We start from the raw sequence: 83,863 nt of genomic DNA on the forward strand, positions 1-83,863 counted from the left end.
CAGAGCCGCATGGGACAAGCCGGACAGGCCCTCGCCTCAACCGGCTGCACCGATGTGCCTTCACTGCCTCCGGATCTCATTCTGAAACCATCAGTTATGGATGAGTGGTGGGTTCGCCGTGGGGTGTCGGTTAGTGCCGGGCCGGATGGTGCCGGAGGGCCGGGCCCGCCCCGGAAGGGGGGCGGGCCCGGCGGCCGAAGGGGTCTGCCCCCCGCATAGGGGTGGGTGGTGCGGAATCCCTTCCGGCCGGATGGACACTGCCCCCAGCAGGGGCAAGCCCCGCGACACCCCGCCTGAGTCGAGGCCGGGGACGCCGACGGCAGGGGCCGGCGCAGCGGGCGGCGCGCGAGGATGAGCCCATGGACGACCTACTGATGTTCCTCCGCGCTCGCATCGAGGAGGACAACCACGCCTACGCCTACGTTGCCCAGACGTTCGGCGGCGAGGCCCTCCTCGACGGCCACCTGCCCATGCTCGATCTGATCGACATGCTGGCACGGGACTACACGGCCATGGACCCCGCGGACACGCGTCACGCGGGCCTCACCTACGCGATTCGTGTCCTGGCCCAGTCGTACGCCGAGCACCCCGCCTATCAGCAGGAATGGCGCCCCTAGAGGTTTTGAGAGAGAGGAGCGGGGTGCACGGCGGTGTGCTGGCTCGTCCTCCCCCGCTCCGGTGGCCAGCCGCCTCAGGGGCACCGCTACAGTCTCCCGTATGCCGCCGTACCCTGTCAGACACCACTTCGTTCCCCAGTTCTTGCTCAAGTACTTCGCCGGGCAAGGCGGACAGCTGTACGTGCATCAATGGGCCAGCGAACGTGCCTTCCCAAGGAACGTGAAAGAGACGGGACAACGCAAGTACGGGCACTCGATCTACCGGCCTGGGCAAGATCCCGACCATTCGTCGATGGAAGCCGCCATGGGCGACATCGAAGGGCAGGCCGCCACCGTCATCAGGGAGCTTGTGCAACGCCGTGAACGCGCCGTACCCGAGCATGCCCGGGAGGCTCTGGCTTGGCTGCTGGCCCTGCAATGGCAGCGCAGCCGCTTCCTGCGGCACGTGGTCAACCAGTCTGCAGGCGTCAACGACTATGACCTGACCGACGAAGAAATCCAGTCCAGCATGATGCGCCTGATCACCCGGACAGTCATCTGGCCATGGCAGGCACGCAACGACGAGGACGCCCCTTACGAGGACCAGTGGAACGACCTGGTATCGGTCCTGCTGTCCAGCGGCATGCACTGGGCGTGCTACCGGCCACGCGGCGGCGGACTGATCGTCAGCGACAATCCTCTGTGCATGTCAGGGGTCGTAGGCTCCCCGCCGCCAGACATACCTGTCGGCTTCTTCGATCACGGCGTTGGCATCGGCTTCACCAACTTCCGGCGCATTACAGTGCCGCTCGGCAGCAGCCTCGCCCTCATCATTTCCCGTGACCCTGACGAGCTATCCCGCCTGGATGCGGCCGCCATCAACCGGTTCACCGTCTTCAACAGCCGGGAGTTCGTGGCACACTCCCCTCAGTGGAAGCAGGCCCACCCCAAGCTCGCACAGGACCTACCTGGCCTGCTGGAGCGGCAACGACTGGTCGCACCGGCATTCCTCCAGGGCTACAAGCCCGGGTCTACCGCGTAAGGCCGGCCGCTGGCAGTTCCGCCATTGCCCACGACTTCCTGAGTCGGGCTCCGCCTCCGTCAGCCAGCTCACCGCGGCGCTTCCCGAGTCGCCGACCGCCCCGGCTGGCTAAGAGGCCGTTCGCTTTCCGAATGGCGTGTGCGGATTCTGCTGGTCGGACATGAGATTGCGGCTGTGGCGGGAGTCTCGACTCGTTGCTGATCGAGTCGGTGTGGGGGTGGCGGATGCCGTCGATGCGGGCGGTCCTGGAAACACGGCGGAAGGCCGCTGCCGTGCGGGTGGAGGAGCTCGAAGCCGAACTGGATCGGGTGCGGGCGGACTTGGTGGAGGCCGAGGAGGTTCTCAGGCTTCGGACGATCGGCCTCGAGCAGTATCTGGAAGCGCTCGCCGAGGAGGAACAGCCGACCGAGACGGTTGTTGGCCCGTCGCCGAGGAAGCCGGTGGGCCCGCGCCGTGCGGTGCCGCATCGCCAGAACGCGGCCGGCCCCGAGGATCTGTCCGTCGATTATCAGGCGGTGATGGCAGCCGCGGCCGAGGCCGGCAACGAGGGGCTGGGTGCGCGGCGGGCGGCCGTGGTGCTTGGCTGGGACAGTGCCTCGGCCTCACGCGTCGAGGGTGCGAGAGCACGGTTGAAGAGGCTGGTGGAACGGGGCTGGCTGGTCGAGGCAAAGCCCGGGAGGTTCACCCTGCCGACACAACAGCGCACTGATGAGGCTGTGCGGCCAGGCGGCGGTTCATGAGGGCGATCATCGACCAGCGGATGACGGCTTCGCTCGTGTCGGGGCGGCGTTCGTAGTCCCGGACCAGGCGGCGGCTGCGCAGAAACCAGGCGAAGGGCCGCTCAACGACCCAGCGGCGGGGCAGTGGCTGGAAGCCGCGGACGTCCTCGCTGCGGCGGACGATGTCGAGGACGAGCCCGAAATGCTGGCTGGTCCAGTCGGTGAGGTGGCCGGTGTAGCCGCCGTCGGCCCAGACCCGCGCCAGCCGCCGGAAGCGGTCCGCAGCCTGCGGCAGAAGGGACCGGGCGCCGTCCCGGTCGGTCACAGACGCCGGTGTGACCAGCACGGCCAGGAGAAGTCCGAGCGTGTCGGTGAGCAGGTGCCGCTTGCGACCGTTGATCTTCTTGCCCGCGTCGTAGCCCCGTGAGCCGAAAGTGACGGTGGCGTCCGCCTTCACCGACTGCGAGTCCACGACCCCCGCGCTCGGCTCGGTGCTGCGGCCGTCACCGGCGCGGACGGCTTCCCGCAGCCGGTCGTGCAGCTCGGTGACCAGTCCCGTGTCCCGCCAGCGGGCGAAGAAGGCGTAGACGCGCGGCCAGGGCGGGAAGTCCGCCGGCATCGCCCGCCACTTGATGCCGTTGTCGACGAGGTAGCGCACTGCGTCGATCATCTGCCGATGGCAGTAGCCCTCCGGACGCCCGCCGCGGCCCGAAAGCCAGCCCGGAACCGGCAGCAGATCCTTCACCACGGCCCACTCGGCATCGCTCATGTCCGAGCCGTATCGGGGCCGGCGCTGCGGCCGGTCGACCGCGTTCCCGAACCTGTGGGCGAGGCAGTCACACCCACGAGTGGACGAACTGGACTCGGCGACCACGACCACGCGACACTTCGACAACAGGGCCTCTTGCTCCTCGCTGGACTCGACATCCGCGAGCTACCAAGAGGCCCTTCCTTCATGCACCCGCTCCGGACAACTCACCCGAACCAGGTCCCCGTTCGAACCTGTCCGACCGCACGAGCGGATAGAGAACAGGCAGTAACTCGGCCACTCTCGTCTCCGACCGCAGCGTGACCGGATCAGGCCAGGGGCGGCGTCGCCCGATCAGTCTGCCGCTCGCGACGCCTCGCACGGGTGCCATTGCTCGGCTTGGCCTCAGCCTCCCAGTCCGGCTCTGGGCCGGGATCCTTCGTCTCCACCTTGGTCGCCTTCAACCCCGCAGCCCGCCCGCGGGTGTGCTGCCCGGTGTCGCACGTCAACAGCCGCACCTCGCGCGCCGCGAGGGACTGGATGGCCACCGCCCGGTCGATGATCTCGTCGTCAGCGATCGGCAGACGGACATGGCCGGGCTGGTCCAGGACGATCTCCACGTTCACCTCGCCCCGCCACAGGGCCGGCTCGCCGCTCCTGTCCGACTGGCGCAAGACGCCGAAGGTGGAGCCGTTGAGGACCTCGTCCAGGCAGCCCAGCGTGTGGGAGGCACGCCAGCGCGATCGGTGCTTACCCGACTCCTTCAATCCGTCCAGCTCGTCGACCACGACGATCGGGAACAGCAGCCTGATATCGTCATCCGGCGGCAGACCAAGGAGCTTGTGCAGGTCGGCCTCGGAGAGTTTGTCCGTGTTCTGGATGTAGAAGCTGGAGTCGGCGACGACGAACCACTCACGTCCGGTCCAGCGCTCTATCCGGTCGTTGAGGATGCCCAAGGCTTCTTCGAGTGCTTGGATGCGCTCGGTCACTTCAAGGTTGACCAGTCCATTGACGAGGCGCTCCTGGGCGCTGCCGGCGAGCATGCCGCAGCTGCTCAGGAGTGACTGGTAGCGCTGGGTCAACAGCAGGCGATCGATGTCGTCGTCGCTGATCTGGTGACGGAGGGTCCCAGCGGTCTCGGTAGCCCAGTTCAGGTAGCGCATGAGCCGGGAGTGGGCCGTCTCCGGTCCGGTTGCTCCCTGGAGGTTGCTGGCCGAGGTGTGGGCGCTACGGAGCGCTTGACGAATGTTGCGGCGGTCGGCGCCGGGCCGGGGCGTGATGAGCATGCGCTGATCCTGCCAGCCGGGGCCGGCGATTTTAGGAGAACCGGGTCAGCACCTCGCCCGTCCTCTGGAATGGCCGCGGGACGGCACAGCCGGGCGGGGCGGCCTCGGGGCCGGGGCGGCCTCGGCTGGGACGCTGGGTACGCAGGCCGGGAACGTGGATGCGGCGGCGCGCGTGACACCATCATTCGGTGACCGAGACGAGCAGCGACGGCGGCCGCGCTATCCGGCAACAGACCGAGCGGGTTGTCAACGAGATCGCCCAGGGACTACGACCGTTGGACGCTGGCGTGGCCTGGTTCTCCGGGTTCGCCCCCGCATGCCAGCAGGAGGTACTGCGGGAAATCGCCGGCTACGCGATGCAGGCGCACGTTACGACTGCGGATGGCCGTGCGGGGGTGGCGCGGTCCGGTGTGAAGCCCACAGCCACCCCCTCGGTGATGATCTGCATGGACCCGCCCCGCTACGGCTTCGCGGGCCTTCCCGCCGCCGAACACGTCAAGGCGTTCCGTGTCCTCGTTTCGGCGTTCGCCATTGCCGACACGCGCCGCCGCGAGGCGTACTGCCAAGGCACCTGCCGGCATGCATGGCACAACCTGCCAGCGCACCGAGCAAAGTGACTTCGGCGATGCCGCCGCGTTCCCCACGGCCACCGGGGCTCTCCCGGCGTGAGTGCCGTCAGCCGCCCATTGCGCGCGACCAACGCTCGTGGATGGCGGACAACTTCCGCTCGAACTCCGCATCCCACCTTCGGTTGGTGAAGGCCCCGGGAATCGTGAGCGAACGCCCACGAACCCGTACGGCCCGCACGTCCCACCAGGATCCACTACGCGTGAGGTGCTGACGCTTCTCGATTCGGGTGATCTCGCTCCAGGGAACCGAACGCCGGCTCACGAGGGTGCGGAACTCCATTCCGTCTGCGGTCAGGCGTGTCCGACCGTATCCACGGTTGAACATGTAGAAGGCCGAGGGCAACTATGCAACACCAAAGCCACCGGCCCACCACCATCGGCCTGATGTCGGCTCGGCCAGGCCCACCGCTATGGCGCCACCGGCAAAGACCAGCATCAGGAAACCGGTCCACCACCAGTTCCTCCGCTGCTCGACCTCACTGAGACCGATCCATTCATCGGGCATGTTCATGATGCTACTGACACGCGCTCTAGTCCCCGGAGAAGGTGACCCGCAGGTTGCGATCGGCACGGCACCGTCGCCCCCAGGCCAACAGCGTCGCCACGACCTCGAGTTCGCCGTCCCGCAGACGGGCAAGATCCGCGCTTTCAAGTTCACGCACCATCCGGTCGATCGCATCACCGCTCAGCGTGGTGTCTCCGTACGGATCGATATGGGCCAGACTGGGAAGCCGGTGCCGGCCGATCCGCTCAACGGCCCTCCACAACTCATCGTTGTCGTCGATCAGCTGCTCCAGCATCCCTGCCCCATTCTCCTCCCGCACGCTGGACGGCACGCACGCCGATGGTGGCTGCCCAGTCGACCAGGCGACCGGCGAAACTTTGATCGGCCCAGACCTTCAGCACGGTGGCATGGTCCAGCCGTGTCCACAACAGGGATCGCTTGGCCCGGTCGCGGTCCTGGGCACTGGCCCTCACGACGTGGACGGTCAGGTCAGCAGCAGACCGAGGGTATCGGTGACGATGAACCGCTTCCGGCCCTTGACCTTCTTGCCCGCGTCGAAGCGGCGAGTCATGCTCGGGACAGTGTCGGCGGTGCGTATTGACTGGGAGTCGATCAGTCCGGCCGTGGGCTCGGCATTTCGGCCCTCGGCCTGACGAACCTGGGCACGCAGGGCGTTGTGGATGTGGGTGACAGTGCCCTCGTCGTGCCAGCGCACGAAATACCAGTACACGGTCTGCCAGGGCGGGAAGTCGTGTGGCAACAGCCGCCAGGCGCATCCGGTGCGTACCACGTACATGATCGCGTCCACCGTCCGGCGTCGGATGCTTCTCCCGCCGCCCGTCCTTCGGCCCTGTCCGCGGCGCAGGCAGCAGCGGCTGCACTACTGAGGTTGTAGGCGTGGTGTCGTCCGGGTGAGGCCTGTGCCCGTGAGGCAACGTAGGCGACGATCGTGATCTGACGCAGGGCCGTGACGTGGTAGATGACGCGGACTCCGTCGACGTCGTCGACGTAGTCGCGCAGCAGGGTATCGGGCACCGGGCTGCCGAGCTCGGGGTTGACGCTGATCGCTACGATCGCGCGGTCCAGGCGGTGCGTCTCGGCCGCCGTGAGCTTCGCCAGCTGGCTCAGCGCGGGCTCCACCAGGACGACCTGGGACCTGCGCGGTGCGTGCTCAGGCGACACGGGGCTGCTCGCCGGCGAGGCGCTCCAGGTGGGCGTCGCGGGCTTCCTCCCACAGCATGCCCGTGTCCGGGGATGGGTAGCCGTTGGCAGCGATGTCCTCCAGCACCGAGGCGAGGACGTCGACCTTGGCACGCTGGTCGGCCGCGTACGCGCGGATCGACGCGTCTGCGTGGACGAGAAGTCGCAGATCCAGGCTCTCGACCGATCCCAGCCGGTGCTGCCGATGATGCCCGGCGTTCCTGAACGCCGTAGTCATGACTACGTCCGCGCCGGCACCACCACCCTGTTCGCCGCCCTGGAAGTGGCGACCGGCAAGGTCATCGGCTCGCTTCACCGCCGCCATCGGGCCGCCGAGTTCAAGAAGTTCCTCACCAAACTCGACAAGGAAGTACCGGCCGGCCTCCAGGTCCACCTGATCCTCGACAACTATGCGACCCACAAGACACCCGACATCAAGAAGTGGCTGCTGGCTCACCCACGGTTCCACCTGCACTTCACCCCGACCAGCGCGTCCTGGTTGAACCTGGTGGAGCGATGGTTCGCCGAACTCACACAGAAGAAACTCAAGCGCGGCGTCCACCGCTCCGTCCAGGCCCTCGAGCACGATATCCGCGGCTGGCTCGCCGACTGGAACGAGCACCCCAGACCCTTCGTATGGACGAAGACAGCTGACGAAATCCTCGAGAGAGTCGCCGCCTACTGCCGACGAATCTCTGACTCAGATCACTAGCTAGCCCGCCGCCGCGCACAGGACGACGCTCCCCCACGGCTGTTGTGGGAGGAGCGTCGTCGTCTCCGGCGGGCCTGCTCCGCCCCTCAGCGGGCCTACGGGCTCCGGGTAGCGCCGGCGGCGCCGGTCCGGGTCATCGACACCGATCTCGTACCAGGGCTCACCGCGCTGGAGCCGGGGCAGGGTGTTCACCCACACCGCGACGGCGATGCCCTTCACGTCGTCGGCGAGCGCCTGGAGGTGGTTGTCGAGCAGGTGCTCCGCCTTCCTCGCCAGGACGACGTGCAGCCGCGGGAAGCGCTCGGAGCGGGTGTAGCGGTGGCGCTGCCAGAACGGGAACGTGCGGCCATTGGTGCCGCGGGCTCCCTCCCAGACGCGGTGCCCGGCGTAGCGCTCGTAGTCCCAAAATCTCCTTGGAGAGCCGGGCCTGGGACATGGTGCCGTTGTCGAGCGCCCCGTAGGAGCCGACCCGGATCACCTACAGAGCATGACGTTGTGTGATCACTCATCGTGTGGAGTCGGAGAGGGCGATCCAGGCGGCGTGGTCGCTGACGCCGACTGCCAGCTGTGGTTTCCGCGGAAAGGCAAGGTGGACCGGCGTAATCCTCGATCTTCGGGTATGTCGCGGACCGTTCGCCTCGCCTGCCACGTACCTCCGTGCTGCGATGGAACGGAGGTGGAAAGGAGACAGCGATGATGCCACGAGCAGCGGAGGGCAAGAGTGGAGCGGTCCCTGCATCAGTCCGCCCGCTGGGTGAGGCGGACCTGGATCGGGCCGATGAGATCTGCAGGGCCGCCTTCGGTACCTTCCTAGGGGCACCTGATCCTTTCGGAACCGTGGACTACGTCCGTACGCGCTGGGCGGCCGATCCACAGGCAGCGTTCGCGGCGACGGTCGAGGGTGAAGTAGTCGGATCGAACTTCGCCATCAACTGGGGCAGCGTGGGGTTCTTCGGACCGCTGACCGTACGTCCGGATCTGTGGGACCAGGGCATCGGCAGGCGTCTGATGGAGCCGGTCATGGACTGCTTCGCCGCCTGGGGGAACAGCCACCTCGGCCTGTTCACCTTCTCGCACAGCCCCAAGCACCTTGAGCTCTACCGCCGGTACGGTTTCTGGCCCCGATTCCTCACAGCCATCATGAAGAAGCAGGTCGCAGACGGCGCCGCAGTCCCCGGCCGGGTGCTCTACGGCGAACTGCCCGCCGCCGAGCGGCCCGACGCGCTGAGCCTGTGTCGCGCCCTGACCGGAGCCGTGCACGAGGGCCTGAGCCTGGAACGCGAGATCGTGGCCGTGCACGCGCAGGGACTCGGTGACACCGTCCTGCTCCAGGGCGCCGGCTCCGAGCTCGATGGCCTGGCCGTCTGCCATTGCGGAGCCGGGTCGGAGGCCGGCACGGACGTATGCTTCGTCAAATTCGGCGCCGTACGTCCTGGTCCGGAGGCCGCCGACCGGTTCGAGCGACTGCTCGAAGCATGCGAGCGGCTCGCCGCCGAGCGCGGACTGGGTCAGTTGGATGCCGGAATGAACCTGGGGCGCCCGGATGCCTACCAGCGCATGATCGACCGCGGTTTCCGCACCTGGCTGCAGGGCGTGACCATGCACAGGCCCAACGAACCCGGATACAGCCACCCCGACGCATATATAATTGACGACTGGCGCTGAGACCACCGCCGCGCTCGGCCCGCCGGAAAGGCCCGGTGCTGGCGGACCCCGTGAACGTTCCGACGGCACACCTCGCGGACCGCTGTCGAAGTGTTCGCGGACAAGGCCACACTCCCCGAGGCTTGAGTACGCGGCTGCTGTCCTGGCCAAATGCCACAGGAGATGGGCCCGAACCGTCCGGCCGGGCGGCAAGCCGCCGAAGCGGAACCGGCACGGGACGTCACTGGCCAGGTTGCGATCAAAGAGGCCAGCTATCGAGTGGGCGCGGCTGTGGGCCGGGCCGCGCCCACCGGTGTGGTCGGCGGCGCGGGTGGAAGGTGAAGAGCAGCCCGTCCCCGTTCGGGGACGGCAGGGAGAACCCTCCGGCCTGGGGCAGGGACAGGAAGGGGATGTGGGTCCCCTTCGGCAGAGGCTCCGCCTTCCCGGTGTCGAGGGTGACGGCGACGGGGACCCGCTGCGACGAGGCTCGCTGGAGATCGTAGGCGATGCCGTCGTCGCCGACGGACACCAGCCGTACGCTTTCCTGCTCACCATTGTCCTGGAGGCAGTGCGCCTTGCCTTGCTCGAGGTCCATGGCGACGGTGCCCGCGATGGCGTAGCGGCCGTTCGGCGACACCATGGGCTGGAAAGAGACGCCGTCCCCGTCCTCCGTGTCGCATCGCACGGACGCCTTGAGCTTGCCGGTCTTCAGGTCGTGCATAGCGGCTACCGTCGTGTTCTCCGGCCGCGCCGGGTCCCTCTCTGCTTCCCACTCGGACAGGACGTGGTCGTCAAGGATGTGCCGCACGACGCCATTTCCCCACCTGCCGCTCTTGGTGGCAGGGGCTCCCGGCGGAACGGCGTCGAAGGACTGCCAGATGCCAGGGACTCCGAACCCGCCCGGGTTGAGCCCGATGACCGGGCCGTCCTGCGAGAGCCCGTCCACGCTGCTGTCGATGCAGGCCACCTCGTCCTGGCAGACGGGCAGTTCCAGGCTCTCGTCATAGGTCTGGACGTGATCCTTCGTTAGGTCGATGGCGGCGGCGTATGAGGTGCCTTGTCTTCCCAGCTGACCAGGAGCCCGCTGCCACCGTCGACGACCTTCGCCGGGCCGTCGGCTTCTATGGGAAGGGAGCGGGCGTGGGCGGGGGCGATTCCCTTGCCGGAGGAGTCGGCCGGGTAGCGGACAAGAGAGACGGTGTCCTTGTCCTTGAAGTGCGGCGCGTACGCCCAGACCGCAACGTACTCACGGTCGCCTTCGTTCACCACGAGGAGTCGGGGGAGATACGCCTCATCCGGTGCCACGTTTTCAGGGAGAACCGGCGGCCGCCACGCCTTGCTGCTCCAGCGAGGGGCGCCGGTAGAAGCGTCGCGGGCCTCGACGACGTAATCTTCGCCCTGCTTCTGAAGGAAGGCGACGACGCCCGCTTCGGGAGCGGCTCCCACCGGCATGCTCTCAGCATCTTCCGAGACCCAGGAGACGGCCTGTTGCCAGCCCTTGGAGGTGTCGAACCCTTCCGGCGCCTTCACCAGCGACTTCTCAGCGCTCGGTGAGGAGCCGTCCGGTCCTCCACTGCCCGCCTTCCCATCGTCACCGGTTGCTCCACCGCAGGCTGCCAGCATCCCAGTCGCCACCACTGCAGCAGCAATCTTCCTCACGGCCTTCATCAGTGCCCCTCCAGGCAGGGAGGCGCTACGGATCCGACGCCCCGTGGGCGGGCCAGGTGCGCGCGGCCGCCAGGATGCCGGCCCGGCGACGGCGGGCCAGGCGCTGCTGAAGCCGCTCGAAGGCGAGACGGTCCGCCTCCCACACCACCGGCTCCCCGTCCAGGCCCGTGTCGCCGGGGCGCTGCGCAAGGGCCGCGTCCCGGATCTCGGAGCGGCTACTGCCGCGAAGTGCACGACGCGCTGGCCTGAGCGTATGGCCACAGTGACACCGCGCCCTGAGAAGGCGGCGGACTGGGCCGCGAGGTGTGGGGCACGGTGCTGCTGCGCCCCGCTACTGCACGCGCACCGCGCCGGCTTCCTCCTCTTCCTCTTCGTCGGGCAGGTGGACGTCGGTGACCGCGACATTGACCTCGACAACCTCAAGGCCCGTCATCCTCTCCACCGCTGTGATCACGTTCTCGCGGACCTCCCCAACGGTGTCGGTGATGGCCACTCCGTACTCCACCACAAGGGACAGATCAACGGCGGCCTGACGCTCGCCGACCTCGACCTTGACCCCACGGGTGACACTCGTCGCGCGTCCACCGGGGACCCTCTCCCGCACTGCTCCCATGGTGCGAGCGAGGCCACCGCCCAGCGAATGGATGCCCGGTACCTCCCGTGCCGCCATCCCGGCGATCTTCGCCACCACCCCATCCGCAATGGTCGTCCTGCCCCGCGTCGCCGGAGTCGTACCGGCCCCGGGACTACCCTGCGTTGTTGTCATGCCCGAGCCGCGTGACTGGGCCTTGGCCGCTTTGGTTGCCTCCATCATCGAAGGCCACCTCCTCGATCAACAGGCTCCCACCGGAGCCTTGGGGAAGGGCTCGTCCTCTGAAGGGGTCACTGATCCAGACACACGGACCCTCATACCGGGGACTTCTGTCACCGCAGGCTTCGCCCCTAGAAGTTGTGCTTGCCTTCAGCGTGCCTCCGCCCTGGAGCGAGTTCCAAGGGCAGGCGGGTGCTCGGGCCGAGTTCATTGGCTGGCGCCCGGCAGATCAACGGTTTCTGGTGACCGCCAACCGTGCTCCTCGGCCACGGCGCCTGCCCCAGGTTTGCACCCGACCCGGGTGACCATCAACCGACAGCTCACGCGGCGGAGGAGCTGCTCGCCGCCGAGCGCTCCACTCGGGCCGACGCCGAGCGGGCACGGCAGCTACTGGCCTTCCTGGCTGACGCGAACGACGCTGTGACTGCCTCGCTCGGCCCCGGAGGACATCGTGCGCCTGCCCGAGCTTCTGGCCCCGACTATGCAGGGCACGTAGAAATGTGGCTTTTCGACGACCAGGTTCTCCACAAGAGCGTCCGACCGGCCGCCGCGGTGGTCGCCGCCCGCAGCGGACCCCCCCAGCACGCCGCGGCCCATCCCGGCGGCCTGCCCGGCATCGATGACCTGCCGCCCTCTGCCCTCGGTCCCGAGCGGCCGCTGCACGAGCTTGAGCGCTGCCCCGGACGGCCGTGGTGCTGCGGTTTGACCGCGGTTGTACGGGTGAGCTGGATGGTGTGGCCTGGCCGCCGGGTCTGGTGGCTGGAGTTGCCGGGCACACGCCGCCAGCCCGCTCGAGCAGGTTCCGAACGGGCCGGCGTGCGAGGTGGGCGCGGTGTCAGGTGTCGCGCCGTTCTTCGTCGTCGGCGCCTTCGGTGTCGATCTGTTCCTTGCGCACCTGGCCGCGCACCGTCTCCTCTTCGGTGTGTTCCTCGGTGGTCATACGCACCCGCTCCACCGGGACGGTCTCGGTCTCGGTCACGGGGCGTTCCTCGTGCAGGGTGACCTCGTGTTCGGCCTCGCTGATGTCGGGCCCGGACAGGGCGGCATCGCGGTTTTCGTCCGTGATCGGCTCGCGTTCGACGCGGACCTCCTCGCGGCGCACCGGCACGGTCTGCTGGACTTCTTCGGTGACGACGTACTTGCGCAGCCGGGCCCGGCCCGTCTCACGGCGCTCGGTGCCGACGTGCATGCGCTCCTCCGAGCGCGTCATCGCGTCATCTTCACCGACCCCCATGCCGCCGGCGTCGGTGTCGGCGGGCATTCCGCCCGTGTCGTCGGTGCGGTTGCGGGCCCAGCCGCCCTTGCCGGGCTCGTTGGCCCGCTGCCAGGCGTCGTCCCAGGCCAGGCCGTAGTGCTCGTACAGGCGGTGTTCCTCGTTGTCGGAGAGGTGGCCGCCGGCGTCGACGTCGACGTTGGGCGCGTCCTTGACTTTGTCCTTGGCGTAGGGGACCTCCAGGTGGTCCTCCACCAGGGAGGCGTCGTGGATGGGGACGAACGATTCGCTGGTGCCGAACAGGCCGGTCTTCACGCTCACCCACTCGGGCATGCCGGTGGCGTCGTCGAGGAAGACGTGCCTGGCGTCGCCGATCTTGTTGCCTTCGGTGTCGTAGACCGGGTGATCCAGCACCGTGGGGATCTGCTCCTGGGTGATCACTGATCCTCACCCTCTCTGTTCGCGTCCGGTTTCCTCCGTCCGGCTAACCACCACCCATACACACAAAACGGGATCAGCATGGTTGAAACGGGAAGCTGTTGAGCGCATCGACGCGCAGCAGTGCCCCGGCACCGAAGCGCACCCTCCCGCTGGCGTCGGACAGCACCGGTCCCCGCAGCCGGGCCGGTGGCTGCGGGGATTGGTGGCACTGAGGTCAGTGCCGGAAACCGGACGGCAGGCCACGTTCCAGCACTTCGCGAGCGCAGCCCGCCCCGTCCCGGCAGGCGAGTGCCCGTCTTGTGCCGCTCGCACACACCGAACGTCTGGTCTTCGCCAGGGGGACGCAAGCTGTGGGGGCGCCGCCGGATCTACGTCCAGTGGCGCAGCAGCAGGCGCGGAGCGCGCCGGGTGAGCCAGGCGGCGGCCAGGCCGATGGCGGCGCCGGCGGTGACGTCGCTGGGGTAGTGGGCGCCGCTCTGCACCCGCTCGAGGGCCACCGCTGCGGCCGGGACCGTGCACAGGGCGCCGGCCAGTGGCCAGGTGGCGGCGACGGCGGCGGTGAACGCCACGGCGGCCGCCGTGTGCCCGGACGGGAAGGACGACGACTCCGGCCGGTCCTCGACCTCGTCGTGCGGGATCCAGTGTTTGGGCGGCCTGGGACGGTCGGCCAGCTGCTTGCACACGCCGTTGGACACCAGCTGCGCCACCGTCAGCGCTGTCATGCCCGCGGCTGCCGTCCTGCGGCCGCGCCAGCCGCCCAGGCCGGCGATGACCGCGGCCGCGCCGCACCACAGCTTGGTGCCCTGCGCCGCTTCCTCGACCGCCGACAGCGTCCTCGCCAGGGCGGGCGGGATCCGGGAGGCGGCCTGTTTCGTCAGCACCCGGTCCGTGTCACGCAACCCCTCGTCCACCCTCATGCACCTCCGCTACCCCCAGGTCACCGGCCAGCACCCAAGATCGACCTGTGCCGTCACCCGCCGTCCAGACGGCGCCGGTCCTGCTCGTCCCACTTACGGGTGTCGCGCGGCTGGGTGTAGGGCTCAGCCTGCGGTGGGTGCCCGCCGGCGATGGCCCGCTGCCGGGCAGCCTCCGCATCGAACTCCAGGCCCAGCAGGATCGCCAAGTTGGTGATCCACAGCCACACCAGGAAGACGATGACGCCGGCCATCGTGCCGTAGGTCTTGTTGTAGGAGGCGAAGTTGGCGACGTAGACCGCGAAGCCGGCGGAGGCGATCATCCAGATGACCAGGGCGAGGAAGCTGCCCGGCGTGACCCACTTGAAGCCCTTCACCTTCGCGTTCGGGCTCGCCCAGTACAGGATCGCGATCATGACGGTGACCAGGACCACCAGCACCGGCCACTTCGCGATCGACCACACCGTCAGCGCGGTGTCGCCGAGACCGAGCGCGTTGCCGGCCTGGCGGGCCAGGCCACCGGTGAACACCACGATCACCGCACTGATCACGGCCAGGATCAAAAGCGCGACCGTCACACCGAGCCTCACGGGCAGGATCTTCCACACCGGGCGGCCCTCGGGCATGTCGTACACGGCATTGGCCGCGCGGATGAACGCCGCCACATACCCGGACGCCGACCAGATCGCCAGCACCAGACCCACCAGAGCCATCAGCGAGCCGATCCCGGCATTGCCCTGCAGCTGCTGCACCGCGCCCGTCAGGATGTCGCGGACAGAGCCGGGGGCGAACTGCTTGAGATTGTCCAGCACCGTGTCCGTGGTCGACTTGCCGGTGAGGCCGAGCAACGACACCAGCGCCAGCAGCGCCGGAAACAGGGCCAGAATCCCGTAATACGTCAGCGCCGCCGCCCGGTCGGTGAGCTCATCGTCCTTGAACTCGCGCAGACTGCCCTTGAGAACGGCACCCCACGACCCCTTCGGCAGCTTCGACGGGCCTTCCGGCTCGCGCCGCTGAACCTCGGGCACAGGCCCCACCTCTTCCGGCGCCGGTGCAGGATCCTCCACATGATGATCTTTTCGCCGAGGAAGATGCATCTTTGCCATAGACGCCAAGTACCCCTGAAGCTCATCCGTACCACGTCCCACAGAGCCACCGGGCAGGCTTGTCAGGGCCCGGCCAGGCGGGTCCGTACGCCGCTCGTGCCGCCCGGCTGCGTGCGCGCGCGCAGTCGGCGTGCCTGCGCCGGATCAGACGTAGCCGGCGGCGATCCGCGTGCGGAGTCATCGGCCTGGCCGCGGACAGCTGTCGCATCGCGAAATCATCGAGGATGAGGACGTCGGGCCGGATGACTTCGCGGATCCGTTTCTCCCAGGTGCGGTCCGCGTGGCCGCCGGCGAGGTCGGCGAGGATGCGGCTGGTCTTGGCGAAACGGACGTGGGCGCCCTGGCGGACGGCGAGGTGGCCGAGGGCCTGGGCGATGTGGGTCTTGCCGACGCCGACGGCCGCCTGCCCTACATCGCGCCGGGCGTCACCTTCACGGGCGACGACATCGGCACGTGGCGGTGGCGGCAGCAGGAACCGGGCACCTGGGCACAACTCATGCCCGAGCAGCGAGAGCGACTGGCCGCGCTGGGCATCAAAGGCGCTGAGGCTCCGTCTCCCCCAAGCCACCCGCACCTCCAACCGGATACGCGGCCTGCTCACCCAGTTCCACCCCAGCCTCGAGCGCGTCCTCGGACCCCGGCTCGACCACCAGGCCGTCACCTGGCTGCTGGAACGCTACGGCTCCCCGGCCGCCATGCGAAAGGCCGGTCGCCGCAGACTCGTTGAGGTGATCCGGCCCAAGGCCCCGGCATGGCCACCCGGCTGATCGACGAGGTCTTCGACGCCCTCGACGAGCAGACCGTCGTGGTCCCGGGCACCGGCACCCTCGACCTCGTAATCCCGTCACTGGCCCGCTCGCTCGCGGCCGTCCACGAGCAGCGACGAGCCCTGGAAGCGCAGATCGGACAGCTGCTGGAGGCTCACCCTCTTTCCCCGGTCCTGACCTCGATTCCGGGGGTCGCGGTCAGGACCGCCGCCACCTTGCTGGTCACCGTCGGCGACGGCACCAGCTTCCCCACCGCCGCCCACCTCGCCTTCTACGCCGGCCTCGCCCCGACCACGAAGTCTTCAGGGACTTCGATCCACGGCGAGCACGCGCCCAGAGGCGGCAACCGGCAGCTCAAACGCGCGATGTTCCTGTCCGCGTTCGCTGCCCTGCACGATCCCGCCTCCCGCACCTACTACGACCGATGCCGGGCCCGCGGAAAGACCCACACCCAGGCGCTTCTCCGCCTGGCCCGCCACCGCATCAGCGTGCTGTTCGCGATGCTCCGCGACGGCACCTTCTACGAAGCCAGAACCCCACGCCTCGCTTGACGAAGGACATGGAGGCACCCCCCGGCGAACACGGGCACAGCGAGTGGCTGTACCTGTGGCAGCAGCACATCATCCGCCAGCTCTGACCACCGGGCACGGGGCGGGCGCGGACGGCAGGTGGTCCGGGCGAACTCTCCTACGGCGGCCGGTTGACCGGCCGGCCCGCGACTTCCTCCACCCGTCCTGTCACTCGGAGAGGTTGGGACAGCCCCGGACCGGGCGTGTTCGTCATCCCACCACCGGGAGAGAGCGAACGCAGGGCTGTCCGCACCGAGGACGTTGATGCACGCTGGGTGACGTTCGTTCGGCTGATGGCGGCTGTGCGTCACTTGAAGGCCGTTGGCAGGATTAGGTCATGACAACCCACCTGCGCTGCGTTGACGCCTATCTCCTTGTTGGTGATCAGGAGATCGCCGTGGCGGTCGACCTGGGACTGTTCCTCCCGGACACGGGGTTGTGGGGCGGCGTCGTGCGCCACGTTCCGGGGTGGCTGGCGGGCACGATGAGAGACGCTGAGGCTCGGTTGCGTTTGCCGACCGGTCAGGAGCGTCGGATCCGCCCTCTGGCCAGGCCCGATGATGAAACGTCTGTGCCTTTCATCGGTGAGGGAACGGCACCGTTCTGAGTGCGAAGAGGCTCCGTGGTGTGGCGCGGACTGCGGCTTCGCGTGCTGGCGGTCGTGAGGTGAAGAGTTCCAGCAATTCCCCCGATGGGCACGTGTGCATCTGAGGATGGCGGCGGTCCCGTCGGGCAGAGGATGTAGCGCGTGCGCCGTCCGTCGCGTTCGCGGCGCATGTAGCCGGCCTGCTCAAGGTCGCTGACGATGCTCTGGACGTGCGTTCGGTGAATGCAGGCCGCGGCAATGTCGCGGAGGCGAGTGACGGGGTCGCGCGCGATGGCGAGCAGCACCCGGGCATGGTTGGTGAGGAATCTCCATGCCCCGGCCTGCTCGTTCACGCGGGCGATGTCGGAGGGGCTGCCGCCATCGTCTACTGCGGGCGCGCTGGGGGCCGCCGTGCGCGTCTCCGTGCGAGCCGGTCTCGACCTGTGCCTCGCGCGGCCCGTCACGCTCGATCGGGGCTACTGGACAGCAGAGTACGAGGAGAGTTCCAGGGTGGGCGTGCGCTGCGAAGGTTCAGAGAGCACGAGCTCGATTCTCGTCACCCGCTCCATGACAGGCCTCCAGGTCATTGTCCCGGGGGTCCTTTGCTGCCCGGACCGGTGAGCGGGTGCCGCGCCACGACCGCACCATTGGCTCGCCGACGGCTTCTCCTTATGGTGCTCTGCGCGTTCGGCGCGCACCAATCGTCGAGCCCGGCCGCTACCTTCCGCTGCCGTCCCTCGTCGGGTGCTGGTAGGTCGAAGCCGCCTTGTCGGGGGACTGGCTGGCATGCACCACCGTGTCCCGGCGGGTGGCGCCCAAGCGGGTCGTCAGCATGTCTCCGGTGTGCCGGAGATCGCAGAAGCGGAAGCCGTTCGGGAGACGGGCGACAGTGCGAGCCCGACGCCACTTCCGCCCCGACGTGGTGCGCCGAAAGGCTGTACTCAGGCCTGTCCGGGGCTCGCTGGCTTGCGGTATGCGGCCAGGTCGCCCGTCCGCCTTCTGTCGCGGGCGACGGAGGTGAAACACCGCGTGCGGCCTGCGGGGAGGGCCGCAGGCCGCACGCGGTGTGGTACACGCCACCGATGCTCGGTCACACTCCGGCCGGCACCGTGTCCCGGCCGGTCGTCAGCGGTTCCGGGTAGGTATCCCGCATCCTGCGCAGGAGCGCCGTGCACCAGATACCGACGGCCGAGATGAGCATCAGCAGTGCCGCGGCCGGCCAGTAGTGGCCTCCGGCCAGCGCCGTCAGCGAGAGCGCGGCCAGCGGGGCGAACCCACCGAAGATCATGTTGCAGATCTGGTAGGACAGCGAGATCCCGGTGTAGCGGACCCGGGGGGCGAAGCCCTCGGCGAGGATCGCGGCGATCGGTCCGTACAGTGCCGACATCGTGAAGCGCATCGCCATCATGGCCGCATAGATCAGGAAGACGCTTCCCGTGCCCATGACGAGGAACTGCGGGACGGAGAGGACCACGACACCGATCAGACCGGCGATGACGACCTTGTGCGCACCGACCCGGTCGCCCAGCCAGGACAGGCCCGGGGTGACGACCAGTTCGACAAAGGCGGCCAGGGTCAGTCCGTTGAGCAGCATGGCTTCGGACAGGCCCACCTCGTCGGTGCCGTACGTCAGCAGGTAGCTGGTGACGATGTAGTAGCCGCCGGTGGCCGTGGCCAGGGCGAAGACGCCGACGAGGACGGTGCGCCAGGAGGTCTGGAACACCTCGACGACCGGAAGCCTGTCCTGCTCCGTCCGCTGGGCGCGGATCTCGTCCATGACCGGTGCCTCCTCCAGCTTCAGCCGGATGATCAGTCCGATGACGACCAGCACGGCGGAGGCGAGGAACGGCACACGCCAGCCCCAGGTCCTGAACGCCTCGTCGCCCCACAGGTGCGTCAGCGAGAACGCACCGGTCGACAGGAGCGCGCCGACCGAGGAGCCCAGCTGGGCGAAGGAGCCGAAGAACGTGGCCCTGCCCTTCGGTGCGTTCTCGACGGCGACCAGCACCGCGCCGCCCCATTCGCCGCCGATGGCGATGCCCTGGATGAGCCGGAGGATGATCAGCAGCGCTGGCGCGAGCACGCCGACTTGCGCGTAGGTGGGCAGCAGGCCGATTGCGAACGACGCGATACCCATCATCAGGAGGGTGATGACGAGCGTGTTCTTACGGCCGACGCGGTCGCCTATGTGCCCGAAGACGATGCCGCCGAGCGGGCGGAGCAGGAAGCCCACGGCGAACGTGGCGAACGCGGACATGGTCCGGAGCACGGGCGGCATGTCCGCGGGGAAGAAGACGTCGTCGAAGACAATGGCCGCAGCGGTGGCGAAGGCGTAGAAGTCGTACCACTCGATGGATGTTCCGGCGAGAGCGGCGAATGCGGATCTCAGCGGGTTCTGCTGCTGCGCTGACTTGGTGGGCTTGGACACGGGAGCCTCCGGCAGGGGCGGGGAGAAGGGCGGTGGGGAGAGGGGCGGCGGATGGGGTCTCAGCGCCCGGGGGCGGCCCAGGCGCGGGATCCGCCGATCCAGGTCTCCCGTACACCGATCGATGCGAGCTCGGACGGGTCCGCGTCCAGCGGATCGGCGTCGAGGATGACGAAGTCCGCAAGCAGGCCGGGCGCGAGGGCGCCGACCGAGCGCTCCCGGTGCAGGGCGCGGGCGGCGGCGGCGGTGTGGGCGTGCAGTCCGTCGGACACCGGCAACCGCAGTGGCGCGTCGCCGAGGACGGTGCCGAGGACGGTGCGCCGGGTGGCGGCGGCGGACACGGCCTCCAGCGGCGCGGGCGGTGCGACCGGTGCGTCGGAGGAGAACACCACGGGGACGCCGGCCGGCAGGCACGGACCGGCCGGGTTGTAGCGGTGGCCGAGGTCGCCGATCGCGGTGAGGGTGCCGTCGCCGGTGCGCAGGTGGTGCTGTGGCTGCATGACCGGCACGACGCCGAGACCGGCCATGCGCGTGATCTGCTCGTCGGTGGGCAGCCCGCAGTGCTCGATGCGGTGGCGCATGTCGGCGCGCGGGACGTCCGCCTGTGCCTTGTCGATGGCGTCGAGCACCATCCCGATGGCGAACGGCGACTGTGCGTGAGTCGCCGTCTGCAGTCCGGCGGCGTGGGCGCGGTGCACGAGCTCCGCGTATTCCTCGGCCGAGTGGTAGAGCTGCCCATGGTGGCAGCAGTCGGCGGCGTAGCCCTCCGGGAAGTAGGCCGTCCAGCCGCCGAGGGTGCCGTCCGCGTAGAACTTCACGCCCTGCACGCGGAACAGGTCGTCGCCGAAACCGTGGACGACTCCGAGGTCGAGGGCCACGTCGAGCAGGGCGGAGGTGAGGTATGCCGAGACGCGCATCCGCAGCGCACCGCTCTCACGGGACCGCAGGTAGGTCTCCATCTCGCGACGGGAGGCCTGGGCGTCGCCGACGGTGGTCACACCGGCGGCCAGGAAGGTCTCCTGGGCGCGCAGCAGGTGGTCGGCCATGATGTCGTCGGGTTCGGAGAGGTGGAAGTTCGGGCCGTGGTTTCCGATCTTCACTCCGGCGGGGCCGGTGAGCAGGTCGCAGGCCGCGTCCCACAGCTGCCCGTCGGGCTCGCCGCTCTCGAAGCGGCCGATGGAACCGCCCTCCGGGTCGGGGGTACCCGCGGTGATCCCACAGGCGTGCAGGGTGTGGGTGTTGACGACGCCTCCGTGGCCGGAGGCGTTCATCACGTACACCTCGCGGTCGGTGGCGATCCGGTCGAGGTCGTGGCAGGTGGGGTGGCGGCGCTCGGCGAGGCGGCGGTGCTCGTAGCCGAAGCCGCGGACGGGCACGCCGGCGGGCAGTGCGCGTGCGGCCTCGGACAGTACGGCCACCAGGGTGTCGATGTCGGGGACGCGCTCGGGGCGGCAGTCGACCCAGGCCAGGGCTTGCCCGTACATCACCGGGTGGCAATGGGCATCGACGAACCCGGGGTGGACCAGGCCGCCGTCGAGCTCCAGCGTCTCGTCGGCCCGGCCGCCGAGGGCCGCACGGGCGTCCTCGGTCGTGCCGACGTGCACGATGCGGTCGCCGCGAACGGCGACGGCCTCCGCACGAACGGCGGTGCCGGCCGCCGCCACGGCGGCACCGGTCACCAGCAAGGTGCGGTCGGTGCGGGGTTCGGCGGGAGCGTGGTGCATGAGGGGTCCTGCTTTCGGCCAAGGGGGAGCCGGGGTCGACAAGGCGACACGCAACGGCTGATTCGTTCGCCTGGACGATAGATAACGAACGACACGTTGGCCAGAGGGTGACAGAAATTAACCTTGGGAAGTTTTGAGCCCTCTCGCTTACGGACCATCCTTTGCGGCCCTCCTTGTGGCACCGGACGGTCCTCTCACGGCACGGCCGTACCGTTCGGCGCGCCCATGTCGTAGCGCTCCTTGATCAGCTCGAGGTGCACCCAGCTCTCCACGCCGCGCACACCCGCGCACGCCCGCATGGCGTCGAGGGTGGCGCGTACCGCGCCGAGCGACTCCGCGCTGATCGTGCCGACGAGTTCGGCGCGACCGTTGCACGCCGACAGGAACGACACCCGCTCCCAGGCCGCGAGCGTGGAGGCGACCGGCTCGCGCGCCCCGTCGACCTGCACCGCGAATCCACAGAGGTAGCCGAGGCCCAGCAGTTCGGGCCGCACCAGGGCGAGCACCTTCGCGACGCCGTCGTCCAGCAGACGCAGGGTGCGGAATCGGGTGGCGCCCGGCGACAGGCCGACCCGCTCGGCCAGTTCGGCGAACGGCAGCCGACCGTCCTGTTCCAGCTCGTCGAGGATCTTCCGGTCGGTGTCGTCCAGCTCGTGCGCGCCCGGATTCGCCTCGAGCAGGTAGGGGTCCTTCATGTGTCGGACGCTGATCAGCGGGTCCACGGCGGAGACGCCGGGCAGCGACCGCACCTGCTCGATCGCGCGGTCCAGGGCGTCGAGGCCCTCCGTGCGCAGCTCGGCCATGATCGCCCGCTGCCCGGCGGTGAGCGTGACGAAGGGGGCCTGGGGCATCGCCGCGATCGCCCGCGCCACCTGTTCTGCCGGACCGCGCGTGTCGATCGACAGGTGCGCGGACGCCGTCAGCCCGCGAATCAACGGGTGCACGACGGCGACGACCCGGACCGCTCCGGAGGCGAGCAGCCGCTGCGTGCGGGCCCGGGTCGCCGGCCGAGACAGGCCCACGCGCTGCGCCAGTGTCTCGTAGGTGAGGCGGCCGTCGTTCTGCAGTTCGCGGACGACGGCCAGGTCGATGCGGTCCAAATCCACTTAGCTGATCCCCTCGGTTCGGCGGCCCGGGGGCCATGCCCCGCCCGGGTCCGCTGCCATTCTCGGTCACCCACCATCCGCCATCCCTCGGGGTGACCGGCGTCACGGGCATGCCGCATGACCCTCTCTGGACAAGACGACAAGACGAAACGTACGTTCAACTCGGCAATCACCGACGAATCATCAGCGGAGGATCGATGGGACAGCCCGTAGTCGTCTTCACGGACACAGAGGACCTCGATCCTGAGCCGGCGGCGCAGATGCTCGAAGACGCCGGCTTCGAGGTGCGGATCGGCGACAGCCGCGCCCCCGACGTCATCGCGTCACTCGCCGCGGACGCCGTCGCCCTGATCGTCGGATACGCCCGCGTCGACGCCGCGCTGCTCGACCGCCTCCCCGGGTTGCGGTTGATCGCCACCATGTCCGCCGGCTACGACATGATCGACACCGCGGAGGCCGCGCGACGCGGCCTGTGGGTGACCAACCTGCCAGCGGTGGCCACCGAGGACGTCGCCGTGCACGCCCTCGCCTGCGCCCTGTCGCTGATCCGCCGCCTCCCGCAGGCCGACGCCGTGGTCAGAGCGGGCGGCTGGAACGAGGACTTCGCCGCGGGCGGGCTGCCGCGCCGTGCGAGCGAACTGACCCTGGGTCTGGTCGGCCTCGGCCGCATCGCCCGCCACCTCGCCACCCTCGCCGCCCCCGTCTTCGGCCGGATCGCGGCCTACGACCCGCACGCCGCGCAGGCGGACTGGCCAGCAGGCATCGAGCGTTACGACGACCTCGACGCACTGGCCGTCGCCACCGACGTGCTGTCCCTGCATGTGCCGCTCGCCCCCGCCACGCGCGGGATCGCCGACGCACGGCTGCTCGGCCGGCTCCGGCCCGGTGGTCTGTTCGTCAACGTCTCCCGCGGCGAACTCGTCGATACGGCCGCCCTGCTGGACGCCCTCGACAGCGGCCGCCTGGCCGGGGCCGCCCTCGACGTCCTCCCCGTCGAACCCCCGCCGCCGGGCGATCCACTGAGTGGTCACCCGGCCATCCGGCTGTCCCCGCACAGTGCCTATCTCTCCGACACCTCGCACCGCGCCTATGTGTGCAAGCCAGCCGAGAACGTGATCGCCTGGCACCGCACCGGGCGCCCGGTCACCCCGGTCGTCGACCCTACCGCCCCCACCACATCCGTCGAAGGAGCTGCCGCATGACCACCGTGCTTCCTACCGCCACCGCAGGAGTCCCCGCCACAGCCGACGAGGAACTGCGGCTGCGTCGCGAACTCGCCGCTGTCTACCGGCTCGTGGCCCACTTCCGGATGACGGACCTGATCTTCACCCACATCTCGCTGCGGTTGCCCGGTCCCGAACACCACTTCCTCATCAACCCGTACGGGCTCCTCTTCGAGGAGATCACCGCCTCCAACCTCGTCAAGATCGATTTGTCGGGCGATCCGGTGGAGCCGACACCGTACCCGGTCAACCCGGCCGGCTTCGTCATCCACAGCGCCATCCACGCGGCGCGCCAGGACGCCCGGTGCGTCCTGCACACCCACACCAAGGCCGGCTGCGCCGTAGCGGCCCAGCAGGACGGATTGCTGCCGCTGAACCAGATGTCGATGGAGTTCCACAACCGTGTCGGCTACCACGACTACGAAGGGGTCGCCCTCAACCTGGACGAGCAGCGGCGGCTCATCGCCGACATCGGCACCCATCCGGCGCTGATCCTGCGCAACCACGGCCTGCTGACGGTCGGTGAGAGCGCGGCCCAGGCCTTTCTGCGCATGTACTACCTGGAGAAAGCGTGCGAGATCCAGGTCACCGCGCAGGCAGGCGGCGGGCCGCTGGTCGTGCCGTCGGAGGAAGTGTGCGAGTACACCGCCCGGCAGCTCTCCGGGGAGGAGACCGGCGACTTCGAGGACGACGGCGCCTACGACCTGGCGTGGGCGGCCATGCTGCGCCTCCTCGACCGGATCGCCCCCGACTACAAGGACTGAGGCCCCAAGGCGACCGCGTACCGCGGCTGATTCATGTCTGCCGGGTCGGCTTCCTGCCGGACACGACGGCCCCCCTGGTACCTGGCAGGGCCCCGGCATCGGCATGGTGCCGCAGCAGCCATACGCACACCGGCACTGAGGTACCCAGGAACAGTCTGTCGGACATTGCTACGCCGCACTCACGGCCGGTTCGAGGGCTGCACGGACTCCACGCCGTTCGTCGCAGTGCTCAGCAATGACGCCATGCCCTTGAGAGCGGTGGCGATCCGGGGCCCGGCTTTTGAAGGGTTGCTTGCGCAACATGGGTGGTCCTGCTCGATGTCCGGCTGGCGGGCCGCGCCTTCAGTCAGCATCACTCAGCACGCCCTGCCAGCCACTCGCTCAATAGACCGGAATGGCGAACCGTTCCACCACCGCTGGCTCAGCCTCGCCGCCACTGAGGCCGCGGAGGGACCGACTGCAACACCGATCCGGTCGCCGTTGGCGACAGAGTGCGCCAGGTTCTTGCCCTGGCCGAGTGTTCAGGAGCAAGGGTCAAGGCCCCCGGTCGCTGGCTGACAGGTCATGGTCTGGGGAGTGATGCGTCGGCTGGTTGTCCGGGGACAAAGGGCTCGTTCGGGTCCGGACGAAACGGCCGCGACGAACCGGGCTAGGCCGCCCCAGTACGCCTTGGGGGGGCAATTCAGCCGGTGTGCGCTCAGGGCGCCGCCGCTGTGCCACGTCGCCTCCCAGATGCCGCCCGGCATATCCAGGTACGCGAGCCGGCGCGCGAGGTCGGTTCGAAGTCGCTGGACGTCGCCGCGGCGCCGCGCCCGGGCGAGCAGGCTCGGCGCGGGGCGCAGCACACCCGCCAGGAGTTCTTCGTCGAGCGGATACTCTGCGCGCTCGCCGTGCCATTCGTGCAAGAGCTTGCGTGCCTCGTCGATGCGGCGCGCGGCCCTGCTGGACCGCGTCGCGAAGTTCGTCGCCGTCGAGGTGACCCTCGACGGCGTCCGCCGCATGCCGGCAGGCCGCGGCTACCACCTGCTCCCACAGGCAGAGCTCGTCCGTGGCCTGGTGCCACAGGTAGCCCTCACGAGCCGACGTGTCCGACTCCTGGACCGCGGTGAGGGACCGTACGATTTGGGCGCGTTCGGCGGGCGGCTGGCCACGGCCGCGGCGTACGGCGATCTGCAGCAGGATCGAGGTGAGGCGGCGGGCGAGGTGCGTGGGCCGGGGGCGGCCGTCCTTCGTAGCGCATGTCTCCGTGCGCGTAGCCGCGCACGTGGGGCAGGTGAAGTCCAGTGCGTCCCAGTCGGCCGCCACGTATCGGTCCTCGCGTCGGCGATCACGTCAACCACCCCTGCCATGGAGGTGGTTGCAGTGTGACACCGAGCACTGACACACCGCAGTCGGCCGCTGGTGACCGGTCGAGCGCGCTCACACCGGCGCCTGGCCGACATGGCCGCCCGGGGCGGGCGGGGTGGTGCCCGCGGCCGTCCAGTTTCCATCGCAGCCCGGTGGGTGATGCGCTCGTTCCGGCTGCCGTACGACGCGCCGAGGGTGACGTTGCTGGGTGTGAGGAGCGGGTTCACCAGCCGTGGACAGGGTCTGCTCACTTTTCCCGCTGGCCTGCGGCTTCGCGCCGCAGGGGGAAGCAACGTCGGTTCCGGGCACAGGCGTGTGGAGGTCGCGGGAGCGGGGCGGGCGGTGCCACCATCAGCTCACCGCGCCGGGCACGCCCCGGAACGCGGACGTCCCGCCGCATCGTCTGGAGGCCCCCTCATGCCCACTCCCCCGTCCACCGCCGAAACCGCTGGCGCCCGGCCGGTGGGCCAGCACTGGCAGGCTCGGTGCGGGCGAGGCGGCCGTCGTCCGTGGTCGCCGCGGTGACCGTGCTCGCCGTCCTTTAGCGCCCGATCCCCCTGGTGCTGACCCTGCTCGCGGGCGCCGTGGGGCTGCTGCTTGTCGGCCGCCGCGCGGCCCGGCTCTTGGCCGCCGTCGCCGAGCTGGCCGCGGGCACCGGCGGCGGTCGCGGGTGAGCCGCCGGGCGGCCGAGCCGGTGGAACTGGCGCGGCTGCGCGGCTGGTTGCGCGCGGCGAAGGCACGGCGCACGTTCGCTGCCCTGGCGCGGCGGGCCGACGCCGGGAAGCTGCCGGTCTCGGTGTGCACGCTGCGCCGGGCCCTGGACGGGCGGCTTCCCACCTTGCGCACCGTCCAGGCGTTCGCCCGGGGCGCAGGCGCCGACGAGGAGGAGGGCGCGCGAGTGTGGGCGGCGGCCGCGGCCGCCGTACGCCCCGAGCCCGTGCGGAAGCCGTCCGCGTACGTGCCGGGGCGCGGCATCACCACCCAGGCGGGGCTGGCCGCGGCCATGGAGAAGGTGAGGGCGGCGGCGGTGGGGCCGAGCCTGCACCAGCTGGCCGACTCGCCCGAGGCCGCGGGCCGCATCTCGCGCAGCGCCCCGCACTATGCCCTGCACGAGCGGCGGCTGCCCAGCAGGGAGCTGTTGACCGGCTTCGCGGCGGCGTGCGGCGCCGGCGAGGAGACCACCCGTGCGCTGCTCGCCGCCCGCGCACGGGTCCTGGCCGGACTCCAACCCCGGCCCTGGCTGATGTACCCGTGTGGCGTCGTCGAGGAGGCCGAGGCGCGGCGCGAGCAGGATGCGGCCGTGCTCCACTGGATCCGGGACGAGGACGAACTCGACTGGTATGAGCGACAGTTGCGCGACGAGGCCGAGGCCGAGCAGCGGCGGGCAGAGGCCTGGGTTGACGACCTCACCGACGACGAGCTGGAGGAGCTGCAGCGGAACGCGGCCGACGCAGGGCGCAGCAACCTTCGCGCCGAACTCGCCGCGTACGCCCGGGCGGCGGGCGAGCTCAACGGCTGACGAGCTGCCGGTCACGGCGGCGGTGCTCGCCCCGCTGGGGGCGTTCGAGGACAAGCCAAGAGGCGTCGAGAGGTAGCGGATTTGGGCGCTGCTGGGGCGGGGGCTGACTGCGGCGTCCTCCGTCAGCGTCACCGCTGCCTGTTGGGCGTTGCACACCGTGGAAGGACGTTCTGCCAGCTGGAATCTTGTCGAGCAAGGGCAGCAGTTGGGTGACGTCATGGCGGTTTCCACCGGTCAGGGACACCGCGAGCGGGATGCCCTGGCCGTCGGTGATGACGTGGTGCTTGCTGCCCGGCCGTGCGCGGTCGACCGGGCTGGGACCGCTTTTGGGCCCCGGCGTGCGGCCCGGACGTGGGACGAGTCGATCACCGCCCTCGACCAGTCGAGCTGGTTCTTCGACCGTAGCTTCTTCAGCAGGAGCGCGTGCAGTTGGTCCCAGACGCCGGCCTCGTTCCAGGCCGCCAGGCGCCGCCAGCAGGTCATGCCCGAGCCGAGGCCCAGCTCCTGCGGCAGGTACTCCCACTGGATGTCGGTATGCAGGACGAACAGGATCTACCGGCATCAGACCAGATCAGCACCAGTGAACACGTATGACGCACACCCCATGCACAACACACGACGCCCATCACCGACCACGCCGAGTAGATCGAGCTGCACTTCCTGCCGCCGTACTCGCCCGAGCTGAACCCCGATGAGATGGTCAACTCGGACCTCAAGCACAGGCTCCCCAAGAGCCACCAGGCCCGCAACCAGGACCAACTCGCCGCCGAGACCGCCGGTTCTTCCGCCGCCGCCAACGCCAGCCCCACATTGTCCGCGGCTACTTCCACGGCCCCCACGTCCGCTGCACCCTCAACGCGAACCCCTTGAGTTTCTGATCAATATCTGGCACTAACGCTGGACCTGCTGCCCGATCCCGTCTATCTGGACGACATCCGCATCCTGCTGCTCGCGCTGCGGTCCTTGCACGCGGCCGCAACGCGGAGCCGCTCCATCAGGTGACGGGTGCTCAGTTGCCGCCCGACTCGGCGATCAGCTCCTCGATGGTCTGCGCCCGGCGGATGACCGTGAAGTGCGGTGCACCGGCGGCGTCGAGGTCGAAACCGTAAATGGCGGGCCGGAGCAGGCTGTTGTAGCCGAAGGGCGTGGAGGCGTAGTACGCGCCTGTGTCCAGGAGCGCCGCCAGATCGCCTGGCTCCAGCGCCGGCAAGGCACGGTCCCGGGCGATCAAATCGCCCGCGAAGCAAGCGGGCCCGGCCACGTCCTGGTGGATCACCGGTCCGGTCTTGCGCCGGCCGTCGGACCCGTACGCCGCGACGCGCAGCGGCCAGGACTCGGGGGCGAACACCGTCCGGGTGGCGACCTGCACACCGGCGTGGGTGACCGCGATCCGGCGGCCGCCCGCGTACTTGGTGTACTCGACCCGGGCAAGCAGCAGCCCCGCCTTGGCCAGCAGTGAACGGCCGAACTCGGTGACGATGCCGTAGCGGCCGTCGAAGAGCCCGGGCACCTCCGCGGCAAGCAGCTGCGCGTAGTCGCGGTGGGAGGGCGTGACGGCGTCGGAATCGAAGTTGACGGGCAGCCCACCGCCGATGTCCAGCGTGCTGATCTGCTGCCGGCCCGCGGCCGCGTTAATCTCCTCGGCCAGTTCGTACGTGACCCGGACGCCGTCCACCAACCGGGCGAGGGAGATGCCCTGCGAACCGGTGTGACAGTGCAGTCGGTTCAGCCAGGGGCGGGCCGCAAAGGCCTCCAGAAGCCAAGCCCGCGCGCCCTCGTCCCGCAGCGCCACGCCAAACTTCGAGGTGGCGGTGGCGGTGCTCATCGCGTCTATACTGCCCGCGCCGAGCTGTGGGTTGATGCGTATGCCGATCGGCGCGGTGGGCGCGCTGGCGGTGCGCTGGGAGTCGATCCGGGCGAGCTCCTGCGGGTTGTCGACGTTCACCGCGATGCCCTGGGTGAGGGCGGCCTCCAGCTCGGCGACGGTCTTGGCCGGGGAGTCGAGGACGATCCGCTCTGCGGGTACGCCCGCCGCCCGGGCCAGCGCCAGTTCACCCGGGCTGGCCACCTCGCAGCCGATGCCGAGACCATTGAGCTGCCGCAGTACGGGCACCAGCGATGCCGCCTTGACGGCGAACGTGTGCTGAATGCGCTGTGGCTGAGCGGCCACCTCCGCGAAAGCCTCGTGCAGGGCGCGGGCCGAAGCCCGGACGGCCGAAAGGTCCAGCAGGGAGACGAGTGGTCGGTCCTCGTCGAGCAGCCCGTGCCCCACGGCGGAGCCGACCATCAGGTCGTACCGGGTGGGAGCGGGGGCTTGTTTCGTGCCAGTGACGTAGTCCATGGCGGCGAGCCAAGCACAGCGCGCCGACAGCCCAAAACGTGGTTACGGCAGATCCCTTGGCGGCTGGGGAGGCGGTCATCCCGCAGGGATGATCCGGCCGCACCGAGGCCCGTCATATGGTTCCCCGGCAGTCGGAGACCCCCTTCTCCGGCCCCACCGCGCGGACCCGAGGCGCGGCGTGACAACGGGTACTTCACACCTCCTTCGAGATCCCGAACGGGGCGACGCCTTCCCATGACTACACCGCCAACTTCCCCCTCCGGCCCAACTGCCGCTACGGAAAGACCCGATGACAGCACGCCGCTCAAGAGAGCCATCGGCCCCAAGCTCCTGATCCTCTTCGTCATCGGAGACATCCTCGGCACCGGCATCTACGCCACCACGGGCAAGGTCGCCGGAAAGATAGGCGGCGCGATCTGGCTGCCGTACGCGATCGGCTTCGTCGTCGCCGCACTGACCGCCGCCTCCTATGTGGAGCTCGTCGGCAAGTACCCGAAGGCCGCGGGTGCCGCGCTCTACACCCAGAAGGCCTTCAAGACCCCGTTCCTGACCTTCATCATCGCCTTCATGGTGATGTGTTCGGGCCTGGCCTCGGCCAGCGCCGCGGCCCGCGCCTTCAGCGGCGCCTACCTCCAGGAATTCGTCGACATCTCGCCGACGCTCGTCGCGATCCTCTTCATCGTCGCGCTTGCGGCGCTCAACCTCCGCGGCGTGGCGGAGTCGGTCAAGACCAACGTGGTGCTGACCATCGTCGAGGTGACCGGCCTGCTCGTCATCATCGGAATCGGCGTGGCGGCTGTCGTCACCGGCGAGGGCGACGCCTCCCGGCTGACCGACTTCGAGGCGAGCGGCACCGGAACGGCTCTGATCACCGGTGTCCTCGGCGCCACGGCGCTCGGCTTCTTCGCCTTCGTGGGATTCGAGGACTCGGTCAACATGGCCGAGGAGACGAAGGATCCGACCCGCAGCTTCCCCCGTGCGATCTTCCTCGGCGTGGCGGTCACCGGCACGATCTACCTGCTGGTCGCCGTCGTCTCCTCCCTCATGGTCAGCCACACCGACCTGGCCGAGTCCTCGGGTCCGCTGCTCCTCGTCGTCAAGGAGAGCGGTGTCGAGTTCCCGCCGAAACTCTTCGCCCTCATCGCGCTCTTCGCCGTCTCCAACTCGGCCCTCATCAACATCATGATGGCCTCCCGGCTGTGCTACGGCCTCGCCAACGAGCGCGTGCTGCCACGCGCCATGGGCAGGGTCCTGCCCGGCCGCCGCACGCCGATCGCCGGCATCCTCTTCGTCACCGCGCTGGCCATCGGCCTTGTCTCCACCGGCGAGATCGAAGGCCTCGGCGATACGACGGCCTTCCTGCTGCTCTGTGTCTTCGCCGTGGTCAACGTCGCCGTGCTCGTGCTCCGCAAGGACGAGGTCGGCCACCGCCACTACCACGCGCCAACCTGGGTCCCCGTGGTGGGCGCGATCACGGCGGCCATCCTCGCCAGCCCACTGGCCGACCGTGCCGCGGAGGTCTACATCCGCGCCGGCGTACTGCTCGCCATCGGCATCGCTCTGTGGGGCGTCAACAAGCTGGCCCTGCGCAGAGCGAACGACTGAGAACCGTGGCCGGGGCCGGCGACCGGCGGGCATTCCCGCCGTCCGCCGGCCCCGGCCACGGATCAGAAGAGATCGCGCCGGCTGGCGAGGCCGAGCTTGCGCAGCAGCCCGCGTACATGCGTCTTGACCGTGGGCAGCTGGAGCTGAAGGGTCTCGCCTATCTGCGCGTTGCTGTAGCGCAGCAGCATCAGGCCGAGCACCTCCTCCTCCCGCGGCGTCAGCCCTGGTGCCCCGCGCGGCCGGGCGCGCGCGGCGCCTTCCGCGGGGGCGGCCGACGGCATCCACACCCGTCGGCCGCGGTAGGTGTCCCGGATGCTGGTGATCAGCTGGCGCCGGTCGGTGCGCCGGTGCACGAAAGCGTCGGCGCCCGCGAGGAAGCAGGTGGAGGCGTCCGCCGCCGAATCGAAGGCGGTGTAGACCAGCACGGCCGGCGGCTGCGGCAACCGCTTGACGACCCGGCACACCTCCGGGCCGCGCAGCTCGCCTTCGAGCCGGAGCGCCAGGATGAGCACATTTGGCGTCAGCGCGTGCGCGGCCGCAATTGCGTCAGCGACGGTGCCCGCCTCGCCGACGATGGTCATATCCGGCTCCATCTCGACGGCTGCCCGCAGTCCGAGCCGAACGATCGGGTGGTCCTCCACCAGCAGGATGCGCATCTCAGCCCCCAAAAAGTGACGGCAGTGTACTGCCGCATCGGGCACCACGGGCCGTGGCCGCCCCCTCATCCTTCAGGGATGAAGATGTGCATGACAGCACAGACTTACGCTCCGCACGGAAAAGCGACCCTCACATACCCAAAAATAAAAGGGAGTTGCCTTGCTACTGACTAGTGACCTGAGTCAGAGATTCGTCGGCAGTAGGCGGCGACCTTGTCGAGGATCTCGTCGGCGGTCTTCGTCCAGACGAACGGCCTGGGGTGGTCGTTCCAGTCTGCGAGCCAGGCTCGGATGTCACGTTCGAGGGCTTGGACGGAGCGGTGGACGCCGCGCTTGAGCTTCTTCTGGGTGAGCTCGGCGAACCACCGTTCCACCAGGTTCAGCCAGGACGAGCTCGTCGGGGTGAAGTGCAGATGGAAGCGGGGGTGTGCCAGCAGCCACTTCTTGACGGCGGGCGTCTTGTGCGTGACGTAGTTGTCCAGGATCAGGTGCACGTCGAGTTCGCCAGGCACTTCCTTGTCCAGCTTGGTGAGGAACTTCTTGAACTCGACGGCCCGGCGCCGCCGGTGCAGTGAGCCGATGACCTTCCCCGTGGCGACCTCCAGGGCAGCGAAAAGGGTGGTGGTGCCGGCACGGACGTAGTCGTGGCTGCGGCGTTCGGGGACCCCGGGCACCATGGGCAGCACGGGCTGGGACCGGTCCAGGGCCTGGATCTGCGACTTCTCGTCCACGCACAGGACCAGGGCCTTCTCCGGCGGGTCCAGATACAGACCCACCACGTCACGGACCTTGTCGATGAACAAAGGGTCGGTGGAAAGCTTGAACGTCTGCGACCGGTGCGGGGCGAGCGCGAACGCCCGCCAGATCCGCGAGACCATCGACTGCGACATGCCCGTGGCCGCGGCCATCGACCGGGTCGACCAGTGGGTGGCGTTCTTCGGCTTCTCCTCGAGTGTTTTGACGATGACCCGCTCGACGTCCGCGTCGGTGATCTTCCGCGGGACACCGGGCCGCGGCTCGTCGGACAAGCCGTCCAGACCACGTTCCAGAAAGCGCCGCCGCCAGGTGCGAACCATGTCCGCGGTGACACCGAGCCGGCGTGACACCTCCATGATGGAATGCCCCTCGGCGCACGCCAGAATGATCCTTGAGCGCTGAGCCAGGGACTGGGCTGTCGAGCGACGACGCACCCAGCCCTCCAGCACATCGCGTTGGGCATCAGTGACCGACAACGGCGGAATCTTCGGACCCGGACGACTCATACCCAACCAACGACGAATCTCCGACTCAGGTCACTAGTAGTGCTTCGTTAGGTTCTGGCTTGTCTGTGGCGGCCTTGCGGGATGGGCAGCGGTTGTCCGCAGGTGGTGCAGACGCCGGTCCAGCACCTCAGCAGGTCCTGGAGGAGATCGAGGACCTGGTAGAGGGTCAGGCCGGCGTGCGTGCTATTGGGTCGAGCCGCCGCAGGGTGAGGAAAGCCTGGGCGGCGGTGACGAGGGTGACGTGGTGATGCCAGCCGCGCCAGGTGCGGCCCTCGAAGTGGTCCAGTCCCAGACCGTGCTTGAGCTCGCGGTAGTCGTGCTCGATCCGCCAGCGCATCTTCGCCCACCGCACCAGGTCGGCGACCGGGGTGGTGGCGGGCAGGTTCGAGATCCAGTAGCCCGTCGGAGCGTCCTGGCCGTCCGGCCATTCCACCAGGAGCGTCCGGGCGGGCAGGACACCGTCCCACCAGTTACGGCCGCCGCCCGTCTCCTGGGCTGCGGCCAGGGACTGCTTGCCCGCGGGCCGCACGGTCAGGACCGCGAACCGTGAGGTCATCGCGCCTTTGCTGCCCTGGCGCCAGGTCACCTCGGTGAACCGGCCGACACCGGCCTCGGCCGCGAGGACGGAAACGGCTCGCGGTGGGGTGCGGTAGCGGGGCAGCGTCGGCGGACCGAGCCCGCCGTAAACGGGCTGGTGCGGCCGGGCATTCTCCGGGTGGGCGACTTCCTTCCCGGTCAGCGCCAGGACATAGACCAGCCCGCGCTGTTCGAGACCGAGCCGGAAGGGGGTGCTGACGCCGTAGCCGGCATCGGCGACCACCACCGGCGCCTTCAACCGCCACTCGTCGAGCGTGTCGAGCAGGCCCAGCGCCAGACGCCACTTCTCCTGGTGCACCACCTCGTCGGGGACTCCCGCTCTGCGGCAGCGCTCCGGCTCATCCGTCCACTCACGCGGCAGATACAACTGCCAGTTCAGCGGGCAGGACGCGGTGTCGGTGGCGGCATGGATGCTGACCGCGACCTGGCAGTTCGCCCGCTTGCCGACCGCCCCGCAGTACTGCCGGGCCACCCCCACCGACGCGGTGCCGCACTTGGGAAACGACACATCATCGACCACCCACACCTCAGGCGTGATCGCCTCGGACAGCCGCTCGGCGATCCGCCGCCGCACCGGCAACGGATCCCACGGCGACTGGTTCACGAACTGCTGCAGCGCCTGCATGTTCCCGTCCGGCAGACGGGCGGCCATCGGCTGGACCGACTTGCGCCGGCCGTCCAGCATCAGACCCCGCAGATAACACTCACCCCACCGCCGCTGATCCCGCCGCGGCACCGAGACGAACACATCGGCAACGAACTCCGATAACTCACCCCGGAGCCGTTCCACCTCCCCCAGCCTCATATCGGAGAAGATGCCCACCACCAGGCGAGATCACCCGACGTAACGAAGCACTACTAGGGTCCGTCTTCAAAGATCATCTGGGTGGTGGATCATGATGTCGTGGTACGTCGTCATGAACTCACTGATCAGGAGTGGGAGTTACTCGCTCCGCTGATACCGCGGGCCGCCACCGGACGGCCCCGGGTGTCATACCGCCAGGTCGTCAACGGGATGGTCTACAAGATCCGCACCGGCATCTCGTGGCGTGACCTGCCCGAACGCTACGGGCCCTGGCAGACGGTCTACACCCGCTTCCGCCGCTACGCGATCGACGGCGTGTTCACCCGGGCCCTGCAGCAGATCCAGGCCCGGGCGGACGCCGCCGGGGACATCGACTGGCTGGTCCAGATCGACTCCACCATCGTCCGCGCCCACCAGCACGCCGCCGCCACCGGCCGAAAAGGGGGAGACACCGGCAGGACGAACCGGACGATCACGCCCTCGGCCGATCCCGAGGCGGACTGACCACCAAGGTCCACCTCGCCTGCGACGGCAAAGGCCGTCCTCTGGCGCTCCTCGTCACGCCGGGCCAGCGCCATGACAGTGTCTGTGCACGCATCCTGCTCGAACGTATCCGTGTTCCCCGCAGCAGCCTCGGCCGGCCACGCTGCCGACCCGACCAGGTCATCGCGGACAAGGCTTACAGCTCCCGCGGTTTCCGCGCCTACCTGCGGCGACGCCGCATCGCGCACACCATTCCCGAGAAGGCCGACCAGCGGCGGCACCGGCTGCAGCGCGGGAGCCGCGGCGGCCGACCGCCAGGATTCGACCGGGAGACCTACCGCCGACGCAACCTCGTCGAACGCTGCTTCAACCGGCTCAAGGGTTTCCGTGGCATCGCCACCCGATACGAGAAGACCGCCACCTCTTACGAAGCAGCGGTCACCCTCGCATCGCCCCTGCTCTGGGCAAGATCCGTTTGAAGACGGACCCTAGATCTGTTCAATGAGCACTGGACTTGTCGTGCTGCGCATTCGAGTTGGCGGGCTTGGGTAGCCCTCGTTGAGGCCGACCTGGACGGTTTCGTCGATCAATGAGGGCGGTGCGCCGAAAGGGTTTGTCATGAGGTCGGGTGTCGACGATGATCACCTCATGACGACCAGAAAGGGCCATGCCGTCTAGGCGCCCCGCTCCGCTCTCCACCGCTCGCGCGCCGCCGACCGCCGCTCACCGCAGCGACCGATCGCCGTGACCACCCACCAAGGAGAGCCCGCCCGTGCAGAAGACTGCCCTCATTCCCTACGCCCACCTCCCCCGAGCGCACCACAACCGCCACGTCCTGACCAGTACCGTTGACGTCTTCGGCGCCGCCCACTGGCTGCTTGCCAAACGCGCTCCGCAGCCCGGCGGCGATGTCCGGCCCTTCCGCGCGCTGGTCGTCTCCGTCCATCCGGGCGGCAACGTCGAACTCACCGAGCTGAGCGCCGTGCGAGCCCGCTGGCCGCACCTGGACCGCCTGCCGAACGGTGGGTTCGTCGTCGCCGCGTCGCGCGCCCGCCGGTACGAGGACGCGAACCAGGTCCAGGTCTTCGACGCGCTCGGGCGCGAGACCTCGTCCTTCTCCGTCGGGGACGCCATCGAGCACCTGCTCGTTGACGAGGCCGGCCATGTCTGGGTCGGTCACTTCGACGAGAACCCGGCCGGAATCCGCCGCTGGGGCGCCACGGGCCGGCTCGCCTGGACGTCGGACGGCGCCCGCATCCCCGGTCTCTTCGACTGCTACGCCCTGAACGTGTCGAGCACCGCCGCCTGGGCGTGCCCCTACACGGACTTCCCGCTCGTCGAGATACGCCCCGACCGCACCGACAGGCCCGTGAGGGTGTGGTCGAACCGCGTACGGGGCGCCAAAGCGGTGGCCATTCACGGCGAGCGAGTCACCTTCTACGGCGGCTACGGCGAGGAGCGGGACCGACTCGCCCACGGAGAGCTCACCGAAACATCTGTCGAGCCAAGGGACGTAGGCCTGCTCACCCTGCCCAATGGCCCTGCTCCCGGCCGCCGGCGGGTCGTCAGCCGAGGAAGCAGGATCTACGTCCAGGCCGAGCCATTCACCGCGTGGGGCGTGTTCGACCTCAGCAGCTGATACCCAGCACTGGAAAGGCCATCCCATGCGGGCACGGATGTCGATGATGATGCCGCCGGTGGTCGCCGCCTTCTGCCGGGCTCCTAGCTCGGATCTGCGGTGCGCTCCGCGGTCACACGGTTGATGGAGCCCAGGCGTTCGGCGTCGGAGCCCTGCGCACGCAGGACGTCCTCGTTGACCTCTCGGGAGACGTCCACGAGCGTCGTGTAGGTGGGGACCTCGCGCCCGTACAGACCGATGAGGAGTTCGACCGGGGCCTCGTCCGCTTGAAGGGCTCGGCTCGGAGCGAGTCATTGGGCGAGACGCGGCCAGTCCTCGAAGCTACGACGTGGCCGTGTTCTCCCGTCTGTAAAAGTAACCGCGTGTGTCAGTCTCCGAAGTCGGCTGCGCAGATAACTGGAGTCGGGTGCACTGAGCACCGCCTGGGCTCGCGGGCCGTCAGCCACTGGCGGCTGCTCAGTCGGCTGGGACGGCTGGGTCGATGATCCGATACCCAACGCCGGGCGTGGTGGCGATGACCGGGGGGTCGCCGAGTTTGCGGCGCAGGCGGCTGATGGTCACCGTGACGGTGTTGGTGAACGGGTCGGCGTGTTCGTCCCAGACCTGTTCGAGGAGGTTCTCCGTGCTGAGGAAGGCGGGGCTCGCGTTCAGGAGGGCTTCGAGTACCGCAAATTCCTTGACCGATAGGTGGAGTTGGTGGCCGTCGCGGCTGGCGGTGCGGCGCATCGGGTCGAGTTCGATGCCCGCCGTGCTCAGGGTCCGGGCCCGGGCGGCGGGGCGACGGCGGGCCAGGGCGCGGATGCGCAGGACGAGTTCGGGAAAGTGGAAAGGCTTGGCGAGGTAGTCGTCGGCACCCAGGGTCAGGCCACTGACGCGGTCGCCGGGTGAGTCGGCAGCGGTCAGCATCAGGACCATCACGCGGCCGTCCCGCTCGGTGATCATCTGACAGAGGGTGTCGCCGTGGATGCCTGGCAGGTCGCGGTCGAGCACGACGACGTCGTACGCGTTGACGTCCAGCTTGGCCGCGGCGTCGAGCCCGTCGTGGGCCACGTCCACGGCCATGCCCTGGTCGCGCAGTCCCTCGGCGATGACTTCGGCGAGAGGGCGGGCGTCCTCGACCACCAGGACTCTCAACGCGCCACACCCGTCTCTGTGTCGGGGGCTTCCGTCGTTGCCCCACCGTCTCTACGGGGGAGGGAGATGGTGACGCGCAGGCCGCCGTCGGGGCGGGCCCGCAGGTCAAGGGTGCCGTGGTGGGCCTGAGTGATGGCCGCGACGATGGAGAGGCCGAGCCCGCTGCCCCGGCCGGTGCCGGTCCGGTCGGCGCCAAGGCGGCGGAAGGGCTTCGAGAGGTCCGTCACCCGCCGCTGGTCGAGGACCGGTCCGCTGGAGTCGACAACGAGGGACACTGCGCCCGCTTCGTCTCCTTCGCCCCGTACCGCGACACTGATCCAGCCCCCGGGGTCGTTGTGTGCGATCGCGTTGTCGACCACGTTGTCGACCGCGCGGCGCAGCAGCGTCTGGCTGCCCCATACCCACGCGGAGTCGTCGATCCGGTTTTCACGCACGATCAGGCCCTTGGCCGCAATGTCCTTTGCCCGTCCGGTGAGGGCGGTCAGCGCGAGTTGACCGAGGGGCAGGCGCGCCGAGTCGGTGAACTCGCCGTGCTGGGTACGAGCCAGGACGAGGAAACTCTCCAGCAGCCGGTCCACCTGGTCGAGTTCGGCGCGCATCCGGGCGGCCAGCGTGGCCGTGGTCTCGGGTATCGGGCCCGGCTTGGCGAGGGCCACGTCCAGGGAAGCCCGCATCGTGGTGAGCGGGGTGCGCAGTTCGTGGGAGGCGTTGGCGACGAAGAGGCGCTGGGCGTCGAAGGAGCCCTCCAGACGGCCGAGGAGGTCGTCGATGGTGTCGGCGAGGTCCTTCACCTCGTCGCCGGGGCCGCCGAGGGCCAGTCGTTCGTGCAGGCTGTCGGCGGTGATCCGGCGGGTTGCCGCTGTCATCAGGCGCAGCGGGCGCAGCACTCGGCCGGCGACGAACCAGCCGAGTCCGACCGAGATCACCGCCATGACGCCGAGGGCGATGGCGGATCCGAGCAGGATCTGCCGGGACTGGGTGTCGTGCGCCTGGGCCAGCTGCTGCTCCAGCTCGTCGATGCGGCCCTGGGCCTGGGCCGCCGGGGTGGGCTGATCGGTGCGGCCATCGGGGGCGGTCTGGCTGGAGCGCGATCCGCCGGACGCCACCACGGCTGCGATGGCGAGCATTGCCGTTCCCGACAGCAGGAACAGAGTGACGTACAAGGCGGTGAAGCGGGTGCGGGCAGTGCCACGGTGCAGGCCCAGCCGGGCAGTCAGGCCCCCGGGCCGTCGGGGCGGACTCCATTTCATCCCCATGCTCCCCTCTCGCCACCGCACCAGGACACGTACCAGGACAGGCTAAGCCGAGGCGCCTAACAGCGAGATGACAGTGGCCGTTCGGCCGCTGTAACTCGCTCCGTCACAGGGTGGGGCCCATGAGCGATGAGAGTACAAAGGCGACGATCGAGGTCATCGGTTTGCGTAAACGCTTCGGGCCACAGCTGGCTCTGAACGGGATGACGTTCACCGTGCGGCCCGGGCGGGTGACCGGCTTCGTCGGCCCGAACGGCGCGGGGAAGTCCACCACCATGCGTGTGATCCTGGGCCTTGACGCAGCTGAGGAGGGAAAGGCCCTGGTCGGCGGGGTGCCGTACCGCACCCTGCGTCGCCCGCTTCGGCATCTGGGGGCGTTGCTAGACGCTTCCGCGCTGCAGCCGAGTCGCACCGCCCGTAACCACCTGCTGTGGCTGGCTCACTCGCAGGGCGTGCCGCCACGGCGCGTGGACGAGGTCATCGAGCAGGCCGGCCTGGGCACGGCGGCCCGGCGCAAGGCCGGCGGGTTCTCGCTGGGCATGCGTCAGCGCCTGGGGATCGCGGCGGCGCTGCTCGGTGACCCGCCGGTGGTCATGCTGGACGAGCCTTTCAACGGCCTCGACCCCGACGGCATCGTCTGGATGCGCGGCTTCCTGGCGGAGCTGGCCCGGCAGGGCCGTGCCGTCCTGGTCTCCAGTCACCTGATGAGCGAACTGGAAGACACCGCGGACCATCTCGTGGTGATCGGCCGCGGCCGGGTCGTCGCGGACACCAGTGTGTCCGAACTGCTCGCCAAGTCAGCCGGCGGCCGGGTCACCCTGCGTACCTCCGCGCCTCCGCTCGCCGCCCAGGTCCTGCACGGCGCGGGCGCCACCGCTCTCGTCACCGGCCCCGACACCCTCGGCGTCACGGGCCTGCCTGACGAGGAGATCGTGGCCCTGCTTGCGCGGAACGGGGTGCCGTTCTCCCAGGTGTCCGCGCACCGGGCGACGCTCGAAGAGGCATACATGGAGCTCACCCGGGACGCGGTGGAGTACCGGGGCATCCCGGCGGGGGAGGCCACGCGATGACCGCCACCCTCACCCCTCGCCCCCCGGCCACGAGACGCGCTGAGCGGAGCGGCTTCCTCAGGGTGCTGCACGCCGAGTGGACGAAGTTCCGTACGGTACGCGGCTGGGTCCTCGCCATGGCGGGGGCGCTCCTGGTGACGATCGGGGTCGGCCTGCTCGGCACGGCCGCCCCCGCTCCCGGCGGTCGTGGCGCCGACTCCTCCTCGTATCCAAAGGGCCCCGGCGGCGAGGCCGTCAATGACAGCTTCTACTTCGTCCACAGAACGCTCACCGGCGACGGCGCCCTCACCGTTCCCCTGCAGTCCCTGACCGGTGTGGCCGACGCCGGGACCGGCGAGACGGCCCGGGGCGCCCAGCCCTGGGCGAAGGCCGGGATCATCGTGAAGGAAAGCCTCACCCAGGGATCCCCGTACGCGGCGGTCATGGCCACCGGCGGTCACGGCGTGCGCATGCAGTACGACTACACGCACGACGCGGCGGGCCCTTCCGGCAGGGTCACCCAGGAGTCCCCGCGCTGGCTTCGCCTGGTCCGCTCCGGCGACAGCCTCACCGGTTACGCCTCCACCGACGGCTCCCACTGGACCAAGGTCGGCCATGCGAAGCTGCCTGGGCTTGCGCGCGCCGTGCAGGCCGGGCTCTTCGCCACGTCACCGGAGGCGAAGCAGGACACCGCGGCGGGCACGGGCTTCAGCCCCGCCGTGGCCACCGGCACCTTCGGCCGTCCCGGCCTCACCGGCGGCTGGTCCCAGAGCGCGTGGAGCGGCACACAGGTGGGCGGCGACGCGGGCACCTCCGGCAGCTACACGAACACCACCGAGGGCGGCTTCACCCGGACCGACGGCGGCGGGTTCACCGTGACCGGGGCCGGTGACATCGCACCGGTCGTCGGCGGGCCCGCCATGGGCGTCGGCTTCTCCGTCGAGAACTTCCTCGTCGGCACATTCGCCGGGCTGATCGTGGTGATCGCCGTGGGCACGGTGTTCATCACCGGCGAGTACCGGCGTGGTCTGCTGCGTACGACCATGGCGGCAACCCCCCTGCGGGGCCGGGTGCTTGGTGCCAAGGCGCTGGTGGCCGGGGGCGTCGCGTTCGCCATCGGCCTGGTCGCCGCGGCGATCACCATTCCCATCGGGGAACGCAGCGCGCACGGCAGGGGCTTCCGTGTCTTCCCCGTCGCGTCGGCGACCGAAGTGCGCGTCATGGTCGGAACCGGCCTGCTCTGCGCAGCCGCCGCCGTGCTCGCTCTCGGCGTCGGTGCCCTACTGCGGCGCAGCGGCACGGCCGTCGCCCTGGTCATAGCGTCGATCGTGCCGCCCTTCCTGCTCGCCACCTCCGGCGTACTACCCCCGGGTATCTCGGAGTGGCTGCTGCGGGTGACCCCGGCTGCGGGCTTCGCCATCCAGCAGACCCTGCCGCAGTACGCGCAGGTGCTCAGCGTGTACGAGCCGTCGACCGGCTACTACCCGCTGGCACCCTGGGCCGGCCTCGCCGTGCTGTGCGGATACGCCGCGCTCGCCTCCGGTCTCGCCGTGATGCGGCTGCGCGGGAGGGACGTATGAGTCTCCTGAGCGGTGCACAACTTTCGAGCACGGCTGACGGCGCGTGGCGCGGGGACTTCGGCCGCGCCCTGCGCGCGGAGTGGACGAAACTGCGCACCGCAGGGGAATTGGGCAGGTTGCTCCTACTCGCCGTCGCACTGACGGTGGCCGTCGGCTGCGGCACCGCCAAGGCCGTGAAGTGCCCGGACGCCGGGTGCGGCCAGGACGCCGTCAAGCTCGCCCTGACCGGCGTCACCGTCGGGCAGGCGGCCATCGCCGTCCTCGCGGTGCTGGCCGTCAGCGGCGAGTACGGCACCGGGATGATCCGCACCACGCTCATGGCAGTGCCGAACCGGATCACCGTCCTCACCGCCAAGGCGACGGTCCTCACCACGGTCGTCCTGGCCTCCGGGACGGCCGCTGTCCTGGCCTCGCTCCTTGCCGGCCGCTACATCCTGCCCGGCAACGGATTCACCGAGGCGCACGGCTATGCCCCGGTGTCCCTGGCAGACGGCCCGACCCTGCGCGCGGCCGTGGGTTCGGTCCTCTACCTCGTCCTGATCGCCCTGCTCGGCCTCGGCGTGGCGACGGCGGTACGGGAGGCGGCGAGCGCCATCGGGATCGTGCTCGGGCTGCTCTACCTCTTCCCAGTCGTCACCCGGGTGGTCAACGCCCCGGAGTGGCAGCACCACCTCCAGCAGATCTCGCCCATGACCGCCGGACTCGCGGTCCAAGCCACCGTCCATCTGCACGAGCTGCCCATCGGCCCATGGGCCGGCCTGGGCGTGCTCACCACGTGGGCCACCGCCGCGCTGCTGGTCGGCAGCCTGCTGCTGCACAGGCGCGACGCGTAGCCGAATGGAGCCGTCCGCGAGCACGGTGGCTTCGAGCCTCTCCCCGGCCCGGACTCGATCCACGCGTCCGCGGCCGTGCGGGGGGTGTCGGTGCCGCGCAGGTCGACGACGGGCAGTGGTTCGCCGGGGACTCCCGTCGGCAGCCGGTGCACTCGGCCGCCGTGCTCGACGGAGCAGGAGCGCAGGGGTGGATCACCGCGTGGAACACCGACCCCAAGCCCTACGTCTGGACCAAGACCGCGGACGAGATCCTCGAACCCTTACTAGGGTCCGTCTTCAAACGGATCTTGCCCAGAGCAGGAACGAGGCAAGATTGACCGCTGCTTCGTAGGAAGTGGCGGTCTTCTCGTATCGAGTGGCGATGCCGCGGAAACCCTTGAGGCGGTTGAAGCAGCGCTCAACGACGTTGCGGCAACGGTAGAGATGCCGGTCGAATGCCGGTGGTCGGCCGCCCTGGCGTCCGCGGTTGTAACGGTGCCGTTGCTGGTCGGTCTTCTCCGGGATGGTGTGTACAATGCCGCGTTTGCGCAGGTAGGCGCGGAAGCCGCAGGAACTGTAGGCCTTGTCCGCGATGACCTAAAAACTGCTTGACATGGCACACTGTACGACTGCTTCACGCTGTTGATCACCTGCTCAACGCTGTTGCGCTGTTCTGCGGGACGGCTGTGGTCAGAATGCGTCACAACGCGAAGGCGCCGCTGGCCACGTCGGACCAACGGCGCCTCAGGCATGGGCGGTGTCTCTCAGCTCAGCTGATTGCCCGCCCGGGTCAGAAGTCCCGCTCCGCCACCCTGAAGAAGTGCGTCAGGTAGGGCTGGTACGGAAGCAGGTACAGGTACCGGTTGGAGTCGGTGAGGGGCGCGATGGCCAGGGTGGGGTCGTCGACCGGGTGCATGCTGAAGCTGCCGAACAGCCCCGACGGCCTCAGGCGCCACCTCTGGCCCTTGGAAGTGCGCCGCCCGGAGAGGACGACCTTCTTGTAGTGCAGGCCGGAGGAGGCGACGGTCAACTCGTGGCCGGACTCGGCGTTGGCGATGGTGTAGGTGCCGTCGTCCCAGTGCTGTGTGAACCGCCACTTCTCGCCGAGGGTGTCGATGTTGTTGCGGTCGTGGAACAGGAGCGTGTGGCCGTCCGGCGCACCGTGGAAGCCCGCGCTGTTGAGGTGCAGTGAGGTGACCATGTGGTCGATCCACACGTCGCGATCCGTGGGGACGTTGACGGACGATGCCTGCGGCGCCTGGAGGGCGGGTGGTGCCGGGTTCTCGCTGGCGGTCGTGGTCGGCTCTTCGTCGGTGGCGTCGACTTCGGTCATGGAATCTCTCCTTTTTGCCGTGGCGGTTTCCGCGTTCGGCGCCGCTGGGAGCGCCCTCGTCCGCTTCCATCTGAGTGTCACGGCAAGCGGCGCGCCCTGACCGGCTCCCGGAGTCAAACCGCCTGTAAGGGGACATGCGAAGCGCGACTACGCTCGCACCAGCACCAGCGCGCAAAACCCGCGGCATCGTAGCCCTCGAGACATTCCGCGCCCCGGGGCGGCTGCCGGTGCGTATGCTGCGGCGGCGTACGCCCGGCAGGAGCTGTGCGACAGTGAGCTTTTTCCAACCTCATTCTGAGCTGGCCAGTTGGAGGGTGAGGACAGCTCGGACGAGGCGCGTGACCCGGGTCGTCGAGCAGCGAAGCTTGCGAAGGAGCCGCCAGGACTTGAGGGTGGCGATGGCTTGTTCGACTAGAGTCCGTCTTCAAAGATCACTAGGGTGGTGGATCATGGTGGGGTGATACGCCGCCATGAACTCACAGATGCGGAATGGGAGTTACTCGCACCACTGATACCGCGGGCCGCCACGGGACGTCCGCGTGTGTCGGACCGGCAGGTCATCAACGGGATGGTCTACAAGATCCGCACCGGTATCTCCTGGCGGGACCTGCCGGAACGCTACGGGCCGTGGAAGACGGTCTACACCCGCTTCCGCCGCTACGCCCTGGACGGCGTGTTCACCCGAGCGCTACAGCAGGTCCAAGCCGAAGCGGACGCGGCCGGCGACATCGACTGGCTGGTGCAGATCGACTCCACCATCGTCCGTGCCCACCAGCACGCTGCCGCCACCGGCCGAAAAGGGGGAACCACCGGCCGGACGAACCGGACGATCACGCCCTCGGCCGATCCCGAGGGCGGACTGACCACCAAGATTCACCTCGCCTGCGACGGCCGCGGCCGGCCCCTCGCCATCTTGCTGACACCCGGCCAACGGCATGACAGCATCTGCGCACGCCCGCTCCTCGAACGCATCCACGTCCCGCGAACCGGCGTTGGACGACCACGCTGCAGGCCCGACCAGGTCATCGCGGACAAGGCCTACAGTTCCTGCGGCTTCCGCGCCTACCTGCGCAAACGCGGCATTGTACACACCATCCCGGAGAAGACCGACCAGCAACGGCCCCGTCACAACCGCGGACGCCAGGGCGGCCGACCACCGGCATTCGACCGGCATCTCTACCGTCGCCGCAACGTCGTTGAGCGCTGCTTCAACCGCCTCAAGGGTTTCCGCGGCATCGCCACTCGATACGAGAAGACCGCCACTTCCTACGAAGCAGCGGTCAATCTTGCCTCGTTCCTGCTCTGGGCAAGATCCGTTTGAAGACGGACCCTAGATCCGGGCTGGGTCGGCAGCCACTCGGCCTTCCAACGGCATCGAGCGCTGGGGCAACCGTCCACCAGCGGCACTACCCGCAGTACGCCCTCACTCAGACGTCGTAGCTCTTGAGCGTCTTCGAGGCACCGGTGGCCGACTTCAGGTAGTCGTTCTCCGACTTCAGTCTGTCCTTCTCCGCCGTCGACTCCGCCAACTGCACGACCAGTCCAGCAGCCATGGACAGGAGCCCTTCGTGCTCCGCCTGAAGCTCCTCGTGCTCCGTCTGAAGCCTTTTGTGCTTCCAGGCGAGGACCCCGATGGTGGTGGCGACCAGAACGCCGGCGCCGGCCTTCTTGATCACGCCCCCGGCTTTGCCGAACTTACCCCCGTCTGGTCCGGCACCGTCCTTGCCGATGCAAACGTGGCCCGTCTGGTGCGAGTGCTCTTGAGCCTCGCCGAGATGGTCGCCCTGATACGAGCACGATCCGCACTGGTAATGAGTCATCACTCGTTCCTCCCCCCAGGCAGATGAGCCTGCCACAGATCACGTGCTTCCGGAGACCACTTGGTCACCTTCCTTTCGCCCACCGACGATGAGGAAAAGACGCACACCTACACGGGCAGCGCGCGCTCTGGTTGCCGGCTATGCCGTCAAGGGCTCCCAGGAGGGGCCAGGCGCGCCACGGGTAGCTCGTTCAGGTCTTTGCCCAGCGGGGTGCGTCGGTTCCAGGGGAGGAGGTCAGCTCGACGCCCCGGTTGACAGACGGTCAGTAGGAGGCTGGCGCAGCGACCCCCGAGAACCGTCGAACCTGGGACAGTCAGGCTGTTGGTCGCGAAGTCCCCGGCTGCTCTACTCCTGAACGAGGTCGTAGACAGTCCGCTGAGGTTCGACTTGGACGATGAGTCCGTCCGCGCACAGGTCGCGCAGGATTTGCCGGACCCGTTTCTCCGCTGCCTGTTGGTCTTCCCACGCGTGACCGTGGACGCCCAGAGCCTTGATCCTTCTTGCGGTGGTTGGCGATGCTTGCAGGGGCGCCGCTGTAGTTGCAGTCGGAGCACTTCTTCCCAGGAGCAGTCTGGATTGGTGACGGCAGTGCGGCGAATGGGGTGGTGCGAGCCGAAGCCGTGGGCGAGAGTGCCTCGCGGCACCCGCCCCTCGATCTACCCCGTGCGCGAGGGTGGCGGGCTCTGCACGCCGGCTTACGAGGGGCGCGGCCGTGCCGTCGGTTGCCGCGCCGCAAAGCCGATCCAGAGCTAGCCAGGTGCGCGCAGGGGGCTTCCCGATACGGCGCCCTTCATCTGGCGACTTCGGGGGCGGACACCCCCGCAGCCCGCACTGCCACCGGGTCGCTGCACCCTGGCGGCGGCGTCGTCGCCCACAATCTGCCCTACAGGAGACTCGGAACGAACACGGCACCCACCAACTGGCCGCAAACGGGCCGGGGGCTCCGGTCGCGGATGCCGTCGTCCGCTGCTCTCGGTGACCCCAATGGCCAGCGCTGCCACGCACTCTCGTCAGCGGCGGCCCCCACGCAAAGGGAGAAGCCCCGTGACCCTGCCAGCCTCATCCGCCGAGCTGGCATCGACGCCGCAGGGCCTGGCACCGACAACAGCCACGCCACCGGCGACACCGACCGCGGCGCCGGCCTCATCAGCGACCTCGCCTACCAAGCCGCCTGGCAAGAAGACCACGCCCTCGCCGGGCAGCTGCTGAACCACGCGCTCACCCGCGCCACCCACCCCGCCGCCCGCAGCCTCCTCCAGCTCTGCCTGGCCCGCACCCACGCCGCACGCCACGAGAGCCGCCCCGCCCTGCGCGCCCTGGCCGCAGCCGAAAAACACCCTGGCCAAGCCGCCGTCGACCGCCCGGCCTGGTGCCCATGGCTCTCCGACGCCGACCTTGCCGTCGACTCCGGCCAGACCCTCCTCGACCTCGGCGACACCGCCCGCGCCCACCAGCTCATCACCACCGGCGAACGCCTGCTCCCACGTCCCGGGGCAAGACCCGCAGCATCCTCCTCGCCTACCGAGCAGCCAGCCACCTCGACCTCAAAGAACCCGAAGCCGCCGCAACCGCCGCGACCCAGTCCCTCCAGCCGGCCCGCCGCATCCACGCACCCCGCTGCCTCCGCCTGGTCAAAGACCTCCTCCCCCGCTTCCAGCCCTACCAGCACACCCCCGGCGTCAAGGACCTGCTGCACCTCGCCGCCGCACAGCCGCCCCGCCCACCGCGAGGACATCCGGTGACCCGGAACCGTCCTTCAGCTGCCCCAGGCCGGTCATGCCCTCGCCGGCCCCGGCCGGGACGCGTACCGCACCGCATTCGCAACGACCTCGCTGATCAGCAGCTCCACCGAGTCCGTCAGCTCCTCCATGCGCCAACGGCCCACGACGCCGACCTCGGTGCGGCTTCACCAGGCAGGTCCGGCTAGTGCTTGTGGGTGCTCACGCTGGTCGTGGAAAAGCGGTCCCCGAAGTCCGGCGACGGGCACGGGAGTCGGTCGGCTCCTGGGCTCAGGACGCGGGCGGTCTGGTGGCGGATGAACAGGCCGCGAAGTTCGACCCGGGTCCAGGGCCTCAGGGCCCCATCGACGGGTGTAGCCAACCCCCGGGTCGATCGGGGGGCGCAGCGGATGGTCCGGTGCGTCCCCGTGCGGTGAGAGTAAGGCCCATGAACACGCACAAGGCCCTGCTCGCCGCCCTGCTCGTCCCGCTGGGAGCCACCCTGGCCGTCGCACCGGCCGCCTCCGCCGCCACCCCGACTGCTCCGACCGCCGCATCGGCCTCCGTCGATGCCGCCGCGCCCGCCGGCCCGGAGGGGGCCGCGGACGCCGCGTTCCGCTCCCCTGAGGCGGCCCTCGGCCGGGTGGCCCATCCGCTGCGCACCACCGAGCCCCATGGCGGCCTGGCCGACCTCCGCCCGTTCGGCCGGATGGTCGGCGACGCCCGGGTCGTGGGCCTGGGCGAGGCCACCCACAGCTCGCACGAGTTCTTCACCGTCAAGCACCGGATCTTCCGGTACCTGGTCGAGGAGAAGGGCTTCAGGGCCTTCGCCCTCGAAGCCCCCTGGAGCACCGGTCTGCGGCTCGACGCCTACCTCCTGCGCGGCGAGGGCGACTTGAAGCAGATCATGGACGAGGAGTTCCAGGGCACCTACCAGTTCTGGAACAACGCCGAGTACCGCGATCTGCTCCAGTGGATGCGCGACTACAACGTCAAGCACCCCACGGACCCGGTCCGCTTCGTCGGCGACGACAACGGGTTCGCCGGTGCCGGGCTGTACGACAAGGTGAACGCCTACGCGGCCACGGCCCGCCCCGAACTCACCCCGCGGCTCACCGAGCTGTACCGGGGCCTGCGGCCCGCCACCGACGCGGAGACGTACGTCAACGACTACCTGGCCAAGCCACTGGCCGAACGCAAGGAGCTCGCCGAGCGGACCGGCCGGGCGGTGGACCTGCTCAAGCAGCGGCCCGGCACGGGCGCCGACGCCGACGCGTACGCCTGGGCCGTCCAGCACGCCACCGCGATCCACCAGATGACCACGCTGTACGCCTTCGACCTGGACAACCCCGAGGACATCCCCGATGCCATGCGCTACCGCGACCAAGTCATGGCGGAGAACGTCGCCTGGTGGCAGCGGCAGACCGGCGACAAGGTCGTGCTCGCCGCCCACAACGGCCACATCGCCCTCAAGACCTATGTCCCCAAGACCCACCCGAAGGCCCAGGGCGACTTCCTTCGCGAGCAGTTGGGCCGCGACTACCTGAGTGTCGGCCTCACCTTCGACCGGGGCTCGTTCAACGCCTTGGGGCAGGACGGCGGCGTCCACCGCTTCACCGTCGGTGCGGCCGCGCCCGGCACCGTCGAGCACACCCTCGACCGGGTACGGTACCGCGACTTCGTCGTGGACCTGCGCAACGCCCCCGCCCCGGCCCGCGCCTGGCTCACCGCGCCGCACACCGTCAAGAACATCGGCGCCACCTACCCCTGGAGCGGAGACAACCCGCAGATCCGCCTCGCGGAGACGCACGACGTCATCATCCACCTCCAGAGGGTGGAGGCAGCCCACATGCTCAAGTAGGACCAGGCCCACGCAGCGCGGCGGCAGCGCGGTAGGTCAGCCAGTCCGACGCTCCGCGCCCTACGCTCCCCCATTACCGTTTTCGCGGCACGGATACCTCCACCACGACGTCAGGCTGTCCGAGCGTGACGTCCAGGACGTCGCGGCTCCCCCAGCCGGCCGTGAACGTACGGCCCGCCCACGGATGCTCGCCTGCGGCCAGGGTCAGCACGTCCGCGAGCGCGGCGGTCGCGGTGCGGGAGCGGGACGGTCCGGCCGATGTACCGCAGCGCTCCGCTGCCGTCGTACCGACGAGCAGCGGTGTGCGGGGCGCGGCGGCGGGTCCGGTGATGGCGTCGGCGGTGGCACGGACCTTGTACTCGAGGGCCAGCTGGTCGCACCAGCCCACCAGGGCGTCCTGCCGGGTGGTGACCAGCAGATGGTGCCCGAGGTACGCGGGGGCCCGGTGCTCCGGCCAGGGTGGCAGTAGGAAGTCGGTCTCCAGTTCGGCGGCGACGGCCTCATCGTGGGCCCGCCAGCCGGGCAGCACGTATCGCTCGAAGAGCTCCCACCCGGGCTTGTCCGGGCGGGCCATGACGTAGCCGAAGAGCTCGCGGTCGGCGGCCGGGAGGCGGTGGAGCGGTTCCTCGTCGCGTTCCAGCACGGTTTCGCCGGGCAAAGTCCGGTCGTTGCCCCAGCGGACCACCGGCACCAGCAGCGCCGAACCGAGCACCTGCTCCCCGTACCGTGCCGTCACCGCCCGGACCAGTTGGCCGCCAAAACTGCCCGACCACCGCGAACCTCGATGAGCTCGAGGAGGAGCCCGGAAGCGTGAACACGTTCGCCGGGCAGACCGATGATGACTACGCGACGGGAACGTGGCCTGTCAGGCGCTCTGGCAGGACTGACCGGGGTAAACAGCGCGTATCGCGGGCCAGGCCAACTCGTACGGGAGCCAGCCACTTGAGAGCGAACGGACTGGTGCGTTCTGGAGTTTGTGCATGAGACGGGCTGAACAACAGCGGGGTGGATACGCTCAGCTCATGTCTGTGCCGATCCGCCTCAACTACCCGGCCGCGATACCCGTCGACCACGTGATCGAGGTGACCGAGTTCCTCGACACCCGGCCCGAGAAGAAGCGCTGGAACGTCGCTCGCGGTGAGCCGTTCCAGATCCCTGTCATCCTCGACCTGGACACTGGGGTCCGCTACATGAACCACCGTCACGTGAGCCGCGGGGACAACGGCGGCAACGACTTCGTACCGAACAACTACTCGTCCCAGCTGCGATCCGACCTCGTGGTCAGCCGCGTCTACCGGGCCAAGGTGACGGCCTGCACGCTGGTGATGGTCGAAGGCCTGGAGAACCAGCACACCACCCTTTGGGTCAATCCTCTCGAGGACGTCTCCCCAAGCTCGTGAATCATGTCCGACACGTGGGTGGCCCTGCCGACAAGCGGGAAGTGTGGAGTCCCAGTCCGGTGTACCTGGTACCTGGAGGTGGCCGCTCCCTGGTGGGCGCGGGAGCGGCCGGTGGGTCACCGGCCGCGGGAACTGACGCTGCTGGTGAGCGTGCCGCCACAGGTGTAGTTGCGCTCCGAGAGGTACACCTGCTTGTAGTGGGGCAGCCGTTGGCGGAGACCGTGCCGCCCTCGAGCCAGCACACGGCGCGAATTCCCCGATCACTTGCCGCAGGTGCGACGGACGGCGAGGGTGTGACACTCGCTTGAGCCCCGTCACCGTCCCGTGACCCTCAAGCGAGGGCGACTGTCCTCTGACAGTGAAGCTGGACCAGTTGTCATCGAAGTGCGACTGCCGGCCTGGGGCACCCGCCAGAGCGTAGCGATTGGCTCGTGCTGAGGGCATCGGGTCGAGTTGCCAGGTGTCGCGGGAGGCGAAGGGGCCGGTGCCGGGCCGGTACCAGCGGGCAGCCATGTTGACGTTGCCCTTGGCGGGGTCGGTCCAGCCGGACTGGTAGCCGAGGCGGGCATGCCGCCTGCGGTGGCGGTGACGGTGACGAAGGGGTGGTAGGCGGTGGAGCCGGTCACCTTCAGGCCGTCGGTGGTGAGGCTGGCGACGAGGTCGGTGTGCTGGTCGGTGAGGGGCCACTGGGTGGTGGTGCTGTTGCTGCTGGCCAGCAGATAGCCTGCGGGGGTTCGGCTGTAGTCGGTGATGCCGTCGCCGAGGAGGTGTTGGCGGATGAACTCGCCATCTCGGTCGCCGACGGCACGATCGACTTCTGGACGTGTCTGGTCCCCGCAGGTCGACGAAGAAGCGCGAGACCGTTCGCCTCGACCGGGCCGCGAAGACCCGTGCCGTCACCGCCGACGGCCGTCACGCCATCACCGGCAGTCCCCTACCGCATCTGGTCCCTGGGCCGCGACGGCCGCTGGGCGACGCCGGGGTTCGCCCCCTGGAGGGCATGGAGTCCGCCCGGCTGCCCTCGGGCAGAGACTGACGGGCCGTCACCACCGAGCGCGACACGTCGAGCCCGACCAGCAAGCGGACCACGTAGGTCATCGACTACCACACCGACCGCCTCTACGAGGCCATGTGCCGCTCACGGCCGTCCCGTCTGCCGGAGGACCGCTGGAAGGCGCAGTTCCCGCACCTGGGGCACCGCGACTCCCGCTCCGGCGGGGAGTGATCACCGGAGCGTCCCCGCGTCGCGCGGCCGACCGGGCGTCCTCACCTGTCGAGGAAGTCCGCGCACCGGTAGGGGCCCAGCGGGGAGCTTCCGGCCGGTCGCACGGTGACCTCCACGTCGTCGGTCCGGACCTCGGGGACGAGCACGGACTGGGCGCGTGCCAGCGTGCACACCAACTGGCCCGTGCCCTGGTCGCGCCCCGACCCCGGGTAGGGGCCGTCCAGGTGCAGCGTCACGCGGGTGCCCGTGCCGGTCGCGGAGAAGCCGGGAAGTTCGACGTACGAGGTGAGGCCGTCGGCCCGCCCGCCGGGCGGGGGTCCCAGCAGGAGGAGTTTCAGCACCGTGTCGAGGTTGGTGATCTCCGTGTCGTCCACGGGCACCGGACGCAGTCCGCCGGCGGACGCGAAGTACAGGCGCGCGCCTCTCGTCAGCCCGGAGGCGGGCTCCCCCGCCTCGACCACTCCGGTCGGCGGAACCCCGCAACCGGCAAGGAGGATGCCCAGCGCCACTGCGGCGCCGGCCGGCCGTCGCCGCCTCACGTGTCCTCCCCCGCACGGCGCACCGGCAGGCGGAGGGTGAAGAGCGCGCCGCCGCCCGGCGCGTCGGCCACGTCGATCGTGCCGCCGTGCAGCCGTGCGTTCTCCAGCGCGATCGCCATGCCGAGGCCGCTGCCCTGCCCGTTGCCGTCGGCCGCGCCACGGGTGCGGGCCTCGTCCGCCTTGTAGAAGCGGTCGAAGACCCGCCCCCGGACGTCGGGCGGCAGTCCGGGCCCGTCGTCGGCCACCTCCAGCAGCGCCCAGTCGTCGCCCGCGACCCGGTCCGTCCTGAGCGTCACCGTCACCGGCGGGGCGCCGTGCCGCAGCGCGTTGCCCACCAGGTTCGCGACGATCACGTCGATCCGGCGTCGGTCGATCACCGTGCGCAGGCCCTCCTGGAGCCGGGTCTCCACCCGGTCGGGCCAGCCGCGCAGGGCGAGTGACGCCCGCACCGTGCCGGCGAGGTCCGTCTCGGCGGCGTTCAGCCGAACGGCCCCGGCGTCGAAGCGGGAGATCTCCATCAGGTCCTCGACCAGCCGGGACAGCCGTGCGGTCTCCGCGCCCACGGTGCGGGCCGCCCGCGCGGTGTCCGGCGGGAGTCGGTCGGCGTCCTCCTCCAGGACGGTCGCCACCATCGTCATCGCCGCCAGAGGGGTGCGCAGTTCGTGCGACACGTCCGCCACGAAGCGGCGTGCCTTCGCCTCCTGCTCCCGCAGTTCCCCGTCCGAGGCCTGGAGCGCCTCGGCCGTCTCGTTGAACGTGCGGGCCAGTTCGGCGAGTTCGTCGTGCCCGGTGACGGCCACCCGGCTGCCGAGATCTCCCCTCGCGAGCTCCCGCGTGGCCCGGCCCAGTTTCCGTACGGGGCGCAGGACCGTTCCGGCGGCCAGCAGGGCGAGGACCGCGGCCAGCAGCACCACCGGTACGGTGCCCGCACGTACGGAGTCCAGGAGGGCGGCGGTGTCGTCGCGCTCGGCGCGCAGGTCCGTGATGGCGTAGACCTCCAGTGCGGAGGCGCGGCGGTCGCCGTCGGCGTACGTGACGGGCATGCCGACGACCAGGTACGGCTCCCCCCGCCACAGCACCCGCTGGAACCGGGCGCCGTCCCCGGCCGTCACGGCGGCGCGCAGTTCGGCCGTGATCCTGCCCTTCGTGTCGGCGAGCGGGTCGGAGACCGCGGCGAGGTCCTGGTAGCGGGCGACCACGATGCGGGCGCCGAGACCGTCGGAGACCCTCGCCGCGAACCGGGTCAGCGACCGGTGGTCCGGGGGCAGGTCGAAGTCGGCGGCGACCGTGGTGGCCCGCTCGCGGAGGTCGGCCACCGCGGCGTCCTGGGTACGCCGGAGCACGGCGGTGCGGGCGTCCCGGTAGGCGAGGGCGGTCGCGGTCAGCGCGCTGACCAGGGCCACGAGGACAAAGGTGATGACAAGCCGGGTGCGCAGTCCGAGGACGATCCGCCACGGGCGCGCCGGGGAGGCGGCGCGGCGTGCGGTCCCGTCCGGCTCGTCCGCGCGGTTCACAGCGGTCCGAAGCGGTAGCCGAACCCGCGCACGGTCTGTATGTACCGGGGCCTGGCCGGTACCTCCTCGATCTTGGCCCGCAGTCTGCCGACCGCCGCGTCCACCAACCGGGAGTCGCCCAGGAAGTCGTGGTCCCAGACGGACGCGAGCAGCTGTTCCCGGCTGAGGACCCGGCCCGGTGAGGCCGACAGTTCCAGCAGGAGCCGCAGTTCCGTGGGCGGGAGCGGGACGGGGGTGCCGTTCCTGGTGACGGTCAGTCCGGCACGGTCGATCACCAGGCCGGCTAGATCGGCGTCCGGCCCCTGCCGGGCGGAGGGCTCCGCCCGGCGCAGCGCGGCCCGGATGCGGGCCTGCAGCACGGACGCGGTGACGGGCTTGACGACGTAGTCGTCGGCGCCGGCCTCCAGCCCGGCCACGATGTCGCGGTCGTCGCCGCGCGCGGTCAGCATGATGATCGGCAGGACCGCCGAGCGGGCGCGGATGCGGCGGCACACCTCGAAGCCGTCCATGCCGGGCAGCATCAGGTCCAGTACGGCCAGTTCGACCCGCCGGCCCTGCTTCCCGTCCAGCAGGGCCAGCGCCTGTTCACCGGTGGCGGCGGTGTCCACCCCGTATCCGTGCCGACGCAGCACGAGTTCCATCCCGTCCCGTACGGACACGTCGTCCTCGATGAGCAGTACGTGCGGCATGGGACCGATTATGAGCACACCCGGGCTCGCCCCGCCTAGCCCGGACGGGGGCGGAACCGCAGGTCGGGGGCATTGTTACGTTCTCATCATGTGGCCATGGACGGACCATCATCCGTGGCGGCGAGCGTGGGGCGCATGAACTTCCCCATCACAACGGACCGTCGAGCCGCCTCCGTCAGGCCGCGCACGGCCGCCCTCGTGGCCGTGCCCGTACTCCTGCTCACCGCCGCCTGCGGTGGCGGGAACGGCGGCGACGGCGGAGCGGAGAAGGACGTCGCGATCGCCGACGTGCCGCGGGCACCGGCCACGAACGGCGCGGGTGCCGACAAGGACGGGGAGAGCGCCGGCGGCCCGCCCGCGGGCGGGAGCGAGTTCTACGACGCCCAGATGGCATATGTCCGGTGCATGCGCGCCGAGGGCGGCTACAAGGACTTCCCCGACCCCCGGCTCAGCGGGTACCTCGACTGGGACCGGATCAACGAGATCGGTTCCCGGCCCGGCGCCAACGCGGGCATCAAGGGCGGCAAGGGAGGCGCCTGTGTCGAGGAGTTGACGGCCGCCATGGCCGCCGAGCCCGAGCGGGACCAGCAGAAGGACTACGAGTCGATGCTCGCGCACGCCAAGTGCATGCGGGACAACGGCGTCTCCAGGTTCGCCAACCCCACCATGAGCGGCGGCAACGTCCAGCCGGGCGGCGATCCCAACCCGGTGTCCCCATCCATCGACCTGAACTCGCCGGTGTACAAGCAGGCCCGCGAGACGTGCGCTCCCAAGCTGCTCGACGGTCTGGACGGCATGCAGTGAAGCGCCGCACCGCTCTTCTCGTGCTGGGCGCCACGGCCGTCACCGCGACCGCCGTCGGGGGTGTCCTGCTCCTCGGCGAGGGCCGCGGCGACGCGGACACCCCCGGCGGGGGCGACGGTCTGCCGCCCGCCACGGCGACCGTCGTACGCACCGACCTCGTGCGGTCAAAGACCGTCGACGGCACACTCGACTTCGCCCAGCGCCGGGCGGTCAAGTCCGCCGTCGAGGGCACGGTCACGGTGGCCGCTCCCGAAGGAAGGACTCTGACCCTGGGGCAGGCCCTGTACGAACTGAACGACAAGCCCGTCACCCTCCTCTACGGTCCGGTCCCGATGTTCCGCGAGATGAAGGCCGGCGACCGGGGCAGCGACGTGCTCCAACTGGAGCGGAACCTGCGCGATCTGGGGTACGGGGCGGGCCTGTACGTCGACACGCGGTACGACACGGGCACCGAGGCCGCTGTGAAGCGTTGGCAGAAGTCCCTGAACCGAGAGACCACCGGGAGGGTCGGCCGGGGCGACGTCGTCTTCCAGCCTGGTCCGGTGAAGGTGGTCTCCGCCGACGCGGCGCTCGCCGACCAGGTGGGCCCCGACACGCCGGTGCTGACGATCGCCTCCACCCGTCCCGTCGTACGGGCGCGGCTCGACCAGACCGACGGTCCGCTCACCGCACGCGACACCGGCGTCGAGGTCACTCTGCCGAGCGGGAGGACCGTGGCCGGCAAGGTCGCCGGAACGGTACGCCCGGAGGACTCCGCCGACGCCGGCGGCGCCGTCGCACAGGAGGGCATCACCGTCGAGGTCGTCCTGGACGGCGGGGCGAAGGCCGCGTCGGGCGAGGACCCCACGATGTCGGCGAGCGTGAAGTTCGTCAGCGAGGCGCGCGAGGGTGTCCTGGCGGTCCCCGTGGAGGCGGTGGTCGCCCTGCGGGGTGAGAACGGCGGCTACGGCCTCCAGATCGTCCGGGGCGGCACCTCGACGACGGTGCGGGTGGAGACGGGCATGACCGCCGACGGACTGATCGAGGTCAGCGGGCCGGACGTGCGCGAGGGCCTGAAGGTGGGGGTGGCCAGATCATGACACCGGCCCCCGTGATCGAACTGCGCGACGCGGCCAGGGCGTACCCCGGCGGCGTCCATGCCCTGCGCGGAGTGAACCTCACCGTCGAGGAGGGCGAACTGCTTGCGGTGGTCGGCCCGTCCGGCTCCGGCAAGTCCACGATGCTCAACATCATGGGCACCCTCGACAGGCCCACCTCGGGCACCGTCCGGATCGCCGGGTACGACGTGTCCGAGCTGTCCGACTCCCGGCTCTCCGCGCTGCGCGCCCGCCACATCGGTTTCGTGTTCCAGCACTTCCACCTGTCGGCGGGGCGCGACGCGGTGGACAACGTGGCCGACGGGCTGCTGTACGCGGGCATCCCGCTGCGGCAGCGGCGTGCGCGTGCCCGGGACGCGCTGGCCGAGGTGGGCCTGGACCACCGGTACGGGCACACGCCGGACGAGCTGTCGGGCGGCGAGAAGCAGCGCGTCGCCATCGCGCGCGCCCTGGTGGGTGAGCCTCGGCTGCTGCTGGCGGACGAGCCGACCGGGGCGCTGGACACCGCGTCCGGTGCGCTCGTCATGGAGCTGCTGCGCGAACTGAACGCGTCCGGCACCACCGTCTGCGTGATCACCCATGACAACGAGATCGCGGACGCGCTGCCGCGCCGGGTCCGGTTCAGGGACGGGGAGATCGTGGCGGATGCGCGTTCCGGTCCGGGGGACGGTGCGGGGTCCGACGTGACGGATGCGCGTTCCGGCTCGCGGGCCGGTGCGGGGTCCGACGTGACGGAAGCACGTTCCGCTTCGGGGGGCGGTGCGGGGTCCGAGGCGTGTTCCGGCTCCGTCATGGGCCCCGGGGCCTGCTCCCGCACCGGGTTTGCCCCCCGCACGCGAGGAGCGGAGCGGTGAACGACGACCTCGTACCATCCCGCCTCTCCCCCGCCGACGTCCTGCGCGTCGGTGCGGTCGGTCTGCGCGCGCGCCGTGCGCGCGTGGTGCTCTCGGCGCTCGGCATCGCCATCGGCATCGCGACCATGGTCGCGGTGGTCGGTCTGTCCGAGTCGAGCCGCGCGGACCTGATGGCCCGGCTGGACCGCCTCGGCACCAACCTCCTGACCGCCGAGGCCGGCAAGGACGCGACGGGCCGGCGGATCCAACTCCCCGAGAACGCGGTCGCCATGGTCGAGCGTGTCGGTCCGGTGCTGCACGCCACGGCCACCGCCGACGTCGACGCCCGGATCCGCCGCAGCGACGTCGTCCCCGACGAACGCACCGCCGGCGTCACCACACAGGCGGCCCGCCCGGACCTGCTGACCGCCCTCGGCGGCAGGGTCGCCGAGGGCGTCTGGCTGGACCCGGCCCGGGAGCGGCTCCCGGCCACGGTCCTCGGGGCGGTGGCGGCGGAACGCCTCGGGGTCGCCCGCACCGGCGAGACGATCATGATGAACGACATCCGTGTGGTCGTGGTCGGGATTCTCAAGCCGATCGAGCTGGTGCCCACCCTGGACCGGGTGGCGATGGTCGGGTTCCCGGCCGCCGAGCGCTACTTCGGTTTCGACGGCCACCCCACCACCGTCTTCGAACGCTCCACGGACGCGTCGGTGGAGGACGTGCGGGCGGTCCTGGCCCGCACCATCAGCCCCGGTGATCCGGCGGGCGTCAAGGTGTCGCGTCCCTCCGACGCGCTGGCAGCCAAGGCGGCCACCGACGAGGGCCTGACGACTCTGATGCTCGGCCTGGGCGCGGTGGCCCTCCTCGTGGGCGGTGTCGGGGTGGCCAACACCATGGTCGTCTCGGTGCTGGAACGCCGTCAGGAGATCGGCCTGCGCCGCGCGCTGGGGGCCACCCGAGGCGCGGTCCGGCTCCAGTTCCTGACGGAGTCGCTGCTGCTGTCGGCGTTGGGCGGGGCGGCGGGCGCGCTGCTGGGAGCGGCGGCGACGTACGGCTTCGCGCGGGTCCAGGGGTGGACCGCGGTCGTCCCGCCCTGGTCACTGGCGGGGGGCCTCGGCGCCACCGTCGTCATCGGCGTGCTCGCGGGTCTCTACCCGGCGGTCCGGGCCTCCCGGCTCCACCCGACGCGGGCGCTGCAGGCCGTGTGAGGGGCGGAGAACGGCACCCCGGGGCGGTCGGCGCCGCCCCGGGGCACGTCGCGCTTCCGCACAGCTCACCTTCGATTTCGCCTCTGACTGCCGCATCACCACCATCCACAACACGGCCAACCCCGACAAACTCCGGGCCGTCGCCGACGGCACCGCCTACCGGATCAGCTCGCGGTGAACGCCGTGGGCCGCCCACGCGCCGCGGCCGACGGGGGTGAGGCGTGCGGGCGGTCGTCACCGCATCGGCGTCCCCCGCCTCCCACCGAGGCCGCGCTCAGTGTCGCGGGCCCCTCGCACGCTCCAGGGCCTTGCCGGCCGCCAGATGGCCCGCGATCCTGAACGCCAGTTCGTGAGAGCCGAACGCCTGGGCGCGGGCCCGCCGCAGCACTGCCCGTGTGGCGATGACGACCCCGTGCTCGGGCGAGCCCAGTCGCTCCTCGATGCCCAGGGCGGCGGCGGCGAAGAAGCGCGGCAGGTCCTCGGCGGGTTCGTAGTCCACCGTCAGCCCCCGGGGCAGCTCGAAGACGAACCCCTCGGCAGCGGGCTCGAAGTCCACCTCGATCTCCGCGAATTGCGGCGCGCAGTTCTGCCTCTCGTGGCGCACGCGGACCCCACGGATCGGACACGGCGGGAACCGGGGCAGCGATGAGGTCATGCGGGAACGCTACCCGTGCCCGGTCCCTCGCATCCGCCCCGGGCCGACCGCCTCGCGTGCGCGGGTGATCGGTTCGCGCGGCCCCGCGCCGGTGGGGCAGGGGCATCGTGGCTCGGCGCGGGACGGGATCATCGGGGCAGGGTGCGCGCTGACGGGTACGGGTGTCCAAGGTCTCGTCCGTACAGAATCCGCAGCCCGCCCCGCCCAGGCTGACGATGAGGCCACTGATCTTCAGAGACGACAAGGACCATGAGCGGGAGTAGGTTCCGGGGTGACCCTCGAACCGCCGACGAAGCGTTCCTGGAGTTCGTCGAGCAACACCGCGACGTCGACAACGCGTCTTCGGCATCGAGGACGAAGAGAACGAGGAGGCTCTGTTGCTCCTGTTCGGTGCGGGCGTCATCTGCCAGGCCAAGGGGACGCGGAACTCCAGCGCCGAGTACCGCCTCGTCACCAACGACGGCGACTACTGGAGCCGCCACCGGCGAGGTGTGGAATCCGCACGAATCCCCGTATCGACGCCGAACTCGGGCATTGGGCATGACCTTCTCACCGGCGCCGGGGCAGGGGGCGGGAGCCGCCCGGGACTGACCTGATACGCACGGGCGGAGACGGACGGAGGCGCCACCACGCCTCCTTCCGTGTCCGGGGTCAGGACGCGCCGAGGTCGTCATGGCCCGCCAGGCGACGGCGCCGGTAGTGGCGAGCCGCGCGCGCACGGTTCCCGCAGGACGGCTTGCACCATTCCTGCCGCCCGTGACTCTTGACGAAGTAGCGCACGCAGCGGGGTGCGGTGCAGGCCCGCAACTGCTCGCGCTGCGGGCCGCTGAGGAACTCGATCGCGGCGCGTGCCAGCGCCGCCATGAGCCGATTCCCCGGGTCGCCCTCCGGTGACACCAGCCGGACCTCGGGTGCTCCTTGCCCCGGCCAGGTCAGCTGGGGGACGACCTCTTCCCGGGCGGCCACCGCGTTGAGGTGGGCCAGTGCCTGGTCGGCCGGCATCAGGCGGCGGGCGTCCGCCGGGCTGGGGGGTGCCGGGCTGACCGCCCGGGCGAACAGCGCCCTCACCGCCCGCCGCAGCGCGATGATCTCGGTCCGCAGGTCCTCGTCCACGGTGATCCCCCCGGCCGCGACGCCGGTCAGGTGGTCGGCCTGGGCCCGCACCCAGCGGGTCGTCCCGTGCGTCGTGGCGAGATCGTCGGCGACACCTCCGTCACCGTCGTGGCGGATCGTGCTCACCAGTTCCAGCGCGAGCCAGCGTTCCATCGACGGCTCCCTTCCTTCACGGTCGCCAACCACTTGATCACATTCCCTGGCCCGCTCTAGAGTCTCTAACGGCAAAGCTTGATTATCCGTTAGACGAAGTTGTGGTGACAGACCCGTGTCGGTGCGACCCGGGCCGTGCCGTGAGAGGACGAGGAATGACGGTGTTGCTTGCCCAGATCAGCGATCTGCATCTGGACGGCGGTGAGCGGGCCACCCGGCGCGCGGAGCGCGTCATGGACTACCTGCGGGCGCTGCCCCGTCCGGTCGACGCGGTCCTGGTCACCGGGGACATCGCCGATCACGGCGAGGAGGCCGAGTACGAGGAGGCGGCCCGCATCCTGACCGCCCCCTTCCCGGTACTCCCCTGCCCCGGCAACCACGACGCGCGTCCGGCGTACCGCAAGGCCCTGCTGGGAGAGGCACCGGATGACGGGCCCGTCAACCGGCTCCACCACGTTTCCGGGACCGCCGTCCTGATGTGCGACTCGACCATTCCCGGCCGTGACGAGGGACGCCTGGACGCCCGGACGCTGGAGTGGATGGACACCACCCTGGCGGGCCTGCCGCGGGAAACCCCGGCCCTGATCGCCTTCCACCAGCCGCCGGTCGAACTCCACCACCCCCTGCCCGACTCCGGGATGCTGGAGCAGCCCGGGCGACTGGCCGCCCTGCTGGAGGCGCACCCACAGGTCGTCGCCGTCCTGACCGGTCACGCCCACACGGCAGCCGCGTCGACCTTCGCCGCCCGTCCCCTGATCGTCGGCCCGGCCGTCACCTGGACGCTGCGCATGCCCTGGGAGGGGGACCGTCCCGCCGACCGGGACCAGCCGCCCGGCATCGCGTTCCATGTCCTCGGGGAGGACCGGCGTCTGACCACCCACTACCGCGTCGTACTCTGATTCCGCGCGCTCGTCGGGAGACACATCGTGGTCCCTCCCCTCGCCGTTCTCGGGTTCCTGGCTGCGGTCCTCCCCCTCGTCGCCACCCCTGGGGCCAGCCTGGCCCTCCTGGTCCGGCGCGTCACCGAAGGCGGCCGCGGCCAGGCCCTCCCGGTCATCCTCGGGACGGTCACCGGCCTGTACGTCCACGCCGCACTCGCCGTCGCCGGCCTGTCGGCCCTGGTCATGCACTCCAGCCAGGCCTTCACCGTCGTCAAGGCCGTCGGGGCCGCCTACCTCATCGGCCTGGGGATCTGGACGTGGCATTCCGCCACGGCGCCGGCGCGTGCCCGCACCCGCCGACCCCGTCCGCCGGTCCGGTCGGACTCCGCCTATGTGCAGGCTCTGCTCGCCAACGTCCTCAATCCGAAGGCGGCCTCGATCTACTTGACCCTCGTGCCCCAGTTCATCGAGGCCGATCGCTCCTTCGACGGCCAGATCCTCACCCTGGCCACCGCCCACGCGCTGCTGATCGGCCTCTGGCTCCTCGTCTGGACCGTCCTGGTCCAGCGCATCTCACGCACGTTGCATCGCCCCCGCGTCAAGCGCGCCGTGGCAAGGGGGACGGCCGTGGTGCTTGTCGCCCTCGGACTGCGGGCGGCCACGGCGTAGGCCGACGGCCGCACCGCCGCGGGCGCACACGCCGGCGGTACGCGGCGGGACGTGGGGAGGCAGTCGGCCTCGCGCGGCCCTCGCTGAAGGGGGCTCGGGGCGGCGGTCGCCTCGCCGCACGACCACCGCGTCCTGATCAGCGGTCCCGACGACAGCGCGCCAAGGCAGCGGCTGGCCGACACCGCACGACTGAAGATGTGGCTGGGGGCGACCGGACTCGACGTCCCGTACGTGTCGCCAGCCGATCTGGAGGTGCCGTCCAACTGCGCGTACGCTCCCTGTAGACGCCGCACGGCTGTGTCGCGGTCATCCTCATTGATCGGCGACAGCGAGTCTTCCGGCAGAGTGGTCACCGTCTCACTCTTGTTCCGCACTTGACGATGCGAACATGCCAAGTCAGCTGAGCAGGCAAGGCTTGAAGGTGCACCACCGGTACCAGGACCCGGCCGACTACGTCGCCGCCCAGGTCGCGGCGGGCCACGACGTCGCTGACGCCGAAGCCGTCGCCCTCTTCCAGTACGTACGGCAGCACCCACGGGGGTCCGGAACCCCTCACCGGTCGGGTAGACCCGAAGGGGCGGTCTCGAAGACCGGCCCCGGGCCTCGCGGATTCCCGTGTCATGTCTGTGGCCGGCGAGTTCGGGGTGACTTGGACGTTGGGGACTTCGGAGTCGGCTCGGTGCGCATTCCGAGGATCACGCCATGTCGATCCTGGCATGTCGCTGCCGAGGTGCGGGCTCAGACGGGGCGGAGGTCAGGCAGGTCTCCGTGCAGATCGGACGGGAGCCGAACCGGCCCCGCCGCGCATGCAGAGCATCGACACGTCGGTGGCCGAACCCCGCATGGCATCGCAACTGCGCCGAGCCGAGCTACACCGCTCGTTTGACAGACCCAAGCCGCGCGACGGGGCTGCGCGTGGCGTGGGTGGCGACCGGGCGGGCGGCCGGCTCGCCGAACGGCCGGGGCTGTGTGACGGCTGTGGAACAGCTGGGCCACGATCGTCAACCGCTCGCCGGTGCACCCCCGTTGCCGCCTAGCATGAGGCCGGCGGATGGTCCAGCGATGCCTGGGGGAACGCATGGTGCTGGGAGGAGTGGCGGCGCGGCTCGGCGGTGCTGTGGTGGCGTGTGGCGCGCTGCTGGCCGGCTGTACCTCCGGTGGGGAGGGGCCCCGCGGACCGGTGGCTGGGACGACGGCCCAGGGCACGGTGAGCGCCAGTCCATCGCCGACCGCCGTGGTCGACATTGACCCGGCCAAGCTGCCGACGACCGCGGCCCACGCCGATGCCCTCGTCCGCGACGTCCTCGCGCAGCCCTCCGCCTTCGGCCCGGACACGGTCCGCCGCAGCCCGTACGAAAGCGACCCGCGGCGCTGGGCAGTGCTTGGGGACGACTGCGTCTGGGAGCAGAGGGCGCTCCCGAAAGATGTCCTCGCCTCCCTGACCCGCCATTTCGAGATCCCGGCGAGCGGCGGCCGGGGGCCGCTCACGCTGAGCGCCGTCGTCACGGTGCACCGGACCGCCGAGCAGGCCGACTGGGAGAACGCGGAGGTGCTGGAGGAGATGATGCGCTGTCCCTCGCAGCTGCTGCGCTCGGGCGAGGTGCTCACGGACCTGACCGACGTCCCGAACGCCCTCGGCGACTTGGGGAACGGCTACGCCGACGACTCCCTGACCGAGACCGGCGCCTACACCAGTGACCGGCTCGGCGGTCCCCACCCGTACGTCTGGGAACAGACCCGCATCGGCCCGTTCACCGTCGCGGTCTCGGCCAAGGGCGCCAAGGGGTGGTCCATGACCGACCTCTTCGACCGGCTGAGGGACCCGCACACGAGGATGCGGGTCGGCCTCCGGCGCGCGATCGAGCGGGACACCCGTGCCGGTACCGGCTCGCCCTCGGTGTCCGAGTCCACCGTGACGAACGGCAGCAGCCGATGACCGAGAAGCTCACCCCCTCCGACCCGGCCCGGATCGGCGGCCACCGTCTGCTCGCCCGGCTCGGCGCGGGCGGCATGGGCGTGGTCTACCTCGGCCGTGCGAAGTCCGGGGAGCTGGCCGCCGTCAAGGTGATCCTGCCGGAGTACGCCGACCAGCCCGAGTTCCGCGCGCGGTTCCGCCGTGAGGTCGCCGCCGCACGGCGCGTGGACAGCCGGTGGGCCGTGCCGGTGACCGGCGCCGACCCGGACGCGCCCGCGCCCTGGCTGGCCACCGCGTTCGTGCCCGGCCCCTCCCTCGCCGAGGCTGTCGCCGCCTGTGGTCCGCTGCCGCCGCACGGGATACGCGTGCTCTGCCGGATGCTGGCCCGGGCGCTGACCGCCGTGCACGAGGCGGGACTCGTGCACCGCGACGTCAAGCCCGGAAACGTGCTCCTCGCCGTCGACGGCCCCCGTCTGATCGACTTCGGCGTCGCGCGCGCCGTCGAGGAGACGGCCCTCACCTCGGCCGACATGGTCGTCGGCACCCCCGGCTTCCTGGCACCGGAACAGGCACGTGCACACCCCGCCGTCCCGGCCAGTGATGTCTTCGCCCTCGGCTGCCTCCTCTCCTACGCCGCCACCGGCCGCCCGCCCTTCGGCACCGGAGCCGTGGACGCCCTTCTCTACCGCACCGTGCACGACGAGCCCGACCTCGACGACCTCCCCGACGACCTGCGCGAGCTGCTGGAGCGCTGTCTCGCCAAGAATCCGGCCGCCCGGCCCGCCGCCCGTGAGGTGGACGAGGCGCTCGGCGAGGACACTCCCGCCGGCACCGCGGACTGGCTGCCCGACGATGTCGTACGACTCATCGCGGACCGCTCCGCCGAGACGCTCGCCCTGCCGGACATCGAGGCGACGGCCCAGGACGCGCCAACGGACGAGCGGCCGGGAGAAGTCACCAGGGAGGAACGGCCCACGAAGTCACCCGGGGACGCGTCCCTGCGCACCGGCCGCCGCCGCTTCCTGCTCCTCGGCGGCGCGGCCTTCTGGGCGAGCCGCCACGACGACCCCGCACCGGCCGCCCGCCGCTGGGTGCTCGGCGTCCAGGCCGACCTGACGGGCCCGCAGAGGGCAGTCGGGAAGGCCCAGGAACGCGGCGTACGCCTGGCGGTCGAACAGTTCAACGCCCGCGAGGACAAACCGTTCACGCTCACCCTGAAGGTCGCCGACGACCGGGGCGACGAGACCCGCGCCACCCCGGCCGCCGAAACCCTCGCCGCCGACCGCGACCTGCTCGCCGTCATCGGCTCCACCGGCGACCGGACCACCGGAGCGAGCCTCGACACGTACGACGCCCAGCTCGTCCCACAGCTCACGGCCTCCTCCGCACAGGAGGCGTACGGCACCTCGCAGCCCCGCCACTTCCTCCAGGCCGTCCCCGGGTACGGTGTGTCTCCCGCGCTGATCGCCGTCCACCTGGGCAAGGCGGGCGCCGAGCGCGCGGGCGTCCTGATCGACCGCCACGGCGGCATCGGGGCCTGGCAGCTCGGCCACACCACGTTCCAGTCCCTCGGCCTCGTGGAGATCCCGGCCGAGCCACGCGTCGTACCCCGACTGGCCGGGCGTCTCGGCCCGGTGGTCGCGGAGATGCTCCTCCGTGAACCGGACGGCTTCGTCTACACCGGCACACCGGCACGGGCGGCGGCCGTGGCCCGTGCCCTCGCCGAACAGCGCTTCACCGGCGTCCGCGTCCTCGGCTACCCGGCCGCCGACCAGGAGTTCCTGACCGCCGCGGGTCCGGCCGCCGAAGGCTGGCAGATCTTCGCGCCGTACATCGACCCCGCGGCCGTACGCGTGCGGAGCTTCACCGCCGCCTACCGCCGGCGCTACGGCTCCGCGCCCCCGTACTGGGCGGCGGAGGCCTACGACGTGGCCCGCATGGTCATCACTCGCGTCACCGAGGCGGGCGGCCGGCCCTCCCGGACCAGGCTGTACGACCTGCTGGCGAAGGGCACCTACAAGGGACTCGTGCGGACGTACGCGTTCGACAACCGGATGCTCAAGGGGTACGACGTCTTCCGCTACGAGGTGAAGGGCGGCCGGTACGTCTACGCGGGCGAGGCGGCTCTCTGATGCGCCCGCTGACGGCGGACGAGCCCGAGGACGTCGGCGGCCACCGGCTGCTGGCGCGGCTCGGCGCCGGTGGCATGGGCGTCGTCTACCTCGCGCGCAGCGCGGGCGGAACGCTGGTCGCGCTCAAGGTGATCCGCGCCGAACACGCGGCGGATCCGGCCTTCCGCACCCGTTTCCGGCGCGAGGTGACGGCCATGCGCGCCCTGACCGGCGGCCGCTGGCTGGTGCCGGTCGTGGCCGCCGACCCGGAGGCCGGCATGCCTTGGCTGGCCACGGAGTTCGTCCCCGGTCCCGCCCTGGCCGAGGTGGTCGACGGCCATGGTGCCCTGCCCGTCGCGGCGGTACGGACCCTGGGCCTCCGGCTGGCCGAGGCGCTGACCGCCGTCCACGCCGCGGGGCTGGTGCACCGGGACGTGAAGCCGGGCAACGTCCTGCTCGGCCTGGACGGCCCCCGGCTGATCGACTTCGGCATCGCCCACACCACCGGCGCCACCGCTCTCACGGCGCCCGACGCCGTCGTGGGCACCCCCGGCTTCCTCTCTCCGGAACAGGCGCGGGTCCGCGCGGAGGAGGTCGGCCCGCCGAGCGACGTCTTCTCCCTGGGCTGCGTCCTGGCGTACGCGGCCTCGGCCAGGCGCCCGTTCGGCATCGGGCATGCGGCGGGCGTCCTGTTCCGCACCGTGCACGAGGAGCCGGATCTGACGGACGTGCCCGCCGCCCTGCGGTCGCCGATCGCGGCCTGTCTGGCCAAGGACCCCGCGCGCCGCCCGACGGCCCCGCAGGTCGGGGCCTCCCTGCGGGACCCGAGGATCTCGCCGGGGCGGGGCTTTCCCGAAGCGCCGGACGAGGACTGGCTGCCGCCCGCCGTCCTCCGCCTGGTCGCCGAACGGTCCACGCGCGCACTGGACATCCCCACACCCCGACGGTCCGGGCTAGCTCTGGACGAGCCCGTCTCCCGACCGCCGGCAGGCGAAGGCACCGTCACCGACCCGTCCGGCCCCCGGCCGCCGACCCGGCGACGCGTCCTGCTCATGGCAAGCACGGCAGCCTCCGTGGTCGTGGTCGGTGGCGGGACCGCCGCGTACCTGGCGGCCGGACGCGGCGCCGGTGGCGGTTCCGGAGGCGGCCTGCCCGTGCACACCCTCGGCTTCCAGGCCGATCTCACCGGCACCGGCAAAACGGACGGCGTGGCTCAGGAGCGCGGGGCACGCCTCGCCGTGGCCCACCACAACACGCGCGCGGACATCACCTTCCGCCTCGCGCTAGACACCTACGACGACCGCGGCATCGCCGCACGGGCCCGGCAGGCGGCCGATCACTTCACCGAGGCCAAGCTGAGCGCGGTCCTCGCCCCCGGCACGGCCACCGCCGCACTCGCCGCGGGCCCGCGCTACCAGACCGCGAACACCGCCATGGTGCTGATCTCCGCGGACGATCCACGACTCGACACCAGTGAGCTGCGGACCCTCTGCATCACCCGCGGTCCGGAGCGGCATCTGGCACTTCCGCTCATCTCCTACCTGACCGCCATGGGACTCGACCGCACCGCCGTCATCGACGACCTCGCCGCGGGCCGGGTGGGCGCCGACCTCACCGGCCCTCTCACACAGGCCCCGCCCCACGACGGCACAACCAGCGTGCACTCCGTGGCCGCCGGCAGCGACGACTTCCGGCCGGCCGTTCGCGCCGCCCTCGCCGCCCGGGCACAGGCGGTAGTCTTCAGCGGAACGTCACCTCGGCGCGCCGCACTCTGCGCCCGCGCCCTTACGGACGCGGGCTTCACCGGGCCACGGCTGGGCACCTGGCACATCATGCGCCCGGCCTTCCTCCAGCAGGCCGGACCGGCCGCCCAGGGGTGGCTGTTCGCCACCCCCTTCACCGACCCCGCGAGCGTGTCCCCGGCGTTCGTGTCCGCCCACCGCGCGGCCTACGGCACCGCACCCGGCCGCTGGGCCCCGGAGGCGTACGACGCGGTGGGGCTGGTCGCGCGGGCCCTGGAGTCACTGGGCGGCTCGGCCGGCAGCGCACCGGGGGCCGTGGCACAGCGCCTCTTCAGCCTCACCTACCGAGGCCTCGCCAAAACGCTGCGCTTCGAAGACACCCACGCCCTCGCGCTGCGACCGGACGCCGTGTACTTCCTGTACCAGGCGAAGGACGACGCCTTCCGATACCTCGGCCGGTACGACCGTATCAGCTGAACCGCCCGCTGTCCGTGCATCGGGCGGGCGCGCCAGATCACGCGGAAGCCATGCGGGAAAGGGGAGTTGGGGGGAATTTCATTGACACCGCCGACTTCTACCGCTGTCGATACCGTCGAAGACATCGGCGGCGGCGTGAGCGGCACCGCCGACGCTGGTGTCGCGTTCGCTGATGGACCGGGCCGCAGGCTACCGCGCGGTGTCCTGCAGGCCGATGACGTCATACAGGTGCTGGCCGTGGGCCCGCTTCTTCAGCTCTGACCGTCCCTCCCCGCCCCTCCCTCCGCCGGGTGCCGGCCGCGGGCGTGGCGGTGGCCGCCAATGCGGGAGACGGCGGTCAGCAGGCTCCGGGCCCGCGACGGAGGATCCGAGGAAGGCCGATCCCGGCGCCGCCTCCGCCTGCCTCGGCCCAGGTCGGAGGCTTGGGGTCAGGCCAGGAGGAGAGGCATGTCCCAGGGGGTGGTGGTGTGGTGGTGGGCGTAGGCGTCAAGCGCCAGGGCTGTGCCGGTGGCGCCTTCGAGGAAGGCGGGGACGTCGGTGCCCTGGGGGGCGGCTGTCAGGGGGGAACGGAAGCCGAAGCGGTGGGCGAGGTCGAAGTGGCCGAGGGTGCGGGCCGCCATGTCGTCGACGAGGTCGGTGAGGCGGGGGTCGTCGATGGACTCGTTCAGGACGGCGAACAGGTGCATCAGGCCGGCCCACCCGTGGCACACCGTCGGGTTGTCCACGCGCCAGGTGTCCGGGTCGGTGGTCAGGAACGGGAGCAGCGAACGGTGGGCCAAATCCAGCCACTCGGGCCGGTCGAGGGCGAGGCCCGCGAGCTGGACCGCGCGGGAGATGCCGGGGGCTCCGTAGCACCATGAGGGGCGGCTGAGGGGCGGTCTGCTCGACGGTCCTGCTGCCCAGAGGCCGAGGGTGAGGTGGGTGGGCCAGAGCGGGCCGTCCCCGGAGTCGTAGGCCCACTCCTCCAGGAGGGCGACCAGGCGCTCGACGGCCTCCCGCTGGCCGTCGACGGTCACTCCCTGCTGCCAGGCCAGGGAGAGCAGGGCGAGGGGGCCCGCCACGCCGTGCGACAGGCCGAGGTTCAGATGTCCGTCCGGCATCTCGGCCTCCTGCCCCAGCTTGGGCGCCGCCCAGGTCCACCAGCGGGGCACGCGATGCCCCCGGTGGGTGATGTCGCCGTGTGCCATGCGGGACAGGTAGGTGAGGACGAGCCGCAGTTCCTGCTCGCACTGCTCCCGGCGGGCCAGCAGGTAACGGCCGATGCCGCTCATGCCGCGGACCACTTCGAACTCGCCGTTGGTGGGCGTGGGGGTGTCACGTACGTCGGGCAGGGAGTGTCGGACCAGGCGGCGCTGGTGGTCGTCGAGGCTTTCGAGGGCCGACCGGTAGCCGCCGGTGGCGCGGTGGGCCAGCAGGACGGCGAAGGCGACGGCGCCGGGCCCTGTGTAGATGCCCTGGGGCGGGTGGGCCGAGGCGGCCGTGGCCCGCATGGCGCGCAGGAGGTACGCGTGCCCGCGTGCCAGGTCCTCGGGGCCGGGGGCGACCCGGCCGGTGAAGGCCAGGGACACTCCCGGATAGCCGCTGGCCAGGGCCAGGTCCTGCCAGATGGGCTCGCGCAGGATGATGTGCCCGGCGTCGCCCGGGATGCCGGTGTCGGCGGGGACGGCGTCCGGGTCGGCGAGCCGGTCGAAGACCTGCGCGGCGACCTCCCGGGCGCGTTGCGTGTGGCGCGGGATTGCCGGGGGCGGGGCGGTCATGGGCTCGGCGTTGCTCATCGGGACTCCTCCTCGGCCCGGTCATCGGCCTGGGCGTGGGCAAGACGGCCCTGGTGGGCGCGGGCCACACCGCGCAGTACGGCGTAGCCGGCGTCCTCGCCGACCCGGTCGATACCGAGCAGGCGGTTGTGCTGCATGTGCAGCAGCGACAGCACGGCTTCGGCGTGCTGATCGCTCCCCGGTGCCCGGCCCTCGTCGGACAGCAGCAGCGCACCGTAGGCCCGGGTCTCCGGCGTGGTGGTCCACGCGGCGGTGAGGGCCTCGCCCAGTGCGGGGGCCGCGCTGTGGGCCGTACGGCCGGGCACGATCAGGGCGGTGGCCTGGTCCTCAAACTTCCGGAAGGCCGCGTGGGCCGGCCCCTTGGGCAGGATCTCGCCGATCCAGGCCGTCCAGTTCCAGTCGCCCAGCGACTCCAGCAGCAGCGCGTGGTTGACGGCCGCGAGGACGGGAGCGGGCACGGTCAGGGCGCCCCGCGTCCGCATCCGCAGCTGGGTCAGCGCGGACTGGCTGTCCAGGCAGAACATCCGCTCCGCGTGGGGGAGGGCGTCGGGTCCGCCGTAGCGGTCGGTCTCCGGACGGTAGGTGTCGAGCACCATGCCGCGGATCAGCCCTGCCTCCTCCCAGGCGCGGCTCAGCTCGGCGAGCCGGGGCAGGACCAGGGCGCGCAGGTCCTCGGCGTCACCGTGCAGGCGGAGCCGGACGTGGGGTTCGGGGTCGCGGTAGCGGAGGTAGTGCCAGTGGCGCAGGTGGGTTCCGGTCTCGCGGACGAGGGTGGGGATGCCTGCCTGCAGCAGTTCGTGCTGGGTGTCCTCGTCCGCGTAGAACTTGGCGTAGAGCCAGTCCTCCCCGGGGAGGTGCCGGGTGCTGTGGTCCGTGGGCCGCGGGGCGGGCGTGCGGGAGCCCGGCCGCGGGCGGTTCCCGTCCTCGTACCGTTCTGCCGGGGTGGGCCGGGTCAGGGGGACGACGACTTCGGCGCTGTGCCCTGCGGACCAGCCGAGGCGGCGTCCGCCGTCGGTGAGGTCCTCCATGATGGCCAGGGAACCGCCGCCGCGGATCTCCTGCCGGAACACCTCCCGGTGCCAGGGGTCCGTGAGGTCCACCCGATACATACGGTCCCACCTGGCGAGGTTCACCTCGTCGGGCACGCGGTAGCGTTCCCGCCAGGCCTTGACGGTCTCGTCCCAGGCGGAGGGGTCGTCCATCGCCTCCCGCAGGTGCCGGTCGGGTATCCAGCGGCGGGGGGAGAGCGTGACCCGTCCGTATGTGACGCGGGGCAGGTAGGGAAGTCCCTCCAGCCCGCACCAGTTCCAGCCCGTCCAGGTCCGGGCCCTGCCGTAGGCGAGTTCCACCAGGAGCCTGGCGACCGGCGGGGCCTCCCGGTCCAGGGCCAGCATGTGCGGCACGACGGGCAGGACGTCACGTCCGTCCTCCGGCAGCACCAACCGCAGGCCGAAGGGGCCCGGGATGACGAGGAGTTCACGCCAGTCCAGCGTTCCCGGCTCCGACCGGTCGGCGTACACGCCGACAGGGATCCGGTGCGGCAGCAGGCGCGGCACCTGAGCCATGTTGAGTCCGCGCACGGTGTGCGGCCGGTACACCACCTGGGCCGGTACCGTCCGCTCGTCGCCGAGCCCGGCGAGGAGTGACGTCAGTTCGCCCTCCATGCCGAGCAGTCCGGCGAAGCGTCCGGCGGTCGCCCCGGCGGTCCAGGAGCCGAGGTACGGCGGGGACAGCAACCGGAAGTCTCCCCGGTCGACGGCCTGTTCGCTCTCGGCCAGCAGGCTGAAGCAGAGTTCCAGCGACCTCGGCGGGGGGACGGGGGTCTCGTCCGTGCGGCCGGCGGTGGCCAGCAGGTCGATGACGCGCGGGCTGAGGCGCACCTCGTCCTCGCCGCTCAGCAGGGCCTCCTGCACCAGGTCGTGGGTGAGGGCGCGGCGTTCCTTGGGCAGCGGGTCCGCCTCCTGACCCGGCATGGGCCCGGCGCCGGTGTAATCGGCGCTCGGGCCGTACCCGGGCGGGAGGCCGATGCCTCGGTGCGGGTCGACGAGGCGGCCCATGGGCACGATGCCGGTGGTGCCGTACGCCTCCAGGAACCGGTTCTGGTACCTGCGCATATGGGCGTGCGTCTGCCAGGTGCCGGAGATCTCCCACATGGCGGAGGCGTAACGGGCTGCTTCGTCGGTCACCGTGCGCGGGAGGTGGACGTCGGCCTGCATGCGCAGGTCGACGTGGACCGGCGGCCTGGTGGCGGTGCCCTGGGGGTCGGTCAGCCGCATCAGGTCGCGCCACGCCGCGTGTCCCTGTCCGGGCCTCGTCGTGGCGTAGGCGTCGAGCGCCGCGCGGATGCGTTCGAGTTCGGTCCGCGCCTCGGGCACCGGGGTGAGTGCCGAGGCCAGGCGGTCGTACAGCGCTTCGTCAAGGTCCTGGGGGGTGATGGAGGTTACCAGGAGCCCCGCTCGAACGAGTTGGGACAGTACGGTGTCGACCTGTGCGGAGGCGAAGCGGGGGAAGCTGGCGCAGGCCTGCTCCAGGAGTTCGGCGTAGCGGACGGGGTGTTCCGTGCGGGCGCACACCCAGGCGACCAGGGGCGTGGCTCGGACGGAGGTCTCCTTGCCCTTGCCGGTGAGGACGAGCCGGTCGCCCCGCTTGCGGCAGAGGTCGTTGAGCACGACGTCGACTCCGTGCCGGACCTCGGGCCGTTCGAGCCAGGCGGCGACACGGTCGGTCAGCCAGGCGGCGTCGAGGCGCACCGTCTTGCTGCCGGGGCCCGTGATGTTCACCTTGGTGGCGGCCGCGACCCGCGCGGGTGCGACGCCGGCGAAGAGTCCGAAGGGTGTCGGCCTGGTCCCGGCCCGCAGTGCGTACCGGGAGAGGGCGAGTGCCGTGCGGCGCAGCCGTTTCGTACTGAGGTCGACGCCCGCGTCGAGTTTGTCGAGGGATGCGGCGAGACTGCCACTGGCGACGTTCAGCGCCTCGCGGAACAGCGGGTCGGCGGCCGCTTCGCGCACCCGCTCGGCCGACGCGCCGAGAGGGCTACCGTCTGCACCGCCGCCCGGACCGGTGCGCGGCAGGGCTGTGACGCGTACGAACAGAGAGTCCTGGGCCGTGAAGTGATCGTCCCGCACGTCTTGCGGCTCCCCCTTCGATCCGGGCTTCCTCACGCCGCGCGGGGCGGGCGAGCGCTCCGCCCCACGCGGTCGTCACCGAAAGGTCACCAGCAGCAGAGGTTGCAGGGCGATCCGTAGGTGCTCGGCGAGGTGGCGCCGCCACGAGCGAACGCCGGGCCCTCACTCTCGGTCTCGGAGATCTGGATCTCCAGATCCAGGTCGGTCAGGTCGGTGGTGTCTTCCAGCAGAAGGTTGGTGCTCATCAGACTCCTCCCGTCAGTGATACGCCGGTGTCCACTGGACACCGGCGAAACGTTTTGGCCCTGTTGGGACCAGACGGGAGCATATGCAGGCGAGGAGTCGAACATCATCGGTGCAAAGACAAGTTGACCGAAAGACATGTCCCCGGGAAAAGGCCCGACAGGCGTTTCTGCGGTGCGGTTCCCTCAAGGGGCTGTGGGCCTCCAGGTGCGGCAACCGGCTTCACCGGCCCCTGGATCATGGGCGTGATCCAGTCATGATCGAAGCGCCGGGGTCCCGGGGACGCCCTGTCGCGACCAAGTTCCAGGCGTCCTGCCATCGGGCACCGTCTCGGTGATCCGGGTGGGTGCGAACGGGAAGGTGCCCCGGGCAGGCCGAGCCGCTCTTCTCCCGGCCCCGGCGGCCCAGGCAGGGACGCTGAAGGGCCCGGCCCGGGGTATGGACAAGGGCCACGTGCGCATTCCGCGGCCCTGTCGGTGAGTACCCGTACTCATGTCCGGGCGCGACGCGTGGTCCACCGTGGAGATCACCAACGGACCGACCCGAGGAAACAACCGATGCCGACTACGCTCCTCCCCCGCCGCGTCCCGCGCCTGCGCCGCCTCCTTGCGCTTGCTTCGGGCAACTGGCTCGCCCGGGGCTATCTGGCGGTGTTCGCGGTCTCCCTCACGGTCATGTTCCTCTCCCCGGGAAGCGCGTTCGCCGGGAGCCCTCTGCTGCTGACGGCGCCCCTGTCCTTCCTGTGCATGTTCCTCCCTCTCGACCCCGGCGCCGAGATCGAGGGGGCGGCCGATGTGACGGCGGTCGCGGTCCTGGCCGTGTGGTTCCTCCTGTGCGCCCTCGTGAACGCTGCCGCGCTCGGCGCCCTCGTCACCAGGGCCGCAACTGCCACATCGACCAGCCCGCGTGCACCTTTCCCGCACGTCGCGGACCCGGCCGAGCAGAAGAAGACAGACATGACGGGCCCTGCGGGCACCCGCTCACAGCGGGTTCGGGCCCTGCTGGCGCCCGCGGTCGACAACTGGCTCGCACGTGGATACCTCGCCGTGGTCGCGGTAGCGCTGGGGTACTTCCTGTACGCCGAATTCATGCTGCCCGACCCCGGGTTCGCCGGGATCTGGCCACTCATGACCACAGCTCCGTTCAGCATCCTCGCGATGGCGGTGTCATCGCCCGTTGCCTACCACACCTCGATCGCCTGGTCGAGCCCGTTGATCTTCTCCATCGGGATAGCACTGTCCGCTCTCGTCAACGCCGTACTCCTCGGCCTGCTCACACGCAGGCTCCGGGCGCGGGAACCACACCGGGCCGGCTGAGGTGACCCGTCGAAGCAGCCGGCCAGGCCCAACACGCGCCGGCAGATTCATCCCCAGGGCCATACCCCTTTCTCGCCTCGGGATCGAAGACGTCAGGGCGCAGGGGCTCCTTCGTTTCGAAGCTTCGGGGAAGGTTCGCTTGGGGATCCGGAGCGTTCCCGCGGGTGGGTGCGGCGGCCGTGTCCCTTGATGCGTTACGCGGCGTGAGCGGGGACGGTGAGGTCTCGGAGACGCCGCGTGGACGCTCAACGGCCGTATAGGGCCGTGCTGTGCTGTTCAGCGGCCGCGCGGCGGGGACGGGTTGGCACCGTGGACGGGGGCGTGGTCCGCCGGCTCCCGAGGTGGTGGGACCAGCCTCTTCTCCAGGGCTGCCGGCTACGGCCCGGTCGACCTCATCGCGGCCGTCGACGCATGGCTGCGTCAGCCTGCCGAGCAGAGGCCGTCATCGGGACAGAACACCACCGCCGTGTAGTTGTAGCCGGTGTGAACAGTCACGGGATTCGGCGAGGGCGCGAAGTTGACGTAGGACCCGGAGTCGGGTGTGGCGGCAAAGGTGACCGTCGTGCCGACCTCGAAGCTCGCGGTACAGGTGCCCGTGGGTTGCGGCTGCGGCTGACTGGACGTGTAGGGGTCCCACGCCGACTGGTGGCAGTTGATCCCGGCGGGCTGGCTGGTGATGGTGCCACCGCCCCAGCCATCGCTGACATACGCGGACAGTTGAGCGGTGGACTGAGCCTGAGCCGGAGCGACCGAAGCGATCGCCGCGGCCGTGGCCAGCGCGGTGGCAACTCCCGTCGCGCGCCAGACGGACCGGTTCCTTGTCATAGGAGGCTCCTTCGATCGAACCACGTCGCCCCCCTCGCACCAGGTTATTCGCCCCCTCGTCCACATGCGACGCGAACGCATTCCTCGTCTCCGCCCAGATACCACCAGGCTCCGTCGAACTCAAGGGCACTGCGTCATGGCATGGCACACCGCACCGCACTGACACTCCAGTTGAGAGCCGGCTCCCGGTCGTTCCAGGCCAAGGCATGCGAGCGAGCCGGGTGCCTGGTCGCTGCCCCCCGGGGTTCCTCAGTCGCTGCCCACGGGGTTCCTCAGGACCTCGATCACGCTGGCACAGCTGTCGGAGCCGTGGCCTGACGCCTTGGCGGGCTTCCTGCCGGACACGGCTTGCACCCTGCGGACCTTGACGGTTCAGCTGGCTGTACCTGGCCGCAGGGTGCTGCCCCGATCGTGTGAGGGCTCCGTGCCGCCTCCTAGCAGGTGGAAGCCGTGTCGATCCGGATGCCGGTCACGGTGTACGCGGACGAGAAGGGGATCTGATTGCCCGGCGGGAGGCAGACGTACCGGGTCGCGCCGGTGCTGTTGACGGTGTAGCGGAGGTAGGCCCGATCGTCGTTGCGCGTGTTCAGCACCCAGTTGGAGCCCCGGCTATAGGTGCCGAGAGTCTGGTAGGAGCTGGTGACGTCCTGGTAGCCGGCCGAGGGCGCTGAGTTGGTCCAGTCGCTGTCGGTGAGGTAGAAGCAGACGCGGGGGTACTCGCAGTTCTTGTACGCCGCAGCGGTTGCCGAAGCGGTCGGAGCCATGGTCAGCGCGGCGGAGGCGAACGCGAGCGCGCCAGCGATGATGACACGTTTCATGGTTTCTCCACGGTGATTGGTGCGGGCGGGACGGTCTGCTCCGCCAGCCTGGGCCGATCGGGCTTGCCACCGCGACGTTTTGTGCCACGATTCGAGCAGGTTCGAAGGGACGGCCGCGGGACCGGCGCGACCGGACGTCGGGAGGCGCAGGCTCTGGGCCGGAGCCGTCTGCCCGGTGCGCACGGCTTGGTCGAGGAACTTCATGACCATGGAGCCGTGCGCGAAGCCGCCGTCGGCGGCACCCCCGATTCCCCGTCCGAACCCGCGGCGCGGGGTGCGGCCGGGTCGGCCTCCTGTTAACGGCGAGCCGGCCTCTGCGCGGCTCTGGCGGTCGAGCGGGGCGACGGCCCGCACGATCACCTGGACGCCGCGCCGGTAGAGCTGACGAACGCCCGTGCAAAAAAATGAAGGAGCGGGGGCAACCCTGCCCCCGCCTCGCGGGTCACACAAGCATCACTACGTCTTACTGTTCCATGTCGGTCCGGAAAGGGCCCCACTCTCTGTGATGACTCGTACCCGCGTGGGAGCGCTGGCCCTGACGGCCGCTCTCGCCACGGCCGGCGGTCTGCTCACCGCCACCCCGGCCTCCGCCGCCTGCGCCTCCCCCGTCTGGACGGCGCAGTACTTCGGCAACGCCACCTTCAGTGGCACGCCCAAGCTGACCGCCTGCGACGCGGCCATAGCCGAGAACTACGGCTACGGCGACCCGGCCGGCGTCACGCTGCCCAACGACAACTTCTCCGTCCGCTGGTCCCTCACCCGGGACTTCGGATCCGGCGGCCCCTTCCGGCTCTCTGCGGCCACCCAGGACGGCATGCGCGTCTACGTCGACGGCGTGCGGAAGATCGACCTGTGGAAGAACGTCTCCGCCACTGCCCGCAAGACCGTCGACCTGACCGTCCCGTCCGGCAAGCACACGATCCGCGTGGACTACGTCGCCTGGACCGGCTACGCCTCCGCCGCCTTCACGTACGCCCCGCGCACCGAGGCGACCGTCGACACCGTCAAGCCGCTCGCGCCGACCGGCCTCACCGCCGCGTACGACAAGGCCACCGCCAGGACCACCCTGCGCTGGGCCGCCAACAAGGAGATGGACCTCGCCGGGTACCGCGTGTACCGCCGACTGAGCTCCACGAGCTGGGCGAAGGTCAGCGGCAGCTCCCTGCTCACCTCTCCGTCCTTCGTCGATGCGCCGCCCGCGACGGGCCAGACCTTCCTCTACGAGGTCCGGGCCGTCGACAAGGCCGGCCGCGAGTCCACCGGCAGCCTCGACGTGACCGCCACCACCGTCGACCGCACCGGCCCGGCCGCCCCGACCGGCCTCACGGTCGTCAGCGACGCCTGGTGGGCCACCCTGGACTGGCAGGCCGTCGGCGACGCCGCGAAGTACCAGGTGTACGCGGCCTCCGCGGCCACCGGCCCGTTCGAGCTGCTGGGCACGACGACCAGCAGCTCATACCGGACCGGCGCCCCCGTGAACGCGAACCAGTACTACCGCGTCCGCGGCGTCGACGCGCTCGGCAACCCGGGGGCGTTTGCCGCAGTCACCGGCGACGGCGTCGACCGTACGCCGCCGGGGTCCCCGACCGGCCTCAACTCCGTGGCCCGCCCCGGCTACACCGCGGTGTACTGGACGGCGCCCGGCGGCCGCTGGTTCGAGGACTTCGACAACGGCGGGCACTACCGCGTGTACCGCTCGCCCGGCAAGACCTTCGACCCGGCCGCCCGCACCGAGGTGACCTGCGCCGACGAGGGGAGCAACGAGGCGAGCAACGGGGGCGCGTGCGTCGACCTGGACATGCCCGTGAACACGTACGTGACGTACGCCGTCACGGCGGTGGACCCGGACGGCAACGAATCGGCGTACTCCGCCCCGCTCGTCGTCCGCACCGGCGACAGCGTGGCGCCCGGCCCGGTCACCGGCGTGAAGGTCACTGCGCGCAGCGACGGCATGCTGGTGAGCTGGGCCGCCTCGCCCGAGGACGACATCGACGCGTACGCGGTCTGGACGGGCGTCCGGCAGGCCGACGGCACGGTCAAGTGGCTCGGCACCTCCAGATGCTCGGAGGGCACGAGCAACCCGCTCGCGATCCTCTGCGGGGACCTGCCGGACGGCGAGACGCACGTGTACGCGGTGACGGCCAAGGACCACTGGGGCAACACGCTGCACCCGAGCGAGGCGAACGTCACCGTGGTCGAGGCCACCGAGCTCGACGTGCGGCCGTCCGTGACCGTCACCCGGGACTGGAACCTCGGCAGCGTGGGCCACAACGCGACGGCCACCCGTCCGTCCGTCGACTGGCAGTGCACCGACACGGCCCGCTGCGCCACGGTCACCGGCTACCGCGTGAGCCGGTGGAACCCGGTGACCAAGGCGTACGAGCCCCAGCACGGCGGACTGCTCCCGGCGGACACCCGAACGTGGGGGGACGCCACGGCGACGAAGGGGAACACGTACTTCTACACGCTGGAGGCCGTGACGGCCGACAGCACCGTGGTGGGTAGGTACCCCTGGTACACCGTCTTCCAGGACCGGGTCTAGGACCGGTCCAGGACCGGTCCGACTCAGTGCCCAGACGGCCGCTTCCTCCGGGGAGACGGCCGTCTGGGCCGACGGTGATGCCCTTGGCTTGGCCAGCTCGTTCAGCCTGGCCGGAAGCCTTCCCCGACCGGCCGGCCACGCCACCGGGCCGAACCGCGGTCACCGCGGCGGCACCCCGTCTTCAGGGCGGCCGACGCCCGGCAGATGGCCGCGCGCGACAGGCGACGGGTGGAGCGGGGCTGAACCGCCGCCCAGCACCGCCACTCGGCGCCCGCTCACCCGTGTCGCCGCCACCGTCCGGCAGGAACTGGGACGACACCGGGGACCTGATGCGCGACCGCCCGTCGGCACTCAGCCGGCGAGCTCCCCGAGGAGTGCCCAGGTACGGCGCCGGTCGGACTCTCCGGCGATCTCCGTTCCCGAGAACACCACCTCCGTCGCCCCGGCGTCCCGGTAACGCCGCACCTCGGCGGCGACCGTCCGCTCATCGCCGATCACCGCCACATCGACGGCCCGCCGGCCGCCGGACAGTCCGATGACCCGTGCGTAGGATGGGAACTGCTCGTAGAACGCGAGCTGTTCGGCGGCCTTCTCCCGTACGGAATCGACGTCGTCGGTGACGACGCCGTGCACCAGGGCCACGATCCGGGGCGCCGGCCGGCCGGCAGCCTCCGCCGCCGCGGTGACCGCCGGGACGATGTGCTCGCCCAGTGCGCGCGGTCCGGCCAGATAGGGCAGGATCCCGTCCGCCAGTTCACCGCTGGCACGCAGCGCCTGGGGCCCCATCGCAGCGACGAGCAACGGCACCCCGCTCTCGGCGCCCGGCACCCGCGCGGGCACCGGTGTCGTGGCAGTGAGCAGTTCGCCGCGGAAGTCGGCGGCGCCGGTCTCGGTCAACTGCCGCAGCGCGGTGAGGAATTCACGCAGGCGTGCGATGGGCCGTTCGTAGGGGATGCCGAAGCCCGCCTCGGTCAGGAGCTTGGTACCGAGCGCCAGGCCGAGATGGTAGCGGCCGTGCGTGGCCGCCTGGGCGGTCTGGGCCTGGCTGGAGACCAGCAGCGGGTGGCGGCCGAAGACGGGGATCGCCGACGTACCCACGTGCAGCCCGGGCACTTCCCGCCCGACGATCGCCGCGAGCTGGGGCGAGTCCGCGCCGAAGGTCTGGCCGAACCAGGCCGACCGCAGCCCGGCGGCCGCGGCCTCGTGTGCGAGCCGCACGGTGGCGTCGATCTGGTTGTCGGCGTCGGTCGCGTTGAGCGCTACTCCGGTAGTCATGCCAGGGGAACCAGGGGCGGCCGGCCACGCATTCCGGTTCTTGTATGACGGCTGTGTGTCACCTGCACGCCGTGGCTCAGGAGTTGGCGCCCCATGCCCCGGTTCTCTCCTGGCCCGGCACGCCTCGCCCGCGATGCGCACGGGCGGGCCGGCTCAGCCGCCGCTCTTGCGCCTGAACTACCGCCGGCTCGCTGCGGGTCCGTGCGCCGCGCGCACCTCGATGCGTCGGGGTTGGCGGCGTCCGCCTGCGCACCACGCTTGCGCGCCAGGCCTCCTGGGTTCAGGGGTCAGCAGGCACGCTTGTCATGCCTGGGCGCGCCGGAACGCCTCTCAGCCGTTGCGACGCACGAGGGCGGCCCTGCGGGCCTCGGCGAGCTTGCGGGCCTCGGCGGTCTTTCGGGTCTTGCCGCCGGCGCCGCGGGAGGTGTCCTTGCTGGTGCCGAGGCCGCGGAAGGGAATGTTGGTGTTCTTGAGCCGGGGGGCGGCGGGCCCCCCGTCGAGCGGGGTGCCGGAGGGAGTCCTGGCGCCGGTGATCCGGCTCAGCTCCGCCTCGCCCGAGCGCACCTTGGTGACCGTCGGCTCGATGCCGGCTTCGGTCATCATGCGGCTCGTCTCGCGGCGCCCGCCCGACAGCACGAGCGTGACCACGCGGCCCGACTCACCGGCACGGGCAGTGCGGCCGGCCCGGTGCACATAGTCCTTGGGGTCGGTGGGCGGGTCGACGTTGACCACGAGATCGAGGTCGTCGACGTGCAGGCCACGCGCCGCGACGTTCGTCGCCACCAGAGCGGTGATCCGGCCGTTCCTGAACTCTGCCAGGGTCCGGGTGCGCTGCGGCTGGGACTTGCCGCTGTGCAGCGCCCCGGCGTGCACCCCGCTGGCCCGCAGATGCCGGGTGAGCTGGTCGACGGCGTGCTTGGTGTCGAGGAACAGCAGGACGCGGCCGTCGCGGGCGGCGATCTCCGTGGTGACGGCGTAGCGGTCGGGGCCGTGGACGACCAGGACGTGATGCTCCATCGTCGCGACCGTGTCCTCGGACGGGTCGACCGAGTGGACGACGGGGTCGTGGAGGTAGCGGCTGACCAGCTGATCGACGTCACGGTCCAAAGTGGCCGAGAACAGCATCCGCTGACCGTCGGGATGCACCTGGTCGAGGACGTCGACGACCTGCGGCAGGAATCCCAGGTCGCACATCTGGTCGGCCTCGTCCAGCACGGTGATCCTCACCCGCCCCAGGCGGCAGGCGTTGCGCTCGACCAGGTCGTTCAGGCGTCCGGGGGTGGCGACGACTACTTCGGCTCCCTCGCGAAGCGCGGCGATCTGCCTGCCGATCGACATGCCTCCGACGACCGCGGCCATCCGCAGCCGCAGTGCCTCGGCGTACGGCGCCAGCGCCTGGGTGACCTGTTGGGACAGCTCCCGGGTGGGCACGAGGATCAGGGCGAGCGGCTGTTTCGGTTCGGCGCGCCGCCCGGCCGTACGCGTCAGCAGCGGCAGGCCGAAGGCGAGCGTCTTGCCCGATCCGGTGCGCCCGCGTCCCAGGACGTCGCGCCCCTGGAGGGCGTCGGGCAGCGTGGCGGCCTGGATCGGAAAGGGTTCGCGCAGCCCGAGTCCGCTCAGGGTGCGCAGTACCTCCACCGGCAGTTCCAGGTCGGAGAAGGAGCCGGCCGGGGGCAGCGCCGGGGTCGTGGCTCCGGACCGGGCCAAACCGCCGTGAGCGATGCCGGAGTCGTCGGGGTGCTTCATGAACAGCCTTCCGCAGGGGAACGTACCGAGGAAGGCCCGGCGGGAGGGAACAGCCCAAGCATGAGCGGAACCGAACGTGCAGAATCGCCCACCGCGACGACCACGCAAACGCATGACACTAACACGAGGCACGGCATCACCTCGTGAGACCGACGCCCGAGCTCTTTTGCGGAGATCGCACGCGACATCCCTGGTTCTCGCCGCATCGATAAGGTGAGGGGCCGCAACCGTCCCTCAGCCGAAGAGCCGGCCCATCCCCTGGGATCGCGCCGCGAGGGGGAAGCGGAGACTACAGCAGTGACGGGGACGGTGTTCCGCACCGAGGACGTTCCCGCCGGTGAGCCGTTCGACCACTGCCCCGTCCCGTGTGACCGGTCCGCCGCGTTTCAGTCGACGGTGACGGTGTAGGTGATGCGCTCGGGGTCCTGGGAGTGTGGGGCCCCACTCGTGGCCGGGGCGGCGGAGGGGCCGGTCACCTCGGGGGGCTCTTGGGAGGTTTCGCCCAGGCAGGTGGTGAACGTGCAGTGCAGCAGCGTGAACCGGGTGGTCCCCTTGCCCTTGGCCTCGAAGGTGAAGGTGAGTCGGCCGCCGGCACCGGGCTCCGGGTCGTCGCCGGATTCCGACGCGTAGTCCCGGCCGCGGCTGACGAGCACCGAACTGTCGGGCTGGGGGTCGACCAGGTACCAGTACTCGCGGGTGGAGGCGTTCTGGTCGACGGTGAGTGTGAAGCGCTCACCCGGTTCGGCGGTGATGCTGGTGTCCGTCACCGGGTGGCTCCTCGGGCGGCCTGCGGTGCTCGTGGAGTCGCCGGCCGGTTCGTCGGCGCCCGGGCCGCAGCCCGTGGCGAGAGCGAGGAACACGGCCGCCGCGATCGCGGCACCGCCCTTGCTACCGCGGGAGACAGACGCTGTACGCGTTGGTGAGTTCACTTGTGGAAGCCTTGCCCATCCGGCCGTTGATGAAGTCGTCCTCGCTGCCCCAGGTGGTCGAACCTCATGGGGTGTACCCCTGGGACGGTCCGAGCGACCCGTGTCGGATCGCACGATCGCACGACAGACTTCAGTACCGCACGATTCATCTCAGTACACGCCTCAGTACCGCGGCGAAGACGGCCGGGTACCCCCGTCGACCGCCCGGAGGTCGACGCCTCCCACGGTGCCCGTGATGCGGTGCGCCCACGGCCAGGAGTGCGGAGCAGCGCGCCTGCCGAGGTGACGGCAGCGGAAGGCGGTGTCCGCACTGTGGCAGGCGGCCCGCTCACGCGGGATCGGCGCCGCCCGCACGGCCACGCCGGTCCACGACGCGGTGGGCCAGGAGCTGGCCGGAGACGCGTCGTGGACGACACCCGCCACCCTGAGCCGCAGACCCGGGGCGAGGAGAACGCCAGCCCGTCGGCCTGGCAGAGGCGGAGCCGGCGCTGTGGTGGCCGCGCGCGGTCACGATGCCGGGGGGGCTTACCTCGCCGGTGGTGGTTCGGCGACCTCTGCCTGCGCGGGCCGCAGGAGCTGCTCGCCGACCCGGTAGCCGGGGCGCAGGATCGCGGTGCAGGTGGGCTGTTCCACCTGGTCGGAGCGGGTGCAGGAGACGGCCTCGTGCACGGCGGGGTCGAAGAGGTCACCCACCGCGCCGACGGACTCGAGCCCCAGGGCCACGAGTTCCCTCCGCAGTACCTCGGTGACGCGCTGGAAACCGCCGGTGACCTCCCCTTGCTCGCGGGCCTGATCGACGGCGTCGAGGACGGGCAGGATACGGGCGAGCACATTGGCCACGGCGATCTCGCCGACCGCGCGGCGGTCGCGACGCACCCGTTCCCGGTAGTGCTCGTACTCCGATTTCAGGCGCTGCAGGTCCGCGATGCAGTCACCTAGGCAGTTTCGTTTGGATCAGCCGGTCGTTGGTCCGTGTGTGCCGTTGACTGATGCGCAGTGGGCGCGGATCGAGCCGTTGCTCCCGGACCG

General features: G+C 70.5%; 71 protein-coding genes and 7 pseudogenes. 32 read left to right on the top strand and 46 right to left on the bottom strand.

The window, feature by feature from the left end:
- Positions 1 to 359 precede the first annotated feature (359 nt).
- From ACH499_RS33045 to ACH499_RS33055, 3 genes are all read left to right on the top strand, one after another.
- Positions 360 to 617, top strand: a complete 258-nt coding sequence (locus tag ACH499_RS33045; RefSeq protein ID WP_399020583.1) for a DUF6221 family protein — start codon at positions 360 to 362, stop codon at positions 615 to 617.
- Between the two features lie 100 nt (positions 618 to 717).
- The gene (locus tag ACH499_RS33050; RefSeq protein ID WP_399020585.1) at positions 718 to 1,638 is read left to right on the top strand and encodes a DUF4238 domain-containing protein; all 921 of its coding nucleotides are present in this window, start codon (positions 718 to 720) and stop codon (positions 1,636 to 1,638) included.
- A gap of 233 nt (positions 1,639 to 1,871) precedes the next feature.
- Positions 1,872 to 2,378, top strand: coding sequence for a hypothetical protein (locus tag ACH499_RS33055; protein ID WP_399020693.1), 507 nt, complete (start codon positions 1,872 to 1,874; stop codon positions 2,376 to 2,378).
- Here ACH499_RS33055 and ACH499_RS33060 read toward each other — a convergent pair.
- Together ACH499_RS33060 and ACH499_RS33065 are read right to left on the bottom strand one after the other, a co-directional pair.
- Positions 2,320 to 3,126, bottom strand: a complete 807-nt coding sequence (locus ACH499_RS33060; RefSeq protein WP_399020587.1) for an IS5 family transposase — start codon at positions 3,124 to 3,126, stop codon at positions 2,320 to 2,322. The two genes, ACH499_RS33055 and ACH499_RS33060, sit on opposite strands and share 59 nt — an antisense overlap.
- Before the next feature lie 308 nt (positions 3,127 to 3,434).
- A complete protein-coding gene (locus ACH499_RS33065; RefSeq protein ID WP_399020588.1) occupies positions 3,435 to 4,391 on the bottom strand; it encodes a PIN domain-containing protein in 957 nt (318 codons plus the stop codon).
- Between the two features lie 188 nt (positions 4,392 to 4,579).
- Between ACH499_RS33065 and ACH499_RS33070 the strand changes: the two genes are divergently transcribed.
- On the top strand, positions 4,580 to 5,008 hold the full coding sequence (locus ACH499_RS33070; protein ID WP_399020590.1) for a DUF5958 family protein: 429 nt from the start codon (positions 4,580 to 4,582) through the stop codon (positions 5,006 to 5,008).
- A 58-nt stretch (positions 5,009 to 5,066) separates the two neighbouring features.
- On the opposite strand, the gene ACH499_RS33075 is transcribed toward ACH499_RS33070, so the two are convergent.
- The 5 genes from ACH499_RS33075 to ACH499_RS33095 all read right to left on the bottom strand — a co-directional run bounded on the left by ACH499_RS33075 (position 5,067) and on the right by ACH499_RS33095 (position 6,963).
- Positions 5,067 to 5,345 carry a PH domain-containing protein gene (locus ACH499_RS33075; protein WP_399020592.1) on the bottom strand — a complete coding sequence of 93 codons (279 nt, stop codon included), beginning with the start codon at positions 5,343 to 5,345 and terminating at the stop codon, positions 5,067 to 5,069.
- Positions 5,346 to 5,363: 18 nt separating this feature from the next.
- Positions 5,364 to 5,525, bottom strand: coding sequence for a hypothetical protein (locus tag ACH499_RS33080; RefSeq protein ID WP_399020594.1), 162 nt, complete (start codon positions 5,523 to 5,525; stop codon positions 5,364 to 5,366).
- 25 nt (positions 5,526 to 5,550) lie between these two features.
- The gene (locus ACH499_RS33085) at positions 5,551 to 5,820 is read right to left on the bottom strand and encodes a hypothetical protein (RefSeq protein ID WP_399020596.1); all 270 of its coding nucleotides are present in this window, start codon (positions 5,818 to 5,820) and stop codon (positions 5,551 to 5,553) included.
- Between the two features lie 189 nt (positions 5,821 to 6,009).
- On the bottom strand, positions 6,010 to 6,390 hold the full coding sequence (locus ACH499_RS33090) for a transposase (RefSeq protein ID WP_399020695.1): 381 nt from the start codon (positions 6,388 to 6,390) through the stop codon (positions 6,010 to 6,012).
- 306 nt (positions 6,391 to 6,696) lie between these two features.
- Entirely contained in the window at positions 6,697 to 6,963 is a 267-nt protein-coding gene (locus tag ACH499_RS33095; protein WP_399020697.1) for a hypothetical protein, read from the bottom strand.
- Here ACH499_RS33095 and ACH499_RS33100 point away from each other — a divergent pair.
- Positions 6,871 to 7,437 (top strand): annotated as a pseudogene (locus ACH499_RS33100) (IS630 family transposase); the annotation flags it as partial. The gene ACH499_RS33095 and the pseudogene ACH499_RS33100 overlap by 93 nt on opposite strands.
- Here the strand turns inward: ACH499_RS33100 and ACH499_RS33105 are convergent.
- A complete protein-coding gene (locus ACH499_RS33105) occupies positions 7,438 to 7,656 on the bottom strand; it encodes a hypothetical protein (protein ID WP_399020598.1) in 219 nt (72 codons plus the stop codon).
- Positions 7,657 to 8,133: 477 nt separating this feature from the next.
- Between ACH499_RS33105 and ACH499_RS33110 the strand changes: the two genes are divergently transcribed.
- Entirely contained in the window at positions 8,134 to 9,102 is a 969-nt protein-coding gene (locus ACH499_RS33110; RefSeq protein WP_399020699.1) for a GNAT family N-acetyltransferase, read from the top strand.
- Between the two features lie 238 nt (positions 9,103 to 9,340).
- On the opposite strand, the gene ACH499_RS33115 is transcribed toward ACH499_RS33110, so the two are convergent.
- The 7 genes from ACH499_RS33115 to ACH499_RS33145 all read right to left on the bottom strand — a co-directional run bounded on the left by ACH499_RS33115 (position 9,341) and on the right by ACH499_RS33145 (position 15,895).
- Complete coding sequence (locus ACH499_RS33115) at positions 9,341 to 10,048, bottom strand: hypothetical protein (protein ID WP_399020601.1); 708 nt, start codon at positions 10,046 to 10,048, stop codon at positions 9,341 to 9,343.
- Positions 10,049 to 10,107: 59 nt separating this feature from the next.
- Complete coding sequence (locus tag ACH499_RS33120) at positions 10,108 to 10,749, bottom strand: hypothetical protein (protein WP_399020603.1); 642 nt, start codon at positions 10,747 to 10,749, stop codon at positions 10,108 to 10,110.
- Positions 10,750 to 11,080: 331 nt separating this feature from the next.
- Positions 11,081 to 11,563 (bottom strand): Asp23/Gls24 family envelope stress response protein, encoded by a 483-nt coding sequence (locus tag ACH499_RS33125; RefSeq protein ID WP_399020605.1) that lies wholly within the window; start codon positions 11,561 to 11,563, stop codon positions 11,081 to 11,083.
- 832 nt (positions 11,564 to 12,395) lie between these two features.
- Complete coding sequence (locus ACH499_RS33130; RefSeq protein ID WP_399020607.1) at positions 12,396 to 13,214, bottom strand: DUF2382 domain-containing protein; 819 nt, start codon at positions 13,212 to 13,214, stop codon at positions 12,396 to 12,398.
- 368 nt (positions 13,215 to 13,582) lie between these two features.
- A complete protein-coding gene (locus tag ACH499_RS33135) occupies positions 13,583 to 14,131 on the bottom strand; it encodes a phosphatase PAP2 family protein (RefSeq protein ID WP_399020609.1) in 549 nt (182 codons plus the stop codon).
- 53 nt (positions 14,132 to 14,184) lie between these two features.
- A complete protein-coding gene (locus ACH499_RS33140; protein ID WP_399020610.1) occupies positions 14,185 to 15,234 on the bottom strand; it encodes a YihY/virulence factor BrkB family protein in 1,050 nt (349 codons plus the stop codon).
- 22 nt (positions 15,235 to 15,256) lie between these two features.
- On the bottom strand, positions 15,257 to 15,895 hold the full coding sequence (locus ACH499_RS33145; protein ID WP_399020701.1) for an ATP-binding protein: 639 nt from the start codon (positions 15,893 to 15,895) through the stop codon (positions 15,257 to 15,259).
- Here ACH499_RS33145 and ACH499_RS33150 point away from each other — a divergent pair.
- Positions 15,795 to 16,552: pseudogene (locus ACH499_RS33150) on the top strand (transposase); the annotation flags it as partial. The gene ACH499_RS33145 and the pseudogene ACH499_RS33150 overlap by 101 nt on opposite strands.
- A gap of 355 nt (positions 16,553 to 16,907) precedes the next feature.
- Entirely contained in the window at positions 16,908 to 17,177 is a 270-nt protein-coding gene (locus tag ACH499_RS33155; RefSeq protein WP_399020612.1) for a hypothetical protein, read from the top strand.
- Positions 17,178 to 18,246: 1,069 nt separating this feature from the next.
- Here ACH499_RS33155 and ACH499_RS33160 read toward each other — a convergent pair.
- From ACH499_RS33160 to ACH499_RS33170, 3 genes are all read right to left on the bottom strand, one after another.
- Positions 18,247 to 19,584: an MFS transporter gene (locus ACH499_RS33160; RefSeq protein WP_399020614.1), complete on the bottom strand. Its 1,338-nt coding sequence runs from the start codon at positions 19,582 to 19,584 to the stop codon at positions 18,247 to 18,249.
- A gap of 59 nt (positions 19,585 to 19,643) precedes the next feature.
- The gene (locus ACH499_RS33165) at positions 19,644 to 21,305 is read right to left on the bottom strand and encodes an amidohydrolase (protein ID WP_399020616.1); all 1,662 of its coding nucleotides are present in this window, start codon (positions 21,303 to 21,305) and stop codon (positions 19,644 to 19,646) included.
- 194 nt (positions 21,306 to 21,499) lie between these two features.
- Complete coding sequence (locus ACH499_RS33170; protein WP_399020618.1) at positions 21,500 to 22,411, bottom strand: Lrp/AsnC family transcriptional regulator; 912 nt, start codon at positions 22,409 to 22,411, stop codon at positions 21,500 to 21,502.
- Between the two features lie 197 nt (positions 22,412 to 22,608).
- Between ACH499_RS33170 and ACH499_RS33175 the strand changes: the two genes are divergently transcribed.
- The 3 genes from ACH499_RS33175 to ACH499_RS33185 all read left to right on the top strand — a co-directional run bounded on the left by ACH499_RS33175 (position 22,609) and on the right by ACH499_RS33185 (position 27,264).
- Positions 22,609 to 23,613 carry a C-terminal binding protein gene (locus ACH499_RS33175; protein WP_399020620.1) on the top strand — a complete coding sequence of 335 codons (1,005 nt, stop codon included), beginning with the start codon at positions 22,609 to 22,611 and terminating at the stop codon, positions 23,611 to 23,613.
- Positions 23,610 to 24,398 (top strand): class II aldolase/adducin family protein, encoded by a 789-nt coding sequence (locus tag ACH499_RS33180; RefSeq protein ID WP_399020622.1) that lies wholly within the window; start codon positions 23,610 to 23,612, stop codon positions 24,396 to 24,398. Before ACH499_RS33175 ends, ACH499_RS33180 begins: the two co-directional genes overlap by 4 nt.
- Before the next feature lie 2,017 nt (positions 24,399 to 26,415).
- On the top strand, positions 26,416 to 27,264 hold the full coding sequence (locus tag ACH499_RS33185) for a hypothetical protein (protein ID WP_399020624.1): 849 nt from the start codon (positions 26,416 to 26,418) through the stop codon (positions 27,262 to 27,264).
- A gap of 169 nt (positions 27,265 to 27,433) precedes the next feature.
- Here the strand turns inward: ACH499_RS33185 and ACH499_RS33190 are convergent.
- A pseudogene (locus tag ACH499_RS33190) lies at positions 27,434 to 27,816 on the bottom strand (IS5 family transposase); the annotation flags it as partial.
- 93 nt (positions 27,817 to 27,909) lie between these two features.
- On the opposite strand from ACH499_RS33190, the pseudogene ACH499_RS33195 reads away from it, so the two are divergent.
- Positions 27,910 to 28,142, top strand: a pseudogene (locus ACH499_RS33195) (transposase); the annotation flags it as partial.
- Positions 28,143 to 28,273: 131 nt separating this feature from the next.
- Here the strand turns inward: ACH499_RS33195 and ACH499_RS33200 are convergent.
- Positions 28,274 to 29,605, bottom strand: coding sequence for a diaminopimelate decarboxylase (locus ACH499_RS33200; RefSeq protein WP_351196503.1), 1,332 nt, complete (start codon positions 29,603 to 29,605; stop codon positions 28,274 to 28,276).
- Between the two features lie 234 nt (positions 29,606 to 29,839).
- Here ACH499_RS33200 and ACH499_RS33205 point away from each other — a divergent pair, with 234 nt between their 5' ends.
- A complete protein-coding gene (locus ACH499_RS33205) occupies positions 29,840 to 31,210 on the top strand; it encodes an APC family permease (protein WP_399020626.1) in 1,371 nt (456 codons plus the stop codon).
- A gap of 62 nt (positions 31,211 to 31,272) precedes the next feature.
- On the opposite strand, the gene ACH499_RS33210 is transcribed toward ACH499_RS33205, so the two are convergent.
- From ACH499_RS33210 to ACH499_RS33220, 3 genes are all read right to left on the bottom strand, one after another.
- Entirely contained in the window at positions 31,273 to 31,866 is a 594-nt protein-coding gene (locus ACH499_RS33210) for a response regulator transcription factor (protein ID WP_351196499.1), read from the bottom strand.
- 170 nt (positions 31,867 to 32,036) lie between these two features.
- Positions 32,037 to 33,128: an IS630 family transposase gene (locus ACH499_RS33215; RefSeq protein WP_399020628.1), complete on the bottom strand. Its 1,092-nt coding sequence runs from the start codon at positions 33,126 to 33,128 to the stop codon at positions 32,037 to 32,039.
- Positions 33,129 to 33,294: 166 nt separating this feature from the next.
- Positions 33,295 to 34,530, bottom strand: a complete 1,236-nt coding sequence (locus ACH499_RS33220) for an IS701 family transposase (RefSeq protein ID WP_399020630.1) — start codon at positions 34,528 to 34,530, stop codon at positions 33,295 to 33,297.
- Positions 34,531 to 34,629: 99 nt separating this feature from the next.
- Here ACH499_RS33220 and ACH499_RS33225 point away from each other — a divergent pair.
- Both ACH499_RS33225 and ACH499_RS33230 read left to right on the top strand, forming a co-directional pair.
- Positions 34,630 to 35,492, top strand: a protein-coding gene (locus tag ACH499_RS33225; protein ID WP_399020703.1) for an IS5 family transposase whose coding sequence is annotated in 2 segments (ribosomal slippage) — positions 34,630 to 34,986 and positions 34,989 to 35,492 — 861 coding nt in all. Because the reading frame shifts where the segments join, the coding sequence is not laid out codon by codon here.
- Between the two features lie 293 nt (positions 35,493 to 35,785).
- On the top strand, positions 35,786 to 36,652 hold the full coding sequence (locus ACH499_RS33230; RefSeq protein WP_399020632.1) for a hypothetical protein: 867 nt from the start codon (positions 35,786 to 35,788) through the stop codon (positions 36,650 to 36,652).
- 101 nt (positions 36,653 to 36,753) lie between these two features.
- Here ACH499_RS33230 and ACH499_RS33235 read toward each other — a convergent pair.
- The 3 genes and pseudogenes from ACH499_RS33235 to ACH499_RS33245 form a co-directional block, all read right to left on the bottom strand.
- A pseudogene (locus ACH499_RS33235) lies at positions 36,754 to 36,891 on the bottom strand (2-oxoadipate dioxygenase/decarboxylase family protein); the annotation flags it as partial.
- Positions 36,892 to 37,108: 217 nt separating this feature from the next.
- Entirely contained in the window at positions 37,109 to 37,786 is a 678-nt protein-coding gene (locus tag ACH499_RS33240; protein ID WP_356205739.1) for a response regulator transcription factor, read from the bottom strand.
- Complete coding sequence (locus ACH499_RS33245) at positions 37,783 to 38,913, bottom strand: sensor histidine kinase (RefSeq protein WP_399020635.1); 1,131 nt, start codon at positions 38,911 to 38,913, stop codon at positions 37,783 to 37,785. Before ACH499_RS33245 ends, ACH499_RS33240 begins: the two co-directional genes overlap by 4 nt.
- 248 nt (positions 38,914 to 39,161) lie before the next feature.
- Here ACH499_RS33245 and ACH499_RS33250 point away from each other — a divergent pair, with 248 nt between their 5' ends.
- The 3 genes from ACH499_RS33250 to ACH499_RS33260 are packed head-to-tail and all read left to right on the top strand — an operon-like array spanning position 39,162 to position 42,501.
- Positions 39,162 to 40,109, top strand: coding sequence for an ABC transporter ATP-binding protein (locus ACH499_RS33250; RefSeq protein ID WP_399020637.1), 948 nt, complete (start codon positions 39,162 to 39,164; stop codon positions 40,107 to 40,109).
- Positions 40,106 to 41,668, top strand: a complete 1,563-nt coding sequence (locus ACH499_RS33255) for a hypothetical protein (protein ID WP_399020639.1) — start codon at positions 40,106 to 40,108, stop codon at positions 41,666 to 41,668. Before ACH499_RS33250 ends, ACH499_RS33255 begins: the two co-directional genes overlap by 4 nt.
- The gene (locus ACH499_RS33260) at positions 41,665 to 42,501 is read left to right on the top strand and encodes an ABC transporter permease subunit (protein WP_399020641.1); all 837 of its coding nucleotides are present in this window, start codon (positions 41,665 to 41,667) and stop codon (positions 42,499 to 42,501) included. Before ACH499_RS33255 ends, ACH499_RS33260 begins: the two co-directional genes overlap by 4 nt.
- Before the next feature lie 276 nt (positions 42,502 to 42,777).
- Here the strand turns inward: ACH499_RS33260 and ACH499_RS33265 are convergent.
- The 3 genes and pseudogenes from ACH499_RS33265 to ACH499_RS33275 form a co-directional block, all read right to left on the bottom strand.
- Positions 42,778 to 43,077 (bottom strand): annotated as a pseudogene (locus ACH499_RS33265) (transposase); the annotation flags it as partial.
- Positions 43,078 to 43,270: 193 nt separating this feature from the next.
- Positions 43,271 to 43,813, bottom strand: a complete 543-nt coding sequence (locus ACH499_RS33270) for an RICIN domain-containing protein (RefSeq protein WP_399020643.1) — start codon at positions 43,811 to 43,813, stop codon at positions 43,271 to 43,273.
- 289 nt (positions 43,814 to 44,102) lie between these two features.
- Positions 44,103 to 44,234: pseudogene (locus ACH499_RS33275) on the bottom strand (IS5/IS1182 family transposase); the annotation flags it as partial.
- A gap of 39 nt (positions 44,235 to 44,273) precedes the next feature.
- Here ACH499_RS33275 and ACH499_RS33280 point away from each other — a divergent pair.
- The gene (locus ACH499_RS33280) at positions 44,274 to 45,134 is read left to right on the top strand and encodes an IS5 family transposase (RefSeq protein WP_399020705.1); all 861 of its coding nucleotides are present in this window, start codon (positions 44,274 to 44,276) and stop codon (positions 45,132 to 45,134) included.
- A gap of 106 nt (positions 45,135 to 45,240) precedes the next feature.
- Here the strand turns inward: ACH499_RS33280 and ACH499_RS33285 are convergent, their stop codons facing one another.
- Together ACH499_RS33285 and ACH499_RS33290 are read right to left on the bottom strand one after the other, a co-directional pair.
- Entirely contained in the window at positions 45,241 to 45,489 is a 249-nt protein-coding gene (locus tag ACH499_RS33285; protein ID WP_399020645.1) for a hypothetical protein, read from the bottom strand.
- Between the two features lie 1,154 nt (positions 45,490 to 46,643).
- Positions 46,644 to 47,084 (bottom strand): hypothetical protein, encoded by a 441-nt coding sequence (locus ACH499_RS33290; RefSeq protein ID WP_399020647.1) that lies wholly within the window; start codon positions 47,082 to 47,084, stop codon positions 46,644 to 46,646.
- A 715-nt stretch (positions 47,085 to 47,799) separates the two neighbouring features.
- Between ACH499_RS33290 and ACH499_RS33295 the strand changes: the two genes are divergently transcribed.
- Positions 47,800 to 49,212: an erythromycin esterase family protein gene (locus ACH499_RS33295; protein ID WP_399020649.1), complete on the top strand. Its 1,413-nt coding sequence runs from the start codon at positions 47,800 to 47,802 to the stop codon at positions 49,210 to 49,212.
- A 73-nt stretch (positions 49,213 to 49,285) separates the two neighbouring features.
- Here ACH499_RS33295 and ACH499_RS33300 read toward each other — a convergent pair whose 3' ends face one another.
- Positions 49,286 to 49,948 (bottom strand): hypothetical protein, encoded by a 663-nt coding sequence (locus ACH499_RS33300; protein ID WP_399020651.1) that lies wholly within the window; start codon positions 49,946 to 49,948, stop codon positions 49,286 to 49,288.
- A gap of 286 nt (positions 49,949 to 50,234) precedes the next feature.
- Between ACH499_RS33300 and ACH499_RS33305 the strand changes: the two genes are divergently transcribed.
- The gene (locus ACH499_RS33305) at positions 50,235 to 50,612 is read left to right on the top strand and encodes a hypothetical protein (protein ID WP_356205745.1); all 378 of its coding nucleotides are present in this window, start codon (positions 50,235 to 50,237) and stop codon (positions 50,610 to 50,612) included.
- A gap of 1,266 nt (positions 50,613 to 51,878) precedes the next feature.
- Here the strand turns inward: ACH499_RS33305 and ACH499_RS33310 are convergent.
- Genes ACH499_RS33310 through ACH499_RS33320 form a run of 3 tightly spaced genes read right to left on the bottom strand, consistent with a single transcriptional unit; the run spans position 51,879 to position 54,579 of the window.
- Entirely contained in the window at positions 51,879 to 52,376 is a 498-nt protein-coding gene (locus tag ACH499_RS33310) for a hypothetical protein (protein ID WP_399020653.1), read from the bottom strand.
- Positions 52,373 to 53,890, bottom strand: coding sequence for an ATP-binding protein (locus tag ACH499_RS33315; RefSeq protein WP_399020655.1), 1,518 nt, complete (start codon positions 53,888 to 53,890; stop codon positions 52,373 to 52,375). The genes ACH499_RS33310 and ACH499_RS33315 overlap by 4 nt, the downstream gene beginning before the upstream one ends.
- Complete coding sequence (locus ACH499_RS33320; RefSeq protein ID WP_399020656.1) at positions 53,887 to 54,579, bottom strand: response regulator; 693 nt, start codon at positions 54,577 to 54,579, stop codon at positions 53,887 to 53,889. Before ACH499_RS33320 ends, ACH499_RS33315 begins: the two co-directional genes overlap by 4 nt.
- A 96-nt stretch (positions 54,580 to 54,675) precedes the next feature.
- Here ACH499_RS33320 and ACH499_RS33325 point away from each other — a divergent pair, with 96 nt between their 5' ends.
- From ACH499_RS33325 to ACH499_RS33340, 4 genes are read left to right on the top strand one after another with little or no spacing between them, the layout of a single operon-like run.
- On the top strand, positions 54,676 to 55,383 hold the full coding sequence (locus ACH499_RS33325) for a hypothetical protein (RefSeq protein ID WP_399020658.1): 708 nt from the start codon (positions 54,676 to 54,678) through the stop codon (positions 55,381 to 55,383).
- A complete protein-coding gene (locus ACH499_RS33330; protein WP_399020660.1) occupies positions 55,380 to 56,462 on the top strand; it encodes a peptidoglycan-binding protein in 1,083 nt (360 codons plus the stop codon). Before ACH499_RS33325 ends, ACH499_RS33330 begins: the two co-directional genes overlap by 4 nt.
- Positions 56,459 to 57,334, top strand: a complete 876-nt coding sequence (locus tag ACH499_RS33335; RefSeq protein WP_399020662.1) for an ABC transporter ATP-binding protein — start codon at positions 56,459 to 56,461, stop codon at positions 57,332 to 57,334. Before ACH499_RS33330 ends, ACH499_RS33335 begins: the two co-directional genes overlap by 4 nt.
- Complete coding sequence (locus tag ACH499_RS33340) at positions 57,331 to 58,524, top strand: ABC transporter permease (RefSeq protein WP_399020663.1); 1,194 nt, start codon at positions 57,331 to 57,333, stop codon at positions 58,522 to 58,524. The genes ACH499_RS33335 and ACH499_RS33340 overlap by 4 nt, the downstream gene beginning before the upstream one ends.
- Before the next feature lie 274 nt (positions 58,525 to 58,798).
- On the opposite strand, the gene ACH499_RS33345 is transcribed toward ACH499_RS33340, so the two are convergent.
- Together ACH499_RS33345 and ACH499_RS33350 are read right to left on the bottom strand one after the other, a co-directional pair.
- Positions 58,799 to 59,128, bottom strand: coding sequence for a hypothetical protein (locus ACH499_RS33345; RefSeq protein WP_399020665.1), 330 nt, complete (start codon positions 59,126 to 59,128; stop codon positions 58,799 to 58,801).
- Between the two features lie 702 nt (positions 59,129 to 59,830).
- Positions 59,831 to 60,445, bottom strand: coding sequence for a CGNR zinc finger domain-containing protein (locus tag ACH499_RS33350; RefSeq protein WP_399020667.1), 615 nt, complete (start codon positions 60,443 to 60,445; stop codon positions 59,831 to 59,833).
- 155 nt (positions 60,446 to 60,600) lie between these two features.
- Here ACH499_RS33350 and ACH499_RS33355 point away from each other — a divergent pair, with 155 nt between their 5' ends.
- The 5 genes from ACH499_RS33355 (at position 60,601) to ACH499_RS33375 (ending at position 68,240) form a co-directional block, all read left to right on the top strand.
- On the top strand, positions 60,601 to 61,344 hold the full coding sequence (locus ACH499_RS33355) for a metallophosphoesterase (protein ID WP_356205754.1): 744 nt from the start codon (positions 60,601 to 60,603) through the stop codon (positions 61,342 to 61,344).
- A gap of 27 nt (positions 61,345 to 61,371) precedes the next feature.
- Positions 61,372 to 61,995, top strand: coding sequence for a LysE family translocator (locus ACH499_RS33360; protein WP_399020670.1), 624 nt, complete (start codon positions 61,372 to 61,374; stop codon positions 61,993 to 61,995).
- A 1,234-nt stretch (positions 61,996 to 63,229) separates the two neighbouring features.
- The gene (locus ACH499_RS33365) at positions 63,230 to 63,931 is read left to right on the top strand and encodes a hypothetical protein (RefSeq protein ID WP_399020672.1); all 702 of its coding nucleotides are present in this window, start codon (positions 63,230 to 63,232) and stop codon (positions 63,929 to 63,931) included.
- Positions 63,928 to 66,042, top strand: a complete 2,115-nt coding sequence (locus ACH499_RS33370; protein WP_399020674.1) for a bifunctional serine/threonine-protein kinase/ABC transporter substrate-binding protein — start codon at positions 63,928 to 63,930, stop codon at positions 66,040 to 66,042. The genes ACH499_RS33365 and ACH499_RS33370 overlap by 4 nt, the downstream gene beginning before the upstream one ends.
- Positions 66,042 to 68,240, top strand: coding sequence for a bifunctional serine/threonine-protein kinase/ABC transporter substrate-binding protein (locus tag ACH499_RS33375; RefSeq protein ID WP_399020676.1), 2,199 nt, complete (start codon positions 66,042 to 66,044; stop codon positions 68,238 to 68,240). Before ACH499_RS33370 ends, ACH499_RS33375 begins: the two co-directional genes overlap by 1 nt.
- A gap of 428 nt (positions 68,241 to 68,668) precedes the next feature.
- Here ACH499_RS33375 and ACH499_RS33380 read toward each other — a convergent pair whose 3' ends face one another.
- The 3 genes from ACH499_RS33380 to ACH499_RS33390 all read right to left on the bottom strand — a co-directional run bounded on the left by ACH499_RS33380 (position 68,669) and on the right by ACH499_RS33390 (position 73,385).
- Positions 68,669 to 70,015: a lanthionine synthetase C family protein gene (locus tag ACH499_RS33380; protein ID WP_399020677.1), complete on the bottom strand. Its 1,347-nt coding sequence runs from the start codon at positions 70,013 to 70,015 to the stop codon at positions 68,669 to 68,671.
- The gene (locus ACH499_RS33385) at positions 70,012 to 73,140 is read right to left on the bottom strand and encodes a lantibiotic dehydratase (protein ID WP_399020679.1); all 3,129 of its coding nucleotides are present in this window, start codon (positions 73,138 to 73,140) and stop codon (positions 70,012 to 70,014) included. The genes ACH499_RS33380 and ACH499_RS33385 overlap by 4 nt, the downstream gene beginning before the upstream one ends.
- 86 nt (positions 73,141 to 73,226) lie before the next feature.
- Positions 73,227 to 73,385: a hypothetical protein gene (locus ACH499_RS33390; protein WP_356198204.1), complete on the bottom strand. Its 159-nt coding sequence runs from the start codon at positions 73,383 to 73,385 to the stop codon at positions 73,227 to 73,229.
- A gap of 555 nt (positions 73,386 to 73,940) precedes the next feature.
- Between ACH499_RS33390 and ACH499_RS33395 the strand changes: the two genes are divergently transcribed.
- Positions 73,941 to 74,699, top strand: coding sequence for an SCO4225 family membrane protein (locus tag ACH499_RS33395; RefSeq protein WP_399020681.1), 759 nt, complete (start codon positions 73,941 to 73,943; stop codon positions 74,697 to 74,699).
- 420 nt (positions 74,700 to 75,119) lie between these two features.
- On the opposite strand, the gene ACH499_RS33400 is transcribed toward ACH499_RS33395, so the two are convergent.
- Together ACH499_RS33400 and ACH499_RS33405 are read right to left on the bottom strand one after the other, a co-directional pair.
- Positions 75,120 to 75,524, bottom strand: coding sequence for a hypothetical protein (locus ACH499_RS33400; RefSeq protein WP_399020683.1), 405 nt, complete (start codon positions 75,522 to 75,524; stop codon positions 75,120 to 75,122).
- 434 nt (positions 75,525 to 75,958) lie between these two features.
- Complete coding sequence (locus ACH499_RS33405; RefSeq protein ID WP_399020685.1) at positions 75,959 to 76,342, bottom strand: hypothetical protein; 384 nt, start codon at positions 76,340 to 76,342, stop codon at positions 75,959 to 75,961.
- Between the two features lie 505 nt (positions 76,343 to 76,847).
- Between ACH499_RS33405 and ACH499_RS33410 the strand changes: the two genes are divergently transcribed.
- Entirely contained in the window at positions 76,848 to 78,884 is a 2,037-nt protein-coding gene (locus ACH499_RS33410) for a fibronectin type III domain-containing protein (protein ID WP_399020687.1), read from the top strand.
- Between the two features lie 351 nt (positions 78,885 to 79,235).
- Here the strand turns inward: ACH499_RS33410 and ACH499_RS33415 are convergent, their stop codons facing one another.
- The 4 genes from ACH499_RS33415 to grpE all read right to left on the bottom strand — a co-directional run bounded on the left by ACH499_RS33415 (position 79,236) and on the right by grpE (position 83,761).
- A complete protein-coding gene (locus ACH499_RS33415) occupies positions 79,236 to 80,159 on the bottom strand; it encodes an LLM class F420-dependent oxidoreductase (protein ID WP_356198211.1) in 924 nt (307 codons plus the stop codon).
- A 330-nt stretch (positions 80,160 to 80,489) separates the two neighbouring features.
- Complete coding sequence (locus ACH499_RS33420; protein ID WP_399020689.1) at positions 80,490 to 81,905, bottom strand: DEAD/DEAH box helicase; 1,416 nt, start codon at positions 81,903 to 81,905, stop codon at positions 80,490 to 80,492.
- 386 nt (positions 81,906 to 82,291) lie between these two features.
- Complete coding sequence (locus ACH499_RS33425) at positions 82,292 to 82,672, bottom strand: protease inhibitor I42 family protein (RefSeq protein WP_399020691.1); 381 nt, start codon at positions 82,670 to 82,672, stop codon at positions 82,292 to 82,294.
- 687 nt (positions 82,673 to 83,359) lie between these two features.
- A complete protein-coding gene (gene grpE, locus ACH499_RS33430) occupies positions 83,360 to 83,761 on the bottom strand; it encodes a nucleotide exchange factor GrpE (RefSeq protein ID WP_399020707.1) in 402 nt (133 codons plus the stop codon).
- Positions 83,762 to 83,863 lie beyond the last annotated feature (102 nt).

Origin of the sequence: Streptomyces sp. NPDC018947, assembly GCF_044390505.1 — a bacterium.
Classification (GTDB): domain Bacteria; phylum Actinomycetota; class Actinomycetes; order Streptomycetales; family Streptomycetaceae; genus Streptomyces.

Bases quoted from the DNA above. Each gene is read 5' to 3' on its own strand.
- ACH499_RS33210 (WP_351196499.1), bottom strand. From the start codon at position 31,866: ATGCGCATCCTGCTGGTGGAGGACCACCCGATCGTTCGGCTCGGACTG.
- ACH499_RS33045 (WP_399020583.1), top strand. From the start codon at position 360: ATGGACGACCTACTGATGTTCCTCCGCGCTCGCATCGAGGAGGACAAC.
- ACH499_RS33215 (WP_399020628.1), bottom strand. From the start codon at position 33,128: ATGAGTCGTCCGGGTCCGAAGATTCCGCCGTTGTCGGTCACTGATGCC.
- ACH499_RS33350 (WP_399020667.1), bottom strand. From the start codon at position 60,445: ATGGAACGCTGGCTCGCGCTGGAACTGGTGAGCACGATCCGCCACGAC.
- ACH499_RS33335 (WP_399020662.1), top strand. From the start codon at position 56,459: ATGACACCGGCCCCCGTGATCGAACTGCGCGACGCGGCCAGGGCGTAC.
- ACH499_RS33055 (WP_399020693.1), top strand. From the start codon at position 1,872: ATGCGGGCGGTCCTGGAAACACGGCGGAAGGCCGCTGCCGTGCGGGTG.
- ACH499_RS33305 (WP_356205745.1), top strand. From the start codon at position 50,235: ATGTCTGTGCCGATCCGCCTCAACTACCCGGCCGCGATACCCGTCGAC.
- ACH499_RS33410 (WP_399020687.1), top strand. From the start codon at position 76,848: ATGACTCGTACCCGCGTGGGAGCGCTGGCCCTGACGGCCGCTCTCGCC.
- ACH499_RS33180 (WP_399020622.1), top strand. From the start codon at position 23,610: ATGACCACCGTGCTTCCTACCGCCACCGCAGGAGTCCCCGCCACAGCC.
- ACH499_RS33295 (WP_399020649.1), top strand. From the start codon at position 47,800: ATGAACACGCACAAGGCCCTGCTCGCCGCCCTGCTCGTCCCGCTGGGA.
- ACH499_RS33375 (WP_399020676.1), top strand. From the start codon at position 66,042: ATGCGCCCGCTGACGGCGGACGAGCCCGAGGACGTCGGCGGCCACCGG.
- ACH499_RS33165 (WP_399020616.1), bottom strand. From the start codon at position 21,305: ATGCACCACGCTCCCGCCGAACCCCGCACCGACCGCACCTTGCTGGTG.
- ACH499_RS33125 (WP_399020605.1), bottom strand. From the start codon at position 11,563: ATGATGGAGGCAACCAAAGCGGCCAAGGCCCAGTCACGCGGCTCGGGC.
- ACH499_RS33260 (WP_399020641.1), top strand. From the start codon at position 41,665: ATGAGTCTCCTGAGCGGTGCACAACTTTCGAGCACGGCTGACGGCGCG.
- ACH499_RS33245 (WP_399020635.1), bottom strand. From the start codon at position 38,913: ATGCTCGCCATCGCAGCCGTGGTGGCGTCCGGCGGATCGCGCTCCAGC.
- ACH499_RS33355 (WP_356205754.1), top strand. From the start codon at position 60,601: ATGACGGTGTTGCTTGCCCAGATCAGCGATCTGCATCTGGACGGCGGT.
- ACH499_RS33080 (WP_399020594.1), bottom strand. From the start codon at position 5,525: ATGCCCGATGAATGGATCGGTCTCAGTGAGGTCGAGCAGCGGAGGAAC.
- ACH499_RS33420 (WP_399020689.1), bottom strand. From the start codon at position 81,905: ATGAAGCACCCCGACGACTCCGGCATCGCTCACGGCGGTTTGGCCCGG.
- ACH499_RS33250 (WP_399020637.1), top strand. From the start codon at position 39,162: ATGAGCGATGAGAGTACAAAGGCGACGATCGAGGTCATCGGTTTGCGT.
- ACH499_RS33200 (WP_351196503.1), bottom strand. From the start codon at position 29,605: ATGGACTACGTCACTGGCACGAAACAAGCCCCCGCTCCCACCCGGTAC.
- ACH499_RS33405 (WP_399020685.1), bottom strand. From the start codon at position 76,342: ATGAAACGTGTCATCATCGCTGGCGCGCTCGCGTTCGCCTCCGCCGCG.
- ACH499_RS33075 (WP_399020592.1), bottom strand. From the start codon at position 5,345: ATGTTCAACCGTGGATACGGTCGGACACGCCTGACCGCAGACGGAATG.
- ACH499_RS33155 (WP_399020612.1), top strand. From the start codon at position 16,908: ATGACAACCCACCTGCGCTGCGTTGACGCCTATCTCCTTGTTGGTGAT.
- ACH499_RS33175 (WP_399020620.1), top strand. From the start codon at position 22,609: ATGGGACAGCCCGTAGTCGTCTTCACGGACACAGAGGACCTCGATCCT.
- ACH499_RS33220 (WP_399020630.1), bottom strand. From the start codon at position 34,530: ATGAGGCTGGGGGAGGTGGAACGGCTCCGGGGTGAGTTATCGGAGTTC.
- ACH499_RS33395 (WP_399020681.1), top strand. From the start codon at position 73,941: ATGCCGACTACGCTCCTCCCCCGCCGCGTCCCGCGCCTGCGCCGCCTC.
- ACH499_RS33140 (WP_399020610.1), bottom strand. From the start codon at position 15,234: ATGGCAAAGATGCATCTTCCTCGGCGAAAAGATCATCATGTGGAGGAT.
- ACH499_RS33415 (WP_356198211.1), bottom strand. From the start codon at position 80,159: ATGACTACCGGAGTAGCGCTCAACGCGACCGACGCCGACAACCAGATC.
- ACH499_RS33095 (WP_399020697.1), bottom strand. From the start codon at position 6,963: ATGACTACGGCGTTCAGGAACGCCGGGCATCATCGGCAGCACCGGCTG.
- ACH499_RS33085 (WP_399020596.1), bottom strand. From the start codon at position 5,820: ATGCTGGAGCAGCTGATCGACGACAACGATGAGTTGTGGAGGGCCGTT.
- ACH499_RS33255 (WP_399020639.1), top strand. From the start codon at position 40,106: ATGACCGCCACCCTCACCCCTCGCCCCCCGGCCACGAGACGCGCTGAG.
- ACH499_RS33120 (WP_399020603.1), bottom strand. From the start codon at position 10,749: ATGAAGGCCGTGAGGAAGATTGCTGCTGCAGTGGTGGCGACTGGGATG.
- ACH499_RS33135 (WP_399020609.1), bottom strand. From the start codon at position 14,131: ATGAGGGTGGACGAGGGGTTGCGTGACACGGACCGGGTGCTGACGAAA.
- ACH499_RS33380 (WP_399020677.1), bottom strand. From the start codon at position 70,015: ATGAGCAACGCCGAGCCCATGACCGCCCCGCCCCCGGCAATCCCGCGC.
- ACH499_RS33205 (WP_399020626.1), top strand. From the start codon at position 29,840: ATGACTACACCGCCAACTTCCCCCTCCGGCCCAACTGCCGCTACGGAA.
- ACH499_RS33370 (WP_399020674.1), top strand. From the start codon at position 63,928: ATGACCGAGAAGCTCACCCCCTCCGACCCGGCCCGGATCGGCGGCCAC.
- ACH499_RS33050 (WP_399020585.1), top strand. From the start codon at position 718: ATGCCGCCGTACCCTGTCAGACACCACTTCGTTCCCCAGTTCTTGCTC.
- ACH499_RS33270 (WP_399020643.1), bottom strand. From the start codon at position 43,813: ATGACCGAAGTCGACGCCACCGACGAAGAGCCGACCACGACCGCCAGC.
- ACH499_RS33060 (WP_399020587.1), bottom strand. From the start codon at position 3,126: ATGAGCGATGCCGAGTGGGCCGTGGTGAAGGATCTGCTGCCGGTTCCG.
- ACH499_RS33065 (WP_399020588.1), bottom strand. From the start codon at position 4,391: ATGCTCATCACGCCCCGGCCCGGCGCCGACCGCCGCAACATTCGTCAA.
- ACH499_RS33400 (WP_399020683.1), bottom strand. From the start codon at position 75,524: ATGACAAGGAACCGGTCCGTCTGGCGCGCGACGGGAGTTGCCACCGCG.
- ACH499_RS33320 (WP_399020656.1), bottom strand. From the start codon at position 54,579: ATGCCGCACGTACTGCTCATCGAGGACGACGTGTCCGTACGGGACGGG.
- ACH499_RS33110 (WP_399020699.1), top strand. From the start codon at position 8,134: ATGCCACGAGCAGCGGAGGGCAAGAGTGGAGCGGTCCCTGCATCAGTC.
- ACH499_RS33390 (WP_356198204.1), bottom strand. From the start codon at position 73,385: ATGAGCACCAACCTTCTGCTGGAAGACACCACCGACCTGACCGACCTG.
- ACH499_RS33325 (WP_399020658.1), top strand. From the start codon at position 54,676: ATGGACGGACCATCATCCGTGGCGGCGAGCGTGGGGCGCATGAACTTC.